We start from the raw sequence: 115,343 nt of genomic DNA on the forward strand, positions 1-115,343 counted from the left end.
TAAATCAGTTCTTAGTCATATTTGAAAAAAGGGTCCAGCTATAAATAGCTAAACCCTCGGTATTTTTAATTTACACACTTTGTGAAACAGTGTCGGTTTTTGTTTTTTTAAACCTTTTTACAACGATAAAATGTGTCTGCCTTCTTTCATATAATCTGTTATTTCGCCCATGTATCTTACTTCAACACCTAATTCTTCCAACTTCTCCGAGATTCCATACATATCCGAGCAGCCCTTACATGCTTTCACTTCCGTTCCCTGCTCCATAATTTTTTTCACATAATCCTGAATATCCGGATTTTCAACCATAACTTTTTGCGAGGGTCCCCAAATAACCAAGGTAATATCTTTCCACCACTCAAATCGTTTGGAATTAAAAGTGTACATCAACACCATTTTTTCGGCAACTTCTTTGTCGCCACTGGCCCAAAGAACGACAAGTTTTTCCGATGCGGGAATTTCTTCCTGTTGATTTTGTGATTCAATAAAAGGCTCATTTGCCAATCCGGCAAAAGAAAAGCCAATTAGAATAAACATTAAAATAAAGATTCGATTTTTCATTTTTTTTAGTTTTTAGGATTAAAATTTTTCTTTTACGATGAATTCCTCAAGGTTTTTCTTCTCTTTATCCGGCCATTGAAGCGGAATGCCAACCGGAGTAAAACAAACTCTGGTATATTCATTAGGAATAGTAAAAACGCGTTTTGTTAACTCTTCAGAAAATGAATCGGTAATAAAAACGGTTCCATAGCCAAGGGCGCATGCAGCAAGCATCAAATAACCGGCTGCCAACGGGCCGTCGTAATGATTATAAGTTGGATAACGGCTATTGTTATCGGTTAAAACCACAACATACGTTGAAGCCGATAAGTATCCTTTACTCAGTTGTTCGTCCGTTTGTTTTAGTTGCTCTTCTAACTCTTCGCCCGAAAGCTTCTTTGAATCTTTTAAATAAGCTTCTGTTTCTTTTAGTTTTGCCGCTTTTAACGCCTCAATTTTTTCCCGGTCGTTAATAACTAAAAATTTCCAGGGTTGCTGATTTCCTGCGGTTGGCGCCATTCGGGCAGCATCGATAATTTTATTCATATCTGCTTCCGGAACCGGGTCTGGTTTAAATGCGCGGACAGAGCGGCGTTTCTCCACCACTTCCCAAAAGGAATCTTCTGGTGGTGTTACAAAATTTCTTCCTGCTGCACCAACTACAGGCGCAATGGCCAGGCCGGCAAGAACCGAAGCTCCTGCCTTCAAACTGTTTCTTCTGTTCATTTGTTTTGTTTTAATAGCCCAACTGCATCCACATATTTTCTGCTATGATTTTCTCAAAAATTGTCAGTACAGTTGTTCATTGTTTTTGTCTTATTGTGTGTAGATTATATTTAATTCTCTTCTAAAAACGGAAGCGCAAAATCGATGTACATTACTTTATTTTGACAAGCATCGACATGACCATTATCCGGAAGAATTAATAATTTTGAATTGGGAATAATGGAATACATTCTTAAAAACTCTTCCACCGGGAAATATCCGTCTCTGTCTCCTCCTACAACCAATACCGGTGATTTTATTTCAGAGGCGGCTTTTTCGCTTATCCAGACAGGATCATCATTAACTTTCATCAGCTTCTCGTAAAAATCGGTGAAGCGATCGGGCTGCGGCATTAACTTTTTACGGCTATCTACAAAATTTTTATTGGCAGCAACAAACTCATCTGCAGTCATTTCTTTTTGCTGTTGTTTTCTTTTAGGAGTTTTATCTTTTGCGCCAAGTGCCCCAGCTATACTTACAACTTTCACTACCCGTTCCGGATAATCTGCAGCCAATTTAACAGCGGTAATTGCTCCTGAGCTAAATCCCATTATATCAATACGATCAATATTTTCTGCATTTAAAACCGCGATCATGTCTTGAGCAAATAAATCATAGCTGTAATTCCTGTCCCCAATTTCAGATTTTCCGTGGCCGCGTAAAGCAACCGCAATAACCTTATGGTTTTTGGTCAGGAGAGGAAATATATTTTCAAATTCATTGATGTATCCATATACACTGCCATGAATCAATAAAATAGATTTGCCACTTCCGTAAATTTCATAATAAATTTTTGCGTCTTTGGTTTGAACATACTTCGCGGTTTCAGGATTGTTTCCATACGGTATTTGTGCAAATAGCTGAAGCGGTAACAGTACGGATACAAATATGAATATCTTTTTTAAAATCGGATTCATTACTTTCATATTAACAATCTGAATATCAATAAATTAATTTAACACCATTCAGATTTTCGAACCGGGCTTTAAATCCCCAGCCACCGAAGTTTTCAGCAACCATAACAATCACTTCATTTTTGCCATTCTTCAGGTCGAGATAAACGGAGTCAAAATACCCGATGGTTCCAAGGAAGCGGTAATCGCGGCTTCGGTAAATATCCGAACCAATCCAAACTGCCTTTCCGTTTACAAAAATTTTAGCGATATCGCTAAATGCAAAACTCATCATCTTTACCAAATCGGTTTCAGAAGTAATATCAATTTTTAAAAGAACAGCATTCTTCTTTTCGCCCAAAGCACCTGTTTGAGAGATGTTAAGCAGACCGTCGGCTTCGGTGTTAAATTCTTTGAACCGGAGTTTTTGAACAAAATTTGCGGGAAGAAGATTTTCATTAATCAAAGCTCCCATATCAAATAACTCCGAAACCTTGTATTTTTGAATAACCTCTTTATCTGCCTTTACTATCTCCTTAAACTCTCCGTTTAACTCCGGCGAGTCGAGGTTTGTAACTTTAACGCCGGCAAAACGCGCCGGACCGTAAAATGCGATTTTACCATCGCGTTCACCTAATTTTAGTTCGTGAATCACCAAAATTGGTTTTTCCATTTCGGTAATGTAAACTTCTCCACGGGTTCCGGATATAACCAGCTTAACCTTAAACCATTCATCAAAAACATGTTCTTTGGCTGCCCCGTAGCCATCGCCGTAATACAATTGCCAGCCTGCATTTCCGTTGTATACCGGAGAGTATTGCATTGCATCGGGATTTCCGCTTTGATGTTTTCTAATGTAAAACTCCTCGGTGTTCGCAAGACCGTCGCCGTGGAAACGAATTCCGGCAAATCCACGCCCCGGTTGAATACACATGTTAAATTCGATTGTACCGTTTTTAAAATTTACACCTTTGGCAATGGCAACGCCTTCATCGGTTTTCAGACAGTCTTTTTCTTTGTAATTTTCATTAATAACCTTCCCCTCAAGTTGCCATTCAATTCCACTTAACTTTGCAGAATTCTGAGCACAAAGAGAAAAACTAAAAGTCATCAGCAGTAGATAAAAAATTGTTTTCATGATATTTCTGATTTTGATTTTCTGTAACAAAGTTCAGGAATAGCACAAAAAATCAGCAGTCAAAACGTATTCAAAATCCAATCAAAGTTGATTCATATTTAAAAAATTCAAAGGTTCTTGTTAATTTAGACCTCAGAAAAAAAACGCATTATGCAAAACGATACTGACCGGGAAAAAATCTATATCGAAATTATCACTCAAAAAATTTCGGATGAATTTCAATTAGCTGCACCCGGACAGTGGCAACAACGCGATTTTGAAAACCTGAGTTTTCAGATTGAAGAAAAGACCGGCATAAGTTTGAGCGTTTCCACGCTTAAAAGGATAAGCAAAAACCAATTTCAGAAAATACCACAAAAAAATACGCTAAACGCTTTGGCGCAATTTGTTGGCTACAAAGATTGGTACGATTTAAAAACGAGTATTCCTGTTGACAATCCAATACAGGAGAGAAAGAAAACTCCCAGACGAAAATTTAAATGGACAAAAAAGATAATTTACATTCCTGTTGCCTCAATCGTGTTATTTTTTGCGATCCTGTTAATGCTAAACAGTCAACCTGCACAAAGTTACTCCGAAGCAAAATTCTCGAGCAGGAAAAATGTAAGTGAAGGATTACCCAATACGGTGATTTTTGACTATGATATCTCCATGTATAATTTCGACAGTGCGTTTATCCAACAATCGTGGGATATTCGCAGACGTGCAGAAATCAAAAAAAATGAAAAATATTCCACATCGGTTTATTATTACCCGGGATATCACAGGGCAAAATTGTTGATTAACGACCAGCTCGTAAAAGAAATTCCGGTTTATATAACTACTGCCAACTGGTTAAATGTAATTCAGAATCCGGCAAACGATATCATTCCAATTTATGTGAAGGAAAATTGTATTTCAAACGGACAGATCTATATTTCGCCCGAAACTGTTAAAAATTACAACATTGATTTATCAAATAATAACCATGCCACCTGTTTTTACTATGTGAATGAGGATTTTAGCGGCGACAGCGATAATTTCACATTTGAGACACGGCTCAAAAATAATCTGGAAGAAGGCGCCACGGTTTGTCAGGGATGTGAAGTCTCCATTTTTGGTGAGTTTGGCCGGCACTTTCTCCAACTTTGCGCCCCGGGGTGTATCGGCAGGTTATATTTAAAATTTGGTAATGATTATATTTCGGGGCAAAACAATGATTTGTCGGCGTTTGGAACCAATTTAAATGTCTGGAACGATGTAAAAATGGATTTCAAAGATAAGGTCGTGACCATTTTTTTGAACGGTGTGGAAATTTATAAAACATCATACGAAGCCAGCAACGGGAGGATAAAAGGGGTTTATTACAATTTTGCCGGGAGCGGTGCCATCGATTATGCACGATTGTATGACGACAAAAAAAACCTGGTTTTTTCAGAGGATTTTGAATAAAAAAGCCTGAAGTTTCCCTCAGGCTTCGCATATTTTAAAAAATTATTGTTTACAATTCCCGTATCCAAATATTACGAAAACTCACCGGGTTTCCGTGATCCTGTAACACAATACCTTTAGGACCATGTTTTTCAATAAAGTATTCAGGAATGCCAATATACTCAGTTGGGCCGCGCAGTTTTACATTATTCTGAACCAATACTCCGTTTTGCAAAACCGTAACGGTTGGCGGCGTGAAATAAGTTCCATCTTCATTAAACCGTGGGGCTGTGTATATAATGTCGTAGGTTTGCCACTGGCCCGGCTTTTTACAAACATTTACCAGTGGTGGATGTTGTTTGTATAAACTCCCGGCTTGTCCGTTACGGTAGGTGCGGTTGTCGTAATTATCCAATACCTGTACTTCATACAATTCCTGAAGAAAGATACCACTGTTTCCGCGCCCCTGGCTTTTACCAACTACTTCAGCCGGAGCACGCCATTCGATGTGTAACTGGAAATCCCAAAAAACACGCTTTGTTTTAATAACTCCCGCTCCCTTTTTTACCGTAACGCAACCGTCTTCAACTGTCCATCCGGGTTTTGCTCCGTCAGCGCTGGTCCACTCGCTCTCCAGATCTACACCGTCAAATAAAACAATCGCATCAGAGGGTGCGTCGGCAGGAGTTTCTCCCGGTGTTACAACGCTCACTTCCGGATCCCATATTTCGGTCATTTCCGGTTTCATTTTTACCGGCTCTTCCTGAGCCATAACTACAACTGCTGAAAACAGCAGTAAAAAGGTTAAAATATAATTTCTCATGATTTAGTATTTTTTAGGTAATATCTAAAATTAAAGTCCTAATTCTTCCATTATTACATCAATTTTTGCCTCGGCCTTTTCTTCAGCAGCATCAAAATCAGCCCTTGATTTCAACTCACCTTTTACCTCAAAATAAAACTTAATTTTGGGCTCTGTTCCCGACGGGCGGACAGAAATTTTTGTTCCGTCTTCTGTAAAAAACTGAAGTACATTTGACGTAATTTTCTGGTCAATTTTCACATTTTGGGGAATTATCAGGTTTTTAGCAACCAGAGTTGAATAATCTTTTACCCATTCCAGTTTTGCCCCCCCCAGTTCTTTTGGTGGATTTGAACGGAAATTATCCATGATTTGCTGAATTTCTTCGGCTCCCGATTTTCCTTTCCGAACGATGTATTTCATTTTTTCCTTAGAATAACCATATTCCAGATAAATATCCTGCAAAAGCTCAAACAATGTTTTTCCCTGGTCAATTGCCCATGCTGTTATTTCTCCCATCAAAGCACAGGATGAAACAGCATCTTTATCCCGGACAAAATCGGCCGGCATAAAACCAAAACTTTCTTCCCCTCCGCCGATGTATTTTTTCTGGCCTTCCAGTTCACGAATAATTTCTGCAATAAACTTAAATCCGGTATACACATCAAAATACTCAATGCTGTTTTTACTAGCTATTTCTGCAATCAACTCGGTTGTAACAATTGTTTTTACAATATATTCGTTTCCTTTAATTGCTCCGGCTTCCTTCATTTTTGTAATGATGTAATAAATAAAAAGAAGCGCAGTTTGATTCCCGTTTACAATTATATATTCCCCTTTATCATTTTTTACTGCAACGCCTATTCTGTCGGAATCAGGATCAGAAGCCATCACAACGTCTGCGTCAATTTCAGCCGCTTTTTTTGTAGCCATTTCCATTGCTGCGGGCTCTTCAGGATTGGGTGAAACAACAGTGGGAAAATCGCCACTGACAACATCCTGTTCCGGAATGTTAATGATGTTTGTAAAACCAAATTTACGCAAGGCTGCCGGTATCAATTTTACGCCAGTGCCGTGAATCGGTGTATAAATAATCTTTATATCCTTGTGTTTTTCAACTACGTCAGGAGAAATAGAAACAGTTTTTACCTGTTCAAGGAATTTTTGATCCATTTCGTCGCCCAGAATTTCGATCAGTTCATCCGGTCCGTCGAATTTAATATCTTCAGGTTTTATTTTGGCTACCTCGTTTACAATGTTCACATCGTGCGGAGCAACAATTTGTGACCCGTCATCCCAATATGCCTTGTAACCATTGTACTCTTTCGGATTATGTGATGCGGTAAGAATAATTCCGCTTTGGCATCCCAATTCACGAATCGCAAATGAAAGTTCCGGTGTTGGTCTTAAATCATCAAAAAGGTAAACTTTAATTCCGTTGGCAGCAAAAATTTTCGCACTGCTTTCGGCAAACAGACGGCTGTTGTTACGACAGTCATGGCCAATGGCGACTTTTATCTCGTCAAGGCCGGCGAAATTTTGTTTTAAATAATTGCTTAATCCTTGTGTTGCAGCACCAACAGTGTAAATATTCATCCGGTTGGTTCCCACTCCCATAATTCCTCTAAGCCCACCTGTTCCAAACTCAAGGCTTCTGTAAAAAGAATCTATCAGTTCTGACGAATCTTCGTTTTCCAGCAATTTTTGAACCTCGTTGCGTGTATTTTCATCGTAGGTGTCAGACAACCATTGTTTAGCTTTTTCTCTTACTTCCTGCAATAATTCCTGATTTTCCATATCCTTATTTTTCTATTTTATTCATACAAACTTCCAAACTATCCTTCCAGTAAGGAATTTCCAGTGCAAAGGTATTTCTAATTTTCGACTTATTCAGCACACTGTAACTCGGACGCTTCGCCGGGGTTAGAAATTCTTTTGAAAGAACGGGAGAAACCTTACACTTTAAGCCTGAAATTTCAAATACTGCTTTTGAAAAATCAAACCAACTGGCCACTCCTTCGTTGGAATAATGATAAATTCCCGACACAAACTTTTCAGGCTCTGTTTCTGCAATTTCGATAATCGACAGAATTGCAGCTGCCAAATCTCCAGCATAGGTTGGCGTTCCTATCTGATCAAAAACCACTTTTAAAGCATCACGCTCTTTGCCCAGCCGAAGCATTGTTTTTACAAAATTATTTCCAAACGCCGAGTACAACCAAGAAGTGCGGATAATAACAGATTCCGGATTCTCTTTTATACAATTTTTTTCGCCTTCCAATTTTGTTTTTCCGTAAATACCGGTTGGTTTAACCGGCTCTTCTTCGCTAAGTGGAAGAAAAGCTTCGCCCGAAAATACATAATCAGTAGAGATATGAATTATCTTCGCAGAAATTTCACTGGCAGCACTCGCAAGAATACCCGGTGCTGTTGCATTTATTTTTGTTGCCGTTTCAACCTCTGTTTCGGCCCGATCAACCGCAGTATAAGCTGCACAGTTTACAATAAAATCAGGCTGCGTTTTTTGGAAAAAATCAGCAACTGCTTTTTGATTGGTAATATCTAAGGAATCAACATCGGTAAATATAAATTCCCATGCTGAATATTTTTCCGACAGTACTCTTATTTCATTTCCAAGCTGTCCGTAGGCACCGGTAATTAAAATTTTCATTCCGATCAAAAATTAAAATTCATTTCAGCATCATCAAAAAACGGAGCGACTTGATCCTTTTCCGAAACAATTTGTTCAGAAGTTTTAATCTTCCAGTCGATGTTCAATTTAGGATCATTTATATTTATCGATCTTTCTGAATCCTTACTATACACATTATCGCACTTATAAGAAAAAATTGCCGTCTCACTTAAAACTGAAAAACCGTGAGCAAACCCCCGGGGAATAAACAATTGTTTCTTTTCGGCTTCGTTAAGTTCCAAGCCAAACCATTCGCCAAATGTTGGTGAACCTTTTCGTAAGTCTACAGCCACGTCGTAAACACTTCCCTGAACAACCCGGACTAATTTTGACTGAGCAAAAGGAGCAAGCTGATAATGTAGTCCGCGAACCACACCCCGAACAGATCTTGATTCATTGTCCTGAATAAATTCTGCTCCCATCTGGTTCTGAAAATATCGTTCTTTATGATACGATTCATAAAAATAGCCTCTGGAATCTTCAAAAACCCGTGGCTCAACAACAAACAGCCCCGGTATCGGTGTTTCTGTAATTTTCATACTGAGTTAAAAAGAAAATATTTGTTTTTCTGCCAAACGTAATAAATATTCTCCATACTGATTTTTACTCAGAGGCTGAGCAAGCTTTATTAACTGTTCCTTATCAATAAAACCTTTTTTGTAAGCAATTTCTTCAATACAAGAAACCTTTAATCCCTGACGCTGCTCTATTGTAGCAATAAAATTAGAGGCTTGTAACAAGCTATCATGTGTTCCGGTATCAAGCCAGGCAAAGCCCCGGCCCAATAATTTAGTATTCAACCTGTTTTCTTCCAGATATAAACGGTTTAGATCCGTAATTTCGAGTTCACCCCTTTTTGATGGTTTTAAGCTTTTTGCTTTCTGAACCACGTCGTTGGAATAAAAATAAAGCCCGGTTACGGCGTAATTCGATTTTGGTTTTTCCGGTTTTTCTTCAATTGTAATTACTTTGCCTGTTTCATCAAACTCCACAACACCATATCTTTCCGGGTCGTTCACATAATAACCAAAAACATAGGCACCATCCTTCAATGAAGCGGCATCCTCCAAAATACTTCTGAAATTATAACCGTAGAAGATATTATCACCTAGAATCATACAAACACTGTCGTCGCCAATAAACTCTTCACCTAAAATAAAAGCTTGTGCCAATCCATCGGGTGAAGGCTGTATTTTATATGATATTTTTAATCCAAGTTGTTCCCCGTCTTCCAAAAGATTTTTATATAAACCAATGTCGGTGGGAGTTGATATTATTAAAATATCTCTAATCCCGGCAAGCATTAAAACCGACAACGGATAATAAATCATGGGTTTGTCGTAAACCGGAATTATTTGTTTTGAAATTGAACGTGTAATCGGATAGAGCCTGGTTCCGGCACCTCCAGCAAGAATAATACCTTTCATTTTTTCTTATTTTGAGTTTGGTAAAATAATAATCTTCAACAATTTCGCCTTTTATTAGTTTTGAAAATATAAGCGTTTTTTTTTTGGGTCTTCCGGTTTCAAAATTAATAAAAGTAAATAAGGAGGCAACAAAAGAAAATTTATTAAAAATTGTAACGTTCAAAAAATTGTATCGAATTAAAATTGAAGTGGTAAATATCAATTAAAAGCAGTAAAACTTTTGAAATGATTGAATTATATTCTATTTTTGCGCGCGATTTAAACAATAATAAAGTCTAACTCATTAATTTAATTAGAATTACATGACTGAAAAGAAAAATGAAAATCTTGAACAGGAAGAGGTAAAACAAGAAGCCGCTTCTCCGGTTCAGGAAGAAAAAAAAGTTTCGGAAGAAACAACTGAAGAAACTCCTAAAGAAACAGCTGCTGGAGAAAAAGCAGAAGAAGTAGTAGCTGAAACAAAAGTTGGAGAAGCTACTACTGAAGAAAAAACTGAAGCCAAAGAAGAAGAAAAAACAGAAGAAGCATCTGCAGAGGAAGAAGTAGTTGCAGAAGAGACAAATGCTGAACCTGAAGAATTTGACTGGGCAAGCCTCGAAAGTGGTGTTGATGCTTATTCTGAAAAAGAAAGAAATAAGCTTGAAGATCTTTACAACGACACCTTAAATACAGTTACAGAAAAAGAAGTTTTGGAAGGAACTGTAATTTCGTTAAACAAACGTGAAGTTGTTGTTGATATAGGTTATAAATCAGACGGTATTGTTAGTTTGAACGAATTCCGTTACAATCCGGAACTGAAGGTAGGCGATAAAGTAGATGTTTACATCGAAAGTCTGGAAGATAAAAAAGGACAGATGATTCTGTCGCACAAAAAAGCACGTGCTACCCGTTCCTGGGAGCGTGTTAATGAATCGCTTGAAAACGACGAAATCATCAAGGGATACATCAAATGCCGCACTAAAGGTGGTATGATTGTGGATGTATTTGGTATTGAAGCATTCTTACCAGGTTCACAAATTGATGTTAAACCCATTCGCGATTACGACGTATTTGTGGGCAAAACCATGGAGTTCAAAGTGGTTAAAATCAATCACGAATACCGTAACGTTGTTGTTTCACACAAAGCGCTTATTGAAGCTGAACTGGAACAACAGAAGAAAGAAATTATTGCTAAACTTGAAAAAGGACAGGTACTGGAAGGAACCGTTAAAAACGTTACATCTTACGGTGTATTCATGGACCTTGGTGGCGTTGACGGCCTGATTCACATTACCGACCTTTCATGGGGACGTATTTCACATCCGAGTGAAATTGTTGAATTGGATCAGAAACTAAATGTAGTTATTCTTGATTTTGATGATGACAAAAAACGTATCGCTCTTGGCTTGAAACAATTGACTCCTCATCCATGGGATAAACTGGATGATAACCTTAAAGTTGGCGACTCAGTTAAAGGTAAAGTGGTTGTGATTGCCGACTACGGTGCTTTTGTTGAAATTGCTCCGGGAGTTGAAGGTTTAATTCACGTTTCGGAAATGTCGTGGAGCCAGCATTTGCGCAGCGCACAGGATTTCTTAAGTGTAGGCGACGAAGTTGAAGCTCAAATCCTTACGCTCGACCGTGAAGAACGCAAAATGTCGCTCGGCATTAAACAACTGAAAGAAGATCCATGGGAAAATATTGACACTCAATTTGGTGTGGGAAGCAAACACAAAGCAACCGTACGTAACTTTACCAACTTTGGTGTATTTGTGGAAATTACCGAAGGCGTTGACGGATTAATCCATATCTCAGATTTGAGTTGGACGAAAAAAATCAAACATCCATCAGAATTTACTGCAGTTGGTGAAGAAATAGAAGTTGTTGTTCTTGATATTGACAAAGAAAACCGTCGTTTGAGTTTAGGACACAAACAACTGGAAGAAAATCCATGGGATGTATTTGAAACCATTTTCACTGCAGACTCTATTCACGAAGGAACTGTGGTTGAGTTGATGGACAAAGGTGCTGTTATCGCTCTTCCATACGGTGTTGAAGGTTTCGCTACTCCACGTCACCTTGTTAAAGAAGATGGTTCTTCTGTAAAACAGGATGAAAAACTGGATTTCAAAGTGATTGAATTCAACAAATCAGCCAAAAGAATTATTGTTTCTCACTCGCGTGTTTACGAAGATGTTAAACGTGCCGAAGAAAATGCAAAACGTAAAACGCAAGGACGTTCCAACAAAAAAGCAGTTAAATCGGTTAACGACAATATCGAAAAGACTACTTTGGGAGACATCAGCGAATTGGCTGCTTTGAAATCGCAGATGGAAGCTGACGAGAAAAAAGATAAATAAGTTCAGGTTTGGAATTTGTAATAAGAATTTCGTAAATTGAATGTCATGACGTTCGAAATTCTAAAAAAGGGAAATTATACCTTGGTTAAGGTAAATTCCGACAGATTAGATACAAATAATGCTCCTGATCTTAAGTCAGAATTGATTGTTATCAACAATGGGGGTGAAAAGAACATCGTTCTTGATTTAAGCAGTGTAAATTACTGCGATTCTTCCGGTTTAAGAGCTGTTTTAGTTGCTAACCGGCTCTGTGAAGATGCAATCGGTACCTTTGTTCTTTGCGGTCTCCAGCCCGATGTGGAAAACCTGGTAAAGATATCAATGCTTCATACGGTTCTTTTGATAACCAAAAACATCGAAGAAGCTGAAAATTTGCTGGAGAAAAAGGAAAATCTGTGAAAACAGAAACGCCTTTTGAATTGACCATACTCGGAAGTAGTTCTGCATTACCAACATCTGACAGATATCCAACCGCCCAGGTACTTCGTGTACCTGGGCGGTTTTTTTTGATCGACTGTGGAGAAGGAACTCAGATCCAAATCCGTCGGCAAAAAATCAGCTTCAGCAAAATCAACCACATCTTTATATCCCATCTTCACGGCGACCATTTTTACGGGCTGATAGGTTTACTATCAACCTTTAATCTGCTTGGCTTAAAAAAGGACATTCACATTTACTCGCCATCTGAACTCAAAACTCTTATCCAGCCTCAGCTCGATCACCTAAAAGCCGATTTACAATTTAAAGTCATTTTTCATCCGCTAAATTTTAAAAAGCCACAAAAAATTTATTCCGATAAAAAAGTTGAAGTTTTTTCATTTCCACTAAAACACAGCAGTCCGGTTTGTGGTTTTCTTTTTAAAGAAGTCCCGAAACAGCCTAACATAAAAAAGGAATTTATAACACAATACAATATTCCAATTGTAGAAATAAAAAATATAAAGGGCGGAGCTGATTTTAAAACCGCTGACGGCAAAATCATTTCAAACGCAGAATTAACTACTTTGCCACCCAAACCCCGTTCATACGCTTTTTGTTCCGATACTGTTTTCCTTCCGGAAATAGCAGAAATAATCAAAAACGTAGATTTATTGTACCACGAGGCTACATTTACTGAAAACATGAAGGACTGGGCAAAAAAAACGTTACATTCAACAGCTAAAGAAGCAGCTGAAATTGCCAGACTAGCCAATGCTGGCAAGTTAATCATCGGGCATTTTTCAGCTCGCTACAAGACCGTTTCAGAATTTAAGAAAGAAGCAAAATCGGTATTTGCAAATACTGAAACAGCTATTGATGGAAATACTTACGAGGTGGAACAATACTAAATCAGAGCTCCGTTCCTGCACTTTTAAAAAAATTCTTATTAAAATTTACAAGAAAAAGTTTTTCAGTCGGTCGTGTAAATGCTGTATACAACCAACGATAGTATTCTTTGTCGAGCATTTCTTCAACCAAATAACCATGATCCACAAAAACCGCTTTCCACTGCCCTCCCTGGGCTTTATGACAAGTTAAAGCGTAAGCATATTTTACCTGCAAAGCGTTAAAATAGGGGTTTTCTTTTATTTTTCTCCAGCGTTCTCTTTTGTTCCCTACATCCAAATAATCTTCTGATACGGCTTCAAAAAGTTCACGATTTCTCTCTTGCGAAAACGAGGCAGTTTCAATAGCAAGTGTTTCCAAAAAAATCTTACAATCAAGTTCAACATTTTCATAGTCTACAAACCGGAGGTTTACGTTTGCAAAACGAAATCCGTACAATTCCTCATAGCCGTATATCTTTTTAATTTCCGCGATATCACCATTGGCAATAAAATCAAGTTCGACACCTTCTCCGGCCCAGAAATAATTATTTTTAACGATCATTAAAAGGTCTCCTTGCTCAATCTCATTTTCCTTATAGAGAATCGATCCCCTGATTCCTTTATTATACAAATTGGCTCTTTTATTAGAACGTGTGACCACCGTAGTTTCAAAAAATCCATACTTGTCGTAACAGGTACCTATCTTTTCAATCAATTCACCTCCGCCAATTCTATCTATGTCAGAAAACGATTCCAATTTAATCTCTAAAAATCCGGGGGCCTGTTCATCTGCAGCAATCAGCCGGCGCATTTTCGTTGCATTAAATAAAACTCCGGAATCCGACTCCTGCCGAACAACTTCAGTTAACTCATATTCATTTACTGAAAACCCGTAATTTTCCAGCTGTAAGGCATCCAAAGCCGGGCTGATATTTACTCCCACCGGAGGAAGTTGCGCAGTATCTCCAACTAAAACCAAGCGACAATTTTCGCCAGAATAAACGTATTCAAGCAAATCGTCGAGTAACCTGCCACTTCCAAAAACCGAACTGTCGCCCGGCTGATCAGAAATCATAGAAGACTCATCAACAATAAAATAGGTATTTTTATATAAATTTTTGTCAAGAACAAAATTTCCCATTCCGTCAGCAGAAGATTTTTGTCTGTAAATTTTTTTATGAATGGTAAATGCACTTTTCCCTGTGTAACCGGCAATAACCTTTGCAGCGCGGCCTGTTGGAGCCATTAAAACCGTTCTTATCTTTAATAAATTCAGTGCCTGAGCCAGGGCATTTATCATAGTTGTCTTCCCTGTTCCGGCATATCCTTTTATTAACATTATTTCATCAGGCCTGTCTGAAGAAATATAGTCTGCCAAACCTTCTATTAGCCTTATCTGACAGGAGGTTGGAGAGAATTGAAGGTTTTGGGTCAATAAAGCCTGCAAATGATTTTTTATCATAGCTGCTAAAATAACATTCTCTTAGGGAAGGTAATTTATTTTTTTTTTTAAATTTGCAATCTATCGAAAAATAAAACTTACTAAAATTATAAAAATGAGAACCGTTATTCAAATTTTGCTTTTCATCGTTGCTGTTGTGCTGGCTTATATGATTTATCAAAGTATTCAGCGGCCAATTGATTTTCAAAAAGCTCAAAAAGCCAGGTACGATGTTACCATTGAAAAGTTAAAAGATATTAGAAAAGCCCAGCTGGCATTTAAAGATGTTTACGGAAGGTACACCGGAAGTTGGGACACACTTATTGATTTTGTGAAATATGATTCAGTAAGAAATGTTCGTAAAATTGGTGAACTTACCGATAGTATGATTGAAGAAGGCATCAGCGAAAAAAAAGCGATTCAGATGGGACTTCTTATTCGGGATACCATAAAAGAAAGTGTTCTGGAGTCTCTTTTTGGAAAAGGTTATAACGCAGATCAACTTAAATATGTTCCGATTCCGGATACGCAAGCAGAATTTCATTTAGGAGCGACAGTCATTACAACCGGTTCAGGAATTAAAGTTCCGGTATTTGAAGCTAAAGCACATAATAATATAATTTTGAATGATCTTGATCGCCAGCTGGTTATTAACATGAATGACCAAAGCAGAACTAACGAAAAATATCCGGGACTAAAAGTAGGATCTCTTACCGAAGCCATCAATAATGCAGGTAACTGGGAGTAAATTTCATGCATGGATATTGTAGCTGACGAATTATTTGATAAAGAAAATACTCAAGAATATTTATTATCCATCCAGATAAGTCTGGGTGGATTTTCTTTTATAGTAGCTTCTGCAAAAGAAAACCGATTACTCGCCTGGAAAAATACCCCCTTAACCATTACAAGTGTACAGTTTTTACAAAAACGATTTCAGGAATGGCTGGATATGGAAGAAATTCTGAAACAACAATATCAAAAAGTTCATTTAATTTTTGATACAAAGGAGTTTGTTCCGGTCCCTGAAAAATACTATGAAGAACAGGAAAGCAAAAAATTGGTTGAGTCCGTTTTTGAATTGAGTAGTAGTGAGTTTGAAATAGCGGAAAACCAGGTTAATGTGCACGACTTAAGATTGCTTTTTACTCTTCCGAAAGGCCTAAAAGGCTATTTATCTGAACAATTTCCGGATTTAGAAATATTCCATCCCTTAACAATATGTATTGAAAATTTGCCAGAAATCAGTGCAGACAGAAATGGATTAATCATTCTTTTTAGCTCCGGTTATTTTTATCTGGTTTTATTTCGGGAACAAAAGCTATTGCTGGCAAACAGCTACAACCTTTCGCACAAAAATGATATTATATTTTATACGCTTTCAACAACAAAACAATATCATTTTAATCCAACAAAAACAGATGTTTTTATAGCTGGGGATATATATGGTGGAGAAGAAACGATTTTGGAAATCAAAGAATATTTTACCTCAACCCAACTATTAAAACCTGCAAAAGACATTGAAATTAACACGGAAATTTTTAATACTCAGGAATACAGTTTATATAACCTGCAAAACTCCGTATTATGAGAATTGTTGGAGGAAAATATAAAGGCCGTATTTTTAGTCCGAGTAAAAAAATGAGTGGCCGGCCAACTACTGACATTGCGAAAGAAGGCTTGTTTAATATTCTGGAAAATCGTATTGACTTTTCAAATAAAACAGTACTCGATTTATTTTCAGGAACAGGAAGCATGGGCTATGAGTTTGTTAGCCGTGGCGCAAAAGAAGTAACCTTTATTGAAAAAAACTTCCAACACTACCAGTTTATTTTAAGCGTTATAAAAAAACTAGAAATTGATAATGTAAGAGCTTTCAAAACCGATGTTTTTAAGTTTCTGTTCAAATACCAGGGACAATTTGATATCGTTTTTGCAGACCCTCCTTTTGACCTCCCGCAATTTGCAGAGGTCCCTGCTGCCGTTTTTTCCGGGAATATTTTAAAAAACAAGGGCCTATTTATACTGGAACATCCCAAGGAATATAGCTTCACTTCTCACCCTAATTTCAAAGAAATCAGAAATTACGGGAAAGTAAATTTTAGTTTTTTCGAAGCATAAAAAAGCCCTTCGCTTTTCAGGAAAGAACTAATCTATTTCAATTTAAAACCGTTCGTTTATTGAATTTTTCTTTTAATGCTGCACCCTGTAGGTTTTGTTTCGGTTACTGCAATTTTTTCATTATTTGCCAAACTGATAATCGCATCTTTCAAATATGCCTGGTTTACCTCGTCAGCACTTTTATAACTGTCGTCAATAGCACCTTTGTAGGCAAGTTCCATATTACTGTCGAATAAAAATACGTGTGGCGTAGTTTGTCCACCAAATGCATTTGCTATCTGACTTTCTTCATCAACTACATAATGAAAATTGTAACCTTTGGTTTCGGCATGCTTTTGCATTGCTTCGTATGAGTCAACTCCATCGCGGTTCTGATAATTTGAATTTAATACCATCATCCCAACGTCGTTTTTGTCGGCCCATTTTTTAATTTCGGGGTAACGATCTTCCCATTGTTTTACAAACGGACAAGTGTTACAAGAAAATATAACAACTAAGCCATTATCTTTTTGTGCCTCACCAAGAGAAATTTTCTCACCGGAAACATCAAGCATTTTTACGTGTGTCAATGCCGCTTTATCTCCCAGATCCATCTTCCCGTCACCATTTCCTGCCATTACTGAGACAGACAACAACATGATAAAAACACCAATCAACTTTTTCATGACAATTTAAATTTTGGGTTAATAAAATACTAATTACTCTTTTTATGAAACGAAATGAAAAATCAAAAAGTTCAATTGATTCATCTTTTTTTAAACATTCTGTTCTTTAATCAGTTATTTGAAAAAAGTACAACGATGAAAATCGATTCAGTTAGGAGAGAATATACATATGCCGATTTGTCGCGCGAAACTATAAGTGAAAACCCGGTTGCCCAATTTAGTATTTGGCTGGATGAAGCTGTAGGCACAAACATTGATGATTCAACTGCCATGTCGCTTGTTACTTTCGGAACAGATGGTTTTCCTCAGTCAAGAATTGTATTATTAAAATATTTCGACGAAAACGGATTTGTTTTCTTTACCAACTACAAGAGCGAAAAAGGAATTTCCATTGAAAATAATCCTGCTGTCGGTCTTCACTTTTACTGGCCAAAGCTTGAACGGCAGGTTCGAATTTCAGGATTTGCCTCAAAAACTGAAACAAATTTATCCGATAAATATTTTCACTCTCGTCCGCTTATGAGTCAAATCAGTGCCATTATTTCAGAACAAAGTACAGAAATTCCTTCAAGAAAATATTTAGAGAATCAGTTTGAGATTTTACAAAATCAACTGCAAAACGGGAAACCAGCCCGACCTGAAAACTGGGGAGGCTACCGGGTAAAACCGGAGAAATTTGAATTTTGGCAAGGACGTGAAAACCGTCTCCACGACAGAATATCGTATGAAAAACAGGGAGATGGCTGGTTGATCAAGCGACTTGCTCCTTAATTTCCGGAAATGATGAATTCAATTGAGTTTGCAAATGAGAAACGTTCTGAAATTTCAGATAAAAGACAGACAGAGACTGGTGATGAAAACTGAAGTCACCCGCCAAAATCAAGATTAAACTTTTGCTTTAAAACAGCCAGTTGAGGATTCTTTTTTACCATTTCATCAAATTTTTCCGAATCAGTGTAAATAATCCTTCCTTTAATTGTTTCGGTTATTTTTGTAACAAGATGAATATGAGAGTTTTTCAACTCTTTCCTCAACCACGAAACCAATTCGGGTTTTATGCTGTTAATGAGGTTTTCCTGAACTGTATTTTCTATTTCAAGCAATAACCTGTAGTTTTCCTGAATTTGCGGAAGTCTTGATAATGTAGATTTTAGATTCGGGCGATCATCAAAACGAGCGGTAAACTGTTCCCATTTTTGTTGTAACGCTTCTTCAGAAAAATATTCTTTTTCATCCGATTGGTTGTAAATCTGGTGTTGTTCTTTTGCTGAAATCTGGTCTTCTTCAAACTTTCCCTCCAAAGCATCTTTTATTGAAGGAACACCCATACTGCGCGATGCTCTTTTAGCAATTTTACGTGGCCTTGAATTTAGAGAAGGCTCAGGGCGTTTGGGCATTTGCCTGTCTTCTGATTTTGATACTTCTTGTTTGGAACTTTCTTTTATCTCTGAAAAAATGGGCTCCAGCATATCATCAGCCTGCGAAGCGTCATTTATTTTTTTTTTAAGGAGAGCTGTGCCATCCGAATCAGCGCAAGTTCAACCAACAGTCTTTTATTCTGACTTAATTTGTATTGCAGGTCACATTCATTGCTTATTTTCAGAGCCTCCAATAAAAAATCCTGAGGGCAACTTTGAGCCTGCCCCTTATATCGCTCTTTTATTTCGCCACCAACTTCTAAAAGCTGAACGGTTACCGGGTCTTTACAAACCAGCAAATCACGAATATGCCCGCTCAAACCTGTTATAAAATGATGCCCGTCAAAACCGTGATTTAAAATGTCATTAAATGTCAGCAGCGCTTCCGTTACATCATTTTTCAAAAACTGGTCGATTAAACGGAAATAATAATCGTAATCCAGTACATTTAAATTTGTGATGACATCCTGGTAGGTAATCTTCTTTCCCGAAAAGCTTACAATCTGGTCAAAAATCGACAATGCATCACGCATGGCTCCATCGGCTTTCTGAGCAACGATATTCAAACCTTCGCTTTCAACCTCTACACCTTCGCTTTTTGCTACATATTCCAAATGTTCAGCTATATCTTCAACTTTAATTCTGTTAAAATCAAAGATCTGGCAACGCGATAAAATAGTAGGTATTATTTTATGTTTTTCGGTGGTAGCTAAAACAAAAAGGGCATGTTTGGGCGGTTCTTCCAGCGTTTTAAGAAAAGCATTAAAGGCCTGTTGTGAAAGCATGTGAACCTCATCGATAATATACACGCTGTATTTTCCCATTTGCGGGGGGACACGAACCTGATCGGTAAGATTTCGGATATCATCCACCGAATTATTTGAAGCAGCATCCAACTCATGGATATTAAACGAACGGCTCGAATTAAATGCTTTACACGATTCACATTCATTACACGCCTCGTTTTCTGGAGTCAGGTTCGTACAATTTATTGTTTTTGCAAAAATACGTGCACAGGTAGTCTTTCCAACACCACGCGGTCCGCAAAACAAATAGGCATGTGCCAGTTGTTTGCTTTTAATGGCATTTTTCAGGGTATTGGTAATCGACGATTGAGCAACAACCGTATCAAATGAGTCTGGCCTGTATTTTCGTGCTGAAACAATAAAATTCTCCATAAACTTTGCCTTCCCGCAGTGTTTGACCAAAGATAATCAAAACTACCTTTTTTACACGGTTTTTTTATTAACAACAAATCCAGTAATTTTATGATTCTGTTGATTTGCAGTTGGATACTAAACATTCATTTTTATGAAAAAATTTCTGCTTCTTTTTTGTATGACAATTTCGGTACAATCATTCAGCCAATACAAAACATTATACGATTTTACGGCTATAACTATTGATGGAAAAAAGTTTGATTTTTCAACTTTAAAAGGCAAGAAGGTTTTGATTGTAAATACGGCCTCGGAATGTGCTTTAACACCGCAATTCAAAAAATTACAGGAATTGTACGAAGAATTCGGTGGTGACGACTTTGAGATTATTGGTTTTCCTTGCAACGATTTTGGCAAACAAGATCCGGGCGACAATGGACAAATTTTGGAATTCTGTACACAGAAATACGGTGTTTCATTCCCGATGATGGAAAAAATATCAATCAAAGAAAATCCACCTCCAATTTATCAGTGGTTAACCAGCAGTGAGGAAAACGGTACTTTGGATGCCAATGTACTGTGGAATTTTCAAAAATTTATGATCGATGAAGAAGGAAGTGTTGTTGATTTTGTCCCACCTTTTAAAGGTCCAAAAAACCGAAGAATAACGGAATGGCTGCAGGAATAATTTTTATTTGTTAAATATTTTTTCGGGTCGTTCGCTGTTTTTGGGAACTTTCCCATGAATATTTCCCCCCTCCCACTCTGTCCGGTTTTTTGTTTTTTTGAACTGAACCGATTTTGACTTTTCATTTTTAAAATTCTGTTTAAAATATTCAACCGAATACAACGGAATAAAAACCACAAAAAAAACAATTAAACCTCCGGTTATCCATGGTTTTGCATTTTCGCTGGTAAACAAATGCACAAAAATAGCAACCACTTCAACCACCACTACACCCGGCCCCGCTGCATACAATACTATCTTTTTAAACTTTTCCATTATTTTAAAGCTTCTTTGTAAGTTTTTAAGGCTCTTTCCCGGGCAAACTTGTGTTCAACCAAAGGATGTGGATACCTCATCGTGCCGTATTCGGGAATCCATTTCAGAATGTATTTTGCCTGCGGGTCAAACTTTTTTTGTTGCGATTCCGGGTTAAAAATCCGGAAATAAGGTACCGCATCGCAACCGGTTCCAGCCGCCCACTGCCAATTTCCGTTGTTGGAGGCCAATTCGTAATCGAGCAATTTTTCTGCAAAGTACGCTTCGCCCCACCGCCAGTCGACCAATAAATGTTTGGTTAAAAAACTGGCTGCCACCATTCGCACACGATTATGCATAAAACCCGTTTTATTTAATTCACGCATTCCGGCATCTACCATTGGGTAGCCGGTTTCTCCCCTGCACCATTTTTCAAATTCTTTTTCATTGTTTCGCCATTGAATTAAATCGTATTTTGACTTAAATGCTCTGTCAACCACATGCGGAAAATGCCATAGGATATCGATAAAAAAGTTCCTCCAAATGAGTTCATTCAGAAACGTTTCGGAAAGTCTTTGTGCAATTCTTGTCAGTGCTCTAATACTCACGGTCCCAAACCTTAGGTGTATCCCTAAACGGGTTGTTCCCTCGATGGCGGGTATGTTACGTGTTTTTGAGTAATCGGAAATTATCTTGTCGGAAATTATTGGCTTCGAAACCTCAATGGAGCTTTTTTGAAAACCCAAATCCTCCAATTTCTGACTTTTAAATGGCTTTGTTTTTAAAAAATTCGCCACATGATTTTCCGATTGAAATTCAGGAATTTCCTGATTTCCGAGAATCTGTTTCCATCTCTTACTGTAAGGCGTAAAAATTGTATAAGGGGTACCGTCATCTTTCAAAATTTCATTTTCATCAAAAATAACCTGATCCTTAAACGAATAAAAATCAATTCCTTTTTTCTGAAGAAAATCGCCGACATCTTTATCCCGCAGGATAGCATAAGGTTCATAGTCTTTATTAGTGTAAACAGCGCTTATCTCATATTCGGCGACTAACTTTTGAAACGCTTCCAAAGGTTTCATTTGAAAAATCTTCAATGAACCTCCGTTCTTTTCAAGCGTATCTTTTATCTTTTGGATTTCAGCATAAATAAAAAAAACCCGGGCATCCTTTTTATCACTCAACTTGTTCAGAATTTCGGAGTCAAAAATAAAAACAGGGAGCACGGGAAGCTCCGACTGTAATGCTTTACACAAGCCGTGGTTATCATTTAACCGCAAATCGCGACGAAACCAAAATATGTTAATTTTCTCTTTCATTTTTCATTATGATGTAGCTGCAACAGTAGCGGCTGTTGATACAGCAACAGAAGCAGCTACTGCCTGCGATGCTGAAATAGCATCGGCAACTGCATCTGAAACCGGATTTTCATCCATGATATTTTTTAATTTTCGGGAAGCTATTTTTCGCTTTTCTTTTTCAGGAAAAAGCCGCTTCATCAATCCTGCCGGTTCTAAGAACGACAATAGCATAATTTCTTCCTCGTTTACCGTCCCTTTTAAGATATGGTTTTCGATTTCTGATAGCAAATGGTAAAGGGCTTGTTTATTAACGATAACCGGAGAATTCCATTTTAAAAAAAGAAACCGTTTGTGTTTGACTTTTATAATTTGCTTGTTTACCAGTCCCTGTTGAACTTCACCACGAATATACTTTAACGAAAAATACAGGCGATTCATCCAACGCGAAATTTTTAAATCGCGTTTCGATTTTTTTAGTTTTTGAATTAAAAAATTGTGCAGCGGAATTTCCGTTTTTTTATTTTTGAGAACAATCCTCTTTTTCTCAAAACTTATATTTTTATTTTGATAAAGTTCAAGAAAAAGCGTTCCAAGCAAAACATAATCCATTGCGGTATTAGCTGCTGAAATAACTCCACCTTTTTGGGGATGAATCCCCAGCAGATATATTTTCTGGGATAAAGGAATTGGTTCGTTCATTTTTTGTACTTTCGGTTCTTTCTAAATTCATAGAAAAAATTTACTGAAAGTTACAAAGAATCTGAGAAACCGAGTAATATCAACATTATTATGAAAAAAGGATTTGCGAGCGACAATAATTCCGGGATCCACCCTGCAATTTTAAAAGCAATTGAAGACGCCAATATCGGACATGTAGTTGGTTACGGAGATGATCGATACACACAAAAAGCGATTGAAATATTTAAAGAAAAATTTGGCGGGGAAACCGAAGTTTTTTTTGTTTTTAACGGAACAGGCGCAAATGTTCTGGGCTTATCATCAGTAACACAAAGTTTTAATTCAATCATTTGTGCTGAAACGGCACATATTCAGGAAGACGAATGTGGAGCTCCTGAAAAATTTACAGGATGTAAGTTGCTTCCTGTAAATCCTGTAAACGGCAAACTTAGCCCCGAATCAATCCAACACCATCTAAAAGGTTTTGATTTCGAGCACCATTCGCAACCTAAAGTCATTTCCATTTCGCAAGTTACAGAAATGGGAACTGTTTACCAACCGAACGAAATTGTTGCTTTAGCAGATCTGGCGCATAAAAACAATATGTTTTTGCATATGGATGGTGCGCGACTTGCCAATGCTGCGGTTGCACTGAATATGGATTTTAGGGAATTTACCAAAAACTGCGGGGTAGATATTCTTTCCTTTGGTGGAACAAAAAACGGGATGATGATGGGAGAAGCGGTCCTTTTTTTTAATCCTGAACTAATAAAATACACCAAATACATTCGCAAACAAAGTATGCAGTTGTATTCAAAAATGCGATTTATAGGAGCGCAATTTTTGGCTTACTTTGAGAATGATTTATGGAAACAAAATGCCAGCCACTCTAACAATATGGCCAGGCTGTTAAAAAACGAACTTGCAAAAATTCCGGAAATAAAAATCACACAACCTGTAGAAGCCAATGGCGTGTTTGCTATTGTTCCATCTGAAATTATTGCACCTTTAAAAGAACGCTTCTTTTTCTACATGTGGAATGATGCAATGTCTGAAGTTCGCTGGATGACTTCATTTGACACAACAGAGGAAGATATTTATGAATTTACAGGGTTAATTAAAAATATGCTCTCCAGTTAATTTGCTTAAATTTAATTTTGAGACACAGGTGAAGAAACATCCAAATACAAAATAATAGGCATCCTCAGAAGTTCAGCACTAATATTTTCAAAATAATCAAATTTTAAAATTTGATTATTGCTTCTTATTTGTATTTTGATGCTTAAAGTTTGGAATTTTACAGCATGGGCATATTTAAATACTATCCAAGCAACCCCAAAAAGCTCGACCCTGAAATGGAAAAACGGATTTTTATCCACAGCCTGATTTTTCCGGCGGCTTTTGTTTTTGTATTCTGGATAGTAGAAATAATTGAACAGACCCTTGGAGTTACATTTGTTCGTTTGGGTGTTTACCCGCTTCATGTAAAGGGCTTGCCCGGGATTTTATTTTCCCCGTTTATCCACTCCGATTTTGATCACCTCATTTCTAATTCCATTCCGTTTTTTATTCTGATGTTTATGCTCATTTATTTTTACCGGCGTATTTCGTACCGTATTTTTATTCAACTGTATTTGCTTGCCGGACTTTGTGTATGGCTCTCGGGGCGGGAAGCATGGCACATTGGAGCAAGTGGTGTGGTTTATGCCATGGCCGCATTTCATTTTATCAGCGGGATAATCAGGAATGATGTGCGTTTACTTACTTTGTCGGTTGTAGTTGTTTTTTTATATGGGGGAATGGTGTGGGGAATGTTTCCCATTAACCCGGATGTTTCATGGGAAGGTCACCTTTGGGGGGCAGTTTCAGGAGTGGCACTGGCTGTTTACTACAGAAAATATACTATCAGACGTGATAAATTTGACTGGGAGGACGAAGAGGAGGAAGACACAGAGATTGACGATGAAGAATCTCAGTTTACTGTAGGGGAAGAAAATACCGATTCGCAGTCTTCGGTTGAAAAAAAAGATGATGATAAAAAATGGGGGGATATTAGTCACACCGGAGAATTTTAACGTTTCTTAAAAATGAGAGGATTGCAGGAATTCCTGAATTTGAAAAACAAAATATTTAATCTTGTGTTTCTATTTTTCAGAAAAGAGAAAGAATGTCGCGGCATTTTCAAAAAAAGTTTAATTTTGCCGCCTGTAACATACGAAGTTCATTAGAATGATTAGCAGAAGGATTATCCGTACGAAAGTATTACAAGTTTTATACGCTTACTATTCGTCAGAAGAAAAGTCTCTTAACAACACTGAAAAAGAACTCTTTTTTTGTATCCAAAAGTCGTACGATTTGTACCATTACTTGTTTGCCATGGTACTCGATATTGCAGATTACGCAGAAGACCGGATCGAAATCAGAAGAAACAAACATCAACCCACACACGAAGATCTTCATCCCAATACCAAATTTATTACCAATCAGGTTATTCATCAATTACGTTCGAACAGACAGCTAAATGCTTATCTTGAACAAAAAAAATTAAGTTGGAGGGACTATCCTGAACTGGTAAAAGAATTGTATTTATTTATGGTTGAATCGGACTTTTACAAAGAATACATGGCCGACAAAACCCGTTCGTTTATCGACGACCGTAAATTTATTGAAAAGCTTTTCAACAAAATAGTATTGGTTGCCGAGGATTTATATATTGTTCTGGAAGAACAGAGCATCTACTGGAACGACGATGTTGAGTTTGTAGTTTCGATGATAGTAAAAACGCTAAAAAAATTTAACGAGCTTTCTGATTCAGACCAGCGCTTAATGCCGATGTTTAAAGACCAGGAAGATCGGGACTTTGCAAAAGACTTGATTCGGAAAACAATTATCAACCACGACGAACTGCGGGAACTAATTAAAGAACACTCAAAAAACTGGGATGTGGAACGTATTGCATTTATGGATATTCTTGTAATGCAACTGGCAATTACCGAGTTTCTTTATTTCCCTTCCATTCCAACCAAAGTTTCGCTGAACGAATACATCGAGCTTTCAAAATTTTACAGTACCGAAAAAAGCCGGAATTTTATTAACGGAATTCTGGACAAAACATTAAAAGACTTAAAAAAATCGGGAAAGATTAATAAAGCCGGCCGTGGATTAATAGGTGAATCCTGATGAAAGACATTCTGCTTACACTGCTTGTTGTTTTTCTTTTGTCTTGCGGAAACCAGAACGAACAGAACTCAAAAGCAACACAGCAGGAAACAAACATCATAACAGAATTTGAGTTTAACGAAGAAATGCATAATTTTGGTTCGCTTCAAGCGGGTGAAATTGTTGTTTTTACTTTTGAATTTAAAAATTCGGGGAAAAATAATTTATTGATACAAAAAGTTGAAAGTGATTGTGGTTGTATCAGAGCTGAATTTTCGAAAGAAAATGTGTTACCGGGAGAAAGCGGAATTATTGAAGTCGAATTTGATTCTTCCGGACTATGGGGAAAACAGTTCAAAACAATTGAAGTCTATGCGAATACTAAAAAACCAAAACAATTGGCTATTTTTGCCGATGTACAAAACGAAGAAATAGAAATTAAATATTAAAAACTAAAAGAAATGATGAATATTATTTTAATGATGCAACCTGAAGGCCAGGATGCAAATCCATGGATGAGTTTTCTCCCGCTTTTATTGATTATAGTTGTTTTTTACTTTTTTATGATTCGTCCTCAGGTAAAACGCCAGAAAGAAACCCGCCAGTTTCGCGAAAGTCTTTCAAAAGGCGATAAAGTGGTTACCACAGGTGGAATTTACGGTAAAATTATTGAAGTAAAAGAAACAACGATTATTTTGGAGGTTGCCAAAGATGTTCAGATTAAAGTAGACAAAAATGGAATTATAAAAGATATGAGCGACGCTCCTCAGCAGCGTTAATCTAAACTTTGCAACAAAAAAAGGGTTGGCCATATCAAATGAGGTCAACCCTTTTTATTTTGAATTCAAACAAAAAAATTTCTATACATTAAACCTGAAATGTAGAATATCTCCGTCCTGAACAATGTACTCTTTTCCTTCCACACCAATCTTGCCTGCTTCCCGGCAAGCGTGTTCCGAGCCATATTTTACGTAATTATCGTACTTAATTACTTCAGCCCTGATAAATCCTTTTTCAAAATCAGTGTGAATGATACCTGCAGCCTGTGGCGCTTTGGTTCCTTTTTTAAATGTCCATGCACGGCTTTCATCCGGTCCGGTGGTAAAGTAGGTTTTCAACTGAAGCAAACGGTAAGCAGCATGTATAAGTTTATTTACTCCCGGCTCATCTAAGCCCAGCTCTTCAAGGAACATTTGCTTTTCCTCATATTCTTCCAGTTCCGCAATATCGGCTTCGGTGGCCGCAGCAATTACAAGGATCTCAGCATTCTCGTCCTTCACAGCCTCGCGTACCGCTTCCACATACTTGTTGCCATTTTTTGCTGAAGCCTCATCAACGTTACAAACATACATTACGGGCTTGTTGGTCAACAGGAAAAGTTCTTTAGCCACTCTGGCCTCTTCATCATATAACTGTAATGTTCTTGCCGATTTACCCTCTTCCAGCACCTTTTTATACCTCACTGCCAGCTCGTACATCTTTTTAACCTTCGGATCATTTCCGTGACGGGCCTGCTTCTCCAGCCTTTCGATACGACTTTCAACTGTTTCAAGGTCTTTTAATTGCAGTTCGGTATCAATTACCTCCTTATCGCGAACCGGGTCGATTGAACCGTCAACGTGTGTAATGTTATCGTTTTCAAAACAACGTAAAACATGGATAACAGCATCTGTTTCACGTATATTTCCAAGAAACTGGTTTCCCAATCCTTCACCTTTACTCGCCCCTTTTACCAATCCGGCAATATCTACAATTTCAACGGTTGTAGGAATTACTTTTTTCGGATTATCAATTTCCGCCAGTTTTATCAGCCTGTCATCAGGTACAGTAATAATTCCAACATTAGGTTCGATTGTACAGAACGGGAAGTTTGCCGATTGTGCTTTTGCACTTGATAAACAATTAAACAGTGTTGATTTACCTACATTTGGTAAACCAACAATACCACATTTCAATGCCATTTCTTCAAATTAAAAATTGCGCTGCAAAGGTAATGGTTTATTCAATTTTGAATCTCTTTTTTTGAACTTAATTGCTGGTGCCTGATTTTACCAAAACATTTACATTCAGGAACTAATTTTTAGATAAAATCAAAAAAACCATTTCATTTTGTACATTTGCTAAAATTCGTCTTTATGATACTACGAAACATTTCTGTTGATTGTGTGATTTTCGGATTTCATAACGAAAAGCTGCATGTTCTTTTGTGGCAAGCCGAGCCGGAGTTGCTTGAAAATTTTCTGACAACAAAAAAAGAACTGGAAGAAATTAAAATTCTTTTTGAAAAGAATCCCGCGCTAGGAAATTCGCAGGAATTCTGGGGGCTAATTGGTACACACCTTCCCACTGAAGAAGATTTAGACGGATATGCAAAAAAAATACTCCAGATAACAACAGGAATTGAAGACGTCTACCTAAAACAGGTACGAACTTTTGGCGCGTTGGATCGGGTTCCTCATTACAGGGTTTTAACGGTGGGCTATTATGCGCTAATTAACCCCAACTATCACGATTTAAAACTTTCTCCGCTGGCAAAAGCAGTTAAATGGTTTGAAATAGATAATCTGCCGGAAGTTATATTTGACGCAAAGGAAGTAATAGAGTACTCTTTAAAAAAATTAAGGGATGAAGTAAAATATCATCCGGTTGGATTTCACCTTTTGCCGAAAAAATTTACGCTTACTCAACTACAAACGCTTTACGAGGTAATCCTGGATGAAAAATTAGATACCAGAAATTTTAGAAAAAAAATTTTAAATATGGGCTTACTGGTTGATACAAACGAAAAACAAAAAAATGTAGCTCATCGCGCAGCAAAGCTTTATTCTTTCGATGTTGAGATATACAATAAACTCAAAGAAGAGGGATTGAATTTCAGGATTTAATTTATATTTAAACCTTCAACGCCATTCAGTGTCATTACTAAAAATACTTTTTTATGGATTATGACGACAGTGGAATTATTGCCGACCTAAAGCAGGATACCAAAAAGGATCTTGCTTTTCATATGTTGGTCAATAAATACCAGGAACGTTTGTATTGGCACATCCGTAAAATTGTTATGAACCATGACGATGCTGACGATGTTCTTCAAAATACATTTGTTAAGGTTTGGAAAAGTATTGATAAATTCAGGGAAGAATCGAGCCTTTACACCTGGTTGTACAGAATTGCAACCAACGAATCAATATCATTTTTAAACGCAAATAAAAAGCGAAGCTTTATGCCGTTGAATGATGTAAGTGAATATTTGGTAAAAAACCTGGAATCGGATCCTTATTTTGAAGGAGATGAAATTCAATTAAAATTACAGGAAGCAATTGTTCGCTTACCCGAAAAACAGCGAATAGTTTTTAACATGAAATATTTTGACGAAATGAAATATGAAGACATGTCAAAAATCCTTGACACGTCAGTTGGAGCTTTAAAAGCCTCTTATTTCCATGCGGCAAAAAAAATAGAAGACTTTTTAAAAAATACAGATTAAATGGTTGAAATTAAACCTTTTTAAAAGGATTCAGTCAAACAACAAAACATGGTTAAATGGATAATTTAAAAGAAAATACACCCGAGTTATCAAAAATAAAAAAAGAGAATCCCTTCCGGGTTCCTGAAAATTATTTTGATGATTTCTCTGCCAGATTACAAATGAAAATCGAAGCAGAGAAAAAGGTTGTTCCTGGGCCAAAAAGGCGTATAATCCAATTACTTAAACCAGCGATTAGTTTGGCAGCAAGCTTTGCACTAATCTTTCTTCTGGTTTACTGGCCGCTAAAAAGCTTTTTACCCGGTAAGTTTGCGGAAAGCAATACGATAGAAATTGAATCATACGATAATGAAAACCAATATCTGACCTTACTTGAAGGTATAGATGAAAATTCATTTTATGCCCTAATCGATGAACCTTCTGCAACAGTCGAGTTCAGCGATGACGAACTGATCAATTACATTAATACAAATATGTCGGAGTACGATATTTATTTAGGAACTGATAATTAAAACAACATGAAAAATAAAGTTTTATTAGTTGTCCTGCTTATTTTCATCTTTTTTGGTTCATTTTTATCAAACGCACAAGATAAAAAGGATGGCATGAGTCGTTGGGAAAAATTCAGAGCTGAAAAGGTTTCTTTTTTAACTGAAAAACTTGAATTAACCCCAACGGAAGCGCAAAAATTTTGGCCCGTATACAACGAATTGGAAAAAAGCAGATGGGAAGCGCAAAAAGCGAGAAGAGAACTGGAAGCTAAAGTTCATGATGTTGAGGACAAAAATCTTTCAAAAAAGGAAATCATTCAATTAACACGAGATTTCTCCAGCAGTATGGAAAAAGAAGGTCAACTGTATGTGAAGTATAACGAAGAATTTCTAAAGATACTACCTCCCGAAAAGGTTTTAATATTGTACCGTTCTGAAAATGAATTCAGAATGCATATGATACGAAAGTATAGAGACAGAGATAAAAAAGAAGACAACTAAAAAAACAGGCAAAAGCCTGTTTTTTTATATCATTTCCATAGTAATTAAATCGCTTTAAACCAATCCTGAAAATACTTACCAACAAACGGTGTTTCTTTTAATTCTCCCTGGGCGGCCCCAATTAAACTTAAAATCCAGAATACAAAACCAGCAATTGAAATTATCCAACCAATAACAGGGATAACTGCAAGGAAAACTAAAAGATAAATTCCCAACAACTGCCTGATATAATAGCTTGCAAATTCGTCTTTTTCTGTACTGTTTAAAACCAGCGCAATTATCCAACCAAAAATTGTAATATGCGCAATAATTGCCTTTGTTTTTCCATCCATACTTATTGACTTTAATGAATTATTTTTTTTGAATAAATTTACGGAATAAATCCTGCATTCAAGAATAAAAAGTACCACTAAAAAGAATCGCCCAATTGTTTTATCTTGAATCGTTCAATTTCAGCAGGTGTATGCTCCTGTTTAAAAATTGCTTCAATCTCTTTCACTACTTCCGGATAGTTGGCAGACACATCGTTCAATTCCTGAATATCGTTTTCCAAATTGTAAAGCTGAACCCGCATGCTGTCTTTAAAAATATTCTTTCTGATGCCTTTCCATTGTCCCATTCTTACAGCTTGTTGTCCTCCTGAGGCAGGGAACTCCCAGTACAATAAGCGATGCTTCTCCTGTTCTTCGCTACTCAAAAGAGTGGGCAAAAAGCTAATTCCGTCAACATCCTCCGGAGTCCTAACCTTTACGACATCGCAAATGGTTGGTAAAACGTCATAAAAAGCAGAAATGTGATTGGTTTCAGAACCGGCTTTGATATTTCCCGGCCATTGTACAATCATAGGCACACGAATACCTCCTTCGGTTACATTGCCTTTTCCCCACCCTCCTTCACTTTTAAACGGTTTTGCACTATCAAACCATGGAGAATCAGCACCACCGGTATATGTTGGCCCATTGTCGCTGCTAAACATGATTATGGTATTTTCATACAAACCCAGTTCTTTTAATTTGGCAACAATCTCTCCAACCTGTTCATCAAGATAAGAAACCATTGCGGCATAACAGGCATGAGGATAACGATGTGGAAAATATCCTTTACTCCCGTCATAGGGTTTTTCGTCTCCAAACTTTTCAACATAATAATCGACCCACCGTTTAGGCGCCTGCAACGGATTATGTGGAATTGGTGTTGCATAGTACATAAAAAACGACTGATCTCTGTTCTCTTCGATAAAATTCAGAACTTCGTTTTGCATTAACTCAGGCGAATATTCAGACAACCAGTAATCCTTGTAGGAATCGGGGGCATATAAATCCGCTCCTTCCGGTAATTTGGTCCGGGGAGGAACCATTTTATTATTTAACAATACTTTTATCGTATCTTTCCACAAATGAACCGGAAAATAGGTGTGCGCCTGCCGCTGGCAGTTGTATCCAAAAAAGAAATCAAAGCCCTGTTTATTTGGGATCCCCTCCGTTAAAGGAGCACCAAGCCCCCATTTCCCAACTATTCCGGTTTTATATCCTGCACTTTGCAGCAGCCTTCCAATGGTTTTTGTACGTGGTTTCAAAGGACGTTGTCCCTCCAGATTTGGATCTTTTGCCATGGCTTCAAAATTCCAGACATCACCGCGGGCAGCCCACTCATCATTTCCCCTTATTTGAGCATGGCCCAAATGTTTTCCTGTGAGCAAAACACAACGTGAGGGGGCACAAACAGGTGCTCCGGCATAATGTTGTGTAAAACGCATCCCATTGGTTGCCAAATCATCAATGTTTGGAGTTTCAATTTTATCCTGCCCATAACAGCCAACTTCGGCATATCCTAAATCATCGGCAAGAATATAGATGATATTTGGTTTTGAGCTTTCTACTTTATCGACTTGATTGCATCCGAAAAGAAAAACAGCCAAGGCCGTTAATACGATTGAGTAGGAAAAAAAGTTGATTTTCTGCATGGTTTTCGAAAAATCTAGTTTTTAAATAATGTAAGTTACCTAAAAATAGACGAAAAACACATACAAAACTTCTATTCAGATTATATGAATTGTATGAATATCAAAAAAGATTAAAAACTATCTGTCGTAATTAAAATTTCGGAGGTGGTGTCCCATCCTGTCCCTTTTTGTTTTCAGATATTTCTGGTTGTGCTCATTGGGTTCAATTTCTACAGGTAATATTTCCACCACTTCCAAACCAAAACCTTCCAGGCCTACACGTTTCACAGGATTATTTGTGAGTAGCCGCATTTTTGTGACTCCCAAATTTCTTAAAATCTGAGCTCCAACACCATAATCACGTTCATCGGCTTTAAACCCTAAGTGAATGTTTGCATCAATGGTATCCAATCCCTGATCCTGCAATTTGTACGCAGCTATTTTATTTAGTAAACCAATTCCACGGCCTTCCTGCATCATGTATACAATTACACCTTTGCCTTCTTTGTCAATCATTTCCATTGCCTTTTGCAACTGATCTCCACATTCACACCGCAGTGAACCAAAAATATCTCCTGTCATACACGAGGAATGCACACGGGCCAATATAGGTTCATTCGCTTCCCATTGGCCCTTTATCAAAGCAACGTGCTCTGCTCCGTTTGATTTTTGACGAAAAGGAACAATCCTGAAGTCGCCAAACTTGGTTGGCAGCATTACCTCTTCTCCCCTTTCAATCAGGCTTTCACTTTGAAATAAAAATGAAATCAGATCCTTAATAGAAATCAATTTGAGGTCAAACTTTTTAGCAATTTCATTCAGTTGTGGCAAGCGGGCCATTGTTCCGTCCTCGTTCATTATTTCGACCAAAACACCAGAAGGATAAAGTCCTGCCAACCGCGCCAAATCTACAGCAGCTTCTGTATGACCGCTTCTTCGGAGTACTCCCCTGTCTTTTGCTTTTAGTGGGAAAATATGTCCCGGGCGCCCCAAATCGCCGGGCTTTGTTTTCTGGTCTACCAGCATTTTTACTGTGATAGCCCTGTCTTTTGCAGATATTCCTGTGGTTACATCAGGATGAATAGCATCAACCGATACTGTAAACTGAGTTTCATGATACGAAGTGTTTTTCCCCACCATCAAATCCAAATCCAGTTCATCACAACGCTGTTCGGTCAAGGCAATACAAATCAGCCCACGGCCATGAATGGTCATAAAATTGACAATCTCGGGGCTAACCAACTCTGATGCAACTATAAAATCCCCTTCATTCTCTCGGTCTTCATCATCTACAACAATCACCAGTTCGCCATTTCGAATTGCCGTAATCGCTTCGGGGATTGTATTTAATTTTATCTCACTCATCCTTCGATTTTTGAATCAGGCGCAAAATTACAATAAATTATCCAGAAAGATATGATTTTAGAACACCTAAGCTCTTTTCGACTTTTCCCATGTTACCGCCTGTCTCCCTTTCAAAAACCTTATTATTCCTCTTATTTCAGCATAATTTATAGCAACAAAATAGTAGGGTACAAAAAGGATCTTAAGTCGCAACTTCTGATTCTCAAAATACCAGCCAATAAAAGCAAACACATACAAAACAAGCTGCAAAGCCAGGAAAAGGAAGTAAAAACCGAAAACATCAAAATTACCGTTTTCAAAAACCACCAGAATATTCAGAGGCAGAAGTAAAAACAGGGAAACCGGGGCCAATGTCCACCGTAAAACTTTGTGCGAAAAATATTGCCACGAAAGTGTTCCGTACCGAAAAGGATTTAAAAGAGATTTTAACCTGAAGATAGTCTGAACACCTCCTGCAGCGATTCTGATTTTTCGTTTTAATTCTTCATTAACATTTAGTGACGCTGTTTCTTCTGCATAAGCTCCCGGTGAATATGCTATTCTGAATTTTTTTTGCGCAATTCGAAGCGAAATAACAAAATCATCAAGAATGGTATCTGCTTCAACTGCTTCAAAAAGCTCAGTTCGTATGGCAAAAAGTTCACCAACTGCACCAACTGCCGAGTTTAAATTGGAATCCATTTTTTTTATCCATGATTCAAACTTCCAATACAAGCCCTCACCTGCACCGGCAGCCCCATCTTCCTTTTTATCAGTTATTCGCTTCTCTCCGGCAACACAGCCGATCTTTGGATTGCTAAAATGTGCAACAATTTCACGTACTGAGTTTTTTCCCAGCCGCGTATTTGTATCGGAGAAAATTACAACAGGCGCTTTTACAAAATGCATCCCCCGGTTCATTGCGTGCATTTTTCCACGCCTTTCAGGCAAATGGTGAACTTCCAGGTCTTCGTAAGCTTTTAGTATGTCGGGAGTGCCATCGTCAGAACCATCGGTTATCCATAAATACTGAATTTTTTCCTTTGGATAGTCAAGCGAAAACGAATTTTCTACCTTTCGTTTTACAAAATCCCTTTCATTAAAAGCAGTAACAAAAAGGCAAACATCAGGCTCGTAATCCTCGTGTCCGGGTACTTCTTCCGACTTAAAAAACCACTTTTTAATTAAATTCAGAATGAATAACAAAACTGCATACCCCAGGTAGGTGTAAAAAAGGATAAAGAAAAATATCCAGAAAAAGAGTTTTAAAATCATTGAGTATGCTGTTTATAAAAATCAACCAAAGAGGCCGATGCAGCTAAATTATCAAATTTTTTATGAATATACTCAATTGCATTTTTACCAACAATATGAAAAAATTCTTTGTCCTCAACCAATTGGGAAACAGATTCGATAAACTCTTCTCGTTTTTCCGCAATTAATATATTTGTTCCGGAGGTTGTTGAAATTCCTTCGGTACCGATGGGAGTCGTAACAATTGATTTACCCAAAGCCATTCCTTCAATAATTTTAATACGCATTCCACTTCCCGAAAATAAAGGAACAATCATTATGGCTTTTGAATTCATAAAATCATACGCATCTTCCACTTCTCCCAGAAAAACAATATTTGGCCCAACTATTTTTTGCACAAGCCATTGTGGTGCATTTCTTCCTGCGACATAAAATTTCAGGTCGGGGAAACGGTCGTGAATTTCTTCCCAGCAGTTCTCAATAAACCAGATTATTCCTTCCTGGTTTGGTGCCCATTCCAGCGAACCAATGTGAAACAACGAAGGATATTCAAGTGATTTTGCGTTGGGAATCAATACCGAAGAGTCAATTCCGGTTTGAGAAACATATTTAGGTTTCTTATTTCCAAGTTCATCTAAAATTATTCCGTCTCTTTCGGTTATCGGCACAAGCAGATCGTATTTATTCTGAACATTCTTTTCAAACCGTTTAATCCTTTTTGACAGATTTCTTAAATACAATTTTTTCCAGCCCTTTGCGAGTTCTGATGTCCTTTCCCAAATTTCGTGTTCAATATTATGTGCGCGATAAACAATTTTTGCATTTGAATATTTGCGGATTACAGGGATATACGGACAAACATACAAACCCTCCAACTGAATAACATCAAACTTCTTTCCCTTTAATATTCCGATCAGTTCATTTTCAAATGATTTATCAACAAAACGAACCGCATTGTATGGTTCTGAAGAAAACAGCAAGTTTTGTATTGCCTCCCGTTTCGAAATCCGGGCGTCAACTTTTACAAACTTAAAATCTGCCAAATCACGCACTGATTCGGGTATCTCTTCAACAGATGTTTTGTGTTTCAATGTATTCATTGCCAGAACAGTTACTTTGTGTCCCAGCAAAGAAAATCCACGGGTAAGATTCATGCAGGCAATTGCACCTCCATCAATTGTTGGGTAAGGCACTTTATTTGCTACCTGCAAAATATTCATTTCTTTTTTTTCCTCCTTCTGAAAATTTTACTTAGCCCCATTTTTTCAAAAAACTTCATATAAGTTTCGGAACTCATAATTGCAGAATCGGTTGCAGCTTTATAACTCAGCCAGATGCCGACCGGTAAAAATATAAAGGATGAAAACCACATCCCGTTAAACATTGACCATACGTCTTCCCTGGCCGATTTTTCTCCCGTCATAGAAACAATATAATAAGCAATAAAAAGCAAAATTGAAACAACAACAGGCATTCCCAGGCCTCCTTTACGAATAATTGCCCCCAATGGCGCGCCTATAAAAAAGAAAATAAGTACAGCTACTGACAGTGTAAATTTACGGTGACGCTCCATCTCATACTTATTGATCATTTTTTTTCGGTTATACAACTGATCCTGAAACAAGTTTATATTTTGCATGTTGGTACGAGTATTCCCAAGAGCGGAACTGGCAATCTCTGCCTGTACCCACTTTTCGAGCCCGCCAAAATATTCATCAAAATGGATAACTGTATCCTGCCCTGCAATTTCCACATCCCGTTTTAGAGAATCATCCGTAGCTGTTAAATTATACATTCTTTTGGTAATCGGAGAGTTGAGATTAATCTGCAACATAAAATTCCGCAACCGGTTGTAATATTCAATATTCAGCGAGTCTTCCATTACAACCAACTGCTCGGTGTTTAACATTCGGTATGTATTTTTAAAAATACTTTCGTCACGTCGGTTAAAATCAAAATTTCTAACTTTTACACGAATTGTTTGCTCTTCAAATATTCCTCTTCTGAAAGGATAAGTCCGCTCATCGCGCCTTGCATTATCTTTAGTCTCTGCATAATTAACACCATGAAACAAATTGAGAACCATATATTTTTTATCCTCTGTGATTCTCAAATATCCTGAATCGGCTACTGTTACACTTTGGTTTGGTTTACTTTGAGTATGGTCGTATATCAATAAATCGTATAACATATTTGTTTTTCGATCTTTAGATCCCACTTTTATACTGTAACCATCCATTTCGTTTGTAAACACCCCTTCCTGTAAAACCAACTCCGGCCTTTGTTCTTTTACACTGTACAGTAAAGTAGTAAACCGAAGATTTGTATGAGGCAAAACATAATTTGAAAAGTAAAAAGCAGTAAACGTTACAAAAACTGCAATTACAATCAGTGGGCGCATTATACGAAACAACGAAATTCCTGACGATTTTATGGCTACAAGTTCATAGTTTTCACCCAGTGCTCCCAAAGTCATTATCGACGCGAGCAGCATAGCCAGCGGAAAAGCATAGGGCAAAAGCGCAAACGACGCATAAAACATCATCTCGCCTAACACATCAAACTCAAGACCTTTTCCAACCAGATCGTCAACGTACTTCCACAAGAACTGCATCAACAGTACAAACAATACGATAAAAAAGGTCATAAAAAATGGCCCTAAAAAAGATTTGATAATATACCAGTGCAACCGTTTCATTTAAAATTTTTTACGGAAACGAGTACAAAACTAAGTTATTTTGAGAATTTGGAAAGTAAAAATAAGTTAAGAAGATCTGAATTTTTATAAAACGTCTGATTTATCGTCGTTCTTAACTTTTATTCAAGAACCAAGAATGTGTTTCAAATCGGCAACCTGCGTATTCCATAATTCCCTGGTTTCATCCTGCTCATCTTCCTCTGTAAAGTCATTAACAATTAACGATACATCTCCTGTCAGTTCATCTTGTGTTATCCTAAATTCGAAATAAGTATCTTCCTCATCAACCCAGGTGTAACGCACCAAACGGTTTTCTTTGTGCAATGTCATTTCAGCCGTTTGTTCAGCTCCTTCCCAGATAAACGTAAATTTCTTTCCTCTGACCCGAACATCTTCGGCAAACCATTCCGACAAGCCGGAAGCGGTGCTTAACCTGTTATATAACACCTTGGGCGAGCAATTAATTACGTACTCAAGTTGAATTTTGATTTTATCTGTCATGTTCCTGATTTTCGGCAATATAATTATTCTGAATGGAAGAAACAATATAATCAACATTTCGAAAACAACTTTACGTCAATTTTCTCAAAAAAAATAAACGTAGAAAAAAATAAATACTATATTTGCACCTCGAAAATTTAAGGTCATGGCGAGGTAGCTCAGCTGGTTAGAGCGCATGATTCATAATCATGAGGTCGGCGGTTCAAGCCCGCCTCTCGCTACAAATAAAAATAAACACTTACATTTTTTATGTAGGTGTTTTTAATTTCTTTCTCATTCGCCCAAAACACTCCGAAAACTGCAAAAACCAATAATCAAGCGGCGTAACAGTATCTTTGAATATAGTCAACTACATTTTATTCAATATCTCCAAACTTGATGTTCTACAACAATTTGCCTTCAAATCTGATTAAAATCCTACTATTTCGGGATTGATTTTTATAAATTTATAAGAAATCAAAAATCACTAACCATGTCCAAAATTAGACGAATAGACGCCCTGGATTATCATGAAAAAGAACGCCCGGGAAAAATTGAAGTTGTTCCTACAAAACCACACAACACACAGTACGATCTGTCGCTGGCCTATACCCCGGGAGTCGCCCAGCCTTGTCTCGAAATTCACAAAAACCGTGATGATGTATACCGCTACACTTCAAAAGGAAATCTTGTTGCTGTGATTTCAAACGGAACGGCTGTTCTCGGCCTTGGCGATATTGGTCCTGAAGCAGGGAAACCGGTAATGGAGGGGAAAGGACTGCTGTTTAAAATTTTTGCCGATGTTGATGTTTTTGATATTGAAGTAAATGAAAAAGACCCAAAAAAACTGATTGAAGTTGTAAAAGCCATTGCTCCAACTTTTGGAGGAATAAACCTTGAAGATATAAAAGCTCCAGAATGTTTTGAGATCGAAGAAACCTTAAAACGCGAACTGGACATCCCGGTTTTTCATGACGACCAGCACGGTACTGCCATAATTTCGGCGGCGGGATTAATAAACGCCCTCGAATTAAACAGTAAAGCCATTGAAAATATAAAAGTGGTTGTAAACGGTGCCGGTGCAGCTGCTGTCTCCTGTATCCGATTGTATTTTAGCCTTGGAGTAAAACCCGAAAACGTAGTGATGGTTGACAGTAAAGGAGTTTTGAACCAATCGCGAACCGATTTAAATCCGATAAAACAGCAATTTGTTACAGAACAAAAAATTAACACGCTGGAAGAAGCTTTGGTTGACGCCGATGTTTTCCTCGGACTTTCGGTAGGAAATGTTGTTACAAAAAAGATGATTCGCTCGATGGCCAAAGATCCCATCGTTTTTGCCATGGCAAATCCGAATCCGGAAATCACTTATGAAGATGCAACGTTAGCGCGCGAAGATATTATCATGGCTACCGGAAGAAGTGATTATCCCAACCAGATTAACAATGTGCTTGGATTTCCTTTTATTTTCAGGGGGGCACTTGATGTTCGTGCTACTCACATCAACGAGGAAATGAAAATTGCTGCTGCCAAAGCATTGGCAAATTTGGCAAAAGAGTATGTGCCCGAATTGGTAGCCAAAGCGTACAACAAACAAAACATCGTTTTTGGAAGAGACTATATCATTCCCAAACCTCTTGACCCGCGCTTAATACATAACGTGTCAATAGCTGTTGCAAAAGCCGCAATGAAAACCGGTGTAGCCCAAAATCCCATAAAAAACTGGACAGCCTACAAACAGAAATTATCAAGCCGGATGGGAATTGACAATAAACTTATCATGGCCATCCGAAACAAAGCAAAACAGGAACCTAAACGTGTTGTGTTTGCTGAAGCCAACAATTTTAAAGTATTAAAAGCAGTTCAATTTGTCATTCGGGAAGGAATTGCCAGGCCTGTTCTTTTGGGAAATGAAGAAAAAATTAAGGCTTTAATTGAAGAAAATCAGTTGCAAATTGAAAATGTAACAGTTATCGATTTATTTAAATCGGTTTCAGACGACCAAAGACACAGGTATGCAAAAATTCTTTATGAAAAGCGCAGAAGAAAAGGAATGACCTACGACGAAGCTGTTGAAAAAATGTATAACCGCGATTATTTTGGTGCCATGATGGTGGAAACAGGCGAAGCTGATGCTTTTATTTCCGGCTTTTCCAGAAAGTACTCCGACACCATTCGTCCGGCGCTCCAGGTAATTGGAGTAAAAGAACAGTTTAATCATATTGCAGGAATGTATATTCTGATAACCAAAAAAGGCCCCATTTTTCTGGCCGACACAACCGTAAATATGGATCCGGCTCCCCAAACCTTAGTTGATACCACTATTTTAACGGCTGCAGAAGTTCAGAAATTTAACATCATTCCCAAAATAGCATTACTCTCCTATTCCAATTTTGGAGCATTCAAAGGGAATGGGAGTCCGGTTAGAGTAAAAGAAGCCGTAAAAATATTACACGAAAAATACCCGGACTTGATTGTAGACGGAGAAATGCAGGCAAATTATGCCTTAAACGGAAAATTACGTTACAAAAGATATCCGTTTAGCAAATTGGGTGACAGCGATGCAAACACATTGATCTTCCCCAACCTGAGTTCCGGTAATATTTGTTATAAAATTTTACAAACTATGGGGGCAGCCGAAGCCATTGGTCCCGTGCTGATGGGGATGAAAAAACCGATTCATATTTTGCAGCGCGACAGTTCTGTACGTGAAATAATTAACATGGTTGCCATTGCCGTTGTTGACGCACAGGCCGTTCCCGGAACAGGAGAATAAAAGAATAAAAAAAGTCCCTAAGTTCTTTTCCTTAGGGACATTTTTTCGTTATAGGCTCCAGCCATTTTGGTAGGTATGTTTAACCCATTCTTCGCACATTTCCTGTGCATTCCATTCAACGTTTTCTTTTGATTCACGTTCAACTTTCCGGGTAACAACATCTTCCGCAAAAGGCAAAAGTTTGGTTGTTCTTAGTTTCTCATCGGGTGAAATATTGGTAACCTTCATATTCTCACTGTCCCAAAGCAATGTTTTTTGCAACGACTGCATACGAACAGCAAGATTACCCATTACAACCATTTCGTTGAATGGTCCTGCATATTCAAAACTGGAAGCTGGGGTCCCACCGTTTTTGCAGCAATTTACAAAATGCATTTCATGACGGCCTCCTCCATTCGGATCATCAGGTATTCTTTCCAGTTTTACTTTTGGCTTTGGAGTAAACTCTTCTCCGTTTTTATATACTTTCCATTTGGCGCCGTAACTTTCTGCAATCAATGTCGCTTCTGAACCAACAAACATAAAACCTCCTCCCGGGTTCATCGGAGCATCCAGCGGCAAATCAAACGGACGAGCAGGCATAAAACCTCCGTCGTACCATGTTAATTCCAATTCAGGTAACGCGCAGTAAGGTAAATTCTTCCTTGCCGGGAAGAGATAAGAAACCTTTGCGGCAACCGGCGCACTTTCAGTATTTACCAACGATGAGCTGGCCTGAAATGCAACAGGAGCACCCAATTGAAGCGCAAAATTGGGGACATCAAGCAAATGACATCCCATGTCGCCCAAAGCGCCTGTTCCGTAATCCCACCATCCTCTCCAAATCCATGGATGATATTCCGGATTATAAGGCCGCATTTTTGCCGGGCCAATAAATAAATCCCAGGCGAGTGTTTTGGGCACTTTCACCTCTTTTAAAGGTTTGGCCATTCCCTGACGCCAAATTGGGCGGTTGGTCCATACATGTGCTTCTTTAATAACCCCCAAACAGCCTCCCTGAACAACTTCGGCTACTTCGTAAACCTCATCATTCGAATGACCTTCATTTCCCATTTGGGTAACAACCCCGGTCTTTTCTGCCAGTTTGGTCAAATACCTCGACTCCCAAACCGAATGGGTTAATGGTTTTTGCAAATAAGTATGTTTTCCCAATTCCATTGCAGCGGCAGCAGACAAAGCATGCGTGTGATCCGGAGTAGCGATCACAACGGCCTCAATATCTTTTTGTTTTTCCAGCATTTCGCGGAAATCTTTGTATTTCTTCGCGCCCGGATAGGTATCAAAAACCGGTTGCGCATAATCCCAGTCAACATCGCAAAGAGCGACAATATTTTGTCCCGGCATATTCCGAAGGTTTACTTTTCCTTTTCCTCCAATACCAATTCCTGCAATGTTTAATTTATCGCTGGGTGCAACATGCCCAAGCCCCGCAACCGTATGACGCGGAACAATTGAAAATCCTGCTGCTACAGCTGCAGTTGTGCCAATAAAATTTCTTCTGGATACATTTACTTTCTTTTGAGATTTCATTTTTGATTTAGTTTTAATTGGTCAGAAATATCTAAAATAAGGAAAGAAAGGTAATTCAAAAAGTTTGAAAATAAAAGAAACCGCTTAAAACTTTCTTTTATGAAATGAGAAAGTAAGGATTCAAAGAAAGAAAAATCAGTAAATACTACTTTTTTATTACATTTTCATTTTACTTTTGAACTGAAAAATGCAGGAATGAATATTGAAAAATACCCATCAAAACTACTGGAGAATGCTGTAAACGAATTTTCCAAACTTCCCGGAATTGGAAGAAAAAGCGCACTTCGCCTGGTGTTACACTTGCTCAGGCAGGAGGCTTCGGAGGTAAGCGCCTTTGGAAATAGTTTGATTCAATTAAGAAATGAAATAAAACATTGCAAGGTCTGCCATAATATATCGGATACCGAGACATGCCAGATTTGTGCAAACCCGTCGAGAAACAATTCGGTAATTTGCGTAGTTGAAAACATCCGTGATGTTATGTCGGTGGAAAACACACAGCAATACAATGGATTATACCATGTACTGGGAGGAATTATTTCACCAATGGACGGAATAGGCCCCTCTGATTTGGAGATTGAATCGTTAATTAAACGCGTTGGTTCAGGTGAAGTGATTGAAGTTATTCTTGCACTTTCTACTACAATGGAAGGAGACACTACCAATTTTTATATCTACCGGAAACTAAAGGGAAAGGACGTTAAAGTAACCACATTGGCGCGCGGAGTTTCAATTGGCGATGATCTGGAGTATACCGATGAAATCACCCTGGGGCGTTCGTTGGTAAACCGGGTGAATTATGAAAATTCGCTGGGAAAATAGAAGCTCTCCAATATCAGAAATCCAAAACTTTTCCGTTATCCAAAAGGAATCAATACATTTGAAAAAAATTGCGAAGCCAAACGAATGGAACTTTCGGTAATTATCGTCAACTACAACGTAAAACATTTTCTGGAGCAGTGTTTACACTCGGTTTTAAAAGCTTCAAAAAATATTTCCACTGAAATTTTTGTGGTTGATAATAATTCTGTGGATGGTTCGGTTCAGCTCATCCCTGAAAAATTTCCGGAAGTTGAATTTATCGTCAATAAGAAAAATTTAGGATTTTCAAAAGCCAACAATCAAGCCATCAAAAAAGCAAAAGGGAAATATATTTTGCTCTTGAATCCTGATACTGTAGTGGAAGAAGATACTTTTGAAAAAGTAATCGAATTTATGGACTTCCATGCGGATGCAGGCGGACTTGGTGTAAAAATGATTGACGGAAAAGGAAATTTTCTTCCTGAGTCGAAAAGAGGCTTGCCAACACCGTGGGTTGCTTTTTACAAAATGTTTGGATTATCAGGATTATTTCCAAAGTCAAAAAAATTTGGGAAATACCATCTCTCCTTCCTCGATGAAAACAAAATTCATGAAGTAGATGTTTTGGCCGGTGCTTTTATGGTATTACGAAAAACCGTGCTCGACAAAATTGGCTTACTCGATGAAACTTTTTTTATGTATGGAGAAGACATCGATCTTTCCTACCGGATTACAAAGGCAGGATTCAAAAATTACTATTTCCCAAAAACTACAATCATCCACTACAAAGGAGAAAGTACAAAAAAAGGCTCGTTGAATTATGTAAAAGTATTTTACAATGCAATGAACATTTTTGCACGGAAACATTTTTCCGGTGGAAAAGCAGATATTTTTTCGCTTTTTATCCATTTTGCCATTTATTTCAGGGCATTTATCTCCATCACGGGAAGAATATTCAACAAAATTTACACACCGCTTTTTGATGTAGTTTTTATTTATACCGGTTTTTTATTTTTAACCCCCTTTTGGGAAAATTTCAAATTTGAACCCGGACACTACCCGCCAGAATTTCTTCGTTTTGTTGTTCCTATTTATATTATTTTCTGGATTCTGGGGATATTGTTTTCAGGGGGTTACAAAAAGCCAATCAACCTCTTAAAAATTACTCGCGGTTTAATTTGGGGATCGGTGGCCATTTTACTGGTGTATTCACTCGTTGACATTCAGTTCCGGTTTTCACGGGCACTCATCCTCCTCGGGTCTCTGTGGGCAGTTACAGTTCTGATTTTTTATCGTCTCGTTTTTCACTGGCTAAAATTTAAAGGTTTCAGACTGGATATTAAAAAGACCAAAAAAATTGCGATTGTAGGTCATTCATCTGAAGCAGCGCGTATTCAGAAATTACTGGAACAAACACCAATTCGTTCAGAAATAGCTGGTTTTGTAGCCATTGACAAAACCGACCGCGGACAAAACTACATCGGCCAGCTGTCACAGCTCAAGGAAATTCTGAGTATCAACCGGATTGACGAAGTTGTATTTTGTGCAGAAAATATTAGTTCTGCCGAAATTATTAAATCGATGCTTGATTTAACCCAACTAAATGTTGACTATAAAATTGCACCGCCGGAAAGTATTAGTATTATTGGCAGCAATTCAATTCATACGGCTGGAGACCTGTATGTTTTAAATTTAAATACTATCTCAAAAACATCAAATAAAAGAAAAAAACGGATCTTTGATATTGTTTTTTCACTGGCTATTTTTGTTTTGAGCCCTGTTATTATTTGGTTTTTTAAAAAGAAATCATCGTTTGTCGGAAATATTTTCAAAACATTAGGCGGGAAAAAAACCTGGGTGGGGTATACTTCCGTTTCAGAAACAAATAAAATGCTACCCGAATTAAAACCCGGTGTGTTAAATCCGGGCGATATGTTCTTAGATCTGAAACTGGACGCAGAAAAAGAAAAGCAATTAAATGTACTTTACGCAAAAGATTACAGTATTTTAACCGATGCTGAAATTGTATTAAAAGGATGGAAAAACCTCGACAGACAAAAATGAGCGACGAACTAACATACGGAAAAATTATACTTCGGGCACTTGAGCCGGAAGATATTGAGCTTTTATATTCATGGGAAAATAACCTTGAAATCTGGACGGTGAGCAATACAAAGACCCCATTTTCAAAATATATTCTGGCACAGTATTTAAAGGAGTCGGCAAAAGATATCTATGAAGTCAAACAACTGAGACTGATAATTCAAAACAAAGACCTTCACGCAGTTGGAGCCGTTGATTTATTTGATTTTGAACCTTACCACTTGAGAGCCGGTGTTGGAATCATGATCCATAACATCAACGAGCGAAAAAAAGGGTATGCTACCGACGCATTAATGGCACTATCAAATTATGCGTTAAATGTTCTTGGACTCAAACAATTATATGCCCATATTGCTGCTGACAATCTCCCAAGTATTCGATTGTTTAAAAAGGCAGGTTTTGAAAAAGCCGGGATAAAAAAAGACTGGCTCAAGACGATGAACGGCTGGAAAGATGAGTTTATCTGTCAGAAGATTTTAACAACCTAAAATCCAGACTCAGTGAAAACAAAGCATATATTGCGACTAATGATAACCCTTACTTTTTCTCTTTTTTTTCTGAATAACCTGCAGAGTCAAATTGCAGAAAAAATGTTACTGGTTTCCAAAATTTCAAAGCCTGAAAAAGTTCGCCATATTGCCAATGGTACGAGACTAAAAATCCAAACGCAAACGGGCGCATATATCCGGGCAAGACTACAATCAGTTGGAAAAAATTATCTGCTTACACAACGGCAGGACACCATTTATTTTAATGATATCTATTCCTTCAGGGCACAGCGGAAATTAAACAAAGCCGAATTTTTTACCGGAGTTCCGGTATTGATTGCCGGAATTGCTGCCTCAGTTGGCGGAGTTCCTTTAAGTATAATTTTAATTCTTATGCAGGAAGCCGGCCCTGGTATTTTTTTAGTGCCGCTTGCCGGGGTGGTAACAACAGTTGCCGGAATAAAACTGGTTGGCCGAAGTACTTACAGAATGAACAAATGGAGGGTATTTTCAGAGGATCACTTAGAATCCCGGAATATCCTGTAAAAAAGTATAGCTATTCTTTTCATAATCAATTTCACAGGCAAAATGTTGCATTCCATTGGAAATCAAAATGTATTTCACTTTCAAAGCCATGTTGTAACGCACAGCCTGGTCAAAAGTTTCCTGTGTAACTTTAACCGACGGTGCTTTAAATTCAACAATTACACGGGCTTGTCCTTTGCGGTTGTAGATAAGCAAATCAAACCGTTGCGGCTGGTGGTTCACCATAAGTTTTTTTTCGACCGCCATCAACGATGCAGGATAATTCTTTTCATGAATTAAATACTGAATAAAATTTTGCCGGACCCACTCTTCAGGAGTTAAAACCACATACTTTTTTCGAATAAAATCATAAATAAGTTCCTTTCCGCCATCGGTTTGAACTTTAAAAGTATATGAAGGCAAATTTAATTTCCTCATCGAAATCATTTTTTTACTTATTAACTCCTTTTGGCTGACGAAAACTAAAAACGTATTTTTGCGTTAGCCTATAAATTACTCTGATTTTTGTTGATAAAGTAAAGCAATTTATGAAGACAAAAAAAGATATTGTTGAAAACTGGTTGCCCCGGTATACAGGAAAAACCCTGGATGAAATCGGAAAATACATTTTGTTGACCAATTTCCAGAATTATGTTGACAGTTTTGCCCGCCGTTTCGAAGTTGCGGTGGAAGGGGGAAACAAAAACTTCCCGAGTGCTACTGCCGAAGGAATCACTATAATTAACTTTGGAATGGGAAGCCCAAACGCAGCAACGGTAATGGATTTGCTAAGCGCAATTAAACCCAAAAGTGTTTTATTCCTTGGAAAATGCGGGGGCTTGAAACGAAAAAACCAATTGGGCGATTTAATTTTACCGATTGCTGCCATCAGGCGCGAAGGTACATCCGACGATTATTTACCGCCTGAAGTTCCTGCATTGCCTGCTTTTAACTTACAACGTGCGGTCTCACATATTTTAAGAAATTCAAGCCAGGATTACTGGACAGGAGTAGTTTTTACTACCAACCGCCGCGTTTGGGAATATGATGACAGGTTTAAAAAATACCTAAAAAAAACACGTGCGATGGCTATCGACATGGAAACAGCAACGCTTTTTACCGCAGGCTTTGCCAACCAGATTCCTACCGGAGCTTTACTTTTGGTTTCCGACCAGCCGATGATTTCATCCGGAGTAAAAACCACAGAAAGCGACGAGAAGGTCACATCGAGTTATGTGGAAAGACATTTGCAAGCTGGAATCGATGCATTGTTTGAAATAAAAAATAACGGGCTTTCCGTAAAACACCTGAGATTTTAATATGGAATTTGAAACTATCATCCAAAACCTGAAAAGCAAAACCTACAGTCCAATTTATCTTCTTCAGGGTGAAGAGCCTTATTTTATTGACATCATTTCAAACTACATTGAAAAGAATGTACTTTTGGAAGCTGAATGTGGATTTAATCAAACCGTTTTTTACGGAAAAGATTCTGATCCGATTGTAATTGCTGAAAGTGCGATGCGTTTCCCAATGATGGCTAACCAGCAGGTAATTATAGTAAAAGAAGCACAAAGTTTAAATAAAATAGAGACCCTTGCATCATACGCTGAGAAACCACTCTCCTCAACTATTTTAGTGCTGAATTACAAGTATAAAAACCTCGACTCGAGAACCCGGTTGGCAAAAGCCATTAAAAAAAACGGGGTTGTCTTTACCTCAAAAAAAATATATGAAAACAAAGTTCCCAACTGGATTGAAACGTACCTGAAAGGAAAAAACTATACCATAACTCCGCAGGCTGCACAAATATTAACCGCCTATCTGGGTAACGACCTGAGTAAAGTAGCCAACGAATTGGAAAAACTGGTAATTGCAGTAAAAGATACCACCAAAATCACACCCGAACACATTGAAAAAAATATCGGATTAAGTAAAGACTATAATATTTTCGAATTGCAAAATGCCCTGGGCGAAAAAAATATTTTTAAAACCAACCAAATTATCCAGTATTTTGGAGCAAATCCGTCAACCAACCCGATCCAGAAAACAATATCAAATCTTTATTTCTATTTCTCAAAATTATTTACTTATCATTTCCTGAAAGACAAATCGGAACGAAACGTGAGCGCAGAACTGCGTGTTCATCCTTTTATAGCAAAATCGTATATTGCAGCGGCAAAACGATATTCGCCAACAAAACTGTACGAGATAATGGGAATTCTGCGCGATTATGATATGAAGAGCAAAGGTTTTGAAGTGTCGACTATGGTTGATACGGCCGATTTACAAAAAGAAATGATTTACAAAATATTACATTAAATGACTACTTGGTTTATTATCGGGATAACAGCTTTTATTTCATACATGGGTTTTCAAAACCGTGATTTGATGACCAAATTGCAGTTTAACGCAGCAAAAATTATTCAGGAGAAGGAGTATTACCGACTGGTAACACATGCTTTTATTCACGCCAACTGGTCGCACCTGATAGTCAACATGCTGGTGCTTTATTTTTTTGGCCCGCATATTGAAAGTTTTTTTGGCTATTACTTTGGAAACAAAGCCACGGCATTCTACTTGCTTCTTTATTTTGGAGGAATTCTGACTTCAAACCTCTGGAGCCTTGTCAAAAACAAGAACAACTATTATTACAATGCGGTTGGAGCTTCCGGTGCTGTTTCCGCAGTATTGTTTGCCTTTATATTTTTTGCCCCCCTGGAAAAACTTTTACTCTTTTTTGTACTTCCAATTCCAGCCATTTTATTTGCAATTGGTTACCTGTTTTATTCTTACCAGATGAGCAAACAAAAAAACGATAATGTGGCGCACGATGCACACTTCCTTGGTTCTGTTTTTGGATTTATTTTCCCCATTTTATTAAAACCCGGATTATTCGAAAATTTTATTGATAAACTGTTTGCATTTCTTTAAAATGGACCGTTTTCTGATTTACAACGGCAAAATTGTTGAAAAAGGTGAACCCGATCTTTTCCTTTTTTTTACAGATGACACCTTAAAAATCACCCGGAAAATATGGTACGGTTTTGGGGGAATTCCATTATTTAACGAAAATATTGACTTGCTGGTCAAACAAATTGACATGCTGCAACTTCCCGTTCCTGCATCTTTAAAAGACAAACGCGAGCTTTTCCGCATTACCAAACGCATGCTCAACAAAAACCGTTTATACCGTTCAGGATTTGTTTTTTTTCAGTTGCTATGGAACAAAAATGGATTTAACTTCCTTGTCACCAGCCAGCCCTCCAGCACTTTTGAATTTCCTCTTTCCCCCAGGGGAGTTTTGCTAAACCACTCGGGCATTAAAAAATATTCTGCAAATAAATTTAACCGTTTTCCTTTTTTTAATGAATCAACATGGAAAGCTGCTTTGGCTCAAAACCGCGGTACTTTTTTTCAAAATACGATTTTATTCAACGAAAAGAAATCGATTTGTGAATGTGTGGCTGCCAACATCTTTCTATTCAAAAAAAGTGAGTTGATAACCCCGGGGCTCTCTGCAGGTTCTTTTGAAGATACACTTCGTCAAATTGTAATCGATATCGCCAAAGACCTTGGTTTTAAGGTTTCTGAATCCGATGAAATTACGCCGGAAGACATCTCTCACGTTGACGAGCTTTTTATTGCAAGTGAGGAAGCGGGGATTCAGTGGGTATTGGGTGTGGAAAACAAACGATTTGTTCACGAACATTCAGTAACAATTCACGAAAAGCTAAATACGCTCCTGCGGGAAAAAGTGAAAAATTAATTCAGCGAAGGATTTTCCGGAAAATTTTCCCAAATGGTATAACGTTGGCCGGCTTTTTTTACAAAATCGGCCCACGACGCCTGGTTGAGTTCCCGCATCACAACCTCTTCCTCAACATCGGTCACCAACCACGAGTCTTCTTTTATTTCCTGTTCCAGCTGACCGGAATCCCACCCTGAGTATCCCAGAAAGAAGCGAACATCGGAAGGCTGTAATAAACCAATTTTGATCTGTCTTTTTAACTCCACAAAATCTCCGCCCCAGTAAAGATCTCCGAGGACATGTATACTTCCGGGAATCTGATCCCCCAGTTTATGGATAAAATAAACGGAATCGGTTGAAACCGGGCCGCCAAGATAAACTTTAGCATCGAACTCCGGAAAATCCGGAAATACTTCGTGGATAGGAAATTCAACCCGTTTGTTCAAAATAAAACCTACTGCCCCTTTTAAACTGTGTGCAACAAGCAACACTACGGAACGATTAAAATAATTGCCTGAAAGAAATGGTTCTGCAATTAAAATACGACCTTTTTGCGGTGCAATATTGTTTGTTTTTATTTTGAATATGTCGAGATCTTTACCCATACTTTGAGCAATATAAGAAATTTTAACTACCATTCAAACAGATAAAACTATCTTAACATATAATTTATAAAAGGACTAATCTTCCTGAATTACGATAAAAACATCTTCGTCGGGCTTTGACATGAGGTACTGTTCGCGGGCAAATTTTTCCAGTTCTTCCTTCCCCGCATTTAAATCTTCCAGTTTCTGTTTGTCTGATGCAATGCGTTCAATATAGTATTCTTTCTGCTCTGTAAGTTCGTTCAGGCGGCTTTTATTTTTTTGATGTGAAACAATACTGTTCTCGTCAAAAAATAAAATCCATATCAAAAAAATAACCGAAGCAATAAAATACTTATTGCTTATTATTTTCAATACTCGATATTTCACTCCCTTCTTCTCCATCAAAAAATAAAATATGATGTAAAAGTAAAATATTCAGGAGGTAAAAAAAAGAGAGGTGTAAAAAAACACCTCTCTTTTTATAAACAATTTAAAGTTTAGTCTTCATCCGGTTGAAAATTCGGATAAGTATATTGTTGCGGAATAACAAATGTCTCTTTAATGGTGCGGATAGAAGTCCAGCGCAGGAAGTTAAAAATCGCGCCGGCTTTATCGTCGGTACCTGAGCCACGTGCGCCTCCAAAAGGCTGTTGTCCCACCACTGCTCCGGTTGGTTTATCGTTGATATAAAAGTTACCGGCAGCATGTTCCAGCCGTTTGGTAATTTTTTCAATACTGTAACGGTCCTGCGAAAATACTGCGCCTGTTAAGGCATAAATCGAAGTGGCGTCAAGAATATCAAGCGTTTCGTCCATTTTTTCATCTTCATACACATAAATGGTTAAAACCGGTCCGAACAACTCTTCCTGCATGGTCTCATAATCAGCTTTTTTAGCCTGAATTACAGTTGGTTCAATAAAATAACCAACCGATTTATCACAATTTCCGCCAAAAATCACCTCTGCATCTTCGTCTTCACGTGCGCGATCGATAAAACCTTTTAGTTTATCAAACGATGCTTCATCGATAACCGCGTTAACAAAATTGGTAAAATCTTCGGGTGGTCCCATTTTTACCGTTGCCAGTTCTTTTCCGAATATTTCTTTTACTTCCGGCCAGATACTTTCCGGGATATAAACACGTGAAGCTGCTGAACATTTTTGTCCCTGGTACTCAAAAGCTCCTCTTAACATGGCAATTGCCAAACCTCGTTTATCGGCAGTATTGTCTGCAAAAATGAAGTCTTTTCCTCCGGTTTCACCCACAATACGAGGATAAGTTTTGTATTTATAAATATTGTCTCCTATCTTTTTCCAGATGCTTTGAAATACTCCTGTTGATCCGGTGAAGTGAATACCTGCAAAATCAGCATGTGTTAAAACTACATCGGCAGCTACAGGACCTGAAGCAAATACAAGATTAATAACACCATCGGGCAATCCTGCTTCTTTAAATACTTCCATGATAACTCCGGCGGAATAAATAGCTGTTTTGGATGGTTTCCAAACCACAACATTTCCCATTAGGGCAGGCGCAGCAGGAAGGTTTCCTGCGATGGAAGTAAAATTAAACGGAGTAAGGGCATAAATAAAACCTTCCAGCGGACGGTACTCGCTGTAATTCCACATTCCCCTTGCCGACTCCGGCTGAATTTTATAAATATTTGTCATTTCCTGAACACCAAACCTAAAAAAGTCAGCCAACTCGCAAGCTGCATCAATTTCCGACTGGAAAGCATTTTTTGACTGCCCCAACATTGTAGCAGCATTGATTTTTGCACGGTAGGGACCTGCAAGTAAATCAGCAGCTTTTAAAAAAATGGAAGCCCTGTGTTGCCATGAAAGATTTGCCCATTTTTCTTTCGCTTCCAAAGCAGCATCAATAGCCATTTCCACATGACTGGCGACACCCTGGTTATAATATCCCAGTGTATGTTCAATTTCATGAGGTGGAAACATTCTTTCTTTGCGATCGGTATAAACTTCATTGCCCCCGATAATCATTGGCAGTTCAACCTCAGTCGACCGCAATTCCGCTATTTTTGCCTGAAGTTCTTTTCTTTCAGGCGTACCCGGAGCGTAGGTCAACACTGGTTCGTTTTTAGCTACAGGCACATTAAAAAATCCTTTTGACATAATTATTGTATTTAAATTGTTGTTCTTCTATTTTTCACAAAACTACTGAATCAATATGTTGTAAATCATAACAAATATCAGGAAGTGTATTTTTCACACCCCACTAAGAAACTCATTTATAAACGGATATGCATAACCCATTCAAAAACAAAACTTTTGTCATATTTTACAAATCAAATTGCCGAATAGTTTTTTTGTTTTGAAAACTTCTCCTGAAATTCTTTGAAATTGTAGCTTTATACTTATTTTTATAACATTGAGCAAAAGGTCGCATCATATTGAGTAAAAGGTTTTCCCATATTATTTCTGAAAAATTTTGGAGCCATGTTTCAGATGAAGAGCAGCAACGGCTTTTTAGTCTTTTCATTATCATAACATTAGCACAATTTACCGCTGTTGCAAATCTTGTGTATAAACTGTTCTTTTATTCCGGCAACAGCTGCTTTGTTTGCAATGCCGGGTTGGTGGCCATAATGATACTCGCAGGTGTTTTTTGTTTACGTGGAAAAATAAACAGCATTTTATATACAGCTTTTACAATCCCGTTGTTTATATATGCATATTACATTTCCGATTTTAACGATCATCCACCATTAATCGAAACCACTTATTACAGTTTATGGTGGTTATTGGGAGGTTTACTTGTTCTCATCTATTTTGCCGAATCAGAATCGCTAATCACAACTTATTCCATTATTTCGCTGTTTACACTCGGATTTCAGCTTTTAAAGGCAAACCGTTTATTTGATTCTTTTTCATTTTATGAACCTTATGTTACCCATCCCTTACTGATTTTTGTTGCTTTTTATGGCATTACAATTGGTTTGCGGTTAAAGGCAAAAAGGCTGACACACCGCTTCACCGAAAAACTAACGGTCATTAACCATGGAATTTCAAAAGTTTTTCAGGAATCAGGTTTTTCAATCGTCCAGATAAAAGCAGAACGAGACGAGGATGACAATATCATAAACTTGTGGATTGAAAAAGTTAACAATGCATTTGAGTCTTCGTTTAAGTTAAATTTATATGAAGTTCAAAACCAGGAGGCAGGTTATGTATTCAATCTCATCTTCCGAAATCATTTCGATGTAAACAAAACACTGCTCCTGAATAAAAAGAAAACAAAGGAATTTTATGCTAAAAACCTGGAGCGTTATTTTAAGGCATATATTTTAAAGCCTGAATTTAACCGCTTCTATATTATCTTTGAAGACATTACCAGAATGAAACTAAAGGTAGCCGAACTGGAAGAAAACAAAAGACGCTACAAAGTTCTGCTGGAAGCCATTCCTGATATTTTCTTTGTCATTGATAAAGAGGGAACATACGAAGACTTTGTCATCAAGGAAAGCGATTTGTTTAAAATTGAAGATGCAAACATTATCGGAAATACCATTTATGATGTAGGCTTTCCGGATAACATGGCCGATAAGATTTACGCCTGTATTCAAACAAGTTTAAAAACGAATTCCATTGAAACCATTGAATATTCGCTGAATACCCACAACGGAACTTTTATGTTCGAAATGCGACTGGCAAAACTCACATCGCACTCGGTTATTTCGATTGCCCGTGATATTACACGCCGGAAAACAACCGAATTTAAACTTGAGCGGGCATTAAGCAAAGCAGAAGAATCGGATCGTTTAAAATCGGCTTTCCTTGCCAATTTATCGCACGAAATACGCACACCGCTAAACATTATTACCAACTTCACACGGATGATGGCTGAACCCGATATTGAGCAGCAGGAAAGAATGGAATTGTCTGATGCCATTTCACAAAACGGGCAGCAGCTTTTAAATATGATAGACAATACCATCCATCTTTCCCGAATTGAAACGGAAGCGGTAGAAGTTCATGTCGATTTTTGCAAAATAAACAATTTATTAAGAGACATTTACAATAAATACCGACCGCTAATCCCCGATACCAAGGATATCAGAATCAACATGAACCTTGATGTTCCCAATCCGGCCTTTGGTTTCGAAACAGACGCAAAACTCCTGCGCGAAGTTCTGAGTATTCTGGTTGACAACGCAATTAAATACTCAATCAAAGGAGACGTTTCTCTGGGCTATGAAATGATACTGAACGAAGCAGTACAATTTTATGTCTCCGACAATGGAATTGGAATTCCTGAAGACGAAACGGAAAATATTTTTAGCCGCTTTTACCGGATAAAAAACAACATTAACGAAACCACGTCCGGTTCAGGATTGGGACTTCCGATTGCGCAACACTATGTAAGTTTATTGGGAAGCGAGCTGGAATTAAAGTCAGTATCCGGACAGGGAACAAGATTCTGGTTTACGCTCCCATTCAGAGAAGGAAAAGGATTTCTAAAAATTGTAAGTTAAAGTGCAGGCAGCTCATTTTAGGTTTGCATTCCTGTTCTTTTGGCAAAGTGAGAAAAGGTTACCGCCCTGCAAAAAAAATACATTTTAATCGGAGTAAACTAGATTACCCCCAGCTTCGCAGCCATTCTCACCGCTTCAGAGGTGTTGGAAACATTTAGTTTCTCAATCATATTGCGCCTGTGATTGTTTACAGTATTTACACTTATAAAAAGTTTCTCCGCAATTTGTGCACTTTTGTGTCCCTCTGAAATTAACTCAAGTACCTGCTTTTCACGAGGGCTAATTTTGTCAGCTTCTGAACTTTTTCCCTGAAGCGAGTATATAATTTCATCACTAAATTTATCTTTAAAAATAAATTGTCCCGGAGTATGTAAATCCTGATTGGGGGAGAAATCACAAAGTTTCAGGTCGATCCACATGTTTCCTTTTTTATCCAATTCAAGAATATCATTCTGAATTATTAACCTGATCCATTTATCATTATCATTTTTGATCCTGAATTCATGAATTAATCGAAAATCTTTGCGTTTCTCTACTGGTTGCTCATAAAAATATTTCAAAGCCCAGATACTCCCTTCATTAATAATATAATCATCAGGGTGAAAGCGTCGGCGAAACCATTCATTTCCCGTAACCGGTAATCTGTTTTTCTGAAAACCAAAAACAGAATTAAAATTGTCGGAAACAAAATAGTAATCGCGTTTATAAAAATCAGATGCAACTACAATACTGGTTTGTAATGAATCAATTAATTGGAGAAAGGGAATATATTTTTGATTTGCCTCGTCGTAATTGATGTCTTCCGGCTGAATTTTTATATTGCTGAATAATTGGGCGTGGTTCTTGATACTTTGCTTCAACTTATCCATAAAACATTTTGTGTTAAAAATAGTCAAAAATGACTATTGCCCAACAATCATGAAGTAAGCATTTTTGTATTGCTTTATACAAGCAAATGAGGTTTGACAGTAATAATTATACAGCATTTTTATAAGATATATTTTTCTTAAATCAAAATTTTATCAATAGGGAATAGATCAAGAAAAAAATTGGAGCGGATATATAGTTCTTTACCGCTAAAAACTGTATATCCCCCACCCCCTTTTAATTCCGGTTTTCTTTTGAATTTAATTGTCTGAATCCTACCAGCCTGTCATAACGACTTCCCAAGTCGTGATAATACACAAAAATCTGATAATCATTTTCTGTCATCCAAAAACTACCCTCAAAATTTTTATGATCGGCCACCGACGCCCCCTGCGGAACATAAACATACATAAAGTTGTAGTAGCCCTGTTTTAAAAGCATCGTTAATTCATACTGGCTGGTTTCAAAATTCCATGTCATCTCATTGCTTTTGTTCGCATTCCAATTGCTTAATGCACCAAAAACATTAACACTTCCACCCAGTATCACGGACTCGAGCGGTAAACTAAAATGAACAAAAAAATAATCACAATCCAAATCATAATCCTGTACCCGGTCTTGTGATTCTACCACGTATTCGCCATTCATCTCTTCATATTCAAAATACCTTTTGTTTGTCCTCACTTCATCAACCATAAGTGTTTTGTGAAAATAGGGTCTGAAGAACTCCGTTGAGGCCACGTTTTCACCGTTCATCCGGTTGGTTCGTATATCAAAATACCTGAATTCGTTACCGGCAACAAAAACGTTTTCACGATTATAATCATAAACCAACTCATTGGGTCGTACAAACAAGGGTTTTAAATTCCGAATGGCATTGTCCCACCGGTTATTTTGCATTATAACCACCTTGACTTCCTGTTGTGGATTATTGATAATCAACTGATCGTGATAAATGGTAAAATCCACCTCCTGGTTTTCTCCCTTATATGCATCCAGCGTTGCACGCCTCACTGTTCCTTCAATTTGAGTTAAAGGTTCAACCACATAAAACCGTTTTGAAAGAACAATTTTTTCTTTATCGTTATCTTCAAAAACAACCAGTGCGTAGTTTCCCGAGGTTTTAAACTGAATATTATCATTCGGAATTTTTAACTGATAATTAACATACTTAAAAGTAGTATTAAAAGAAAAGGCATAATCATCAAGCGGATTCTCTGTAAATCCTTCTATATAATCAGGTTGCGAGATAAAACTTTCGTTCCAGTCTGTATCGCAATGAATGATTGTGTAGTAGTAGTCTTTTACTTCACCCGACAAATCGTCGAACTTTAAAACAAGTTGAGCGTCTTCATCCAATTCCAAAATCGGATTTGACAATTCAAATCCGTCTCGATGTAACAAAACCGTTTTAATGTCTTCGTTAAAAACCGCATTCTCGTAATAAAAGTTTTCTTCCTGAGAAAATGATAAAAAACTAAAAATCAACAAAATAAAACCAAGTATAAGATATTTTTTCATTCCTTTTTCTTTTTCAAAGTCAGTTCAAAATTCTAAAATTTATATGAATAACGCTAAAAATGTTAATTTAATCTGAAATTTCTGATTTTTACGGCTCTTATTTAAAAAGGCTTCTTTCTGCTACGCATGACATAAATCAACGAACATATTGACTTATTTGTATATTTTGAACATTGCAACTTTCCGCTGGAAAGATTGCGAAAAGCCAATTAATTATTTACTTTTGCCCACCTAAAAATAATACTATTCTTAGTTAAAAATGTCAGAAGTAATCAAGTTAAGGAAGGGGCTGAATATCAAGCTTAAAGGAAGTGCCGAGAAAGTACTGGAAACATTACCTGTTCCGGCTACTGTAGCACTCAAACCTACCGATTTCCCAGGACTTACTCCCAAGTTGAGCGTTAAAGCGGACAACGAAGTAAAAGCCGGAGACGCTTTGTTTTACGACAAGTATCACCCGGAAGTCGTTTTTACTTCTCCTGTGGGAGGTAAGGTTGTTTCTATTAATCGCGGCGAGCGGCGAAAAATTCTGGAAATTGTTATTGAAACAAACGAGAATGCCGGCTCTGTTGAATTCAAAAAAACAGATCCAAACTCATTAAGTGGAGATGAAATAAAGGAACAGCTTTTAAAAAGCGGTTTGTGGCCGTTTATTAAAAGACGTCCCTACGGAATTGTAGCTTCACCTGATGACAAGCCACTGGCTATTTTTATTTCAACATTTGATACCGCACCACTGGCTCCGGATTATAATTTTGTTCTGGATGGTCAGATGGACACATTTCAAACCGGTATCAATGCATTAAAAAAATTAACCGATGGTAATGTTTACCTGGGAGTAAATGAAAATTCTGCGTTTACTTCTGTTAAAAACGTTGGAATAAACCAATTCTCAGGGCCACATCCGGCCGGAAATGTTGGGATTCAAATTCATCATACAAAACCAATCAATAAAGGGGAGGTTGTCTGGACTGTCAATGTTCAGGATGTGCTTTTTATTGGCCGTTTGTTCGAAAGCGGAAAAGTTGATTTTTCCAGAATCATTGCCTTTGCAGGCTCAGAAGTTGAAAAACCAAAATATTACAAAACGATTTTGGGAGCGCCGGTGGAATCAGCAATTAAGGGAAAATTAAAAAAAGCAGATTACAAACAGCGAATCATCAGCGGAAATGTGCTTACCGGAACCCGTGTAAAACAACAGACATTTCTTGGATTTTATGATTCGATGGTTACAGTTATACCAGAAGGCGACGATTATGAATTTTTAGGCTGGGCTACTCCAGGTGCAAACAAATTTAGCGCATCAAAAACATTTCTTACCAGTTTATTCCCGAAAAAGGAGTATGAAATGAACGCCAATATGCATGGTGGCGACAGGGCATTTGTTCTTAGCGGACAGTATGAAAAGTTCGTTCCAATGGATATTCTTCCGGTATATTTGCTCAAAGCAATCCTGGTAAACGATATCGATAAAATGGAACAATTGGGAATTTACGAAGTTATTGAGGAAGATTTTGCTCTGTGTGAATACGCCTGTACCTCAAAAATAAAAGTTCAGGATATTCTGCGTACTGGAATCAACACTATGATAAAAGAATTGGGTTAATAATTTGCTGAAAACATAAATCAGTTTTAAGAGATGAAATTCATTAAAGATTTTTTTGAAAAAACAGAACCTCTGGTTCAGAAAGGAGCTAAGTATCACTGGCTCCATTCAGTTCACGACGGTTTCTTCACATTTTTATATGTGCCCAAAAGTACATCCAAAACTGGTACGCATATTCACGATCATATCGATTTAAAACGTACTATGACTGTTGTTGTACTTTCACTTGTCCCTGCCATTTTAATGGGGATGTACAATACGGGGTACCAACATTTCAGGGCAATTGGAGAATTAGCTTCTACCGGATTTATTGAGGTATTTATTTATGGGCTTTTAAAAGTTCTGCCCGTTATAATTGTATCTTATGTTGTTGGTTTAGGGCTTGAATTTGTCTTCGCTCAGCTCAGGGGGCACGAAATAAATGAAGGATTCCTTGTTTCAGGTATCCTCATCCCGCTTGTGATGCCAATTGAAACGCCTTTGTGGATGGTTGCTATAGCAACCGCTTTTGCAGTTATTCTGGGAAAAGAGGTATTTGGAGGCACCGGAATGAACATTTGGAACCCGGCGCTGGTAGCGCGTGCTTTTTTATTTTTTGCTTATCCTGCACAAATGTCCGGAGACTCTGTTTGGGTAGCATTAGGAAACGCGGATAAAGTTGTCGACAGTTTTTCTGGAGCAACTCCTATGGCTCAGGCTGCTGCCGCAACAAGCGTTAACGACATTAACTTTAGTGTCGCCGATGCGTTTTTGGGTCTAATTCCCGGGTCAATCGGGGAAACATCAACCCTGGCTATTTTACTGGGTGCTGTAATTTTAATTGTTACAGGTATTGGCAGCTGGAGAATCATGATTTCAACGGTTGCCGGAGGTGTTTTTATGGGAGTTCTTTTGAATATTTTTGCCGTTAATGCATATATGGAAATGCCTTTCTGGGAACACCTTATTATTGGTGGATTTGCCTTTGGTGCTGTGTTTATGGCTACCGACCCGGTTTCAGCAGCACAAACACAAAAAGGAAAATGGATTTACGGATTCCTTATCGGTGTGCTTGCTATTTTAATTCGTGTAATTAATCCGGCTTTCCCCGAAGGAATGATGCTTGCCATTTTATTGATGAACACATTTGCACCGTTAATCGACCACTATGTTGTTGGCGCACATGTAAAACGAAGAATGAAAAGGGCTAAAGTCTCTGCAAATTAAAATTACAGATCATGGACAGAAACGGTAATACTTATACATTTATTTATGCAGCAGTGATGGTAATATTGGTTGCTGCAGTTTTGGCCTCTGTTTCAATGGCATTAAAGCCCCTTCAACAGAAAAATGTTGAAATTGAAAAGAAACAAAATATACTTGCCTCGGTTAATATTGAAAGCTCTGCAGAAAACGCTGAAAAATTATATGCCGAAAAAATAGTAAATGAATATGTAGTAAATGTAAACGGAGAACAAGCAGAAGGAGATGCATTTACTACCGACTTAAAAAAAGAAAGAGCAAAAGATGCTCAGGATATGTTGCTGCCTGTTTTCGAATGTCAAACTGAAGACGGACTTAAATATGTACTTCCCGTGAGAGGAGCCGGACTTTGGGGGCCAATCTGGGGTTACATTTCACTTAATGAGGATATGAATACCATTTACGGAGCCAATTTCGACCACGAAGGCGAGACTCCGGGATTAGGTGCAGAAATTTCATCGACTCCTTTTGAAGAACCATTTAAAGGAAAAACAATTTTTGACGAATCAGGCAACCTGGTTTCTATTAGCGTATTAAAATCAGGTCAGGTTGCTCCTGAAGAACATAGCGTTGATGGTATCTCAGGAGGAACAATAACAAGTAAAGGTCTTGAAAAAATGCTTCAGGATGATTTTAGTAGCTATAAAGAATTCTTAATTAAGAAAAAATCATAGGCAATGAGTGAACCATTATTTTCAAAAAAGAATATAAAATTACTGTCAGATCCAATAAACGATAGTAATCCTATTACAGTACAGGTGCTGGGAATTTGTTCTGCTCTTGCTGTTACCGCACAACTAAAACCATCCATTGTAATGGCTATTTCAGTAACTGCTGTATTGGCTTTGGCAAATGTGATTGTCTCACTTTTACGAAACACGATTCCGAACCGAATCAGAATCATCGTTCAATTGGTTATTATCGCAGCTTTGGTAATTTTGGTAGACCAGGTGTTAAAAGCATTTGTTTACGACGTAAGTAAACAGCTTTCAGTTTTTGTTGGGCTAATCATTACCAACTGTATCATCATGGGGCGTCTGGAAGCTTTTGCTTTAGGAAACCGCCCATGGCAATCTTTCCTTGACGGTATAGGAAACGCTGCTGGTTATGGTGTCATCCTTATTATTGTCGGTTTTTTCAGAGAGCTGCTTGGATCCGGAAGCTTATTAGGTTACAATATTATCCCGGAAAGCTGGTATATTGCCAATGGTGGATTTTATGAAAACAACGGCTTAATGGTATTGTCTCCGATGGCGCTTATTGTTGTTGGAATCATTATTTGGGTGCAACGTGGCAGAAACCGAAAATTAATTGAAGACTAATTGCTAACACAAAATTGAATAACAATGGAAAACCTGATAAATATATTTGTAAAATCAATTTTTATTGAAAACATGGTTTTTGCTTATTTCTTTGGAATGTGCTCTTATCTGGCCGTTTCAAAAAAAGTAAGCACTGCCACAGGGCTGGGGATTGCCGTAATTTTTGTGTTGGGAATCACTGTGCCGGTTAACTATCTTCTTGAAAAATTTGTATTAAACGAAGGAGCCCTTGTATGGCTTGGAGAAGGATTTGCTAATGTCGATTTAAGTTTCCTCCGTTTTATCATGTTTATAGCCATAATCGCATCAATGGTGCAATTGGTTGAAATGATTGTTGAGAAATTTGCACCGGATCTCTATAACCAGTTGGGAATTTTTCTTCCGTTAATCGCTGTAAACTGTGCCATTCTTGGAGGGTCACTGTTCCTTCAGCAAAAAGCTTTTATCAATGTTGGTGAAGCAACCGTTTATGGAATTGGCTCAGGTGTTGGCTGGTTTTTGGCCATTGTTGGTATTGCCGCCATCCGGGAAAAAATTGAATATTCCAATGTTCCTGCGCCTTTACGCGGACTGGGAATAACATTTATTGTTACCGGCTTAATGGGACTGGCTTTTATGGGCTTTGGAGGAATTAAATTATAAAACAAAAAATCAATTAACAAGATGATATTATTATCGTTACAATCTACCGTAGTTATTGCCAGTGTGGTAGTATTCCTTGGAATTATTATTCTGTTGGTTGCCATTTTGCTTTTTGCTAAGAAAAAACTGACTCCGGCCGGAGTTGTGAAGGTCTCAATAAATGAGGGAGATTTGGAAATTGAAACGGAACCGGGAAATACACTTTTATCGACACTCGGAAACAACAAAATTCTACTTCCGTCAGCATGCGGTGGAGGTGGTACCTGTGCCATGTGTCGCTGCCAGGTTGAAGATGGTGGCGGTTCAATCCTGCCCACTGAAACCGGATTCTTTACACGAAAAGAACAAAATGAAAACTGGCGGTTAGCATGCCAGGTGAAAGTAAAAGAGGACATGCAAATAAAAGTTCCTCAGGAAGTTCTTGGTGTAAAAAAATGGGAATGCGAAGTGGTTTCAAATAACAATGTTGCAACTTTTATTAAAGAATTTGTAGTAAAACTTCCGGAAGGCGAAAACCTTGATTTTAAATCAGGTGGTTATATTCAAATTGATGTTCCCAAGATTGACGTAGACTTTAAAGATATGGACGTGGATGAAAAATTCCGCGATGAATGGGAAAAATTTGGAATGTTCGATTTGAAAATGAAAAATCCGGAACCAACTTTCCGTGCATATTCAATGGCCAACCACCCCGCTGAAGGAAACATTGTTATGCTAAACATTCGGATCGCTACGCCACCGTGGGACAGAGCAAACAACGGATTCAAAAAAGTTAACCCTGGGATTTGCTCCTCATATATTTTCTCTCGTAAGCCAGGCGATAAAGTAACAGTATCGGGTCCTTACGGAGAATTCTTTTTAAAAGACAACGAAAATGAAATGATGTTTATTGGTGGTGGTGCAGGAATGGCCCCAATGCGTTCGCATCTTTTCCACCTTTTCCATACCGTAAAAGAAGAAAAAAAGAATGTTACTTTCTGGTACGGAGCCCGTTCATGGAAAGAAGTTTTCTATTACGATCAATTCCGTGCCATTGAAGACAAATTCCCTAATTTCAAATTTCATTTGGCACTCTCGGAACCACTTCCGGAAGACAAGTGGGATGGACCGGTTGGATTTATTCACCAGGTAATTTACGACAACTACCTGAGCAAACATGAGGAGCCCGAAGAAATTGATTACTATCTCTGTGGTCCGCCAATGATGAATGATGCAGTTCAAAAGATGCTTTATAACTTAGGCGTTCCTGACGAAAATGTATTGTTCGACGATTTTGGGTCTTAAGTGCAAATACAACATGTCGATATATTTTAAAGCCATTTTCCTTTTTGGAAAGTGGCTTTTTTTCTACTATAAATAGCAATTTTCTAAAATATTTTATAACATTCTTTTTATCCGTTACCTTACGCCTTGCTTTGTATTTAGGTTTTTTATAAATCCACGACCTGTTATCCAAATTAGAACAAACTCCAATTTATTCTAAAATTTTATAGCTTTGCATCTAAATAAATCCCATAATGGAAGGTAGAAAGCTTTTAGTACTCTTTATTCTTTTCATCTTTTTTCATTCATCCCAAGCTCAATACGAGGTAATGGTCAGTACAAATTACCCTCCGTACAACTACCTTGATGAAAGCGGTGAACTGGTGGGCTTTAATATCGACATTCTAAAGGCGATAGACAATCTCTACGGTGCTGAATTTAAAGTTACGGGAAGCAAATGGCAGGAAGTTAACACTCATCTTGAAGAAGGCAAAATTCAGGCAATAGCAGGTGCCCATTATCCGGGAACACCGGATAGCGAATACGAATATACGCGTTCTGTAATTCAAACTTCTCATTGCTTTTTATATAACCGAAAATTTCGAAGTAAGATTTCAGTAGATGAAATCAGAACAATTAAAAACCCCCTGATTGTGTTGTGGAAAAATGATGTTTTAATCCACTACGTGGAATCAATAAATCCCAATGCCCGATTTGTTTTTGTCGACAATTACCAAAATCTTCTCGAAGAACTTGAGAGAAAAGATGTAACCTGTGCTTTCTCTCAGAAAATTGCAAGTATGTACTATGCCGATATTCTGGATAAACCCTATATTAATCCGGGAAACGAAGATATTCTGGAACGCAGTATGGGCTTTAAAATTTCAAAAGATGCCTTGCAATTAACAGAAATGCTCAACAACGGACTGGAGATAATAATGTCAAACGGCGAGTACCAGAGGATTTACAGTAAATGGATAAAAGACTATAACAGACAGGGAACTAACTGGCAACATCTTATGAAATATTTTATTCTTGCGGGTATAGTTGTTTCATTGGTTATCCTTATCCTGTCGGTATTTAATAATATTTTGAAAATCCGTGTCAGGAACAGAACAAAAGACCTTCAACTTCAGCTCAAATTAAACACACAAATCACAGAAGAACTTGAAAAACAAAAAATAAAAGCTGAGGAAAGTGACAAAATGAAATCTGCTTTTTTAGCCAATATGAGTCACGAAATCAGAACTCCTATGAATGGTATTATGGGATTTACCGAACTGTTAAAATCTCATAATTACTCGCAAAGTGAGCATAAAAACTTTATTGAAATTATTCAGCAAAGTGGCGAGAGGATGCTTACAACAATCAACAACATCATTGAAATTTCAAAAATTGAATCAGGAGTCGAATCGGTTCAGATTTGTGAAACTAACATCGAAAAAATTGTCCATGAACTCTTTCTCTTTTTCGCAAGAGAAGCAAAAGAAAAGGGAGTAGATTTAGTAATTGAGCAGAAAAAAATAAATACAAACCAACCTTTTTATTCTGATGCCTACAAGATAAACTCAATTTTAACAAATCTGATAAAAAATGCACTTAAATTTACGCATAACGGACATGTTAAAATAGGCTACACCGTTTCTGACACAAATGCAAGTTTCTATATTTCCGACTCTGGTATAGGTATTGAAAAAGAAAAACAGGAGGCAATTTTTAATTACTTTATTCAGGCTGATTCCTCCATTTCGAGTCGCTTCGAGGGCTCAGGTTTAGGTTTGTCGATTTGCAAGGAATACACAAAAATGCTGGACGGAGAAATCCGTGTTGAATCGGAAATAAACAAAGGCTCAATCTTTCATGTCGATATTCCCAACAACTTTGGCTCTGCAACCCCAAACCCCAGCCAAGTAACCAACCAAACGCGAACAAAACTGAAAATTCCGGCGGGCTTAAAAGTAATTGTGGCTGAAGACGACAAAATATCATTCTTCTTTCTGAAATATATCCTCGAAGGCATCTCTGCAAACATACTTCATGCAACAAATGGAATGAAAGCCATTGAGCTGGTAAAAGAAAATCCGGATACCGATATTGTATTAATGGATTCGAAAATGCCCGTATTAAATGGAATTGATGCAGTAAAAGAAATCAGGAAATTTAACCCTCATGTTTATATTATCGCCCAAACAGCTTATGCAATTGATGATTATAAATCGAAAACACTGGAAGCCGGTTGTAACAATTACATCGAAAAACCGGTTAATAAAGACAAATTGCTGGAGATAATTTCTGAAGGGATTACTAAAACGAATTAAATTCCCGCCTAAAATCTCAGAATAGCCAATCACAAGATAATTTGTTGCATTTATTTTCGGTACGATGAACTTTTTCTTCGCTTTCTAATGCAGCGGTGGAAGTGCAGGTTTAAAACTTGCAAAAAGGCTTAATTGGGTATCCAGTGTTTTTCGGTTTTTTGTTGTTGACTGTGTTACCAAAACCCGTTTCAGTCGTGCAGGTTCCCAGTCGGTGTTCGAAATCGGAAGTTCGTTACAGGTTATAAAGTATTGCGCGCGTTTCATCACAATTCCAATTTTTTTCAGATGCATTAGATTTAACCTCCGGTGCCGCCGGGCCAAAATAATTTTTTGTGCTGAACGTACTCCAATTCCCGGAACACGCAATATCATTTCATAATCTGCCCGATTAATATCAACCGGAAAAAGATGCATATTTCGCAGTGCGTAACCCAATTTCGGATCGATGTCCAAATCCAGAAAAGGCTGTTCTTCCGTTAAAATTTCTTCCGCTTTAAAATGGTAAAAACGCATCAACCAATCACTCTGGTACAAACGGTTTTCCCGCACGAGTGGCGGACGAGTTAAGGCAGGTAAACGTTTGTCGTAATTATTTACAGGAAGATAACCAGAAAAGTAAACCCGCTTCAAATTCTGAGCTTTGTACAATCCTGATGATAATAAAATAATCTGCCGATCCGTTTCAGGAGTTGCTCCAACAATAAGCTGCGTGCTTTGCCCGGCCGGAGCAAATCGTTGCGATTTCCGATATCTCTTGCGCTCCTCCTTGCTTTGCAGAATTTCATCTTTTATCTGGTTCATTGGCAACAGAATGCCATTGTAGTTTTTTTCAGGAGCCAGCCGTTGTAAATTCATTTCAGTTGGAATTTCAATGTTTACACTTAGACGATCGGCCCAAATTCCCGCTTCATGAATCAACTCCTGACTGGCTCCCGGAATGGCTTTGAGGTGAATGTATCCGTTATAGCGTTCTTCGGTTCGAAGCTTTTTGGCAACCAGCACCATGCGCTCCATTGTATAATCGGCATTTTTAATAATTCCCGAACTCAGAAATAGACCTTCGATGTAATTCCGGCGATAAAACCCAATAGTGAGTTCCACAATTTCATCTACCTTGAATGTAGCTCGCAGCCGGTCGTTGGTCCGGCGATTGACACAATACGCGCAATCGTAAATACAAGAATTTGTCATCAATATTTTAAAAAGACTGATACAGCGACCATCTTCAGTAAAACTATGACAAATGCCGGAAGCAACTCCGTTCCCCAGTCCGTTGTCAACATTTTTTCGATTGCTTCCACTCGATGCGCACGAAACATCGTATTTTGCAGCATCGGCAAGTATTTGTAGTTTATGTAATATTTTATCGTTATCCATTTCTTCAGAAAAAAACCCCGGTCAACACCGGGGATGATGAACCTCAAAAATTGGGATTTCCAATCCCGTGGAATACAAATCAAGAATTATTAAATGATAATATTATTATCAAAATAAACGATAATAAATTAATCATTTCTTTCAATTAAGAAAACAATTTTTGTAATTTTGAATAAAAAAAATTGCAGGTGAATCATTTTAGCAGCAACATAAAACTGTTACGAAAACGTAAAAAAAGAACGCAAAACGAACTGGCAGAATCACTTAATTTAAAACGTACCACAGTAAATGCACTTGAGAACTCGATCAGCCAGCCAACTGTTTCGCATTTACAGGCTTTTTCAAAATATTTTGGCATTGCCATCGACACGCTGGTTAATGTCGATTTAAACCAACTTTCCGAAAGTCAATTTACCGATTTGCATAATGGTTTTGATGTTTTTATTCGCGGAACAAATCTCCGTGTAATTGCCACAACGGTTGATTCTGCCAACAACGATAATATTGAGTTTGTAAACGAAAAAGCAAAAGCGGGTTATGTTACCAGTTTTGCCGATCCGGAGTACATCGGCAACCTCCCCGTTTTTCAACTGCCCTTTTTATCAAAAGAAAAAAAATACCGTGCATTTACCATTTCCGGAGATTCAATGCTGCCCATTCCCAGCGGTTCAGTTGTAATTGGTGAGTTTGTTCAGAATTTTTACAATATAAAAAATGGCGAAGCTTACATTATTGTGACCCGCGAAGAAGGTATCGTTTTCAAAATCGTTCAGGATTATATCTCAGCCAAAAGAGCTTTGTTGCTTGCGTCGTTAAATTCAGCTTTTCAACCCTATGAGCTTCCAATTATGGAATTAAAAGAAGCCTGGAAATTTGTGTGCTATTTAAATACCGAGATCCCGGAACCGGAGGCCGACATTCAGAAAATGATGAAAACGATGAATGAGTTGAAGATGGAAATTCAAAAGATAAAAAAATAAATTACGATAGTTACACTTCCACAAAAAAGTCTTCAATCGAATCCAGGGTTCATTTCGTACCTTTGAAGAAACGAAAAACAAAATGTACGAAGCGCTTTTTTATACTAAACTTGAGGATGGAACAGTGAAGTGCGAGCTTTGTCCGTGGAACTGCATTCTAAAAGTCGGCCAAACCGGATTTTGTAAAGTGCGCGAAAATATCGATGGAAAACTGATTACCCTCGTTTATAATAAAGTTGCGGCCTTGGGTGTTGACCCGATTGAAAAAAAGCCACTCTATCATTTTTTTCCCGGAAAAAACATTTTATCGATTGGCGAAGTGGGATGCAATCTTCGTTGTAATTTTTGCCAAAACCACCGGATTTCTCAATGCCGTGCATCTGATTTTAAAGGATTCCACAAAATAACCCCGGAAGAAATTATAACGGAAGCGCTAAAAACCTTTAACAATATTGGGATTGCCTACACCTACAACGAACCGCTTACTTTTTATGAATTCCTGCTTGACACTGCTAAACTCGCGAAACCAAACGGATTAAAAAATGTGATTGTTTCCAATGGCTACATAAATCCCCAGCCATTAAAAGAACTGCTTCCATTCATCGATGCTTTTAATATCGATTTAAAAGCTTTTACTGCTGAATTTTATATAAAGCAAACCAAGGGAAAACTAAATCCGGTTTTGGAAACATTGAAAATTATCGCCAACAGCAAAGCACATCTTGAAATTACAAACCTTATTGTTCCTGAGTTGAACGATGACGAAAAACAATTCGAAAAAATGGTTCAATGGATTGCAAGCGAACTAAGTTGCGAAGTTCCACTTCATCTCTCTCGTTATTTCCCGCAACACGAGCTCAGCAAATCCCCCACTCCAATTGAAACACTGGATAAACTTTACGACATTGCAAAAAAGTATCTTCGCCACGTTTACCTGGGAAATGTGAGCGACGAGAAACGCTCTTCAACCGTTTGTTGCAATTGCCAGACAACAATCGTAACCAGAAACCGCTACGATACCTTGCTAAAAAGAGTGGACTCAGGCGGACTTTGTAAAAACTGCGGAACCTCAAATAACATCGTTTATTAAAAGAAGACAAAAAAAATCTCCAATACATCCCCTCGCTTTCGGCCGAAATTCCGTATCTTTTTTTTAAGAAATAAGGTTCAACCATTAAATTGATTTAAAATGACTTATGAAGATTTTGTAAATCAGCCTGAATTTCAGCAAATGCTGGAAGAAGCAAAAGGCCTGAAAGGAAAAATATTTTCCGATGTAATTGACGATGCCGGAAACCAATATGTGGATTTGGTTCAAGAAGGCGGAGGTGTTCTTGGAATTGCACTTGTTGGCTATACCTACATTCTTGAAACTGCAGGAATTCGTTTCTTTCATTTGGCAGGAACTTCGGCCGGGGCAATAAACACGCTGGTTTTGGCGGGAATCGACAACATTGAGAAAGCCAAATCGCAGCAGGTTTTAGATGTACTCGCCAAACAGGATCTATTTGAATTTGTTGATGGCGATCCGGTTTTGAAAGCTATCATGCAAAGGATTATTAACGGTACACCTTTCAAAAAAGTACTGGGGAAGCTGTTATGGAATTTCAGAAAGATAAAAAAAGCGCTTTTTATTAACCTGGGATTAAATCCGGGAAAAAAGTTTGAAAGCTGGCTGGAAACCGTATTGAAAGAGTCGCCAAATAAGATCACAACAATCGGAGAGCTTATTGAAAAAAGAGGGAAAGTATATTTCCCTGAAGGTTTAAGACACCGAATTTCGGGACAAGCTCTTACAGACGAATATGTGCACATGCATATTATAACAGCCGACATCACCACACAAACAAAAGTTCAGTTTCCTGCAATGGCTCACATTTACTGGGGTGATGACATGTGGAAACAGTCGCCCGCAAAGATGGTACGCGCTTCCATGTCAGTGCCTTTCTTTTTTGTTCCTTTTGAAATTGACAAAATCCCAAATGCCGGAAAACCTGCAGATGAAGCCTGGGATAAATATGCAAATTACAGCGGAACAATACCTGAAAAAGTAAAATTTGTTGATGGAGGAATGATATCAAACTTTCCAATTAACATCTTCCATTCGCCTTCAGGCAGTACGCCCAGAAAACCTACTTTTGGGGTAAAATTAAGTACGTACCGGAATCAGTACGCGGATGTAGATGACCTGGGAGGATTTATCGGTTCGATGATTAGCACAATGCGATTTGATGCAGACAATGAATTTCTTATTCAAAACCCTGATTTTGAAAAATTGATTTGTTACATTGATGCTGACAAAGATTTTAACTGGCTCAATTTTCAAATGAATGATGAAAGAAAAAAACTGCTTTTCCTTTTGGGAGCCCGAAAAGCACTGCTGTTTCTGAAACAATTTAATTGGGAAGATTACAAAAAACTACGTACCAAATAAGAATTTGAACATTTTTGACCGATCGCAAACATTTTAACTACATTTGCATCAGCAAATAAGCTGATGCTCTTTTATGAATTTTAACGAATTAGGAATACACGAAGATTTGCTTGATGCAATATCGTATATGGGTTTTAAAGAGGCTACTCCAATTCAGGAACAAGCCATTCCCGAGATACTGGATGGAAATGATTTAATTGCCTGTGCACAAACGGGTACCGGAAAAACTGCGGCATTTTTATTGCCAATATTTGATTTGGTAGCCGATTTACCCGGCGGAGAAACGACTACTCTTATTATTGTCCCAACCCGCGAGCTTGCCATGCAAATCGACCAGCAGGTGCAGGGAATCGGGTACACCATGGGGATTAACTCCATAGCCATTTACGGAGGTGGCGACGGAGACGACTGGGGGCAGCAAAAACGTGCTTTAACCCAGGGAGCTGATATCGTAATTGCAACGCCCGGTAAACTTATTTCGCATTTAAATTTGGGCTACGTAAGATTTGATACCATAAAATACCTGATTTTAGACGAAGCCGACCGAATGCTTGATATCGGTTTTTACGACGATATAGTTAAAATTATTTCCTACCTGCCGAAAAACCGACAGACACTGATGTTCAGTGCAACAATGGCACCAAAAATCAGATCGCTCGCTTCCAAAATATTAAAAAACCCAAAAGAAATAAATATTGCAATTTCAAAACCTGCCGAGGGAGTTTTGCAGGCCGCCTATTTGTGTTACGACACACAAAAAATCAGGTTAATAAATCATTTAATTTCGGAAAACCCCGAATACAATAGCATTCTCATCTTTTGTTCGACCAAAAAAAAGGTGACAGAACTGGCAATTTCACTAAAAAAGAATGGATTTCAGGCGGAAGGAATTTCATCTGACCTGGAGCAGGAAAAACGCGAACAGGTGCTCCAGGGATTTAAGTCAAAACGAACACGTATTTTAGTGGCAACCGATGTTTTAAGTCGTGGTATTGATATAAAAGAAATCAACCTCGTTATAAATTTTGATGTGCCGCAGGATGCAGAAGACTATGTTCACCGGGTGGGTAGAACAGCGCGTGCCGATGCAACCGGAGTTGCGCTCACTTTGGTAAACGAAAAAGATATGTTTTATTTCCACCGGATTGAACAGCTGATTGAACGGCAAGTTTTTAAAATCCCAATGCCTGAACAATTTGGAGAAGGTCCGGAATGGAAAACCCCCTCTCAAAAAAATAAATCCAAAAAATACAAATACAGAAAGAAAAAGAAAGGGAAAACCGGTTCTTATAAAAACCGAAAAAAGTAAAGTCGGTAAACGGTTGTAAATTGTATAGATTAAAAATAATTCATAACTTATTTTTAATTAAGATAGTTTTGCACTAAAACCGGGACAATGAAAACAACAGCAATTCCTTTTTTTGTATTGTTTATCCTCCTTTCATGTCTCAAAGTTCAGTCACAAAATAAGCTCGATACCTCGATTGTTAGAATTGAGACCAATGATGGCAATTATTTTACTGGAGAAATAGTTGGTCAGGATTCGCTTAAAGTGTATTTAAAAACACAAAACCTGGGAGAAATTTCCATTTTAAAAAAAGATATTAAGTCGCAGGAGAAATTAAAAATACAACAGGTAAAAGAAGGAAAAATATGGTTTACCAACCCGCAATCTTCGAGGTATTTCTGGTCGCCAAACGGATATGGGTTACAACAAGGCGAAGGGTATTATCAAAACATTTGGGTATTATGGAACCAGTTTTCGTATGGTTTATCCGATAATTTCTCCATTGGCGCCGGCATTATCCCCCTGTTTTTATTTGGAGGGAGCCCCACGCCGGTATTTCTTACACCAAAAATATCAATTCCCATACATGAGGACCGGTTTAATATCGGAGCAGGAGCACTGTTGGGGACTGTTTTAGGTGAATCGGAATCAGGTTTTGGAATTGTATACGGCATTTCTACTTTTGGAACACGCGACAACAACGTGACATTTGGTTTGGGATACGGTTTTGCCGGAGGAGAATGGGCGTCTTCACCACTAATCAATATTAACGGAATGTTCCGTTTAAGCAGCCGGGGATATTTTATTACCGAAAATTATTTTATCGATGCAGGTGGTGACAGTTTCGTAATGGTTTCGCTGGGAGGACGTTGGATAATACAAAAAGCAGCTTTGGATTTTGGATTATTTTTTCCTGTTGCAGATATTGGAGAATTTGTAGTTTTGCCCTGGCTGGGTTTAACCATACCCTTTGGAAAAACATACTAGCCGATCCTGTTGTTTACTTTAAAGATAACTCGATTGAATGAAACAAACGTATTTGCTTCTTTTTACTACTATACTTTTCTTTTTTGCTTGTAAGCAGGAGGAAAAAAAACAATTGGAAATTTATGGATGGAATATCCTCACCGATCACACTCCTACTGCATTGCATACACTCGAAGCAAGCGCAAATTATAAAGTAAACCAGTTACAGTTGTCATACGACATTTGTCACGAACTGAGAGATGTAAAACATCAATGGAACCGAAATATTGTAAATAACTTAACAGAAAAGGCCCACGAAACAGGAATAAATGAAGTATTGGTTTGGGACCACGCTTTATATGATTTAAAATACTACCCGGAAAGATTTACGATAAACGGAAAAATTAATCTTGATAAGCGTGATTTTTGGGAGTGGATCATCGAAGACTACGAAAAAATGCTGAATAAAATTCCTGATATTGATGGCATTGTACTTACCTTAAATGATACAGAAACAAAGATCGAAAATCAGCATTCAGAAGTGTTAAACACACCGGAGGAAAAGCTGGCAACTTTTGTCGACTCCTTGGCAGGTTTAATTGTAGAACAAAGAAATCTGAAACTGTATCTCCGCTATCCAGTTCATTCAGAAAAAGAAGTGGAAACCCTGCTTTCTTTCCTTGAGCAAATAAAAACACCCGGTATAAAATTTATAGCCAACAGCCTGCCGGGAGATTTTTTAATTAATCAGCAATATTCAGCTTGGGTGGAAAAAATCCCAATACCGGTTTTGATCGACTTCGACTGCGTTCATGTAAATGAAGGACAAGGTATAGTAGCCAGCGTTTTTACCGACCTTCATCTCAAACTGTGGAAATCTTATCAGGCAATGCCCAATGTTGTAGGTTTCTCGCTGCGAACGGATCGATTGGGCAAAAGCTCAATTTTGGGCCGCCCTTCAGAAATTAATCTGTTTACCGTTTATGCTGCTCTCCAAAATCCTGAAATTGAAACAGATTCGGTCATTTTAAATTTTCTGTACAAAAACTACGATTCGCTGGCTGTGCCTTATTTTTATGATGCTTTTAAACTGGCGCCTGAGATTATTATGTCTTCATTTTACACACTTGGAATAAATACAAGCGAGCAATCAGAAATTAATTTTAGTTACCAACCATCATTCATTCACAAAATCACCCTTGGAGAATCTGAAGATGCCAGGATAGAAATCGGCCATGGTGTAAACCAAAGTTTTCATTACTGGAGCGACATTGTTAACCACCTTGCTCCTGCGGAATATAAAAACCCGGAAAATGGCATATTATCTTCTCTTCAGGAAGTTGAAGCCGGTAATTGGCTGCAACCGGAAGAACGGATAGACACAACTTATTTAAATTACATTCTGACTGAAAAAAAATACGCAATAAACCAGGCTTTTGAAGCAATCTCTAAGGTAAATATGGCAAAACCATATTGCAAGAACTCAAGAACGTTTAACCGTATTTACCATACTTTTAACCGCACGCTTTTAACTGCAAAACTCCGAAAGGCTTATGCTCAGGTGTATTATGCCAACAGAATTTGGAACCGAGGGGAAGAATTTCAAAACGAGAAACTGGCATCCCTGATTAAAGATGGAGTGACCGAGATACAAATTACATCCGAAGACATAAAAAGATACCGGAGAAAAGGTCCCACCGGGCAGTACAATTGGGCAGAAGATGCAGAAACAGCAATGAATTTGGTTCAAAAAATAAAAAATTCAGACATTTGGCAAGATATTTCAGAAGAATTATAAAAAATATTTACTCTTTTTTGTCTTTCTCACTGTCTTTATGTTTGATGGATTTACACAGGAAAATCCTTTACAAAAACTCAGTTTTCTAATCGGGAACTGGGAAGGTACTGGTTCAGGATTTAACGCTTCAAAATCAGTTATTCACTCTGACTTTAATGGGTTTTAGACAATAATTTCATCGAAGTTAAAAACCATTCCGAATTTGGACCAACATCTCAAGGTTCAAAGGGTGAAATTCATGACGACCGGGGAATAATTAGCTTTGACAAGGAAAAGAATGTTTATGTTTCTCGTCAGTTTCATAACGAAGGATATTACAACCTGTACATTTTTAACGATTCACTTTCAACCAAAAGAACATTTGTTTTTGAGACCGAATTTGTAGAAAATTTCGTACCCTGAGGGTGGGCCCGTTTTACCATCAATGTAAAAAACGACTTTGAAATTGAAACGGTTTTTGACGTAGGTTTTCCGGAAAAGGAAAAGGCCTGTTTGGGCACAAACCAAGTAAAAAGAAAAGAGTACCAATAAATAGAGCACCTGTCTCCTGCCGGAAACCGATACTCTATAATTACATTGAAAAATATTCAAAAGCTCTCAATCAGTTCTTTTTAATAGTCACTTTAATAAGCTGCTCAGCTGTTGGCCACAAAAATCCATCATCCACGTTCTCCAAAAGCTGAACAACGTTTGCTTCTTCTGAATCTTCAGGTCCTTTTGCTCCCGGATATTCGTTCACTTCAGTTCCTGCATCGTATAGTTCTACGAAATGCGTAATGTCTTTTTCTGATGCACCATTGGAAAGTTTAATTCCTTTATCTCCGGCAGAAAAGAATACATCGTTCGAAGCACCCAGCATTGTCGCGAGACTCAGGGACTGGCCAACCCCTCCTTCAATGGAAAATATATATTTCTGTCCCGGGAAAATTGGTCCGTTTTCTGAACTTCCAAATGGCGTTGCCTGAATTCCCGTCTCAAATCCTTCTGCAGTAAGCGATTCGAACAACGGCCCGGGATTTCCGGTTTCTGCGAGAATTTCAAGTCCCCATCCGTAGTCAGGATCCCTTGTTGTAAATACAGGCATATCTTTTTTATCGTGTAATACCCAAAGAACCGGTGCAATGGGTGAAACATAACCGCTATGCATATCAAGATAAGAACTCAATACTCCGGGATTTCCGGTTTCGGCAACGTCTTCAAGTCCTTGTCCGTAATCCATCTCACCTTGTGTAAAAATTGGACTCTGATCCGCAAAATGTACGACCCAAACAATAGGTGAAACCGGAGTTTTGCTACTTTCCAGATTTTCAACAGTAACCGTAAACAGACTGTTACCTTCATAGTCCAGTGTAAGCTTTAAGTTTGTCTCAACAGTTCCGTAATCAAAACCATCACCAACCGCTGACATAAGCTGGATCATGCCATCAGTAACATTTGCACCATCATGTGGGTTATCCATCCCCGGCTCCTGATTCTCTTCTGTTCCTGCATCCCAAAGCATTAACATGGAAGTGATATCTCCGGTTACCGGGGTATCTTCATCGTAAAGGTCTATTCCCATGTCGCCAAACGCAAAAAATCCATCGTTCGACCAACCGTACATGGTTGCAATCGACAATTTATGCTGTGGTCCGGCATGAAAAGAAAACTTATACAAATCACCCGGAAGTGCAGGCCCCGGAGAATCTTTCCCTTCCGGAATAGCTTGCACTCCGGATTCAAAATAGTCATAGGGTGTCGAAATATTCTCAACAGTTACTGTGTATGTACCCGTAGGTTTTGCTCCTTTTAACACAGGATCTGAGATACCCGCTGTAAAATCATCTTTTTTACACTGTGTAAACACCAGTGCAAACAGTGCTAAACTCATTAATAAACGTAATACTTTCATAATCATATTTTTGTGTGAATAAACTGATTCAAAGTTCCTTATAAAGTATCACAGAATGTTCACAAAGGTTTCAAGTTTTCATAAAGGTTTTATTGTAACGTATTGATTTTGATTCATAAATCAATCATTTTTCGTCCGGTTTTTGACAATTGAATTTTATCTTTCTACTTTTGCGCCATGAAACGCGTAGTAGTAGGATTGTCTGGTGGGGTTGATTCAAGTGTTGCTGCTTATTTGCTAAAACAGCAGGGCTATGATGTAGTTGCCCTTTTTATGGTAAACTGGCACGAGCGTATTGGGGCAATAACCAGTGCATGCACCTGGGAAGAAGATGCTTTAATTGCCAAAATGGTAGCCAAAAAACTGGATATCCCTTTTCATATTGTTGATTTAAGCAAAGATTATAAAAAACGCGTAGTAGACTATATGTTTGCGGAGTATCAGGCTGGAAGAACACCCAATCCGGATGTGCTTTGCAACCGCGAAATAAAATTTGATACTTTTCTGGAAGAGGCACTGAAATTTGATGCTGATTTTGTAGCTACCGGACATTATTGCAGAAAAAATGAGCTGGAGGTGAATGGAGAAATCATCCAACAGCTTTTGGCGGGCAAAGACCCGAATAAAGACCAAAGTTACTTTTTGTGTCAACTAAATCAGGAACAACTCTCTAAGGCAATGTTTCCAATTGGAGACCTGCTAAAACCTGAAGTCCGGAAAATTGCCAAAGAACAAAACCTGCCTACTGCAGAAAGAAAAGATTCTCAGGGAATCTGTTTTGTAGGAAAAGTAGATTTACCGACATTCCTTCAGCAACAATTGCAACCCAAAGCGGGAAACATAATTGAAGTTCCTGCCCGTTTTATGGAAAAGAAAAAACAAATTGAATTAACGGAAGATAATTACCGCAAATTTTGTTTTACTTATCCTTATAAACCCTGGAATGGAAAAGTAATAGGCGAACACCAGGGAGCACACTTTTATACCATTGGCCAACGTAAAGGGTTGAACATTGGTGGGCACAAAGAACCACTTTTTGTTATCGGAACAGATGTACAACGCAATATTATTTATGTAGGTGAAGGGCAAAATCACCCGGGGCTTTTTCGCTCCGGATTGTTTGTTGCAGCAAAAGATATGCATTGGATTCGCCGCGACTTAAAAATGAATATTGGGGAAAAAAGAGAATTTGACATCCGTATACGTTACCGGCAACCTCTGGAAAAAGGGTCGATACACATAAAAGAAGAAGGTGCTTATTTTCTTTTTGAAAAAGAACAACGGGGAATTACCTCGGGGCAGTTTGCAGCCTGGTATTTGGGAGACGAGTTAATCGGGTCAGGAGTAATCACATAAATTTACAGAAAACTTCCGGCTTCCGGCTTCCGACTTCCAACTTTATATTAAATTAGCAAAAATTAATTTGACATGATTAAATCTATGACCGGCTTTGGAAAAGCCGAATTCGAGGTAAACAACAAAAAAATTACAATCGAAATAAAGTCGCTGAACAGCAAGCAAATCGATATAAATACCAGGACACCGGCACTTTATCGTGAGAAAGACATCATTATCCGCAAAATGATTTCAGAAAAGTTGGTCCGAGGGAAAGTTGATTTTAATATCTATGTGGAAAATTTAGGTGAAGAGTCCAATTCAAAAATAAACGAACCGATTTTAAAAGGATACTTTAATCATCTAAAACAAATCAGTACAGAGTTGGGCGTTGAGACCGATTTCCATGCTCTTCACACAGTGCTGCGTTTGCCTGACGTGGTAAAAACCGAATATGAAACGCTGGATGAACAGGAATGGGAAACCATCCGGAAGAACATTTACAAAGCATTGGAAGACATTGACAGTTTCAGAATTCAGGAAGGAGCGGCATTGTTAAACGATATTTCGGGGAATATCTCCAACATTCAGAGTCTTTTAGCTCAGGTTGAACCATTTGAACAGCAAAGAATGGAAACAATAAAAAACCGGTTGACAGACAGTCTTGAAAGCTTAAAACTGAACGGAAACGTGGACGAAAACCGGTTTGAACAGGAACTGATTTTTTATCTTGAAAAACTGGATATCAACGAAGAAAAAGTAAGGCTGGCCAACCATTGCAGTTATTTCAAGGAAACATTGGAAGAAGAGTTAAGTACGGGTAAAAAACTGGGATTTATTTCTCAGGAAATTGGCCGGGAAATTAATACGATTGGGTCAAAAGCCAATGAAAAAAATATCCAGCGGATTGTTGTTCAAATGAAAGACCACCTGGAACGTGTTAAAGAACAACTTTTAAATATTTTATAGTAAAATATGGGTATTGACGCTAATGAAAAAGGTAAACTAATTATTTTTTCAGCACCTTCCGGGGCGGGAAAAACAACCATTGTAAAACATCTTCTGACAAAAGAACTCAATCTTGAATTTTCAATTTCGGCAACCAGTCGTAAAAAAAGGCATACAGAAACCCACGCAAAAGACTACTATTTTCTTTCAGAAATCGAATTTCTGGAAAAAATAAAAAATGATGAATTTCTGGAATGGGAAGAAGTATATAAAGGAACAAGTTACGGCACATTGAAAAGCGAAGTGGAACGAATTCGTAACCAGGGTAAAAATGTAATTTTTGATGTTGATGTAATTGGTGGACTCAATATAAAGCGATTTTACGGCGATGAAGCACTTGCAATTTTTGTAAAACCACCTTCAGTTGAAGAACTAAAAAATCGCCTTACAAACCGATCTACAGAAACAGAAGAAAAAATCAAAACCAGGATTGCCAAAGCAAAATACGAACTAGGTTTTGCCGACCAATTTGATGTTATTATTGTAAACGAAAACCTTGAAGAAGCTTTTGGGGAAGCAGAAAAAGTTGTAAATAATTTTTTGGAAAGCTGATTTACTCAGTCTGAATTATCAAGTAAAATGGGAAACATTGTACCCGATATACTCGCTCCGAAAACCAACCTGAAATTAAAAATTGGTTTGTATTTTGGCACCTATAATCCAATTCATATCGGTCATCTCGCTATTGCAAATTACATGGTCGAATTTACCGAAATAGACCAGTTGTGGTTTGTGGTTTCACCGCACAATCCGCACAAAAAAAAGACAAACTTGCTGGACGACTATCAACGGCTCGAAATGGTTCACCGCGCAGTTGACGAAGATGATCGTTTTCGAGTTTCGAATATTGAATTTACCTTGCCCAAACCAAGCTACACGGTTGATACACTTGCATACTTACACGATAAGCACCCGGAATATGATTTTAAAATTTTGATGGGATCTGATAATCTGGAAAATTTTCACAAGTGGAAAAATTATGAAGCGATAATTGAAAATCACGGAGTTATAGTATACCCGCGTCCCGGATTTGATAAAACAGAATATAATCCCCACCCCAATATCCAATTAACAAACGCTCCACTGATGGATATTTCTTCAACTTTTATCCGAAGTGCTGTTCGCGATGGTAAAGATGTGCGACACTATCTTCCGCATAAAACGTGGGAATATCTGGAGGAAATGAATTTTTACAAATAATTCCGACACAAGCTAAAACTACCTCGTGCTCGTCATATCCTCATCAACACAAATGGTGTAATCCGCTTTTCCGGTATTTTTTTCTGTAAGTTTGGTATTGTCAGCCTGCGACACTGAATGGATGGTTACGATATTCAGATTGGGATTGGCCTGTTTCAGATACCAGTAAATGCTTTCAAAATTTTCTGAATGGTATGCACCGTGGTAATGGATCATTTGTTTCCCCGGTTTCCAGAATTGTAAAATTGAATGTGCCATTGTTGCATCTTTTATGGCTTGCGCTTTAGGGAAATTAGGAGTAACATGGGCTCCCATTCCTTCCATCTCCATCATACTTTTGTAACAATTTAATTCCGGATCATATTTTATGGGAAGCGGTGGTAAAAATGTCTTTGCCTCATCTGTGAGTTCTTCCAACCCTTCAAATCCTTTTGAGTTTACCAGAGAAGCATACCGGCGCGGAACATTGGAAGCTACAAATTGTAATTTATTTTTTCGCGCAAATTCAACCAATGGTTTATAATCTGTTTTATAATTGGGCCATAGTTTTGCTTCATCTTCAAATCTGCTTGTTGTAATCATACTATCTATATATTCACTCAAAATTAGCTGGTTGTCTGTTTCAAACATTTCAGCTGCCAGAATTAAATTGTCTTCTTTCATGGCATATAAATCTTTCGTTATTTCCAGCTCCAGCCAATGCGAAATAGGGCTGTTATGCAGCTCTCCAAATAAAACAACATCAGCATCTTCCAACTCCTTTAACATCTTTGAATATTTCACCGTTTTACCTTCCTTTGTATAAAGCAGGTAAGCCGGTTTATCCGATTTAAAAGCTGAAAAAAGAAACAGCAAAACAAAAAGCAGAATTTGAAATCGATTCATAATTATTATTTTGAGTCAGATTGTACAACAAAGAAAATCAAAATCAGTTTAAAAAAAGGTAAAAGCTGTAAATGAAAATATGCTCAACAAAAATTTATTCTTTCTGGTCTTTCTCCTGACAAACAGCTTAGGTTCTCCGGCACAGAACAATATGGAAACTGTTGTTTTTGAATTGGATGGATATGAACGTCTTTACAAATTTTATATTCCTGAAGATTATCCAAAAAGTAAAACATATCCGTTGGTATTTGTGTTGCATGGGGGTGCCGGCAATGCAAACCGAATGATTAGACTAACCCGGGCGCGATTTAATCAACTGGCAGCCCGCGATGGTTTTATTGCAGTTTATCCGCAGGGATACGAAAAAAGCTGGAACGACGGAGCCCGGAATACTTTTGGAGTTGCCAGGAATTTAAACATTGACGATGTTGCTTATTTTAAAAAAGTAATCACGGATTTGGATTCAAAGGTGAATGTTGACCACAGGAATATATTTGTTTGCGGCATTTCCAACGGAGGTTTTATGGCGCAGCGTCTTGCTTTCGAGTGCTCAAAAAAAATAAAAGCAATTGGTGTTGTTGCTGCAAATTTAAGTGTCGTTCAATCGCAAAAAAAATATCCGGAAAATCCGGTACCGGCAATATTTATCAATGGAACGGAAGATCCGTTGGTTCCTTATAACGGTGGCGCTGTTACAGTTTTCAGACAAAAAAGAGGCGAAATACAAAGCGTGGAAAGAACAATCGAAATTTGGCGGGATATAAACGGTTGTACGCAAACAATTCAAAAAAATGAGTTTCCCGACATCGATAAAAATGATGCGTGTACAGCAGAAAAAACAGTTTATCAAAACCAGGAAAATCCGGCACAAAAAGTCATTGCTATAAAAGTAACTGGTGGGGGTCACACGTGGCCGGGCACCCAACAATATCTTCCCAAAAGAATAGTGGGAAATACCAACCAGGATTTTAATGCTTGCGATGAAATATGGAGCTTTTTTAAATCATTAATAAATTAATTTATGGTTGAATCAGGAGGATTTTACAGCGTTTTTGTCGATCCGGTTTTGGTGAAAATGAGAGAAAAAGTAGCAGCTCATATTGAACCACGACAAAAAATTATAGATGTAGCTTGCGGAACAGGTGCCCAGGTTTTTGAACTGGCCAAAAATGCTGAATTTGTTATGGGAGTCGATCTTTCTTCGTCAATGATAAAAAAAGCTACTCAAACGAAAAACAAACAAGGATTTGAAAATACTGGTTTTAAAGTTTGTGATGCTACACAATTGGTCCATTTTAAAGAAAAAGAATTTGATGTGGCAACGATGTCGCTGGCTTTACATCAGTTTTCTCCGTTGCTGTATTCATCTATCTTGGGTGAGATGAAACGAATTTCCGCAAAAATTGTAATTGTAGATTATTCGGTTCCGCTACCTAAAAACATTGTGGGTTGCGGAAGCCGATGGGCAGAATTTATGGCAGGAAGGGAGCACCACAGGAATTTCAGAAAGTTCTACAAAAATGGTGGGTTGGAAAATGTTTTGAGAAAAAACGGATTGGCCATAAACAAATCGGTTTACTTTGCCCGTGATACTTTTCAATTGGTTGTTGCTTTAGCAAACGGAAAAGAAAAAGATGGAAAAATTGGATAACATTCTTGTAATTGCCGGAAGTGGACAAAACGTAGGAAAAACCACCCTGGCTTGCCAGATACTTCAAAATGAGAAGGAAAAAAGTCCGGTGGCTTTAAAAATCACTCCTCATTTTCATAAAATAACAAAAGGATTGACTGAAATTCAAAAAGGTAAAAACTGGGCCCTTTTTGAAGAAAAAGATAAAACATCCGGGAAAGATTCTTCGCGTTATCTGCAAAACGGGGCTGTAAAAAGTTATCTTATTCTGGCAAAAGACGACACATTGGAAAACGCTTTTTCAGCAATAAAAAAGATTCTTCCAAACAAAATTCCTGTGGTTGTCGAATCGGCTTCGCTTGTAAAAATAATCAAACCAGGGCTGTTTCTTGTTGTCCTCCCTGACGGAGGATTTAGCCAAAAAGCTATGGAAAGAATACTATTAAAAGCGGATTTAGTTGTAATATCCGATGGAAAAAAGTTTTATCCTTCACCTCAAAAATTAATCTTTAAGAATACGTGGCAGATGAAATAAAAAGTGTTGTGCTTTATTTATCTGCATTAAAATATTGTAATTTCGAAATTGTTTTTTCTGAATGTTCAACAAGCAAACGGATAAGAAATTTCTGGAATAAATTCGATTAACTATTTGGAAAATGAAAAAACTATCAATTGTTGCAATGGGGCTGCTCGTTCTGATTTTAGCGTCATGCAACCAAACAACAAAGAAAAAAGAATCAATGGGAAAGACAGAAAATCCATTTATGAAAGTCAGCACGTTGCCGTTTCAGGCGCCTGATTTTACAAAAATTAAAAACAGCCATTTTGCTCCTGCCCTGGAAGAGGGAATTAAACAACAATTGGCAGAAATAGAACAGATTGCCGACAACCCGGAGGAGCCAACTTTTGAAAACACCCTGGTTGCGCTGGAAAAAAGTGGTAAACTTTTGACACGTACATTGAATGTTTTTGAAATGCTTTCCGGAGCCAATACCAACGATACCTTGCAGGATTTACAGGAAGAAATTGCGCCAAAACTAGCAGGATTACAGGATGCCATTACCTTAAATGACAATCTGTTCAATCGAATCAAAACAATTTATCAGAAAAAAAATGAACTGGATCTTGACAAAGAGTCGACGCGTCTCTTACAATATTATTACGATGAATTTACACGGGCGGGGGCAAACCTTCCGGCCGAAGCCAAGGAAAAATTAAAAAAACTAAACGAAGAAGATGCCCTTCTGAGTGCAAAGTTTACCAATCAGCTTCTTAGCGGAACAAAAGCGGGGGCTTTGGTCGTTGATAATGATGCCGAATTAAAAGGTCTTTCGGAAAGTCAGATAAAACAGGCTGCAAAAAATGCTGCTGATGCCGGAAAAGAAGGAAAATACCTGATTTCACTTCAAAACACAACACAGCAACCTCTTTTACAATCTCTTGAAAATCGTGAGACAAGGCAAAAACTTTTTGAAGCTTCGTGGGCTCGCACCGAAAAAGAAGATAAAAATGACACACGAGATGTTATTCAACGTCTTGCTGAGATAAGGGCAGAAAAAGCAGCCTTACTTGGATTCTCAAACTTCGCAGCATGGACACTTCAGGATCAGATGGCCAAGACTCCTCAAGCAGTGGAGTCATTCCTCGGAAAACTTATTCCTCCGGCTACTGCCAATGCCAGAAAAGAAGCAAAAGACCTCCAGGCACTTATAGACAGAGATAAAGGCGGGTTTAAACTGCAGCCATACGACTGGAACATGTATGCAGAACAACTGCGTAAAGAACGTTTTGATTTGGATGAAGACCAGATAAAACCTTATTTCGAATTGTTTAATGTTCTGGAAAACGGCGTTTTTTATGCTACCAGCCGGTTGTACGGCTTGAGTTTTGAGCGCAGAACAGACATCCCGATCTATAATCCTGACATGAGAGTTTACGAAGTTAAAGATGCAGACGGCAGTGAACTCGCACTATTTTACTGCGACTATTTCCAAAGAGACAATAAATCGGGAGGAGCCTGGATGAGTAATGTTGTTGGACAATCAAAACTACTTGGAACCAAACCGGTGGTATATAACGTATGTAATTTTACAAAACCAGCAGAAGGAGAGCCGACTCTTATTAGTTATGATGATGTAACCACTATGTTTCATGAATTTGGACATGCACTTCACGGTATATTTGCTGATCAAACATATCCAAGTCTTTCGGGAACAAATGTTGCCCGCGACTTTGTAGAATTACCATCACAATTTAACGAACATTGGGCGCTTTATCCTGATGTGTTTAAAAACTATGCAAAACACTATAAAACCGGAGCGCCTATGCCGGAAGAGCTGGTCAGCAAAATTAAAAAGTCGGTAACTTTTAATCAGGGATACGCTTTAACTGAAATATTAGCAGCCTCTGAACTGGATATGGAATGGCACACCATAAAAGCCGGTACTGATATTAATTCGGCTGACAAGTTTGAATCTGAAGCCCTGGCGAAAAACAAACTGGATATTCCACAAGTGCCGCCACGCTATCGTTCTTCATATTTCTTGCACATATGGAGTAACGGTTATTCTGCCGGATATTATGCCTATCTCTGGGCTGAAATGCTTGACCAGGATGCTTTTGCCTGGTTTGAAGAGAATGGCGGACTTAGCTTTGAAAACGGGCAACGTTTCAGAAAACTGATTTTATCAAGAGGAAATACTGAAGATTATAATGAAATGTATTTTAATTTTGCAGGGCGGGAACCCAATATCAACCCGATGTTGAAAAACCGTGGCATAGCTGTTCCGTAAAATATCAAAATAAAATATATTTCAAAAAACCGGATTCACAAAAAAGTAAATCCGGTTTTTTGTTTCATATTGAAAAATATTTTAACACAATTAGACTGCGAACGTCCCCATTTTTACATTTTTTAAAGCCTCGTAACAAGCGTAAGATTTAATTAACAAAAGTTCGCTTCTGTTAAAAAGCATTAACACAATCCTGGCCTAATATTGTATAAACTTTTAAAAACCAAAGCACATGAAAAAATTTTTACCAAATCTGCTAATAACGATTCTTGTTGCAACAGGGATATTCTGTTTTTCTCCTGCACAATCACAAAATGAATTTGGAGTAAAAGGCGGGGCTATAAAATCGGGGATCAATGATAAGATTCAAAGTTCGTTGTTTGATTTCGGAACAAGGAGTGGCGAAGTACTGGGTATTTATTATAAAAAGGAAAACATTTGGGGGCTAATCGGAATCCAGACTGAGTTTCTTTACCAGGCTAAAGGGGGAACCTACAATATCAGGTATTTACCTTCAGAACCAAATGAAACCGCTTCTTTTTACAGCAGCGATTATGGTTATGAAAACCCGGATCGGAACTACTGGTTAAAAAAACCACAAAGATACCACTACTTTTCAATACCGATATTGGCTTCTCTTTCTCCATTAAAAATATTAGATGTTTATGCCGGTCCTGAACTGAATTATATGTTTGCCAACTCGAGTACAGATTATACTGAATGGAAGCCTAATCGTATGGGTATTGGACTGGCAGCCGGTGTTGCATTAAAAATTGACACTAATACAAAACTGGATATCAGATATTCAAGAGATTTAACCCGTGTTGCTGATTTTGGGGATACAGATATTAAAAACTACAGTTGGGCGTTTACCGTTCAGAGAGCAATATTCAAAAAATAATAATTTAACATGCCTCGGCCAGTCCAAACACATTTCAGAAAACCTGAATTTTAGGATTTCCCTATTGAGGGAAATCCTTTTTATAATTTAGCCATCTCTTCTTTCAACCATTTGGGTCGGTTGGTGGTAATTCCTGTTACACCTAAATTGGTTAGCCTCTTTGCTTCTGAAGGGTCATCAATAGTCCACGACAGCACTTCCATATTATTTTCTTTTGCCAATGCCATCATTTCTTCATCAATAATGGAATAATTAAGATTTATTCCGTCAAGTTTTTCAGATGCTGCTTCTGCAACTTTCCTTTTTACAGCCGATTTTGAAGAACTCAACCAGTAACATTTATTTTCGGGAAACTGTTCTTTTGCATCAACAATTGCATCCCAGTCAAAACTTATAAAAACAATCTGGCTGAGCTTACCTGATTTCTCTATTATTCTTGCAAGATGTGGAACAACCTCTTTGCCACATTTTATCTCAACCACTAATTTTTTCCCTTCAGGCACCGTCTCAATTATCTCAGAAAGAAAAGGAATTTTTTCGCCTTTGTATTTTTCATCTTTCCAAACGCCGGCATCCAAATCGCGCAGTAACATCGACGGTGTATCCTCAATAGTCAGGTTTTTTTTCCCCGAGCATGTCCTTTTGGTATCCTTGTCGTGAATTACCATTACCCGGTTATCTTTTGTGAGATAAATATCCACTTCAACTGCATCGGCTCCCAACTCCCAGGCAAGGTTTGCAGAAGCAACTGTATTTTCAGGTGCCAAATATGAAGCGCCTCTGTGAGCAATAAATGTATTTTGAGCCAATAAATTCAAAGAAAAAAAGATCGCGAAAATTGTAATTTGTATTTTCATGTTTCTAATTTTTATTGACCGAAAGATAGTAAGGATAAGTAAACTTTTCATGAAAAATGGCTTAAAAAACGTAGCTTTGTGAACACTTAAACAAATTTATGCAATTAAAGATTTCGACTGATATTGGTATTCTTTTTCTGCGACTAATTTCTAAACTTCCTTTTGTTTTTATCTATTTTTTATCCGACGTCTTTTATTTCATTGTTTACTACCTTATTAAGTACAGGAAGAATGTGGTCCTTCAAAACCTGAAAAATTCTTTTCCAGAAAAGTCGCACCGGGAAATAATAATTATCAGAAAAAAATACTTTAAACATTTTTGTGATTTGATTTTCGAATCAATTAAAATGTTAGACATGAAAAAATCTGATTATGAAAAAAGAATGTTAATAAAGAATTCCAAAAGCATTAATCATTATTTTGAAAAAGGCAAAAGTGTTGCAGTACTTACCATGCATTATAACAACTGGGAATGGACCAGTTGTTTGCCACGCGAAATAAAACACCGCGTTATTGGGGTGTACAAACCTCTTCACAACAAAAAATTTGATGTTTTAATAAATTCATCACGAAAAAAACAGGGAGCCGAAATGGTAAGCAATTCAAATGTATTAAGAAGAATTATCAGAGCAGAGCAAAAAAAGGAACCGGTTTTCGTTGGACTGGGTGGAGACCAAACCCCACCATTTTTTCATTCGCTTTGGTATACTTTTTTAAACCAGGAAACGATGTTTTACCCCGGACCGGCATCTATCCCAAAACGTTTTAACCATCCGGTATTTTTTCAGATAGTTGAGAAAATTTCGCGTGGAAAATATGCAACCCGTTTTGAATTGTTGGTTGAAAACCCGCAGGATTTTAGCGAAAAAGAAATTATGAAAATATACATCCAAAAGATGGAGGAGATTATCTCTGAAAATCCGGAATTTTATCTATGGTCGCACAACAGATGGAAACATAAACGACCAGAAAATGTACCTTTGCAAAATTAAATTAACAAAAAGCCATGATTGACCAGGAGCTGTCGAAAAAAGATAAAAAATACTACGAAAACTTTGGAAAAAGAACACTAAACAAAATTCTTGCAGGTGTTTTAGTTGGAATTTCACATTTACCTTTCTGGGTTATTTATGGCATATCTGATTTCTTTTACATTGTTGTAAGGTTTGTTATTCAATACCGTAAGAAAGTTATTATCGAAAACCTTACTTATGCTTTCCCGGAAAAAACAAGCGACGAGATAAATAAAATAGCCGGAAAATTTTACCGTCATTTTTGTGACCTTTCGCTGGAAACGATAAAACTTTTCAGTTTAAGCAAAAAACAGATAAACAAACATATTCATTATAAAGGCATCGACCTCATAAAAAGTCATTTTGAAAAAGGGGAAAGTCTAATCGTTCTTGCTATGCATCATAATAATTGGGAATGGTGTAGCACAGTCCAACTTTATTTGAAACACACAATTTTAATGATCTATAATCCTTTACGCGGAAATCAGGCCTTTGAAAAATTTCTGTTAAAAGCCAGAGGACAATGGGGAGGTATTTGTACACCGGTACATAAATCGGCCCGGACAACTTTTGAATTTAACCGGCGTGGCAAACCTACTATTTTATGGCTGGCTGCCGATCAAACACCAAAAGCAACCTCGCAATTTTGGACAATGTTTTTAAACCGCGAGGCACCTTTTTTTTCCGGCCCCGAAAAAATCGCCAAAAAAACCGGACAGCCGGTTTACTTTCATCGAACAACCAAAGTTGGAAGAGGACATTACGAAGTTGAATTTACTCCCCTGTTTTTAAACCCAAAAGAAGAAAAAGAGAAAGACATTTTACTGGGATATGTTCGGAAAGTTGAAGAAATTATAAGAGCAGAACCTGAATTTTATCTTTGGTCGCACAGGCGTTGGAAACATAAACGCCCTGAAAATATACCACTCACAACGTAGAGCGTTCAAAAGTCTAAAAAAACAAAAAAAGGAGGAACCGGTATTTCGCTAAACGATCAAGGGAAAGTGATTAGCATAATTGGATTTTAAACAATATCCTGTTTACCGGCTGCCTCCTAAAAACTGCACTATTTGGAATTTGGTCTACTTAAGTTCAATTTTTATAAAAAAAACTATCTAATTTTTGCGCAGAAACTCATCTACATTTTTTGCTGCAACTTTACCTGCTTCAATAGCATGAACAACTAAACTGGCTCCTTTTTCAACATCTCCGGCAGCAAATATTTTTTCAACTGAGGTTTGTTTTTCTTCGTTTACTTTTACGTTACCACGCTGGTCGTATTCAACTTCAAGCTCGTTAAGTAGCCCTACATGAACAGGTTGGGTAAATCCCATGGCAAGCAACACTAAATCTACATCCAGAATCTCATTTGTTCCGGGAACTTCATTCATTATCCACCGACCTTCTTCATTCCTCCATTCAACCTGAACAATCTCAACCTGTTTCAATGTGCCATTTTCATCACCTATAAATCTCTTGGTCGACAAACTCCAGCGACGTTCACACCCCTCTTTGTGCGAACTTGATGTACGCAATGTATTGGGCCAATAGGGCCAGGGATTATTATCCACCCTTTTTTCCGGTGGTTTTGGTAAAATCTCGATTTGCGTTACCGACGTTGCTTTCTGTCTTATGGAAGTACCTACACAGTCAGACCCGGTGTCTCCACCTCCAATAACCAAAACCTTTTTATCTTTTGCAAGAATTCTTTCTTCCTCTGAAATACTTTGACCTGCAACCACTTTATTTTGCTGCATTAAAAAGTCCATTGCAAAATGTACACCGTCCAGGTCTCTTCCTTCAACCGGTAAATTTCGTGGCTGTTCCGCACCTACTGCAAGCAACACTGCGTCATATTCAGCCAATAAATCCTTTTTAGTTACGTCGACACCAACATTCACATTGGTTTTAAATTCGATACCTTCATCAAGAAAAAGATTTAATCTGCGGTCAATAATTCCTTTATTCAGTTTAAAATCAGGAATTCCGTAACGAAGTAATCCGCCAATGGCATCATTCTTTTCAAAAACCGTAACCAGATGGCCTGCACGATTTAGTAAATCGGCTGCTGAAAGACCAGCTGGCCCCGAGCCGATTACCGCAACCTTTTTGCCTGTTCTTGTTTTGGGCGGGTTGGGAACAACAATGCCTGCCTCAAATGCCTGTTCAACGGTTGCACATTCATTTTCGCGTATGGTAACCGATTCTTCATGAATGGCCAGCACACACGATTTCTCACAAGGAGCAGGACAAACACGTCCGGTTATTTCCGGGAAACTGTTTGTTGAATGTAAAATATAATAAGCTTCATCTTTTCTTCCTCTGTACAGTGCGTCCTGCCATTCCGGAATTTTACTTCCTACCGGGCACCCCCAGTGGCAAAAAGGAATTCCGCAATCCATACACCGTGAAGCCTGAAGTTGCCTGTCTTTTTCATTTAAGGTTTGCTCAACTTCACCGTAGTCGTAAATCCTTTCTTTTGTTGGTCGATAACCCGCTTCCTTGCGCGGCACTGTCATAAAACCTTTTGGATCTCCCATATCTTATTTTCCTATTTTTTCAACAATATTTTTTATTACTCGTGACGAGAAGGATCGTCCTCTGTCAACTGTAACTTTTTCTGTAACTCTTTGAGTTTTTGTTCTTCCAAAACTTTTTTATACTCGAATGGAATCACTTTTACAAACTTGGGCAAATATTCTTCCCAGTGAGTAAGAATTTTAGAGGCCAAATCACTATGTGTGTAAAGTAAGTGATTACTTATTAATGTTTGAAGGTCACTAATATCTGACTTGTCTTCAACCGGAGTAAGATCTACCAGACCTCTGTTACAATAGTAGTCAAAATCACCTGCTTCATCCAGCACATATGCAATTCCGCCACTCATACCGGCAGCAAAGTTACGTCCGGTATTTCCGAGCACAACTACTCTTCCGCCGGTCATATATTCGCAACAATGATCGCCGGTACCTTCAATTACTGCTTGAACTCCTGAATTACGGACACAAAAACGTTCGCCTGCTACGCCCCGAATATAAGCTTCACCGGCAGTTGCGCCATAAAAAGATGTATTTCCTATGATGATATTTTCTTCCGGTTTAAACGTGGATCCATTTGGTGGCACAACAACTATTTTCCCGCCCGAAAGTCCTTTTCCAATATAGTCATTTGAATCTCCTTCCAAACGGAATGTGACCCCCTTTACAAGGAAGGCACCAAAACTCTGTCCGGCTGTGCCTTGGAAAGTACAGTTGATTGTATCATCGGGCAGACCTCCTTCTCCGTACATTTTTGAAATCTCCCCTGAAAGCATTGCACCAATGGTACGATCTACGTTTACAACATTTTTTGAAATCCATACTTTTTCTCCCCCACGAATCGCTTTTTTAGCTTCTTTGATTAAATCATAATCCATATGATTCCCGGGACGTCCATTAGGATGTGTATTATGAATAGGAGTTTCTTTTGCTTCTTTCGGTACATAAAGCAATTTAGAAAAATCAACGGTGTTCATTTTCCAGTTTGATACTTCCTTATTTAATTCAAGCAAATCGGTTCTTCCAACAATATCGTCGAATTTTGTGAATCCCATTTCAGCCAGATATTCCCGTATCTCTTCTGCAAGAAACCTAAAGAAATTAACCGTATATTCTGCTTTTCCAATAAATCTTTTTCTTAATGATTTATCTTGCGTTGCAATACCCGCAGGACAAGTATTCATGTGGCATTTGCGCATCATAATACATCCAAGCACAATTAACGCTGCAGTAGAAAATCCAAACTCTTCACCTCCTAAACAAGCAAGTACAATCACATCGCGACCGGTTTTTAACTGGCCATCCACCTGAAGTTTCACTCTGTCGCGTAATTTGTTAAGAACAAGTGTTTGTTGTGTTTCAGCAATTCCCAACTCAACCGGCAATCCTGCATGTTTTATCGAACTTGCCGGACTTGCACCGGTACCACCGTCAGCACCGGCAATAATAATTATGTCTGAAAAAGCTTTACTCACACCTGCAGCGATTGTTCCCACACCATCTTCTGAAACCAATTTAACTGAAACTTTTGCTCTCGGGTTGGTAACTTTCAGGTCATAAATCAACTGTGCCAAATCCTCGATTGAATAGATATCGTGATGCGGAGGAGGAGAAATCAATGTGATGCCAGGAGTTGAATTACGGGTTTTTGCAATAATCTTATTTACCTTATATCCCGGTAACTGACCTCCTTCTCCAGGTTTTGCCCCTTGTGCAATTTTAATCTGAAGTTCATCGGCATTGGTAAGGTAATTATTGGTAACTCCAAACCGACCGGAAGCTACCTGTTTAATTTTACTGTTTCTATTGGTACCAAAACGCTCAGGATCTTCACCTCCCTCGCCCGTATTACTCCGACCTCCAATGGTATTCATTGTAACAGCCAATGCTTCATGAGCTTCTTTACTAATTGAACCATAAGACATTGCACCGGTCACAAAACGTTTCATAATTTCCTCAGCCGGTTCAACCTGTTCTACCGGAATTGGATTCTTTTTGAAATTAAAACAACTGCGTATAAAAGCAGGCCGCCTATTTTCTTTGTCAACCAGAGCTGAATATTCTTTATATTTCGCGTAGTCGTTTGTACGTGTCGCCCATTGCAAAAGCCCGATGGTCTGCGGATTCCATGCATGATGTTCCCCATTTTTTCTCCATGCGTAATTTCCACTGTTTTCAAACCTGAATGGCTCCGGAGTATTGTCTACTTTGTATGCCTCTTCGTGGAACATAGTAGCTTCTTTGCAAATTTCTTCCAGGCCGACGCCTCCAATTTTAGAAACTGTTCCGGTGAAATATTTATCAATTACAGGCTGACTTACGCCGATCGCCTCAAAAATCTGTGCTCCGTGATAACTACGTAATGTTGAAATCCCCATCTTAGAGAAAACTTTTAGCAAACCTTTGTCAACTGCCTTTATGTAATTTTTCCGTGCTTCTTTGTAATCCATCTCAATTTTACCTTCTTTCACCATATGATCGATTGCAGCAAAAGCAACGTAAGGATTGATTACACTGGCACCATAACCCAAAAGCAATGCAAAGTGGTTTACTTCCCGTGCCTCACCGGTTTCAACGATAAGTCCTACCTGCATCCTTTTTTGAATTTTAATCAGGTGATGGTGAACTGCTGCTACGGCAAGTAAAGAAGGCATTGGCGCCTGCTCTTCAGAAATATTTCTATCAGTAAGAATAATGTAATTCTTTTGGTCGTCAACTGCTTTCTCTGCCTGAACCAAAATATTTTCCAGGGCTTTCTCAAATCCTGCAATACCTTCCTTCACCGGGAAAACCATTGGAATGGTCTGATGAGTAAACATTTCATCTTTCAAGTCTTTGATTTTACCCAAATCGGTATTTGTTACAATTGGCTCCTGAAACTTGATTAGTTTACAATGCTCCGGAGTTTCTGCCAGAATATTTGAATGCAGAGAACCGATATAGTTGGTCAAAGCCATAACCAATCCTTCACGAATTGGGTCGATAGGAGGATTGGTAACCTGAGCAAACATTTGTTTGAAGTAATCAAATAAACGTTTTGGTTTATCTGAAAATACTGCAGGAGGAGTATCATTTCCCATCGAGCTGGTTGGTTCAGCACCATTTTCGCTCATGGGCTTAATCAACTCATACATGTCTTCCTTCGAGTACCCAAATGTTTTTGAATAAGTATCAAAATTATCAATTGAAGAAGGAACACGTTGTTTCACCTTGATATCCTTCATCAGCATACGGTTCTCCTTTAACCACATCTGGTAAGGACTCCTTCTGCTTAATTGATCTTTTACTTCGTGGTCGGGAATAATAATTCCCAACTGGGTGTCAACAAGTAATATCTTTCCGGGACGTAAACGTCCTTTTTCTTTAATTTCTTCTGCTTTGAAAGTTTGAACACCTACTTCCGAGCCCATTACAATAAGATTGTTCTTTGTAATCACATAACGAGACGGGCGCAATCCGTTCCTGTCCAGTGTTCCTCCAATATATCTTCCATCAGAGAAAACCATTGATGCCGGCCCATCCCATGGTTCCATTATTGTAGAGTGGTATTCGTAAAATGCCTTCAAACTGTCCGGAATAGGATTCTTCTGATTAAAAGACTCAGGAATCATCATACACAACGAATGGGGCAATGACCTTCCGGTTAAATGCAAAAATTCCAAAACATTGTCGAATGATGCAGAATCTGATTTGCCCGGTTCAATTACGGGGAGCAATTTCTTCAGATCTTCGCCAAAAACCTCCGATTTCATTAAACCTTCACGCGCCTGCATCCACAAACGATTTCCACGAACTGTGTTGATTTCACCATTATGTGCAACAATACGGAAAGGTTGCGCCAAATCCCATGTGGGGAATGTATTGGTACTAAAACGTGAATGCACCAAAGCAATGGCACTGGTAAATCTTTCATCTCTGAAATCCAAATAATAATCGCGCAGTTGTTCCGGCGTGAGCATACCTTTGTATACTATTATTTTAGCTGACAAACTGGGCTGGTAAAAGTATTCTTTATTTTTAAGGTCCGATTCGCGAACTTCTCTTTCGGTAAGTTTTCTTACAATATAAAGTTTACGCTCGAGCGCATCCTTTTCCAGATTTGCTTTAATAAAAACCTGTTTCACAACCGGCTCGTTAGACTTTGCTATTTCACCGGGAACAGAGCTATCAACCGGAACATCACGATAGGCAACCAAATTAAGCCCCTCCGATTCGATATTTTTGGTCAATATGTCGATACAAACATCGGCTTCTTTTTCATCTTTGGGAAGAAAAATCAAACCTGTTCCGTATTTTCCCTGTTCTCCAACAGAAAGCTTCAAAACCTCAGTAATAAACTGGTGAGGAATTTGCATTAACATACCTGCGCCATCGCCTGTAGAATTATCTGCACTGGTAGCCCCCCGGTGATCCATATTACGAAGGACTTCCAAACCCCTTTTTATAATGTCGTGTGAAGGTTTACCTTTGATATGAGCAACAAATCCAATCCCACAATTATCATGTTCATTTTCAGGGCTATAAAGTCCCTGTGCATAAGGTAATCTCATTTGCATTAATTTTTTCCTATTAATAAACTCATTCGCACCAAAATTACAGACAACCTGCTACAACAGCTGCTGTAAAACTGAAAGCAAAAACAATATTTTTCTTACGAAGTGAAATCAAAAGTAATTAAACGAAGTAAAATTTACAACGAAAGTATTGAAAATATGTGCTTCATAACATACTCTTAACCTACGTTTTTGAGTGTAAAAAGTTGATTTTTTGCTTATCTGCTTAATTTAAAATATGACATTTGTCACATTTACAGGCTATTAATAAATTTTATTTAAGTAAGCGTTCCACCGCGTCATCTATTTTACCGAAATTAAATCTACTAATTACATCTTTCTTTTTATTTGAAATCTCTTCTAAACACAAATTCCCAATGCTCCCTTCGTGGGTATGATTCACACTTTTTTTCGGCACAAAATTACCCTCTTCAATTTTCTCTCCAACTATTTTGTAGGCCTCACGAAAAGGAACTCCTTTCAACACTAAATCATTCACCTCCTCCACACTAAATATATAATTATATTTTGAATCATCAAGAATCTCGTGGTTTACCTTAACATTTTTTAAGGCCAATGTTGCAATTTGCAGACAATCATTCATCTCCTTAAACAGAGGAACAAAAACTTCTTTAACCATTTGCAAATCACGAAAATAACCGCTGGGGAGATTATTTATAATCATTGAAATCTGGCTTGGAATACCCTGAATTTTGTTACACCTTGCCCTGACAAGTTCAAAAACATCGGGATTTTTTTTGTGTGGCATTATACTCGAACCGGTTGTAAATTCAGGAGGAAGACCTACAAAATTGAAATTCTGGCTCATAAAAAGACAAACATCAAAAGCCAGTTTTGAAAGGGTTCCCGCTAAATTTGCCACGGCAAAAGAAACAATTTTTTCCACCTTCCCACGTCCCATCTGGGCATAAACCACGTTGTAGTTCATATTATCAAAACCAAGCAAATCGGTTGTCATTTGTCGGTTTAAAGGAAATGAAGATCCATAACCTGCTGCCGATCCAAGCGGGTTCTGATTAGTAATCTTAAATGCCGAAAGCACCAATTCCAGATCATCAATTAAACTTTCGGCGTAAGCACCAAACCAAAGCCCAAAAGATGACGGCATTGCTACTTGTAAATGTGTGTAACCTGGCATCAGAACATTTTTGGTTTCTTCGCTTTTCTGAAGCAAAACATCAATCAAAATCTCCGAACTCTCTGTCACCTCGCGAATAGCATCGCGCGTGAAGAGCTTTAAATCCAACAACACCTGATCGTTACGCGAACGCCCACTGTGAATTTTCTTACCTACATCGCCCAGATAATTTGTCAACAAGAATTCAACTTGCGAGTGCACATCCTCAACACCTTCTTCAATAACAAAATCTCCCGAAATTGCTACTTCATATAATTGTTTAAGTTTATCGAGCAGCACCTGCAGTTCTTCACTTTTTATCAGGCCGATAGATTCAAGCATCGTAATATGCGCCATTGAACCTAAAATATCAAAGGGTGCCAAATAAATATCGAGTTCCCGGTCTCTGCCAACAGTGAATTCTTCGATGGACTTGTTTACCGGTATTCCTTTTTCCCAAAGTTTCATAATGAAATTGTTGTATTTCCCACAAAGATATTGATTTCAATTTGAATCGGTTTTTTAAAATTCAATCTGCAAACAATTTGCTTTAGCTTTTTAAATTATAGTTTTCTGATACAATGTTTTTAAATCGCCAGCAAAAGCGACTGTTTTTAAGGTTTTCATTTTAAAAATTCTGAAAAAATTACCACTTTTACCGCGCTTTTCCACAAGAAAAGAAATTCAAAAGTATGCCATGTTCGAAAACAAAACGCTCCGTCTCATTTTCTTTATAATTGCAGCAGCAGTTTTTGCAGCCTACGTTGCAGGGCTTAATATTGATGTTACACGCGATGCGGGAAAATACGCTACTGTTTCGAAAGAAATCTACCAAAATGGAAATTTTATTAACCTGACGATACATGGCGAGGCATACGACCAAAAGCCACCAATGCTATTTTGGCTGGGAGCCTTAGGGTTCACAATCGGGAAAATTTCCAACTTTTGGTTCAAACTCCCTGTTTTGCTGCTTGTTTTTGCGGGATTTTACTGGGCCTTTCGTCTTGGCGAAAGTTTGTACAACAAACGTGTTGGTTTTTTAACCGGAATCATGTCGGCCTTCTCCTTTATCTATTTAATGTACAGCATGGATATTCATACCGACACTCCTCTGCAGGCATTTGTAATACTGGCTTTCTGGCAATTGTTTGAGTTTATAAAAACAAAAAAGAACAAACACTGGATTTTGGGGTTTACCGCTATCGGATTAGCCATGCTAACAAAAGGCCCGATTGGGGCGGCAATTCCGGCATTTGCAGTACTCGGCCACCTTTTTTTAAAACGCGATTTTAAGTCGCTGCTTGACTACCGGTGGTATCTGGGAGTACTCCTCTCTTTTATTATTGTGAGCCCTGCATTAATTGGCCTTATGAACCAGTTTGGCTGGGAAGGTATCCGTTTTTTCTTTTGGGAAAACAACGTAGGACGAATAACCGGTTCTTACGTAAAAGCAACCAACGATCCCATTTTTTATGTACATAACATAGCCTATCTGTTTTTACCCTGGAGTTTGCTCTTTTTTATCGCTGTGTTTATGGAATTTAAAACCCTTATCAAAAACAAATTCCGCTCGATGGAATATTTTACATTAACCGGAATCTGGATTTATTTTATTATCCTGAATTCAGCCAGCAGCCAACTCCCCAACTATATTTTTTCGATTGTTCCATTAATTGCAGTTTTAACCGCAAAATGGCTCGACATAGCCATTACCAATAGAAAAACGCTGTACAAAGTTTTTTCAATTGTGCAACGCTATGTAGTACTGTTGCTTTGGGCAGGTATTTTTATTATTTCATTCTATTTGTTTCCAACCCCCGATTGGTATATGATGATTATGGTTTTTGCAGGAATAATTCTTACTTATTTTATTTCAACAAAAGTTTCAGACACACCTTTAAAAATAATCTTCCCTTCCTTAATCGTATTTGTCTGTTTGGCATTTATTATGAATGTACATGTATTTCCATACATGTTTAGTTTTCAGGCTCCTCCCAAAGCAGCCCGTTATTTTACTGAATATGCTGAAAAAGGAGATACTCTATTCAATTACCATTACGACGAATATGAATTGTTTTTTTATAGTGAACCGCAGGCAATCCAGTTATATTCTGCGGAGGAAATAAAAACTGTAGCAGGAAAAAGGGGAACCTGGATATTTACTGATGCAAAAGGATTCAAAGAAATTGATAGCCTCGACATATCTTCGGAAATTGTATTTGAATACAAACATTTATATTTAAACCGACCAGCCGGATTTATTAGTCCAAGGACAAGAAACAAGGTTTTACAGCCAATGTATCTTATTAAATATTGAACGGAATGAAAAAAAGCGGATTAAAAAAATACAGCTATCTTCTTGTTCCCGTTTTATTTCTCTTATTTTCGGCTCCCAGCGCGTTGGACTATGTCTTTCATTTTCCCGATGAGAAATATTACACTGACGCGGTACTGCAAATGATGGACAAAAATGACTGTTTTACTCCTTACCAGGCAAACGGGAGTCCGCGGTTCAAAAAACCAATTTTAACCTACTGGGTTTTAATGGGGAGCTACAAGATGTTTGGCGTCAGCAAGATTTCGTCGCGATTATTTTTCTGGCTCGCCGGTGCAATTCTCGTTCTTGTTATCTATTTGATGTCAAAATCAATCTCAGGTGACAAAAAAATAGCTTTCACTGCGGCATTTATTACTGCTGCAAACCCTCTCGTTCTAATGAGTGCAAGCCGCTCAATTCCTGACATACTACTTACTCTGTTTCTCACCATCAGCGCCTGGGGATTTATAAAAATCCTCAATACACTAAAACCTCGAAAAGAACATTTCTGGATGGCCTACATGGGAGCGGCCCTCGCATTTGAAACCAAAGGAATACCAGCAGCTGCATTTGCAGGAATCAGCATTTTGTTCCTTCTTTTTAACCCGTGGAAAAAGAAACGTTTAAATCAAATATTTGAACCTGTCTCGCTTATTGTTTCCATTTTAATTGCAGCAAGCTGGTTTATTATCATGTATATCGAACACGGTTCGGTTTATTTAAATTCCTTCTTTGCCGATCAGGTCGGGAACCGCGTATCCTCAAAATTCGCGCAGGTTTTTACCAATCTATTTCTGGGAATTGTTTTTTTGGCTGCCTACCTGGTTCCGTGGATTATAATCATTTTCTCAAATCCCAAAGCGTTAAAACAGTTTACAAAAAAATCTTCATTGCAAACCAAGGCCGTCTTTGGGTTTATTCTTTCATGGGTTGTTTTGGTTATCGTTATGTCGGGTGCAGTTTTTAAATTTTACGATCGATATCTGCTCCCCGTTATTCCATTGATTTCAATATTTTTTGCCTACGTGATATCATTTTCAACCACGCATCTAAAAAAACTGATTTTTAAAATCTTTCTGGTTATAAACCTGTTTGTCATTGGGATATCTGTTTTTTACACGTTTTTTATTTATTTCGACAAAGTTCTTTTTGCGGGAATTCTTGTAAATGCAGCATTGATTATTTACTGGATTATCGGTAGGCTCAAAAACATTAACTATGAAACAAAACTCGCAGGAACCATTCTACTCCTGTTTTTTAATGTGTTTTCATTTTTATATCCTTTACTAATGCCCAACCCGGGAGAACAACTTGTGGAAAATTTAATAAAACAGGGGCTTTCGAAAAATGAAAAAGTATATGTCTACGGGAATATACGCACCGCTTCAAACATTCGCATTCACAGCAAAAATGATTTTAACGTGGTTAGCATGGACACGATATACTCTTTGCCTGAAGAACCAAAACATTTCCTGGTGTTTTCAAAAAAAGAAGAATCGTTTTTAGATTTAAAAAACTACAATGTGATTATAGGGTCGGAAGAATGGAAAAATGTAGATAACGACAAATTTCCCGTTTTTTTACAGGAACCTGTTAATGATTTAAAAGAAAGCGGTACAAAATATTTTATCGCCAAACCCAAAAATAAAAATGAAAAATCTCGATAAAAGACATTATATAATTGTAGGTATCTGGTTTTTGGGAAACTTACTTCAGGCCCTGTTTACCGGACTTCATTCCGATGAATCGTATTACTGGATGTATTCGGAGAACCTTTCTTGGGGATTTTTTGACCACCCTCCAATGACAGCTTTACTCATCTACCTGGGACACGCTGTTCTCCCCGGAGAAATCGGTGTTCGGCTGATTTTTATCTTGATATCATCCATAACATTCGCGCTTATATTAAATGAATTAAATGAGAAAAAAGATCTGTTCTTTGTTTCATTATTTATTTTATCATTTCCACTGATTCATACCCACATTGCTGGTTTTATGGCAATACCCGATGTTCCCCTGCTCTTCTTTACCACACTTTTTATTATTTCTTACAGAAAATTCCTTAAGAATCCTGACTGGAAAATTTCGATTTCTCTTTCCTTGATCCTGGCTGCTATGATTTACAGTAAATACCACGCTTTTTTAATTATCGGTTTTACTGTTCTTTCGAATCTTAAACTTTTCAAAAACAAGTATTTCTATGGTATTATTTTGCTTACTGTAATATTGTTGCTTCCACACGTTTTTTGGCAGATCCATAATGAATTTCCTACCTTCAAATACCATCTGGTTGAACGCGCCAAACCTTTTACATTTAAATACATTCTACCCTATTTAGGCGCACAATTAGCCATTGCAGGACCAATTACAGGAATTCTGATATTTTGGAAACTTTTCAGATTTAAACCTGAAAATCAATTTCAAAAAACATTGTTATTTACTATTCTTGGATTTTATATCGCACTTTTTATTATCAGTTTCAAAAATCGTATAGAAGCACACTGGATTGCAGCAATTATCCCAATGCTGATAATTTTAACCTATCCTTTAATTGCAGGCGATCTGAAATTTAAACGCTGGTTTAAACGCATTGCGCTACCGGTTTTGGTTGTAATGGTTTTATACCGTATATATATAGCTCTGGATGTTATTCCCAACACTGGCCATCTGAAAATTACTTTTTACAACCGCGAAGCCAGTGCACTGGAGATCAAAAAACTTTCCGAAGGCAAAAAAGTAGGCTTTTTTAATAATTATGCGGCCGCCAGTAATTACATTTTTTACACCGGCGATTCTGCCGTCCACCTCTCAACGCCAACATATCGTTTTTGCCAATTCGATTTGTGGGATGAAGAAAAGTATGCAGAAGGAGAACCGCTTTTTACTGTACAATCAAAAAATCTGAATCCACCAAACCAATTAAAAACTGCAACCGGTCAAACGAAGGGGTTTCTTACCATAGAAAAATACCAGTCATTAAATGGTCTCACAATAAAACTGGAAAAAACAGCGGAAACAGAAAACAAAATTGAATTCTTCTTTTTATTAAACAATAACAGTGGAAAAACAATTTACACCCAACATGTTTCTAATCCGGTACTGGCAATTATGCAGAATAAAACAGAATTAACAGCTGTCCCTCTAACTGCATCAGGTAAAGAAATGATTGTAAATAACAATTCAGCACTTATTTCATTATCCCTTTCCAAAAAGGAAATTTTTCAAAGAAACGAACCGATTATTGTCTATACGCGATCAAAAGAAAACTACAGGGGAGAGATAATTTCATTAACTTTGAGATAGGCTAATTTACAAACACTTTATTTTTCAGAAAGAATTTTCATTTTTCACTCCAGCCGAACACAACACCTCACACTGGAAATTTGGACCACAAATCAAATTTTATATAATATTTTGTCACCAAAAAGCTTTTTTTTTGCCTTTTTGAGAAAAAAACATAGCTTATATTAATAATTTGTTAAGAGAAACTACCCATTTTATCAAAACCATACCCTCAACTAAAAAACATACATATTTTTGAATCGACATACAAAAAACATAGGAGCTACAGATAAAAATTCTATTTTTTGTATAAATCAAGTTCATTTTATAGGGGGTCTATGAAAAAAATATTTTTTTTCTAAAAAACATTAACGATTTTTTTAAACGAAGTGAAAAGATTTTTTAGAACAAAAAAACACAGTTTAACTTTTAAAATTTACGATTATGAAAAAGACATTACTGATTGCAGCGAGCTTGTTTTTGTTGATGGCAATTACTCCGGTGGTAAAAGCACAGGAAGTAAGTACGGGCCTCGACATATACAGCAGCTATGTATGGCGTGGAACAAAGTTTGGTACTGGTCCGGCATTTCAGCCTTACATGGAATTCAGCGCTGGTGGTTTTGCGATTGGAGCTTGGGGATCATTTAGTGCAGGCGATGTTGAAGACGCCGAAGCTGACCTTTACGCAAGCTATGGATTTGATTTGAGTGAAAATTCTTCTTTGAGTTTTACTCTTACTGATTACTATTTCCCTGGTGACTTGTGGTTCGAAGGAACTTCGCACTACATTGAACCAATGGTTAGCCTCGGACTAGGATCATTCTCTTTAACCGGTGCATATATGATGAATGACGGTGAAGGCGACATTTATCTTGAAGCTGGGTTAACAGCTGGTCCGGTTGATCTTACACTTGGTGGTGGCGACGGTGCTTATACAGTGGATGGTGAATTTAATATTTGCAACATTGGAATCAGCACTTCCAAAGAAGTAAAAATTACAGACAGTTTCTCGTTACCTGTATCAGGTGCAGCCATTTTAAACCCTTCATCAGAACAGTTTTATATTGTTGTAGGAATTTCTCTTTAATCATTTCTAAAGCTGAAGAATATGAAAAAAATTGAAACCATAATAAGAAAATCAAAATTCGAAGAGGTAAAAGACGCCTTGCAGGAAGCAGGTATTGAATTCTTTTCCTTCTGGGATGTAAGGGGCGTTGGGCAGGCCCGCGAAGGCCGCGTTTACCGTGGAATTGTATATGACACAAGTACTATAGAACGCACCAAACTGGAAATCATTGTTCGTGATAAAAATGTACAAAAAACTGTGAATGCTATTCTTAATTCAGCAAGGACAGGCCAGATTGGTGACGGTAAAATATTTATTGTTCCGATTGAAGAATCGTACCGAATTAGGACCGGGGAGCAAGGAGATGAGTCGCTTTACATTAAAGGAAAAGAAGAATAATAACTACAAAAAATAATTTATCATGGAAGAAACTTTACAAGGCCTGCAAATAGGTATTGACAATATGTGGTTATTGATTGCCGGATTTATGGTAATGTTCATGCAACCCGGTTTTGCAATGGTGGAAGCAGGTTTCACACGCCAAAAAAACACCGCAAACATTTTAATGAAAAACCTGATGGACTTTTCTATAGGTTCATTATTATACTGGATTATCGGATTTACTTTGATGTATGGAGACTCAATAGGAGGATTTATCGGAACACCTGACTTATTCTTTATGAGCGATGGTTTTGGTGACAATTATTCAGATTATGCTGATATCTTTTTCCAAACTGTATTTGCCGCAACTGCTGCAACTATTGTGTCGGGAGCTATGGCTGAGCGTACTGAATTTAAAGCATATCTCATTTTCAGTATTGTAATTACTGTAATTATTTACCCAACGTCGGGACACTGGACCTGGGGAGGTGGCTGGTTAAGCCAACTTGGTTTCCACGATTTTGCCGGTTCCTCCATTGTTCACTCTGTTGGTGCATGGGTTGGTTTGGCTGGTGCGTCAATCATCGGTCCTCGTATTGGCAAGTACGATAAAGACGGAAAAGCAAAAGCAATTCCGGGACACAACCTTGCAATGGGTGCTTTAGGTGTATTTATCCTTTGGTTTGGTTGGTTCGGATTTAACCCGGGCTCTCAGCTTGCTGCTGCCGGAACCGACAATGCTGTTGCAATTGGTCATATTGCAATGACAACAAACCTTGCTGCCGCAGCTGGTGCAGTAACAGCGATGTTAGTTGCATGGATGCGCTACAAACGGCCAACGCTTTCAATCGCGTTAAACGGAGCTCTCGCTGGTTTGGTTGCTATAACCGCAGGTTGTGACGCCGTAAATCCGGTGGGTGCAGTATTTATCGGAATTATGGCTGGATTTGTTTTACCATTTGCAGTTGAATTCTTCGACAAAATATTAAAAGTTGACGACCCGGTTGGTGCAATCTCGGTTCACGGAGTTGGTGGAGCACTCGGAACACTGGCTGTTGGCTTATTCTCAACTTCCGAAGGTTTATTCTACGGTCATGGAGCAAAATTATTAGGTATTCAGGCTATAGGTGTTCTTGCATTCTTTGTTTGGGCATTTGGAACAGGTCTGATACTATTCTTTATATTGAAGAAAGCAAAAGTATTGCGCGTATCCAGGCGCATTGAAGAAGAAGGCCTCGATGTTTATGAACATGGAGAAAGTGCCTATAACTAATCTTCTTCAGCTTTTAAGTCTGTAGCTGTCTGTTTATGGGCCCGTCCGCCGGGACGGGCTCTTTCTTTTAAAAAAAATTAGGGTCAAGGGTAGTTTGAGTTAGTTTAGTTAGATTAGGAAAACCGGTTCACAAAAATTGTGGCCGGTTTTTTTGTTGATAAATTTTAGTGAATATTTACTACCATTTCACCCAAAAGTTATTTCAGAAAATTATTTTTGTTACTTCATAAAAAAGTAGAATAAAATGATGCAGACCTGGTTTGAATGTAAAGTAAAATATGTAAAAATCTCAGAAAGCGGCAAAGAAAGAAATGTAACTGAAAATTTTCTTCTCGATGCAGTATCATTTACCGATGCAGAAACCAGAATGATTCGTCAGATGCAGGAAATGGTGCGGGGCGAATTTACTGTTACCGACATAAAAAAATCAAAAATAGCAGAAGTTTTTCCTTTTGAAAACGGAGAATGGTGGTTCAAAGCAACAATTAATCTGGTTACTGTTGATGAAGAAGCCGGAAAAGAAAAGAAACTGCGCACCTATTACCTGATAATGGCCGACGATATAAAAGAAGCGCTCCAACGGCTTGAGGAAAGCTTGTCTTACCTTGTTATTCCTTATGTTGTTTCTTCAATTACAGTCAGTACAATCATTGATGTTTTTCCATATCAGCCATCCGAGTCAGCTGTACCCGAAGGATATGTCCCTCTGGAAAAGGAAGAGAATCCTGAAAACAATGATGAATAAAAAACAAAAACAGCCGATCCAGGGAACAGGACAGACTGTTTTATTAAGTTAATTAACAGGTAGTAGTATTATAAATTCACAAGAACTTTATAAAAATTAAATTGGTCTCGCTTTATCGGGTCAAACTGGTAGTAAGCAATAGCAATTCGGCAAATATCACGGATAGTAGAATAAATCTGGGCCACCTCCTTTTGTCCGTAAGTGTTTAATTCCGCTTCGCCTTCAAGCGCTTCAAAACAATCTTTAAATTCCTTTATTTTGTTTGCACTATCCAGTATTTTATCAAACAACGAATCCATCGTCCCTTTTGAAACTGCTTTGTTTCTTGTCTCTTCATCCAGGTTTTCAGCGAACACATTAAGGAATTGATACAAACACATATGATCTCCGTTTTTGGCATCGCTGAAGTACTCACAATACCCGGTTTTTTCAAAAAAGTCTTTTAAAAAATCTTTGTCGTCCTTAAAATCTACCTTTAAAGACGCACGCAATATTTTCAGGTTTTGTAATCCTGCAACCATAATTTCGTGCCAATCGCGATATTTATTCTCATCCCATGCCTCAACGTTATCGGTATAGTGTTTTTCAATGGTGTCTTCAATCCAAATATTTAAAGATGTGGCAAACTCCGGATCCCATTCTTCGCGAACACTCGACAACTCATAAATATTCTCTTTGAAAGATTTGGCAATTTTTTGGCATGCCAGAATGGTTACTGTACTGGTTGGGCAAGCAATTAAGGTTTCCATAATTGACGGTTTAAAAGTTAGTAGACTCTGATACAAAGCTACAACCTAATTTACAAAACCACTAATCTGAACCATCAAATATTCAATGTTTTACAGTTATGTTTTGAAACTATGTTTCATAACCATGTTATCAAAAAGCTTACTAAAATTGGAAATAAAGAATTTTTTCCTTAATAGATGTAACTCAAAAATCAGGAGTGACGGCTTTTTAATTCCTTTACAATATCTTCAATCCGATATCCTTTGTGAGACAATAAAACTATCAGGTGGTACAGTAAATCTCCTGCTTCATAAAGAAAATTCTCATCATCATTTGCCATTGCTCCAATGATGGTTTCGACAGCTTCCTCTCCCACCTTTTGTGTAATTTTTCTTGTTCCTTTCGTAAAAAGCGAAGTAGTATACGAACCTTTAGGCATTTCCTTTTTCCTCTTGTCAATAAAATCCTGCAGATAACTCAAAAACTGCACATCTGCTTTTGGATTCATTTCATAAAAACAGGTATCGTTCCCTGTGTGACAGACCGGCCCCACCGGATTTGCTTTTATCAGAAGGGTATCGTCGTCGCAATCGATCAGTATGGAAACCACATTTAAAAAATTGCCCGATTCTTCTCCCTTGGTCCACAACCGGTTTTTGGTCCTGCTAAAAAAAGTGACCTTGCCCAGTTCCTGCGTTTTCACCAAAGCTTCCCGGTTCATAAAACCAACCATTAAAACTTTCATCGATTGATTATCCTGAACTACTGCCGGAACCAATCCGTCGAGTTTGGAAAAATTTACCTGATCAATATTCTTTAATTCGTTCATGATTTCCAATTTGTTGCGAAAATAATAATTGATATTTTTTTATCGAACAATGATCCCGTTTTCTTTTAGATAATTTTTTAACTCAGGAATGGGAATCTCATTGTAATGAAATATGCTGGCCGCCAGTCCTGCATCTGCTTTTCCTTTGGTAAAAACATCCGTAAAATGTTCTTTTGCTCCTGCTCCTCCTGAGGCAATAATTGGAATTTTCAAAGAGTCAGCCATTTGAGCCAGTTGTTCATTGGCAAAACCGTTTTTTGTGCCGTCGTGGTTCATCGATGTAAAAAGTATTTCACCAGCGCCACGATCTTCGGCTTCTTTTGCCCACGAGAAAAGTTCCTTTTCTGTCGGAATTCTTCCTCCATTTACAGTTACTGTCCAATGATTCTTTTCATCACCACGTGCATCGATAGCTACCACAACAAACTGACTCCCAAAATTCAAAGCCAAATCATCAATCAACTTTGGATTTCGAACTGCGGAAGAATTAATCGAAATCTTATCAGCACCTGCACTCAAAAGCTTCTCGGCATCGCTTAGTTCACTTATTCCACCTCCAACTGTAAACGGAATATTCAGATGTGCAGCAATACGCTTCACCAGTTCCACAAAAGTTTTCCGCCCTTCGTGGGTTGCAGTAATATCTAAAAAAACCAGTTCGTCGGCACCATCGGCTGCATATTTTGCACCCAACTCAACCGGGTCGCCTACTTCCTGAATATTTACAAAATTTATCCCTTTAACCGTTTGTCCGTTACGGATATCTAAACATGGTATGATTCGTTTTGCAAGCATATTTTTAGCTTCTTCCCAACCTTCCCGTAAAGAGAAGGGGGTATTGTTTTTTGAAACTTCTATTTTTCTTTCTCATTTCTCCTCTTTTAGAAGAAACGATTATGAGCTTATAAAATTTTCAATTTCTTTCAAAGATATTTTATTCTCATAAATTGCCTTCCCGGTAATTACACCCGGCACACCTATTTCATCTAATTTTAATATGTCGTCCATGGAAGCAATTCCACCACTGGCAATTATTTCCAGATCCGGAAGCAAGTTCATAATTTCATGATACAAATCAAATGAAGGGCCGGAAAGCATTCCATCGCGACTGATATCGGTTGAAATTACTTTTTCAACCCCCTTTTTACTAAAACCTTCAATAAAATCAATTACAGAAAGTTCAGTTGCCTCCAGCCAGCCACTTACAGCTATTTTTCCATCCTTTGCATCGGCGCCCAGTATAATTTTTTCGCTGCCATAATTTTCAATCCACTGTAAAAAAGTCTCCTTTTCCTTCACCGCAATACTTCCTCCGGTAACCATTGCCGCCCCTGAATTAAAAGCGATTTTCAAATCGTCATTGGATTTTAATCCACCTCCAAAATCAATTACAAGCTCTGTTTTTGTTGCAATGGTTTCGAGCACCTTGTAGTTTACAATATGTTTGGCTTTGGCACCATCCAAATCAACCAGGTGAAGACGACAAATCCCTGCATTTTCAAACATTTTGGCAACTTCCAGCGGATTTTCATTGTATACTTTTTTCCGACTGTAATCTCCCTGCGAAAGCCGAACACATTTCCCTTCGATAATATCAATCGCAGGAATTATTTCTATTTTTTTCATCATTCTTTTCCTTCCAGGGCACAAAGATGCAAGTTTATTTACAATTCCTCCAAAATCATTTTTAAAACTGCTTGTGCCGTCACTTCTCGATTAGCAGCCTGCTGGATCACAATTGAATTTTTACTGTCTATAACACTATCAGCTACAACCACATTTCGCCGCACGGGAAGACAGTGCATAAATTTAGCATTGTTTGTCAGTGCCATTTTTTCTTCGTTCACTGTCCAGCTAAAATCTTTTGAAAGAATTTGTCCGTAGCTTGAGTAGGAAGCCCAATTTTTTGCATAAATAAAATCAGCTCCTTCAAATGCCTCTTTCTGGTTGTATTCCACCTTTACGTTTCCGATAAAATCAGGAGCCAGCTCATAACCTTCCGGATGTGTAACCACAAGTTCATAATCTGTTTCGCGCATCCATTCCACAAACGAATTAGCCACAGCCTGCGGCAAAGCACGAGGATGCGGTGCCCAGGTCAGGACAACTTTAGGACGTTCTTTTTGTTTGAACTCCTCGATGGTTACCAAATCGGCATAACTTTGCAGCGGATGCCGGGTTGCGCCTTCCATACTTACCACCGGCACTCCGGCATATTCAACAAACTGGCTAATTATCTTTTCTGAATAATCATCCTCTTTATTTTGAAACCGGGCAAATGAACGTACTCCTATTACATCGCAATACTGACCAATCACAGGAATTGCTTCCAGCAAATGTTCCGGCTTATCTCCATCCATTACCACACCCAATTCCGATTCCAATTGCCATCCGTCTTCATTTACATTTAAAACCATAGTATTCATTCCCATATTCATAGCAGCTTTTTGCGTGCTCAACCGGGTGCGTAAACTAGAGTTAAAAAAAATCAGAACCATCGTTTTATTTTTCCCAAGATGTTGGTATGCAAAAGGATTCTCCTTTACATCGAATGCAACATCAAGAGCATATTGCAGGCTTGGAATATCTTTTACTGATATAAAATTTTTCATTGGTTTTTATTTTATTGACTTTTGGTTTTCTATTTTGGTCTTACCTGTCCTTCGCCTTCAATAATCCATTTATAGCTGGTTAATTCCTCCAAAGCCATTGGCCCCCGGGCATGTAACTTTTGGGTACTGATTCCGATTTCTGCCCCAAGACCAAACTGGGCACCATCGGTAAAAGCGGTGGAAACATTCGAATAAACAGAAGAAGCATCAATCATTTTTCTAAAGTTTTTAATTCGTTCAGCATCTTCGGTTATAATTGCCTCGCTGTGTTTCGACGATTTTTCGTTAATCTGATCAACGGCTTCTTCAAAAGAGGCAACTGTTTTTACTGACATTTTCAGAGACAGAAACTCTGTACCGAAAGATTCTTCTATTGCCGGGAAAAGTAATTCCCCGGGATAAGCATCTTTTAGAACTGCATATGATTTTTTATCAGCATAAATTACAACGCTGCTTTCTGAAAGTTTTTTACCAAAATCAGGCAGGTCAGCCAAACGACTTTCATGAATCACAAGACAATCGAGTGCGTTACAAACCGAAGGGCGACGTGTTTTTGCATTAAAGATAATCTCACGTCCTTTTTCTGCGTCGCCAAACTCATCAAAATAAGTGTGACAAATGCCGGCACCGGTTTCAATTACAGGAATAGTGGCATTTTCGCGCACATAATTTATCAGGCCCTGACTGCCACGTGGAATAATTAAATCAATATAACCATGTGCCCTGAGCATTTCGTTTGTTTCTTCCCGACCTGCAGGAAGCAATGCTACAGTGTTCTCATCAATATCCGATTTTGTTAAAACATCCTGAATAATGGACACAATGGCCTGGTTGGAATAAAAGGCATCGCTGCCACCTTTCAAAACACAGGCATTTCCGGACTTGAGACAAAGTACAAACACATCAAAAGTAACGTTGGGCCGCGCTTCGTAAATAATTCCGATTACTCCAAAAGGGACAGTAACTTTACTAATTTTCAATCCATTGGGTCGTATGGTTTTCTTTAATATTTTCCCCACAGGACTTTCCAAACCGGCTACATTCCTCATATCAGAAGCAATTCCCTTTATTCGATCCCCGGTTAACTTCAGCCTGTCGTACTTTGGGTCTTGCGGATCCATTCTCTCCAAATCCTTCTTATTTTCAGAAATAATAAAATCGGTTTGTCTCTCCGCCTCATCTGCCAATTTCAGCAAAACACGACTGATTGTTTCATTCTCCACAAGGTTTAATTTTCGTGAAGCTTGCAAAACCTGCTGAAGTTGTTTTTCTATCTTCATTTTTACTGCAATTTATATTTTCTCTCCTTTTGTTCTCCCATTTGGAAAAAGAGAGGATTTTCGTTTTAAAACCCTCTCCCGGGGGAGGGAGAGGGAGCTCAGAATAAGTTCAAATTAAGGCATAAAAAAGGGTAGAAAGGGTAGTATATCCTGAGCTATTTTTTATTTTCCATATATAAATAATCGTAATGAACCAATGGTTTCTGTTTTTCAGAATCCATTTCCTGTTTCATTTTATCGGAACCGTACTGTGCCTTACCTACTCCAACAACAGCTCCGGTCTCATCAACGATTTTTATTAAATCTCCTTTTTTAAATTCACTAATCAACTTAACTACACCAACAGGCAACAAGCTAACTGCTTTTTCTGAATTCAGTGCTTTAATTGCTCCCTGGTTAATGACAACCTGCCCTTTTGCAAAATCGTCAGAATATCCAATCCATTTTTTTACTCCACTCGACGATTTTTTATTTGGTACAAAATAGGTATGTTCAAATTCCTTGTCTTTGTCAAGCAGGTCAATCAAAACATTTTCAATTGTTCCGTTAGCCACATGAACCCCAATTCCATCGCCTGCAACCTTTTGGGCGATACGAAGTTTTGTAAGCATTCCTCCGCGGCCAAAGGTTGATTGTCCTTCCACAGCACTTCCTTTCAAATCCACCTCCTCGCGGTCAATCTGATGAATTAATTCAGCATTTTCATTTTGCGGATGCGTATTATAAACTCCGTTCACATTGGAAAGAATAACCAGAGCTTCCGAATTTACCATTGATGCAATTAAGCCCGAGAGTTCATCATTGTCTGTAAACATCAATTCGGTAACTGATATGGTATCATTTTCATTTACTATCGGAATCACCTTATTTTCCAACAATGTGGTGATACAGTTTTTCATATTGAGATAATGCCCGCGGTCGGAAAAATTTTCCTTGGTTGTTAAAACCTGAGCACACACCAAACCATGTTCGCTGAAAAAATCGGAATAACGGCTTATAAGCTTCACCTGTCCCAAAGCAGCCCACAATTGACGTTGCGATACGGCATCTGTTTTTTTTGCAGGCTCCAGCACTGCCCTTCCCGCAGCAACTGCCCCCGATGAAACCAACACCACTTCTACCCCATTTTTTTGAAGAAAGGCAATCTGATCCACCAAATGTGCAATACGCGCCACATTTAATGTTCCATCGGCTTTTGCCAAGACATTACTACCTATTTTAACCGTTATTTTTTTGTAACGAAACTGCATTAAAAAACTACTTCCCTGAATTATCGATTTTTTTATAAGATGCAAGAACCCCCTGAATTAATGAGGAACTGAATCCTTTGTGTTCCATTTCGTTTAAGCCGGTTATGGTGACTCCTCTTGGAGTAGTCACTTTGTCGATTTCGCGTTCCGGATGATGCCCCGTTTGCAGTATTAATTCTGTTGCGCCTTTTACTGTTTGTGCAGTTATAAACTGCGCCATATCGGCACCAAACCCAATTTCAATTCCGCCTTGCATCGCCGCCCTGATATACCGTAAGGCATATGCTATTCCACAGGATGAGAGAACAGTAGCTGCGGCCATCAATTCCTCCGGTATCTCAACGGTTTTGCCTAACTTCTCAAACAACTCTATCACAAAATCTTTGTCTTCAGTTTTATTTCCATTGGTAGAGATACAGGTCAGCGATTCCTGTAATGCAATTGCAGTGTTAGGCATTACACGGAAAATAGAAATATTTTCACCGGCCATTTTTGTAAGATCTTCTATACCAACTCCAGCGACAATTGAAATAAAAATTTTAGCTGAAGTCAGCGCTGGTTTTATCTCATTAATTACACCTTCTATATGATAAGGCTTTACAGCAACAATAAATACTCCGGCATTTTGAACTACCTCTTTGTTATTTTTGCATGCAGTAATCCCCATCTCCCTCATTTCGTTGAGATTTTTTTCTTTTGGATCGAAAACAAAAATATCCGAAGCACTTATAAAACCTGATTTAACGAGCCCAACAGCAATTGCTCCACCCATATTACCGGTACCTATAATTCCAATTTTTTTATTTTCCATTATACTAAGTTACAAAATGGTTATGGCTGAAAACTATTTTTCAACCATCGACACAGAAGTGTCAATCAAAACCTTTTCAAAAGCGTTTAAAAAATCATTTGCTTCTGAAACACTTAAACTTAAAGGCGGCAACAACCTTATTATATTCTGACCGGAAACTCCGGTAAACATTCCTTTTTCAAACAATAATTTGCTTCTAATTTCTTTTATTGGCTGTTTAAATTCCAAACCAATCATCAAACCTTTCCCTCTGATTTCAAATCCAGAATCCCATTGAGAAAGACTGTCTATCAAATATTTCCCAACTTCCATAGCATTCCGGACAAGCTCTTCTGACTTCATTACATCCAATACGGCAATGGCAGCAGCACAAGCAAGATGATTTCCCCCAAATGTAGTTCCCAGCATTCCATACCAGGGCTTAATATCAGGATGAATCAGCACTCCTCCGATCGGGAAACCATTTCCCATTCCTTTGGCTGTGGTAATAATATCGGGATGAACATCAAAATACTGATGGGCAAAAAACTTACCGCTTCGTCCGTAGCCCGATTGAATTTCATCCAGGATAAGCAGAAACTCATATTTTTTTGATAGTTGCCCCAGCTCTTCCAAAAAATGTTTTCCGGGTACATGAATTCCACCAATCCCCTGTATTCCTTCCACTAAAACGGCGGCAACTCCTCCTTTTTCCAGTTCTGTTTTTACAGCCTGAATGTCGTTAAACGGAAGTATAATCGCATTTTCAGTTTCATTTACAGGAGCCACAATTTTTGGATTGTCGGTTAATGCAACTGCGGCGGAAGTACGTCCGTGAAATCCTTTTTTAAAGCTGATAAATTTCTTTTTGCCTGTAACAAACGAAGCCAGTTTTATTGCATTCTCATTGGCTTCTGCACCTGAATTACAAAGGAAAAGCTGATAATCAGGGTATCCTGAGGCTTCTCCCAGTTTTTCAGCCAACTCCTTTTGTAAAGGATTTTGAACAGAGTTGGAATAAAAACCAATTTGTGAAAGCTGGCTGGAAATTTTTTCAACATAATGCGGATGACTGTGTCCGATTGAAATTACAGCATGGCCGCCATACAAATCGAGATATTTTTTTCCTTCAGAATCCCAAACATAGCATCCTTCTGCTTTTACAGGGGTAATATTAAAAAGCGGATATACATCAAATAAATTCATAACTAAAATGCAACGGGTTTTAAATTCAATCCTGTTCTTTCATCCAGCCCAAACATCAAATTCATATTCTGAACTGCCTGACCGGAAGCTCCTTTTATCAGGTTGTCGGTTAAACTAATTATTACCAACTTATTGTTATGCTTTTCCAAATAGATAACTCCCTTATTGGTGTTAACCACCTGTTTCATTCCGGGATTTTTTTGACTTACAAATACAAACGGATGTTCGTTGTAAAAGTCCTGATATATCTTTTGGGCTTCTTCCTCCGAGCCATCAAACCGGGTATAGGCTGCAACAAAAATCCCACGGGTGTGATTTCCCCGAATCGGAACAAAATTAAAATCACTGACAAATGAAGGCTGCAATTGTTTTAAACTTTGTAAAATCTCGCCTTCGTGCTGATGCTCCATAATTTTATATGCGGAAAGATTGTTGTTTCGCCAGCTAAAATGCGATGTTTCTGTTGGTTTTTGGCCTGCACCTGTTGAACCGGTAATGGCCTGAATGTGCACTCCACTCTTTAACAAGCCTTCAGCGGCAAGCGGTAACAATGCCAACTGAATTCCGGTGGCAAAACATCCCGGATTTGCTATATTTTTTGCAACTTTTATTTCTTCCCTGTTGAGTTCCGGCAAACCGTAAACAAAGTTATTACCTTTCCTTTTTAATCTGAAATCATGGCTTAAATCAATAATTTTTAAAGAATCCGGGAGTTGATTTGTCTCC

107 protein-coding genes and 1 tRNA gene (1 of these 108 running past the window's edge) are annotated in these 115,343 nt (G+C 38.0%); 60 read left to right on the top strand and 48 right to left on the bottom strand.

Annotation, left to right across the window (positions count from 1 at the left end):
• Window positions 1–117 precede the first annotated feature (117 nt).
• The 4 genes from K5G00_RS03285 to K5G00_RS03300 all read right to left on the bottom strand — a co-directional run bounded on the left by K5G00_RS03285 (window position 118) and on the right by K5G00_RS03300 (window position 3,336).
• On the bottom strand, window positions 118–561 hold the full coding sequence (locus K5G00_RS03285; protein WP_238764286.1) for a DsrE family protein: 444 nt from the start codon (window positions 559–561) through the stop codon (window positions 118–120).
• Between the two features lie 18 nt (window positions 562–579).
• Window positions 580–1,266, bottom strand: coding sequence for a nitroreductase family protein (locus K5G00_RS03290; RefSeq protein WP_238764287.1), 687 nt, complete (start codon window positions 1,264–1,266; stop codon window positions 580–582).
• 110 nt (window positions 1,267–1,376) lie between these two features.
• On the bottom strand, window positions 1,377–2,222 hold the full coding sequence (locus K5G00_RS03295) for an alpha/beta fold hydrolase (protein ID WP_238764288.1): 846 nt from the start codon (window positions 2,220–2,222) through the stop codon (window positions 1,377–1,379).
• A gap of 25 nt (window positions 2,223–2,247) precedes the next feature.
• On the bottom strand, window positions 2,248–3,336 hold the full coding sequence (locus K5G00_RS03300; protein WP_238764289.1) for a hypothetical protein: 1,089 nt from the start codon (window positions 3,334–3,336) through the stop codon (window positions 2,248–2,250).
• Between the two features lie 150 nt (window positions 3,337–3,486).
• On the opposite strand from K5G00_RS03300, the gene K5G00_RS03305 reads away from it, so the two are divergent.
• A complete protein-coding gene (locus tag K5G00_RS03305; RefSeq protein WP_238764290.1) occupies window positions 3,487–4,767 on the top strand; it encodes a hypothetical protein in 1,281 nt (426 codons plus the stop codon).
• Window positions 4,768–4,816: 49 nt separating this feature from the next.
• Here the strand turns inward: K5G00_RS03305 and K5G00_RS03310 are convergent, their stop codons facing one another.
• Genes K5G00_RS03310 through rfbA form a run of 5 tightly spaced genes read right to left on the bottom strand, consistent with a single transcriptional unit; the run spans window position 4,817 to window position 9,667 of the window.
• Window positions 4,817–5,569, bottom strand: coding sequence for a 3-keto-disaccharide hydrolase (locus K5G00_RS03310; protein ID WP_238764291.1), 753 nt, complete (start codon window positions 5,567–5,569; stop codon window positions 4,817–4,819).
• Window positions 5,570–5,599: 30 nt separating this feature from the next.
• Complete coding sequence (locus K5G00_RS03315) at window positions 5,600–7,345, bottom strand: phospho-sugar mutase (RefSeq protein ID WP_238764293.1); 1,746 nt, start codon at window positions 7,343–7,345, stop codon at window positions 5,600–5,602.
• Between the two features lie 4 nt (window positions 7,346–7,349).
• Window positions 7,350–8,219 (bottom strand): dTDP-4-dehydrorhamnose reductase, encoded by an 870-nt coding sequence (gene rfbD, locus K5G00_RS03320; protein ID WP_238764295.1) that lies wholly within the window; start codon window positions 8,217–8,219, stop codon window positions 7,350–7,352.
• Window positions 8,220–8,224: 5 nt separating this feature from the next.
• Window positions 8,225–8,779, bottom strand: coding sequence for a dTDP-4-dehydrorhamnose 3,5-epimerase (gene rfbC, locus K5G00_RS03325; protein ID WP_238764296.1), 555 nt, complete (start codon window positions 8,777–8,779; stop codon window positions 8,225–8,227).
• A 6-nt stretch (window positions 8,780–8,785) separates the two neighbouring features.
• On the bottom strand, window positions 8,786–9,667 hold the full coding sequence (rfbA, locus tag K5G00_RS03330; RefSeq protein ID WP_238764297.1) for a glucose-1-phosphate thymidylyltransferase RfbA: 882 nt from the start codon (window positions 9,665–9,667) through the stop codon (window positions 8,786–8,788).
• 302 nt (window positions 9,668–9,969) lie between these two features.
• On the opposite strand from rfbA, the gene rpsA reads away from it, so the two are divergent.
• From rpsA to K5G00_RS03345, 3 genes are read left to right on the top strand one after another with little or no spacing between them, the layout of a single operon-like run.
• Window positions 9,970–12,006, top strand: coding sequence for a 30S ribosomal protein S1 (gene rpsA, locus K5G00_RS03335; RefSeq protein WP_238764298.1), 2,037 nt, complete (start codon window positions 9,970–9,972; stop codon window positions 12,004–12,006).
• Between the two features lie 45 nt (window positions 12,007–12,051).
• Window positions 12,052–12,405, top strand: a complete 354-nt coding sequence (locus tag K5G00_RS03340) for an STAS domain-containing protein (protein WP_238764299.1) — start codon at window positions 12,052–12,054, stop codon at window positions 12,403–12,405.
• A complete protein-coding gene (locus tag K5G00_RS03345) occupies window positions 12,402–13,334 on the top strand; it encodes a ribonuclease Z (RefSeq protein ID WP_238764300.1) in 933 nt (310 codons plus the stop codon). The genes K5G00_RS03340 and K5G00_RS03345 overlap by 4 nt, the downstream gene beginning before the upstream one ends.
• 1 nt (window position 13,335) lies before the next feature.
• On the opposite strand, the gene K5G00_RS03350 is transcribed toward K5G00_RS03345, so the two are convergent.
• Window positions 13,336–14,775, bottom strand: a complete 1,440-nt coding sequence (locus K5G00_RS03350) for an ATP-dependent DNA helicase (RefSeq protein WP_238764301.1) — start codon at window positions 14,773–14,775, stop codon at window positions 13,336–13,338.
• A 94-nt stretch (window positions 14,776–14,869) separates the two neighbouring features.
• On the opposite strand from K5G00_RS03350, the gene K5G00_RS03355 reads away from it, so the two are divergent.
• The 3 genes from K5G00_RS03355 to rsmD are packed head-to-tail and all read left to right on the top strand — an operon-like array spanning window position 14,870 to window position 16,875.
• Window positions 14,870–15,502, top strand: coding sequence for a hypothetical protein (locus K5G00_RS03355; protein ID WP_238764303.1), 633 nt, complete (start codon window positions 14,870–14,872; stop codon window positions 15,500–15,502).
• A gap of 9 nt (window positions 15,503–15,511) precedes the next feature.
• Window positions 15,512–16,345 carry a DUF3822 family protein gene (locus K5G00_RS03360; RefSeq protein WP_238764304.1) on the top strand — a complete coding sequence of 278 codons (834 nt, stop codon included), beginning with the start codon at window positions 15,512–15,514 and terminating at the stop codon, window positions 16,343–16,345.
• Window positions 16,342–16,875, top strand: coding sequence for a 16S rRNA (guanine(966)-N(2))-methyltransferase RsmD (gene rsmD, locus K5G00_RS03365; RefSeq protein ID WP_238764305.1), 534 nt, complete (start codon window positions 16,342–16,344; stop codon window positions 16,873–16,875). The genes K5G00_RS03360 and rsmD overlap by 4 nt, the downstream gene beginning before the upstream one ends.
• 56 nt (window positions 16,876–16,931) lie before the next feature.
• Here rsmD and K5G00_RS03370 read toward each other — a convergent pair whose 3' ends face one another.
• Window positions 16,932–17,540, bottom strand: a complete 609-nt coding sequence (locus K5G00_RS03370) for a redoxin domain-containing protein (protein WP_238764306.1) — start codon at window positions 17,538–17,540, stop codon at window positions 16,932–16,934.
• 135 nt (window positions 17,541–17,675) lie between these two features.
• Here K5G00_RS03370 and pdxH point away from each other — a divergent pair, with 135 nt between their 5' ends.
• Complete coding sequence (gene pdxH / locus K5G00_RS03375; protein WP_238764307.1) at window positions 17,676–18,311, top strand: pyridoxamine 5'-phosphate oxidase; 636 nt, start codon at window positions 17,676–17,678, stop codon at window positions 18,309–18,311.
• A gap of 95 nt (window positions 18,312–18,406) precedes the next feature.
• Here the strand turns inward: pdxH and K5G00_RS03380 are convergent, their stop codons facing one another.
• Window positions 18,407–19,009: a hypothetical protein gene (locus K5G00_RS03380; protein WP_238764308.1), complete on the bottom strand. Its 603-nt coding sequence runs from the start codon at window positions 19,007–19,009 to the stop codon at window positions 18,407–18,409.
• Window positions 19,010–19,032: 23 nt separating this feature from the next.
• Window positions 19,033–20,136: a DNA polymerase III subunit gamma/tau gene (locus K5G00_RS03385; protein WP_238764309.1), complete on the bottom strand. Its 1,104-nt coding sequence runs from the start codon at window positions 20,134–20,136 to the stop codon at window positions 19,033–19,035.
• 133 nt (window positions 20,137–20,269) lie between these two features.
• Here K5G00_RS03385 and K5G00_RS03390 point away from each other — a divergent pair, with 133 nt between their 5' ends.
• Window positions 20,270–20,803: a glutathione peroxidase gene (locus tag K5G00_RS03390; RefSeq protein ID WP_238764310.1), complete on the top strand. Its 534-nt coding sequence runs from the start codon at window positions 20,270–20,272 to the stop codon at window positions 20,801–20,803.
• 3 nt (window positions 20,804–20,806) lie between these two features.
• Here K5G00_RS03390 and K5G00_RS03395 read toward each other — a convergent pair whose 3' ends face one another.
• The 3 genes from K5G00_RS03395 to K5G00_RS03405 are packed head-to-tail and all read right to left on the bottom strand — an operon-like array spanning window position 20,807 to window position 23,100.
• Window positions 20,807–21,118, bottom strand: coding sequence for a hypothetical protein (locus K5G00_RS03395; RefSeq protein ID WP_238764312.1), 312 nt, complete (start codon window positions 21,116–21,118; stop codon window positions 20,807–20,809).
• Entirely contained in the window at window positions 21,118–22,419 is a 1,302-nt protein-coding gene (locus tag K5G00_RS03400) for a cryptochrome/photolyase family protein (protein ID WP_238764313.1), read from the bottom strand. Before K5G00_RS03400 ends, K5G00_RS03395 begins: the two co-directional genes overlap by 1 nt.
• A 6-nt stretch (window positions 22,420–22,425) precedes the next feature.
• A complete protein-coding gene (locus tag K5G00_RS03405) occupies window positions 22,426–23,100 on the bottom strand; it encodes a GOLPH3/VPS74 family protein (protein WP_238764315.1) in 675 nt (224 codons plus the stop codon).
• Between the two features lie 90 nt (window positions 23,101–23,190).
• Between K5G00_RS03405 and K5G00_RS03410 the strand changes: the two genes are divergently transcribed.
• From K5G00_RS03410 to yajC, 5 genes are all read left to right on the top strand, one after another.
• Window positions 23,191–24,219 (top strand): threonine aldolase family protein, encoded by a 1,029-nt coding sequence (locus tag K5G00_RS03410; RefSeq protein ID WP_238764316.1) that lies wholly within the window; start codon window positions 23,191–23,193, stop codon window positions 24,217–24,219.
• 164 nt (window positions 24,220–24,383) lie between these two features.
• A complete protein-coding gene (locus K5G00_RS03415; RefSeq protein WP_238764317.1) occupies window positions 24,384–25,154 on the top strand; it encodes a rhomboid family intramembrane serine protease in 771 nt (256 codons plus the stop codon).
• Between the two features lie 154 nt (window positions 25,155–25,308).
• Window positions 25,309–26,259 (top strand): transcription antitermination factor NusB, encoded by a 951-nt coding sequence (gene nusB, locus K5G00_RS03420; RefSeq protein WP_238764318.1) that lies wholly within the window; start codon window positions 25,309–25,311, stop codon window positions 26,257–26,259.
• Window positions 26,259–26,687, top strand: a complete 429-nt coding sequence (locus K5G00_RS03425) for a DUF1573 domain-containing protein (RefSeq protein ID WP_238764319.1) — start codon at window positions 26,259–26,261, stop codon at window positions 26,685–26,687. Before nusB ends, K5G00_RS03425 begins: the two co-directional genes overlap by 1 nt.
• 12 nt (window positions 26,688–26,699) lie before the next feature.
• Window positions 26,700–27,017, top strand: a complete 318-nt coding sequence (gene yajC, locus K5G00_RS03430; protein ID WP_238764320.1) for a preprotein translocase subunit YajC — start codon at window positions 26,700–26,702, stop codon at window positions 27,015–27,017.
• Window positions 27,018–27,098: 81 nt separating this feature from the next.
• Here yajC and ychF read toward each other — a convergent pair whose 3' ends face one another.
• Window positions 27,099–28,199 carry a redox-regulated ATPase YchF gene (ychF, locus tag K5G00_RS03435; RefSeq protein ID WP_238764321.1) on the bottom strand — a complete coding sequence of 367 codons (1,101 nt, stop codon included), beginning with the start codon at window positions 28,197–28,199 and terminating at the stop codon, window positions 27,099–27,101.
• Between the two features lie 174 nt (window positions 28,200–28,373).
• On the opposite strand from ychF, the gene K5G00_RS03440 reads away from it, so the two are divergent.
• From K5G00_RS03440 to K5G00_RS03455, 4 genes are read left to right on the top strand one after another with little or no spacing between them, the layout of a single operon-like run.
• A complete protein-coding gene (locus K5G00_RS03440; RefSeq protein ID WP_238764323.1) occupies window positions 28,374–29,123 on the top strand; it encodes an NUDIX hydrolase in 750 nt (249 codons plus the stop codon).
• Window positions 29,124–29,176: 53 nt separating this feature from the next.
• Window positions 29,177–29,725, top strand: a complete 549-nt coding sequence (locus tag K5G00_RS03445) for an RNA polymerase sigma factor (protein ID WP_238764325.1) — start codon at window positions 29,177–29,179, stop codon at window positions 29,723–29,725.
• A 56-nt stretch (window positions 29,726–29,781) separates the two neighbouring features.
• Entirely contained in the window at window positions 29,782–30,237 is a 456-nt protein-coding gene (locus tag K5G00_RS03450) for a hypothetical protein (RefSeq protein WP_238764327.1), read from the top strand.
• A 6-nt stretch (window positions 30,238–30,243) separates the two neighbouring features.
• Window positions 30,244–30,717, top strand: a complete 474-nt coding sequence (locus K5G00_RS03455; protein WP_238764328.1) for a Spy/CpxP family protein refolding chaperone — start codon at window positions 30,244–30,246, stop codon at window positions 30,715–30,717.
• Window positions 30,718–30,761: 44 nt separating this feature from the next.
• Here the strand turns inward: K5G00_RS03455 and K5G00_RS03460 are convergent, their stop codons facing one another.
• From K5G00_RS03460 to K5G00_RS03490, 7 genes are all read right to left on the bottom strand, one after another.
• Window positions 30,762–31,049: a hypothetical protein gene (locus tag K5G00_RS03460; RefSeq protein ID WP_238764329.1), complete on the bottom strand. Its 288-nt coding sequence runs from the start codon at window positions 31,047–31,049 to the stop codon at window positions 30,762–30,764.
• A gap of 77 nt (window positions 31,050–31,126) precedes the next feature.
• Window positions 31,127–32,680: an arylsulfatase gene (locus tag K5G00_RS03465; protein WP_238764330.1), complete on the bottom strand. Its 1,554-nt coding sequence runs from the start codon at window positions 32,678–32,680 to the stop codon at window positions 31,127–31,129.
• Window positions 32,681–32,797: 117 nt separating this feature from the next.
• The gene (locus K5G00_RS03470) at window positions 32,798–34,024 is read right to left on the bottom strand and encodes a bifunctional 3,4-dihydroxy-2-butanone-4-phosphate synthase/GTP cyclohydrolase II (protein WP_238764331.1); all 1,227 of its coding nucleotides are present in this window, start codon (window positions 34,022–34,024) and stop codon (window positions 32,798–32,800) included.
• A gap of 66 nt (window positions 34,025–34,090) precedes the next feature.
• Window positions 34,091–35,278, bottom strand: coding sequence for a glycosyltransferase family 2 protein (locus tag K5G00_RS03475; protein WP_238764332.1), 1,188 nt, complete (start codon window positions 35,276–35,278; stop codon window positions 34,091–34,093).
• Window positions 35,275–36,477: a glycosyltransferase family 4 protein gene (locus tag K5G00_RS03480; protein ID WP_238764333.1), complete on the bottom strand. Its 1,203-nt coding sequence runs from the start codon at window positions 36,475–36,477 to the stop codon at window positions 35,275–35,277. Before K5G00_RS03480 ends, K5G00_RS03475 begins: the two co-directional genes overlap by 4 nt.
• Window positions 36,474–37,955 carry an LptF/LptG family permease gene (locus K5G00_RS03485; RefSeq protein WP_238764334.1) on the bottom strand — a complete coding sequence of 494 codons (1,482 nt, stop codon included), beginning with the start codon at window positions 37,953–37,955 and terminating at the stop codon, window positions 36,474–36,476. Before K5G00_RS03485 ends, K5G00_RS03480 begins: the two co-directional genes overlap by 4 nt.
• A 123-nt stretch (window positions 37,956–38,078) precedes the next feature.
• Entirely contained in the window at window positions 38,079–38,456 is a 378-nt protein-coding gene (locus tag K5G00_RS03490) for an START-like domain-containing protein (protein ID WP_238764335.1), read from the bottom strand.
• Between the two features lie 147 nt (window positions 38,457–38,603).
• Here K5G00_RS03490 and K5G00_RS03495 point away from each other — a divergent pair.
• Together K5G00_RS03495 and K5G00_RS30325 are read left to right on the top strand one after the other, a co-directional pair.
• Window positions 38,604–38,677: transfer RNA gene (locus K5G00_RS03495), tRNA-Met, on the top strand.
• 251 nt (window positions 38,678–38,928) lie between these two features.
• A complete protein-coding gene (locus tag K5G00_RS30325) occupies window positions 38,929–41,211 on the top strand; it encodes an NADP-dependent malic enzyme (RefSeq protein WP_317235531.1) in 2,283 nt (760 codons plus the stop codon).
• A gap of 48 nt (window positions 41,212–41,259) precedes the next feature.
• On the opposite strand, the gene K5G00_RS03510 is transcribed toward K5G00_RS30325, so the two are convergent.
• Entirely contained in the window at window positions 41,260–42,741 is a 1,482-nt protein-coding gene (locus tag K5G00_RS03510; RefSeq protein WP_238764336.1) for a Gfo/Idh/MocA family protein, read from the bottom strand.
• A gap of 195 nt (window positions 42,742–42,936) precedes the next feature.
• Here K5G00_RS03510 and recR point away from each other — a divergent pair, with 195 nt between their 5' ends.
• From recR to K5G00_RS03530, 4 genes are all read left to right on the top strand, one after another.
• The gene (recR, locus tag K5G00_RS03515) at window positions 42,937–43,563 is read left to right on the top strand and encodes a recombination mediator RecR (RefSeq protein ID WP_238764337.1); all 627 of its coding nucleotides are present in this window, start codon (window positions 42,937–42,939) and stop codon (window positions 43,561–43,563) included.
• Between the two features lie 84 nt (window positions 43,564–43,647).
• Window positions 43,648–45,606: a glycosyltransferase gene (locus K5G00_RS03520; protein WP_238764338.1), complete on the top strand. Its 1,959-nt coding sequence runs from the start codon at window positions 43,648–43,650 to the stop codon at window positions 45,604–45,606.
• The gene (locus K5G00_RS03525; protein WP_238764339.1) at window positions 45,579–46,133 is read left to right on the top strand and encodes a GNAT family N-acetyltransferase; all 555 of its coding nucleotides are present in this window, start codon (window positions 45,579–45,581) and stop codon (window positions 46,131–46,133) included. The genes K5G00_RS03520 and K5G00_RS03525 overlap by 28 nt, the downstream gene beginning before the upstream one ends.
• A 12-nt stretch (window positions 46,134–46,145) precedes the next feature.
• Window positions 46,146–46,679: a hypothetical protein gene (locus K5G00_RS03530; RefSeq protein ID WP_238764340.1), complete on the top strand. Its 534-nt coding sequence runs from the start codon at window positions 46,146–46,148 to the stop codon at window positions 46,677–46,679.
• On the opposite strand, the gene K5G00_RS03535 is transcribed toward K5G00_RS03530, so the two are convergent.
• A complete protein-coding gene (locus tag K5G00_RS03535; protein WP_238764341.1) occupies window positions 46,656–47,096 on the bottom strand; it encodes a type I restriction enzyme HsdR N-terminal domain-containing protein in 441 nt (146 codons plus the stop codon). The genes K5G00_RS03530 and K5G00_RS03535 overlap by 24 nt on opposite strands.
• Before the next feature lie 110 nt (window positions 47,097–47,206).
• Between K5G00_RS03535 and K5G00_RS03540 the strand changes: the two genes are divergently transcribed.
• Genes K5G00_RS03540 through K5G00_RS03555 form a run of 4 tightly spaced genes read left to right on the top strand, consistent with a single transcriptional unit; the run spans window position 47,207 to window position 50,427 of the window.
• Window positions 47,207–47,977, top strand: coding sequence for an AMP nucleosidase (locus K5G00_RS03540; RefSeq protein WP_158868554.1), 771 nt, complete (start codon window positions 47,207–47,209; stop codon window positions 47,975–47,977).
• Between the two features lies 1 nt (window position 47,978).
• A complete protein-coding gene (gene holA, locus K5G00_RS03545) occupies window positions 47,979–48,980 on the top strand; it encodes a DNA polymerase III subunit delta (RefSeq protein ID WP_238764343.1) in 1,002 nt (333 codons plus the stop codon).
• The gene (locus tag K5G00_RS03550; RefSeq protein ID WP_238764344.1) at window positions 48,981–49,592 is read left to right on the top strand and encodes a rhomboid family intramembrane serine protease; all 612 of its coding nucleotides are present in this window, start codon (window positions 48,981–48,983) and stop codon (window positions 49,590–49,592) included.
• 1 nt (window position 49,593) lies between these two features.
• Window positions 49,594–50,427: an aminotransferase class IV gene (locus tag K5G00_RS03555; RefSeq protein ID WP_238764345.1), complete on the top strand. Its 834-nt coding sequence runs from the start codon at window positions 49,594–49,596 to the stop codon at window positions 50,425–50,427.
• On the opposite strand, the gene K5G00_RS03560 is transcribed toward K5G00_RS03555, so the two are convergent.
• The 3 genes from K5G00_RS03560 to pruA all read right to left on the bottom strand — a co-directional run bounded on the left by K5G00_RS03560 (window position 50,424) and on the right by pruA (window position 53,131).
• Window positions 50,424–51,047, bottom strand: coding sequence for a YqgE/AlgH family protein (locus K5G00_RS03560; RefSeq protein WP_238764346.1), 624 nt, complete (start codon window positions 51,045–51,047; stop codon window positions 50,424–50,426). The genes K5G00_RS03555 and K5G00_RS03560 overlap by 4 nt on opposite strands.
• Window positions 51,048–51,089: 42 nt before the next feature.
• Window positions 51,090–51,368, bottom strand: coding sequence for an FtsB family cell division protein (locus K5G00_RS03565; protein ID WP_238764347.1), 279 nt, complete (start codon window positions 51,366–51,368; stop codon window positions 51,090–51,092).
• A 125-nt stretch (window positions 51,369–51,493) separates the two neighbouring features.
• Window positions 51,494–53,131, bottom strand: coding sequence for an L-glutamate gamma-semialdehyde dehydrogenase (gene pruA / locus K5G00_RS03570; RefSeq protein WP_238764349.1), 1,638 nt, complete (start codon window positions 53,129–53,131; stop codon window positions 51,494–51,496).
• A gap of 278 nt (window positions 53,132–53,409) precedes the next feature.
• On the opposite strand from pruA, the gene K5G00_RS03575 reads away from it, so the two are divergent.
• Complete coding sequence (locus K5G00_RS03575) at window positions 53,410–55,491, top strand: PAS domain-containing sensor histidine kinase (RefSeq protein ID WP_238764351.1); 2,082 nt, start codon at window positions 53,410–53,412, stop codon at window positions 55,489–55,491.
• Between the two features lie 98 nt (window positions 55,492–55,589).
• Here K5G00_RS03575 and K5G00_RS03580 read toward each other — a convergent pair whose 3' ends face one another.
• Both K5G00_RS03580 and K5G00_RS03585 read right to left on the bottom strand, forming a co-directional pair.
• Window positions 55,590–56,360, bottom strand: coding sequence for a LuxR C-terminal-related transcriptional regulator (locus K5G00_RS03580; protein ID WP_238764353.1), 771 nt, complete (start codon window positions 56,358–56,360; stop codon window positions 55,590–55,592).
• Window positions 56,361–56,595: 235 nt separating this feature from the next.
• The gene (locus tag K5G00_RS03585) at window positions 56,596–57,879 is read right to left on the bottom strand and encodes a type IX secretion system plug protein (protein WP_238764355.1); all 1,284 of its coding nucleotides are present in this window, start codon (window positions 57,877–57,879) and stop codon (window positions 56,596–56,598) included.
• A 259-nt stretch (window positions 57,880–58,138) separates the two neighbouring features.
• Between K5G00_RS03585 and K5G00_RS03590 the strand changes: the two genes are divergently transcribed.
• From K5G00_RS03590 to K5G00_RS03620, 7 genes are all read left to right on the top strand, one after another.
• Window positions 58,139–59,485, top strand: coding sequence for a Na(+)-translocating NADH-quinone reductase subunit A (locus tag K5G00_RS03590; protein ID WP_238764356.1), 1,347 nt, complete (start codon window positions 58,139–58,141; stop codon window positions 59,483–59,485).
• A gap of 33 nt (window positions 59,486–59,518) precedes the next feature.
• Window positions 59,519–60,691, top strand: coding sequence for an NADH:ubiquinone reductase (Na(+)-transporting) subunit B (locus tag K5G00_RS03595; RefSeq protein ID WP_238764357.1), 1,173 nt, complete (start codon window positions 59,519–59,521; stop codon window positions 60,689–60,691).
• An 11-nt stretch (window positions 60,692–60,702) separates the two neighbouring features.
• Complete coding sequence (gene nqrC, locus K5G00_RS03600; protein WP_238764358.1) at window positions 60,703–61,401, top strand: NADH:ubiquinone reductase (Na(+)-transporting) subunit C; 699 nt, start codon at window positions 60,703–60,705, stop codon at window positions 61,399–61,401.
• 3 nt (window positions 61,402–61,404) lie between these two features.
• Window positions 61,405–62,049: an NADH:ubiquinone reductase (Na(+)-transporting) subunit D gene (locus tag K5G00_RS03605; protein ID WP_238764359.1), complete on the top strand. Its 645-nt coding sequence runs from the start codon at window positions 61,405–61,407 to the stop codon at window positions 62,047–62,049.
• A gap of 24 nt (window positions 62,050–62,073) precedes the next feature.
• The gene (gene nqrE, locus K5G00_RS03610; protein ID WP_238764360.1) at window positions 62,074–62,691 is read left to right on the top strand and encodes an NADH:ubiquinone reductase (Na(+)-transporting) subunit E; all 618 of its coding nucleotides are present in this window, start codon (window positions 62,074–62,076) and stop codon (window positions 62,689–62,691) included.
• 21 nt (window positions 62,692–62,712) lie between these two features.
• Window positions 62,713–63,975 (top strand): NADH:ubiquinone reductase (Na(+)-transporting) subunit F, encoded by a 1,263-nt coding sequence (gene nqrF, locus K5G00_RS03615; protein WP_238764361.1) that lies wholly within the window; start codon window positions 62,713–62,715, stop codon window positions 63,973–63,975.
• A 233-nt stretch (window positions 63,976–64,208) separates the two neighbouring features.
• Complete coding sequence (locus tag K5G00_RS03620; RefSeq protein WP_238764362.1) at window positions 64,209–66,272, top strand: hybrid sensor histidine kinase/response regulator; 2,064 nt, start codon at window positions 64,209–64,211, stop codon at window positions 66,270–66,272.
• An 84-nt stretch (window positions 66,273–66,356) separates the two neighbouring features.
• On the opposite strand, the gene K5G00_RS03625 is transcribed toward K5G00_RS03620, so the two are convergent.
• Window positions 66,357–67,649 carry a putative DNA modification/repair radical SAM protein gene (locus K5G00_RS03625; protein WP_238764364.1) on the bottom strand — a complete coding sequence of 431 codons (1,293 nt, stop codon included), beginning with the start codon at window positions 67,647–67,649 and terminating at the stop codon, window positions 66,357–66,359.
• A gap of 188 nt (window positions 67,650–67,837) precedes the next feature.
• Here K5G00_RS03625 and K5G00_RS03630 point away from each other — a divergent pair, with 188 nt between their 5' ends.
• From K5G00_RS03630 to K5G00_RS03655, 6 genes are all read left to right on the top strand, one after another.
• Window positions 67,838–68,629, top strand: a complete 792-nt coding sequence (locus K5G00_RS03630; RefSeq protein WP_238764366.1) for an XRE family transcriptional regulator — start codon at window positions 67,838–67,840, stop codon at window positions 68,627–68,629.
• Window positions 68,630–68,711: 82 nt separating this feature from the next.
• On the top strand, window positions 68,712–69,719 hold the full coding sequence (gene amrS, locus K5G00_RS03635; protein WP_238764367.1) for an AmmeMemoRadiSam system radical SAM enzyme: 1,008 nt from the start codon (window positions 68,712–68,714) through the stop codon (window positions 69,717–69,719).
• 99 nt (window positions 69,720–69,818) lie between these two features.
• Window positions 69,819–71,063: a patatin-like phospholipase family protein gene (locus K5G00_RS03640; protein WP_238764368.1), complete on the top strand. Its 1,245-nt coding sequence runs from the start codon at window positions 69,819–69,821 to the stop codon at window positions 71,061–71,063.
• A 73-nt stretch (window positions 71,064–71,136) separates the two neighbouring features.
• A complete protein-coding gene (locus K5G00_RS03645; protein WP_238764369.1) occupies window positions 71,137–72,372 on the top strand; it encodes a DEAD/DEAH box helicase in 1,236 nt (411 codons plus the stop codon).
• A gap of 87 nt (window positions 72,373–72,459) precedes the next feature.
• Window positions 72,460–73,338 (top strand): hypothetical protein, encoded by an 879-nt coding sequence (locus tag K5G00_RS03650; protein WP_238764370.1) that lies wholly within the window; start codon window positions 72,460–72,462, stop codon window positions 73,336–73,338.
• Between the two features lie 37 nt (window positions 73,339–73,375).
• Window positions 73,376–75,115: a hypothetical protein gene (locus K5G00_RS03655; protein ID WP_238764371.1), complete on the top strand. Its 1,740-nt coding sequence runs from the start codon at window positions 73,376–73,378 to the stop codon at window positions 75,113–75,115.
• A 601-nt stretch (window positions 75,116–75,716) separates the two neighbouring features.
• On the opposite strand, the gene K5G00_RS03660 is transcribed toward K5G00_RS03655, so the two are convergent.
• Window positions 75,717–77,006 (bottom strand): spondin domain-containing protein, encoded by a 1,290-nt coding sequence (locus K5G00_RS03660; RefSeq protein ID WP_238764372.1) that lies wholly within the window; start codon window positions 77,004–77,006, stop codon window positions 75,717–75,719.
• 177 nt (window positions 77,007–77,183) lie between these two features.
• Here K5G00_RS03660 and mnmA point away from each other — a divergent pair, with 177 nt between their 5' ends.
• The 4 genes from mnmA to nadD all read left to right on the top strand — a co-directional run bounded on the left by mnmA (window position 77,184) and on the right by nadD (window position 80,549).
• A complete protein-coding gene (mnmA, locus tag K5G00_RS03665; protein ID WP_238764374.1) occupies window positions 77,184–78,362 on the top strand; it encodes a tRNA 2-thiouridine(34) synthase MnmA in 1,179 nt (392 codons plus the stop codon).
• 72 nt (window positions 78,363–78,434) lie between these two features.
• On the top strand, window positions 78,435–79,310 hold the full coding sequence (locus K5G00_RS03670; protein WP_238764375.1) for a YicC/YloC family endoribonuclease: 876 nt from the start codon (window positions 78,435–78,437) through the stop codon (window positions 79,308–79,310).
• 6 nt (window positions 79,311–79,316) lie between these two features.
• Window positions 79,317–79,901, top strand: a complete 585-nt coding sequence (gmk, locus tag K5G00_RS03675; RefSeq protein WP_238764376.1) for a guanylate kinase — start codon at window positions 79,317–79,319, stop codon at window positions 79,899–79,901.
• A 27-nt stretch (window positions 79,902–79,928) separates the two neighbouring features.
• Window positions 79,929–80,549, top strand: coding sequence for a nicotinate (nicotinamide) nucleotide adenylyltransferase (nadD, locus tag K5G00_RS03680; protein WP_238764377.1), 621 nt, complete (start codon window positions 79,929–79,931; stop codon window positions 80,547–80,549).
• A gap of 18 nt (window positions 80,550–80,567) precedes the next feature.
• Here nadD and K5G00_RS03685 read toward each other — a convergent pair whose 3' ends face one another.
• Entirely contained in the window at window positions 80,568–81,434 is an 867-nt protein-coding gene (locus tag K5G00_RS03685) for a ChaN family lipoprotein (RefSeq protein WP_238764378.1), read from the bottom strand.
• 79 nt (window positions 81,435–81,513) lie between these two features.
• Between K5G00_RS03685 and K5G00_RS03690 the strand changes: the two genes are divergently transcribed.
• From K5G00_RS03690 to K5G00_RS03710, 5 genes are all read left to right on the top strand, one after another.
• Entirely contained in the window at window positions 81,514–82,452 is a 939-nt protein-coding gene (locus K5G00_RS03690; RefSeq protein ID WP_238764379.1) for an alpha/beta hydrolase family esterase, read from the top strand.
• Window positions 82,453–82,455: 3 nt separating this feature from the next.
• Complete coding sequence (locus K5G00_RS03695) at window positions 82,456–83,085, top strand: class I SAM-dependent methyltransferase (protein WP_238764380.1); 630 nt, start codon at window positions 82,456–82,458, stop codon at window positions 83,083–83,085.
• Window positions 83,069–83,599, top strand: a complete 531-nt coding sequence (locus K5G00_RS03700; protein WP_238764382.1) for a hypothetical protein — start codon at window positions 83,069–83,071, stop codon at window positions 83,597–83,599. Before K5G00_RS03695 ends, K5G00_RS03700 begins: the two co-directional genes overlap by 17 nt.
• A gap of 121 nt (window positions 83,600–83,720) precedes the next feature.
• Window positions 83,721–85,856, top strand: a complete 2,136-nt coding sequence (gene dcp, locus K5G00_RS03705) for a peptidyl-dipeptidase Dcp (protein WP_238764384.1) — start codon at window positions 83,721–83,723, stop codon at window positions 85,854–85,856.
• A gap of 232 nt (window positions 85,857–86,088) precedes the next feature.
• Complete coding sequence (locus K5G00_RS03710; RefSeq protein WP_238764385.1) at window positions 86,089–86,757, top strand: outer membrane beta-barrel protein; 669 nt, start codon at window positions 86,089–86,091, stop codon at window positions 86,755–86,757.
• Between the two features lie 80 nt (window positions 86,758–86,837).
• On the opposite strand, the gene K5G00_RS03715 is transcribed toward K5G00_RS03710, so the two are convergent.
• Window positions 86,838–87,614, bottom strand: a complete 777-nt coding sequence (locus K5G00_RS03715) for a glycerophosphodiester phosphodiesterase family protein (protein WP_238764386.1) — start codon at window positions 87,612–87,614, stop codon at window positions 86,838–86,840.
• 98 nt (window positions 87,615–87,712) lie between these two features.
• Between K5G00_RS03715 and K5G00_RS03720 the strand changes: the two genes are divergently transcribed.
• Both K5G00_RS03720 and K5G00_RS03725 read left to right on the top strand, forming a co-directional pair.
• Window positions 87,713–88,606 (top strand): lysophospholipid acyltransferase family protein, encoded by an 894-nt coding sequence (locus K5G00_RS03720; protein ID WP_238764387.1) that lies wholly within the window; start codon window positions 87,713–87,715, stop codon window positions 88,604–88,606.
• Between the two features lie 14 nt (window positions 88,607–88,620).
• Window positions 88,621–89,565, top strand: coding sequence for a lysophospholipid acyltransferase family protein (locus K5G00_RS03725; protein WP_238764388.1), 945 nt, complete (start codon window positions 88,621–88,623; stop codon window positions 89,563–89,565).
• Between the two features lie 177 nt (window positions 89,566–89,742).
• Here the strand turns inward: K5G00_RS03725 and K5G00_RS03730 are convergent, their stop codons facing one another.
• The 3 genes from K5G00_RS03730 to argH form a co-directional block, all read right to left on the bottom strand.
• Window positions 89,743–91,167 (bottom strand): glutamate synthase subunit beta, encoded by a 1,425-nt coding sequence (locus K5G00_RS03730; RefSeq protein WP_238764389.1) that lies wholly within the window; start codon window positions 91,165–91,167, stop codon window positions 89,743–89,745.
• Window positions 91,168–91,202: 35 nt separating this feature from the next.
• Window positions 91,203–95,714 carry a glutamate synthase large subunit gene (gene gltB, locus K5G00_RS03735; RefSeq protein ID WP_238764390.1) on the bottom strand — a complete coding sequence of 1,504 codons (4,512 nt, stop codon included), beginning with the start codon at window positions 95,712–95,714 and terminating at the stop codon, window positions 91,203–91,205.
• A 277-nt stretch (window positions 95,715–95,991) separates the two neighbouring features.
• Window positions 95,992–97,323, bottom strand: a complete 1,332-nt coding sequence (gene argH / locus K5G00_RS03740; protein ID WP_238764391.1) for an argininosuccinate lyase — start codon at window positions 97,321–97,323, stop codon at window positions 95,992–95,994.
• Window positions 97,324–97,552: 229 nt separating this feature from the next.
• On the opposite strand from argH, the gene K5G00_RS03745 reads away from it, so the two are divergent.
• From K5G00_RS03745 to K5G00_RS03775, 7 genes are all read left to right on the top strand, one after another.
• Window positions 97,553–99,172: an ArnT family glycosyltransferase gene (locus K5G00_RS03745; RefSeq protein WP_238764392.1), complete on the top strand. Its 1,620-nt coding sequence runs from the start codon at window positions 97,553–97,555 to the stop codon at window positions 99,170–99,172.
• 5 nt (window positions 99,173–99,177) lie between these two features.
• On the top strand, window positions 99,178–100,839 hold the full coding sequence (locus K5G00_RS03750; RefSeq protein ID WP_238764393.1) for an ArnT family glycosyltransferase: 1,662 nt from the start codon (window positions 99,178–99,180) through the stop codon (window positions 100,837–100,839).
• Window positions 100,823–102,475 carry an ArnT family glycosyltransferase gene (locus tag K5G00_RS03755; RefSeq protein ID WP_238764394.1) on the top strand — a complete coding sequence of 551 codons (1,653 nt, stop codon included), beginning with the start codon at window positions 100,823–100,825 and terminating at the stop codon, window positions 102,473–102,475. The genes K5G00_RS03750 and K5G00_RS03755 overlap by 17 nt, the downstream gene beginning before the upstream one ends.
• A 423-nt stretch (window positions 102,476–102,898) precedes the next feature.
• Window positions 102,899–103,543, top strand: coding sequence for a TorF family putative porin (locus K5G00_RS03760; RefSeq protein ID WP_238764395.1), 645 nt, complete (start codon window positions 102,899–102,901; stop codon window positions 103,541–103,543).
• A 21-nt stretch (window positions 103,544–103,564) separates the two neighbouring features.
• The gene (locus K5G00_RS03765; RefSeq protein WP_158868510.1) at window positions 103,565–103,921 is read left to right on the top strand and encodes a P-II family nitrogen regulator; all 357 of its coding nucleotides are present in this window, start codon (window positions 103,565–103,567) and stop codon (window positions 103,919–103,921) included.
• Between the two features lie 22 nt (window positions 103,922–103,943).
• Entirely contained in the window at window positions 103,944–105,176 is a 1,233-nt protein-coding gene (locus K5G00_RS03770) for an ammonium transporter (protein ID WP_238764396.1), read from the top strand.
• A 244-nt stretch (window positions 105,177–105,420) separates the two neighbouring features.
• Entirely contained in the window at window positions 105,421–105,921 is a 501-nt protein-coding gene (locus tag K5G00_RS03775) for a DUF4494 domain-containing protein (RefSeq protein ID WP_238764398.1), read from the top strand.
• 68 nt (window positions 105,922–105,989) lie between these two features.
• Here the strand turns inward: K5G00_RS03775 and K5G00_RS03780 are convergent, their stop codons facing one another.
• From K5G00_RS03780 to argC, 10 genes are all read right to left on the bottom strand, one after another.
• On the bottom strand, window positions 105,990–106,670 hold the full coding sequence (locus K5G00_RS03780; RefSeq protein WP_238764400.1) for a hypothetical protein: 681 nt from the start codon (window positions 106,668–106,670) through the stop codon (window positions 105,990–105,992).
• Window positions 106,671–106,861: 191 nt separating this feature from the next.
• On the bottom strand, window positions 106,862–107,479 hold the full coding sequence (gene hisIE, locus K5G00_RS03785) for a bifunctional phosphoribosyl-AMP cyclohydrolase/phosphoribosyl-ATP diphosphatase HisIE (protein WP_238764401.1): 618 nt from the start codon (window positions 107,477–107,479) through the stop codon (window positions 106,862–106,864).
• Window positions 107,480–107,518: 39 nt separating this feature from the next.
• A complete protein-coding gene (hisF, locus tag K5G00_RS03790) occupies window positions 107,519–108,274 on the bottom strand; it encodes an imidazole glycerol phosphate synthase subunit HisF (RefSeq protein ID WP_238764402.1) in 756 nt (251 codons plus the stop codon).
• Between the two features lie 99 nt (window positions 108,275–108,373).
• Window positions 108,374–109,108 carry a 1-(5-phosphoribosyl)-5-[(5-phosphoribosylamino)methylideneamino]imidazole-4-carboxamide isomerase gene (hisA, locus tag K5G00_RS03795; protein WP_238764403.1) on the bottom strand — a complete coding sequence of 245 codons (735 nt, stop codon included), beginning with the start codon at window positions 109,106–109,108 and terminating at the stop codon, window positions 108,374–108,376.
• A 35-nt stretch (window positions 109,109–109,143) separates the two neighbouring features.
• Window positions 109,144–110,091 (bottom strand): N-acetylornithine carbamoyltransferase, encoded by a 948-nt coding sequence (locus tag K5G00_RS03800; RefSeq protein ID WP_238764404.1) that lies wholly within the window; start codon window positions 110,089–110,091, stop codon window positions 109,144–109,146.
• Window positions 110,092–110,120: 29 nt separating this feature from the next.
• Window positions 110,121–111,371 carry a glutamate-5-semialdehyde dehydrogenase gene (locus tag K5G00_RS03805; RefSeq protein ID WP_238764405.1) on the bottom strand — a complete coding sequence of 417 codons (1,251 nt, stop codon included), beginning with the start codon at window positions 111,369–111,371 and terminating at the stop codon, window positions 110,121–110,123.
• A gap of 155 nt (window positions 111,372–111,526) precedes the next feature.
• Complete coding sequence (gene proB / locus K5G00_RS03810) at window positions 111,527–112,621, bottom strand: glutamate 5-kinase (protein ID WP_262921282.1); 1,095 nt, start codon at window positions 112,619–112,621, stop codon at window positions 111,527–111,529.
• 7 nt (window positions 112,622–112,628) lie between these two features.
• Window positions 112,629–113,432 carry a pyrroline-5-carboxylate reductase gene (gene proC, locus K5G00_RS03815; protein WP_238764408.1) on the bottom strand — a complete coding sequence of 268 codons (804 nt, stop codon included), beginning with the start codon at window positions 113,430–113,432 and terminating at the stop codon, window positions 112,629–112,631.
• 33 nt (window positions 113,433–113,465) lie between these two features.
• A complete protein-coding gene (locus tag K5G00_RS03820) occupies window positions 113,466–114,617 on the bottom strand; it encodes an aspartate aminotransferase family protein (RefSeq protein ID WP_238764409.1) in 1,152 nt (383 codons plus the stop codon).
• Between the two features lie 2 nt (window positions 114,618–114,619).
• A protein-coding gene (gene argC, locus K5G00_RS03825) for an N-acetyl-gamma-glutamyl-phosphate reductase (RefSeq protein ID WP_238764410.1) crosses the window boundary here: on the bottom strand, window positions 114,620–115,343 show its 3' portion. The gene runs 245 nt beyond the window's last position; the window shows 724 of its 969 coding nt (coding positions 246–969); the start codon falls outside the window, past its right edge; its stop codon occupies window positions 114,620–114,622.

The sequence above is a fragment of the Maribellus maritimus genome (assembly GCF_022267315.1).
Taxonomy (GTDB): Bacteria; Bacteroidota; Bacteroidia; order Bacteroidales; family Prolixibacteraceae; genus Draconibacterium; species Draconibacterium maritimum.

Coding starts and splice junctions, on each gene's coding strand:
- K5G00_RS03285 (WP_238764286.1), bottom strand. CDS start 561: ATGAAAAATCGAATCTTTATTTTAATGTTTATTCTAATTGGCTTTTCT.
- K5G00_RS03290 (WP_238764287.1), bottom strand. CDS start 1,266: ATGAACAGAAGAAACAGTTTGAAGGCAGGAGCTTCGGTTCTTGCCGGC.
- K5G00_RS03295 (WP_238764288.1), bottom strand. CDS start 2,222: ATGAATCCGATTTTAAAAAAGATATTCATATTTGTATCCGTACTGTTA.
- K5G00_RS03300 (WP_238764289.1), bottom strand. CDS start 3,336: ATGAAAACAATTTTTTATCTACTGCTGATGACTTTTAGTTTTTCTCTT.
- K5G00_RS03305 (WP_238764290.1), top strand. CDS start 3,487: ATGCAAAACGATACTGACCGGGAAAAAATCTATATCGAAATTATCACT.
- K5G00_RS03310 (WP_238764291.1), bottom strand. CDS start 5,569: ATGAGAAATTATATTTTAACCTTTTTACTGCTGTTTTCAGCAGTTGTA.
- K5G00_RS03315 (WP_238764293.1), bottom strand. CDS start 7,345: ATGGAAAATCAGGAATTATTGCAGGAAGTAAGAGAAAAAGCTAAACAA.
- rfbD (WP_238764295.1), bottom strand. CDS start 8,219: ATGAAAATTTTAATTACCGGTGCCTACGGACAGCTTGGAAATGAAATA.
- rfbC (WP_238764296.1), bottom strand. CDS start 8,779: ATGAAAATTACAGAAACACCGATACCGGGGCTGTTTGTTGTTGAGCCA.
- rfbA (WP_238764297.1), bottom strand. CDS start 9,667: ATGAAAGGTATTATTCTTGCTGGAGGTGCCGGAACCAGGCTCTATCCG.
- rpsA (WP_238764298.1), top strand. CDS start 9,970: ATGACTGAAAAGAAAAATGAAAATCTTGAACAGGAAGAGGTAAAACAA.
- K5G00_RS03340 (WP_238764299.1), top strand. CDS start 12,052: ATGACGTTCGAAATTCTAAAAAAGGGAAATTATACCTTGGTTAAGGTA.
- K5G00_RS03350 (WP_238764301.1), bottom strand. CDS start 14,775: ATGATAAAAAATCATTTGCAGGCTTTATTGACCCAAAACCTTCAATTC.
- K5G00_RS03355 (WP_238764303.1), top strand. CDS start 14,870: ATGAGAACCGTTATTCAAATTTTGCTTTTCATCGTTGCTGTTGTGCTG.
- K5G00_RS03360 (WP_238764304.1), top strand. CDS start 15,512: ATGGATATTGTAGCTGACGAATTATTTGATAAAGAAAATACTCAAGAA.
- rsmD (WP_238764305.1), top strand. CDS start 16,342: ATGAGAATTGTTGGAGGAAAATATAAAGGCCGTATTTTTAGTCCGAGT.
- K5G00_RS03370 (WP_238764306.1), bottom strand. CDS start 17,540: ATGAAAAAGTTGATTGGTGTTTTTATCATGTTGTTGTCTGTCTCAGTA.
- pdxH (WP_238764307.1), top strand. CDS start 17,676: ATGAAAATCGATTCAGTTAGGAGAGAATATACATATGCCGATTTGTCG.
- K5G00_RS03380 (WP_238764308.1), bottom strand. CDS start 19,009: ATGCTGGAGCCCATTTTTTCAGAGATAAAAGAAAGTTCCAAACAAGAA.
- K5G00_RS03385 (WP_238764309.1), bottom strand. CDS start 20,136: ATGGAGAATTTTATTGTTTCAGCACGAAAATACAGGCCAGACTCATTT.
- K5G00_RS03390 (WP_238764310.1), top strand. CDS start 20,270: ATGAAAAAATTTCTGCTTCTTTTTTGTATGACAATTTCGGTACAATCA.
- K5G00_RS03395 (WP_238764312.1), bottom strand. CDS start 21,118: ATGGAAAAGTTTAAAAAGATAGTATTGTATGCAGCGGGGCCGGGTGTA.
- K5G00_RS03400 (WP_238764313.1), bottom strand. CDS start 22,419: ATGAAAGAGAAAATTAACATATTTTGGTTTCGTCGCGATTTGCGGTTA.
- K5G00_RS03405 (WP_238764315.1), bottom strand. CDS start 23,100: ATGAACGAACCAATTCCTTTATCCCAGAAAATATATCTGCTGGGGATT.
- K5G00_RS03410 (WP_238764316.1), top strand. CDS start 23,191: ATGAAAAAAGGATTTGCGAGCGACAATAATTCCGGGATCCACCCTGCA.
- K5G00_RS03415 (WP_238764317.1), top strand. CDS start 24,384: ATGGGCATATTTAAATACTATCCAAGCAACCCCAAAAAGCTCGACCCT.
- nusB (WP_238764318.1), top strand. CDS start 25,309: ATGATTAGCAGAAGGATTATCCGTACGAAAGTATTACAAGTTTTATAC.
- K5G00_RS03425 (WP_238764319.1), top strand. CDS start 26,259: ATGAAAGACATTCTGCTTACACTGCTTGTTGTTTTTCTTTTGTCTTGC.
- yajC (WP_238764320.1), top strand. CDS start 26,700: ATGATGAATATTATTTTAATGATGCAACCTGAAGGCCAGGATGCAAAT.
- ychF (WP_238764321.1), bottom strand. CDS start 28,199: ATGGCATTGAAATGTGGTATTGTTGGTTTACCAAATGTAGGTAAATCA.
- K5G00_RS03440 (WP_238764323.1), top strand. CDS start 28,374: ATGATACTACGAAACATTTCTGTTGATTGTGTGATTTTCGGATTTCAT.
- K5G00_RS03445 (WP_238764325.1), top strand. CDS start 29,177: ATGGATTATGACGACAGTGGAATTATTGCCGACCTAAAGCAGGATACC.
- K5G00_RS03450 (WP_238764327.1), top strand. CDS start 29,782: ATGGATAATTTAAAAGAAAATACACCCGAGTTATCAAAAATAAAAAAA.
- K5G00_RS03455 (WP_238764328.1), top strand. CDS start 30,244: ATGAAAAATAAAGTTTTATTAGTTGTCCTGCTTATTTTCATCTTTTTT.
- K5G00_RS03460 (WP_238764329.1), bottom strand. CDS start 31,049: ATGGATGGAAAAACAAAGGCAATTATTGCGCATATTACAATTTTTGGT.
- K5G00_RS03465 (WP_238764330.1), bottom strand. CDS start 32,680: ATGCAGAAAATCAACTTTTTTTCCTACTCAATCGTATTAACGGCCTTG.
- K5G00_RS03470 (WP_238764331.1), bottom strand. CDS start 34,024: ATGAGTGAGATAAAATTAAATACAATCCCCGAAGCGATTACGGCAATT.
- K5G00_RS03475 (WP_238764332.1), bottom strand. CDS start 35,278: ATGATTTTAAAACTCTTTTTCTGGATATTTTTCTTTATCCTTTTTTAC.
- K5G00_RS03480 (WP_238764333.1), bottom strand. CDS start 36,477: ATGAATATTTTGCAGGTAGCAAATAAAGTGCCTTACCCAACAATTGAT.
- K5G00_RS03485 (WP_238764334.1), bottom strand. CDS start 37,955: ATGAAACGGTTGCACTGGTATATTATCAAATCTTTTTTAGGGCCATTT.
- K5G00_RS03490 (WP_238764335.1), bottom strand. CDS start 38,456: ATGACAGATAAAATCAAAATTCAACTTGAGTACGTAATTAATTGCTCG.
- K5G00_RS30325 (WP_317235531.1), top strand. CDS start 38,929: ATGTCCAAAATTAGACGAATAGACGCCCTGGATTATCATGAAAAAGAA.
- K5G00_RS03510 (WP_238764336.1), bottom strand. CDS start 42,741: ATGAAATCTCAAAAGAAAGTAAATGTATCCAGAAGAAATTTTATTGGC.
- recR (WP_238764337.1), top strand. CDS start 42,937: ATGAATATTGAAAAATACCCATCAAAACTACTGGAGAATGCTGTAAAC.
- K5G00_RS03520 (WP_238764338.1), top strand. CDS start 43,648: ATGGAACTTTCGGTAATTATCGTCAACTACAACGTAAAACATTTTCTG.
- K5G00_RS03525 (WP_238764339.1), top strand. CDS start 45,579: ATGGAAAAACCTCGACAGACAAAAATGAGCGACGAACTAACATACGGA.
- K5G00_RS03535 (WP_238764341.1), bottom strand. CDS start 47,096: ATGAGGAAATTAAATTTGCCTTCATATACTTTTAAAGTTCAAACCGAT.
- K5G00_RS03540 (WP_158868554.1), top strand. CDS start 47,207: ATGAAGACAAAAAAAGATATTGTTGAAAACTGGTTGCCCCGGTATACA.
- holA (WP_238764343.1), top strand. CDS start 47,979: ATGGAATTTGAAACTATCATCCAAAACCTGAAAAGCAAAACCTACAGT.
- K5G00_RS03550 (WP_238764344.1), top strand. CDS start 48,981: ATGACTACTTGGTTTATTATCGGGATAACAGCTTTTATTTCATACATG.
- K5G00_RS03555 (WP_238764345.1), top strand. CDS start 49,594: ATGGACCGTTTTCTGATTTACAACGGCAAAATTGTTGAAAAAGGTGAA.
- K5G00_RS03560 (WP_238764346.1), bottom strand. CDS start 51,047: ATGGTAGTTAAAATTTCTTATATTGCTCAAAGTATGGGTAAAGATCTC.
- pruA (WP_238764349.1), bottom strand. CDS start 53,131: ATGTCAAAAGGATTTTTTAATGTGCCTGTAGCTAAAAACGAACCAGTG.
- K5G00_RS03580 (WP_238764353.1), bottom strand. CDS start 56,360: ATGGATAAGTTGAAGCAAAGTATCAAGAACCACGCCCAATTATTCAGC.
- K5G00_RS03585 (WP_238764355.1), bottom strand. CDS start 57,879: ATGAAAAAATATCTTATACTTGGTTTTATTTTGTTGATTTTTAGTTTT.
- K5G00_RS03590 (WP_238764356.1), top strand. CDS start 58,139: ATGTCAGAAGTAATCAAGTTAAGGAAGGGGCTGAATATCAAGCTTAAA.
- K5G00_RS03595 (WP_238764357.1), top strand. CDS start 59,519: ATGAAATTCATTAAAGATTTTTTTGAAAAAACAGAACCTCTGGTTCAG.
- nqrC (WP_238764358.1), top strand. CDS start 60,703: ATGGACAGAAACGGTAATACTTATACATTTATTTATGCAGCAGTGATG.
- K5G00_RS03605 (WP_238764359.1), top strand. CDS start 61,405: ATGAGTGAACCATTATTTTCAAAAAAGAATATAAAATTACTGTCAGAT.
- nqrE (WP_238764360.1), top strand. CDS start 62,074: ATGGAAAACCTGATAAATATATTTGTAAAATCAATTTTTATTGAAAAC.
- nqrF (WP_238764361.1), top strand. CDS start 62,713: ATGATATTATTATCGTTACAATCTACCGTAGTTATTGCCAGTGTGGTA.
- K5G00_RS03620 (WP_238764362.1), top strand. CDS start 64,209: ATGGAAGGTAGAAAGCTTTTAGTACTCTTTATTCTTTTCATCTTTTTT.
- K5G00_RS03625 (WP_238764364.1), bottom strand. CDS start 67,649: ATGGATAACGATAAAATATTACATAAACTACAAATACTTGCCGATGCT.
- amrS (WP_238764367.1), top strand. CDS start 68,712: ATGTACGAAGCGCTTTTTTATACTAAACTTGAGGATGGAACAGTGAAG.
- K5G00_RS03640 (WP_238764368.1), top strand. CDS start 69,819: ATGACTTATGAAGATTTTGTAAATCAGCCTGAATTTCAGCAAATGCTG.
- K5G00_RS03645 (WP_238764369.1), top strand. CDS start 71,137: ATGAATTTTAACGAATTAGGAATACACGAAGATTTGCTTGATGCAATA.
- K5G00_RS03650 (WP_238764370.1), top strand. CDS start 72,460: ATGAAAACAACAGCAATTCCTTTTTTTGTATTGTTTATCCTCCTTTCA.
- K5G00_RS03655 (WP_238764371.1), top strand. CDS start 73,376: ATGAAACAAACGTATTTGCTTCTTTTTACTACTATACTTTTCTTTTTT.
- K5G00_RS03660 (WP_238764372.1), bottom strand. CDS start 77,006: ATGAAAGTATTACGTTTATTAATGAGTTTAGCACTGTTTGCACTGGTG.
- mnmA (WP_238764374.1), top strand. CDS start 77,184: ATGAAACGCGTAGTAGTAGGATTGTCTGGTGGGGTTGATTCAAGTGTT.
- K5G00_RS03670 (WP_238764375.1), top strand. CDS start 78,435: ATGATTAAATCTATGACCGGCTTTGGAAAAGCCGAATTCGAGGTAAAC.
- gmk (WP_238764376.1), top strand. CDS start 79,317: ATGGGTATTGACGCTAATGAAAAAGGTAAACTAATTATTTTTTCAGCA.
- nadD (WP_238764377.1), top strand. CDS start 79,929: ATGGGAAACATTGTACCCGATATACTCGCTCCGAAAACCAACCTGAAA.
- K5G00_RS03685 (WP_238764378.1), bottom strand. CDS start 81,434: ATGAATCGATTTCAAATTCTGCTTTTTGTTTTGCTGTTTCTTTTTTCA.
- K5G00_RS03690 (WP_238764379.1), top strand. CDS start 81,514: ATGCTCAACAAAAATTTATTCTTTCTGGTCTTTCTCCTGACAAACAGC.
- K5G00_RS03695 (WP_238764380.1), top strand. CDS start 82,456: ATGGTTGAATCAGGAGGATTTTACAGCGTTTTTGTCGATCCGGTTTTG.
- K5G00_RS03700 (WP_238764382.1), top strand. CDS start 83,069: ATGGAAAAATTGGATAACATTCTTGTAATTGCCGGAAGTGGACAAAAC.
- dcp (WP_238764384.1), top strand. CDS start 83,721: ATGAAAAAACTATCAATTGTTGCAATGGGGCTGCTCGTTCTGATTTTA.
- K5G00_RS03710 (WP_238764385.1), top strand. CDS start 86,089: ATGAAAAAATTTTTACCAAATCTGCTAATAACGATTCTTGTTGCAACA.
- K5G00_RS03715 (WP_238764386.1), bottom strand. CDS start 87,614: ATGAAAATACAAATTACAATTTTCGCGATCTTTTTTTCTTTGAATTTA.
- K5G00_RS03720 (WP_238764387.1), top strand. CDS start 87,713: ATGCAATTAAAGATTTCGACTGATATTGGTATTCTTTTTCTGCGACTA.
- K5G00_RS03725 (WP_238764388.1), top strand. CDS start 88,621: ATGATTGACCAGGAGCTGTCGAAAAAAGATAAAAAATACTACGAAAAC.
- K5G00_RS03730 (WP_238764389.1), bottom strand. CDS start 91,167: ATGGGAGATCCAAAAGGTTTTATGACAGTGCCGCGCAAGGAAGCGGGT.
- gltB (WP_238764390.1), bottom strand. CDS start 95,714: ATGAGATTACCTTATGCACAGGGACTTTATAGCCCTGAAAATGAACAT.
- argH (WP_238764391.1), bottom strand. CDS start 97,323: ATGAAACTTTGGGAAAAAGGAATACCGGTAAACAAGTCCATCGAAGAA.
- K5G00_RS03745 (WP_238764392.1), top strand. CDS start 97,553: ATGTTCGAAAACAAAACGCTCCGTCTCATTTTCTTTATAATTGCAGCA.
- K5G00_RS03750 (WP_238764393.1), top strand. CDS start 99,178: ATGAAAAAAAGCGGATTAAAAAAATACAGCTATCTTCTTGTTCCCGTT.
- K5G00_RS03755 (WP_238764394.1), top strand. CDS start 100,823: ATGAAAAATCTCGATAAAAGACATTATATAATTGTAGGTATCTGGTTT.
- K5G00_RS03760 (WP_238764395.1), top strand. CDS start 102,899: ATGAAAAAGACATTACTGATTGCAGCGAGCTTGTTTTTGTTGATGGCA.
- K5G00_RS03765 (WP_158868510.1), top strand. CDS start 103,565: ATGAAAAAAATTGAAACCATAATAAGAAAATCAAAATTCGAAGAGGTA.
- K5G00_RS03770 (WP_238764396.1), top strand. CDS start 103,944: ATGGAAGAAACTTTACAAGGCCTGCAAATAGGTATTGACAATATGTGG.
- K5G00_RS03775 (WP_238764398.1), top strand. CDS start 105,421: ATGATGCAGACCTGGTTTGAATGTAAAGTAAAATATGTAAAAATCTCA.
- K5G00_RS03780 (WP_238764400.1), bottom strand. CDS start 106,670: ATGGAAACCTTAATTGCTTGCCCAACCAGTACAGTAACCATTCTGGCA.
- hisIE (WP_238764401.1), bottom strand. CDS start 107,479: ATGAACGAATTAAAGAATATTGATCAGGTAAATTTTTCCAAACTCGAC.
- hisF (WP_238764402.1), bottom strand. CDS start 108,274: ATGCTTGCAAAACGAATCATACCATGTTTAGATATCCGTAACGGACAA.
- hisA (WP_238764403.1), bottom strand. CDS start 109,108: ATGATGAAAAAAATAGAAATAATTCCTGCGATTGATATTATCGAAGGG.
- K5G00_RS03800 (WP_238764404.1), bottom strand. CDS start 110,091: ATGAAAAATTTTATATCAGTAAAAGATATTCCAAGCCTGCAATATGCT.
- K5G00_RS03805 (WP_238764405.1), bottom strand. CDS start 111,371: ATGAAGATAGAAAAACAACTTCAGCAGGTTTTGCAAGCTTCACGAAAA.
- proB (WP_262921282.1), bottom strand. CDS start 112,621: ATGCAGTTTCGTTACAAAAAAATAACGGTTAAAATAGGTAGTAATGTC.
- proC (WP_238764408.1), bottom strand. CDS start 113,432: ATGGAAAATAAAAAAATTGGAATTATAGGTACCGGTAATATGGGTGGA.
- K5G00_RS03820 (WP_238764409.1), bottom strand. CDS start 114,617: ATGAATTTATTTGATGTATATCCGCTTTTTAATATTACCCCTGTAAAA.